This is a genomic window from Actinoplanes sp. NPDC049598, from assembly GCF_040675435.1.
Classification (GTDB): domain Bacteria; phylum Actinomycetota; class Actinomycetes; order Mycobacteriales; family Micromonosporaceae; genus Actinoplanes.
In genome coordinates, this window is record NZ_JBFAOX010000001.1 from 68,689 (window position 1) to 180,942 (window position 112,254).

A 112,254-nucleotide genomic window follows, 5' to 3' on the forward strand; every position below is an offset into this window, starting at 1 on the left:
CCTGCCTGCGGTGATGGAACCGGTAGGGCCTGTGTCCGCGCCTCGGTTGCCGGCGGTGGTCGAGCTGGCAGGAGCCGATGTCGTGCCTCACCTGCCCGCGGTGATGGAACCGGTAGGGCCTGTGTCCGCGCCTCGGTTGCCGGCGGTGGTCGAGCCGGCAGGAGCCGATGTCGTGCCTCACCTGCCCGCGGCGATGGGATCGGTAGTGTCCGTGCCCGCGCCCAGGTTGCCGGCAGCGATCGAACTGGCACCAGCCGTGCGTGGGCCGCACCCAATGGCGGTAATCGAGCCGGTGACAGTCGAACTCAGGGCGCACCCGCTGGCGGCGATCGGACCGGCGTCGGCGGTGACTGCGTCGGCGTCCGGCGGGTCCGTCACGCGGGGGTCGGCCGGCGGCTGGGGCGTCGCGGTGATCACATCCCACTCGGCCCCACCGCTTGATCAAGTAAGCCGGGCCTGTTCGCCAGGCGCGGCCCGCCGTCGTGGACGCACGCCACGCTATCGCCTATTCAGTCGAGCCGGCCCGGCCATGCTGGCTCCAGCTCGCAACCTGAAAAGGATAAATAAAAGAACGCTTTCGCTCTACGCGGCCATGCCATCGGAGAAACGTATTACCACGGGACCGGATTTTCTTTTCCGGGTCGGCGGGCATGCATCCTGGAACGGATCGGCAGAGAGAAACGTCAGCTGCGGGGCTCGGCGTATCAATTCGGCGGGTCCGGCTACCGGCGGTCAGGTCCTCCATGGTCGTCCGCATGGGAGTGAGCGGGCTTAGGAGCTATCGCGGACACCACCGGCGATGGAGGTCCACACCGCGTGCCGGCTTGCTTGGGATGCCGGGCTGCGAGCGATTGTGTTTCGGGGCTGGTGCTGCGGGTGCCGCATCGCCGAGTGGGGGTGAGACTCGGGTGGTGGCCAATGAAGGGCAGATCGAGCGGTGGAACGGGGAGTCCGGGCGGCGGTGGCTGGCTGAGCGGGAACGGCATGCGGGGGTGCGGGAGCCGCTGTTGCCGCATCTGTATCGGGCGGCGGGGGTTCGGGCGGGGGAGCGGGTGCTCGACGTGGGGTGCGGGTGTGGGGACACGACTGTCGCGTTCGGGCGGGTGGCCGGTGACGTGGTGGGGGTTGATGTTTCCGAGCCGCTGCTTGACGTGGCGCGGCGGGTGGAGACGGGGAACGTTCGGTTTGTTCGGGCGGATGCGCAGACCTGTGCCCTGGGAAGCTTTGACGTGGTGGTCAGCAGTTTCGGGGTGATGTTCTTCGACGATCCGGTGGCGGCGTTTCGGAATCTGCGGGGGACGGGTGGGCGGCTGGCGTTTCTGTGCTGGCAGGACGCGCTGGTCAATGAGGTGTTCGCGATTCCGTTGCGGGTGCTGGGTGGGCGGGGTGGTGTGGATCCGTTCGCGGATCCGGGGTGGATCGAGGCGATGCTGCTCGAGGCGGGGTATGTGGACGTGCGGGTCGCGGGGCTGCGGGAGACAGTGCGGCTCGGAGCGGACGCGCGCGACGTGACGGCGTACAGCCTGGGGAGTGCGCAGGTGCGTGAGTTGGCCGGTGACCTCGGCCAGGCAGCCAGGAAGATCCTCGGGGCGTTCCGCGAGCGGGAACGCCCCGACGGGGTGTGGGTGGAGGCGGCGGCCTGGTCAGTGACCGCGGCGCCAGGAGGCTAGGCACTGGTCGATCAGGGCCAGCTGGCGCACGGGGTCGGTCAGCGGGGTGCGCATGACGGCGTGGACCTGCTGGCCGACGGCGAGGGAGAGCAGCAGGTCGACTATGCCGTCGACCGGGGTCTCGGGCGCCAGGTCACCGTCCTCGATGGCCTCCTGGAGGTGCGTGCGCAGGCGGCCGCCCCACAGATCGCTCACGTCGGCCCAGCCGGTGGCTAGTTTCTGGTTGGCGGCCAGGCGGCCCCAGAAACCGACGACGACCTGGGCCTCGTCCAGCGTCTCCTTCCCCAGAGGCAGTATTTCGCGCATCACCGCCTCCGTGGCGGCGAGACCGCGCAGACCCGTGGCGGCGCCGGCTATCCGGATGTTCGTACGCTCGAAGACCCGCTGATAGGCCGCGGCGGTGACGGCGTCGAAGCCGTCGAAGTAGTGCCAGAGGGCGCCGGTGCCGACGCCGAGCTCGGCGGCGATGGCGCGGCTGGTCGCGGCGGGCAGACCCTTGCGGGCGACCACCGACAGGAACGCCTCGACGATCTCGCTGCGGCGCTGGTCGTGGTCGACGATCTTCGGCAACGAACTACTCTCCTCGGTTCTCGGTCTCGCGGTGGGGGCCCGCATTCCCGAATCGGGCCAGGTTACACAGGCGGACCCTTCTTCGACGAGTGCTCAACAACCGCGGCGCAGGGCGGGGGCCATCAGGGCGGTGGCGGCCCCGGCGGCGGCAATGGCCACAGTGGGCGAGGTGGCCTCGGCCAGGACGCCCAGCAGGAGCGGGCCGGCGCCCTGCAGGGCCATCAGGCCGGTGGAGTGCAGGGCGAAGAGCTGGCCCCGGCGGCCGGCGGGGGCGGCGTCCAGGAACGCCCGCTGGACACCCAGGCCGTACGCGTAGCCGGTGCCGGCCAGAACGAGCAGCGCGACCACGACGGGAAACGGCGGGGCGATCAGCAGCGCGATAAGTGGCGCGCCGAGCACGACGACGAGAGCGCCGGCGAAGCGCTCGCGCAGGGTGGGGCGCAGGAAGCGGCCGACCGCGAAATTGCCCAGCAGCATGCCGACGGCGGGGGCGCCCATGAGGATCGCGCCCGCCCCGGCCGGGAAACCGCGCCGGCCGCCGTAGGACACCAACAGCGCCTCGGCCCCGGCGATCAGGGCCGAGGGGAGCCACTGCACGAGCAGCAGCCGCCGGATCGTGCGGTCGGCCAGCAACGCCTTGGTTCCGGCCCAGCTGTCCTGCACCGTGCCGCGGCGGGGTTCAGCGGCCGGGCTCTGTGCGGCCGAGTCGGTGGACAGGCCCAGCCGGCCGGGTCCGGCGGCCGGGTTCTCCGCGGCCGAGTCGGTGGGCAGGCCCAGCCCGGCGGGTTCAGCGGCCGAGTCGGTGGGCAGGCCCAGCCGAGCGGGTTCAGCGGCCGAGGCGATGGGCAGGCCCAGCCGAGCGGGTTCAGCGGCCGAGGCGATGGGCAGGCCCAGCCCGGCGGGTTCAGCGGCCGAGTCGGTGGGCAGGCCCAGCCGGGCGGCGAGGGCGGCGACGGTGAAGCAGACCGCGGCGATCAGCAGGGCGGAGCGGGCGCCGACGGCGGCCACGGCGACGCCGCCGGCGGCCAGGCCCAGGAGCTGGGCCGCGGAGGAGGACATGTTGGAGACGGAACGGCCCAGGACGTACGCGTCGCCGGTCAGCCGCTCGGCGATGACGCGGGCGGCGGCGCCGGCGAAGACGGGTGTGCCGCAGGCGACCAGGGCCACGAGGGAGAGGGCGACGGCCACCGGCAGATGGGCCAGGCCCAGCAGCAGGGCCAGGGCCGCCTCGACCGCGTAGCCGATGGTGATCAGGCGGCGGGGCGGGAGGCGGTCGGTCAGCGAGCCCAGGAGCAGCCCGCCCACGAACTGGGGGAGGAAACCGGCGGCGAAGGCCAGCGCGCTCAGCAACGGGGAGCCCGTGCCCGCGTACACCAGCACGGAGAGCGCGAAGATCTGCAGCGAGGTGGCGCCGATGGCCAGCGTGCGCGCGACGAACAGGGCGCGGAAGGAGGGCTCGGCGAAGACCTCGCGGTAGGTGGCCGGGCGGTCGGCGACTGTCATGTGGTGATGGTGCGAGACCGCATACGGCTGGGCGATTGTTTCGTTCCAGGGCGTAAGGTCGAGGCGTGATGCGGTTCGTGGTCGGAGCGGAGGACCTGCTGCGGACCCGGTTAGCGCTGTCGCCGGTCTTCGAGCTCCACCACCTGATCCACGCGCTGGCCGGGCCGCATCGGCAGGGCGTGCCGGCGGCCTGGTTGGACCGGCTGCGGCCGCGGTTCGAGCCCCTGCGGTCGGCGCCGGAGACGCAGGCCATCCTGGCGCTCCGGTTGCCGCGGTCGGGGGCGACCTTTCTGACTCCGCCGCCGCAGCGGCACGGGCAGACGATCGACGACGACTTGCGCGAGGTGCGGGGTGCGCCTCAGGACGCCGTACGGCTGGAAATCGACTTCTATCTTCAGCGGCGGCCCGACACGACGGCGGCCGCGCGCCGGGTCCTGACCGGCGACGACGTGCTGGAGCGGGTGGCCGATCAGCTCGCGCGGGCCTGGGCGGCGCTGCTAGCGGACGACTGGCCGCGGCTGAGGCTGCTGTGCGAGCGCGACATCGTGCACCGCGGCGGCGAGCTGAGCCGGTCGGGCTGGGAGGCCGCGCTGACCGGCCTGCACCCGAAGGTCCGCTGGCGCGACGGCGGCATCGACCTGCTCGGCCGGACCGGCCGGGTGATCGACCTGAGCGGCGACGGCCTGCTGCTGGTGCCCTCGGTGTTCGTCTGGCCCGAGTTCGCGGTGTACGCGGACACGCCGTGGCCCAAGGCCATCGTCTACCCGGCCCGCGGCGTGGCCACGCTCCTCGAACACGGTCCACCGCAGGCCCCGGACCACCTTTCCGCCCTCATCGGACGGTCCCGCGCGCTCCTGCTGGTCACCCTGGCCGAGCCGGCGAGCACGAGCCAGCTCGCCCGGGCGTACGGCATGGGTGCGGGCGCCGTGGGCGACCACCTGGCCGTCCTGCACCGCGCCGGCCTGGTCGAGCGAGCCCGGGACGGGCGCTCGGTCCTCTACCACCGCACGCCGCTGGGCGACGCGCTGACCGTCAGCCCAGCACGAGGCTGAGCCACTCCTCGAGACGCCGGCGGGCGGTGTCGTCGCTGATGTCGCGGCCGCAGTCCCGCCAGGGCCGCGCCACCTTCGCCGGGTCGGGCAGATAGCCGACGATGTCCATGACGGTCCAGTAGGTGGTGGTCTCCTCGCCGGGCCCGTACGCGTCGGCGAACCTCGACGCCGCCGCCACGCCGTGCAGCATCGCGAGGTACGTCGAGGCGTGCGCCACGTCGAGCTGGGCCGGCCCCCACGAGGCCTCGACCCAGTCCACGACGCCGCTGATCCGGCCTCGTGACCAGAGCACGTTCCCCAGGTGGAAATCGCGGTGCAGGAACGTGCCCCGGAACGACGGCTGCCGCTCCAGCAGCCGAAAAGCTTGGTGCCACAACTCCGGCCGACGGGCCCACGAAGGGACTTCGCGCTTGCTCGGGGGCGCCCACGACTGGAAGTCGCGCGGTCGCTCGTCGACCCGGTGGATCTCCTTCAGCAGCCCTGCCAGAGCCCCGAGCACGTCGTCGCTCGCGGAGTCCAGGCACAGCCGCCCCGGCAGCCAGGACATCAGATGGGCCGGCGCCCCCGCGCGCTCGCCGCCGAGATCCACCCCGAGGCTCCGCGCGACCGGGATCGGCGAGCCGGCCAGGCTGCGCTGGATCGTCGCTTCGCGACTCAGGAGACCTCGGGCGTACGCCCGCCACGGCTCTTTCGTCATCAGCCGCAGAACCGCGCGTTCGCCGTCAACCCCGTCGAGGCGCACCACCGTCGAGGTCCAGCCGCCGGTCAGGGGCTGCACAGCGGTGACCCGGCGGCCCCACACCGACTCCGCCCATCGGACCGCCGTGTCCATATCCATGCTTGGATCATTGCGTGTCCGAGAATCTGGAGGCGTTCCGCCTCGAGGCTGAGGCGCTCACGCGGGCGGCGGCGGGTTTCTCCGAGCGGGAGTGGAGCGCGCCGACCAGGTGTGCCCCGTGGACGGCGCTCGAACTGCTCGGGCACGTCCGGGTCGCTGTCGGCCGGCTGCCGAGCATGCTGGCCGCGCCCGCGCCCGCGCCGGTGTCGAGCGACAGCCTCGTGTCGGCGGCCGGCTACTACCGGCCGGATGAGCGCTTCGCGCCGGCGACCAACGCCGACCGCGTCGACCTCGGCCGAGCCCAGGCGGCGGAGTTCGCCACGGCCGCCGGGCTGGTCGAGGACTTCGGCGCGACCTGCCGACGGGTCGAGCAGCTGTGCCGGGCCGAGCCCGCCGGGCGCGTCGTCGTCACCCGGCACGGCGACCCGATGCTGCTCGAGGACTTCCTGGTGACCCGGGTCATCGAGCTCGCGGTCCACGGGCTCGACCTGGCCGACGCCGTCGGGCGTCAGTCGTGGCTGACGACGCCGGCGGCCGAGGTCGTGACCCGGCTGCTCACCGGCGCGCCGGAGCCGCCCGGGCTCGGCTGGGATCACGCGACGTTCCTGCGCAAGGCCACGGGGCGCGCGCCGCTGACGGCGGACGAGACGGCCCGGGCCGAGCACATCCACTGGCTGACGCTGGGATGAACGATGTCGGCGCTTGGCTGCGGGGCGTGCTGGGGCGGCGGCTCGATGGCGTGGTCGAGGCGCGGCACTGGTTCCGGGGGCGGCGCGACGAGGATGCGGCAAGCCTGATCCATGCCTGGCTGTACTTCGAGGGGGCCGGTCCGGTTCTGCTGCACGGGTGCGGCGAGCAGCTGGAAGTGGCCGACGGGGAGCCCTACGCGCCGTACGACATGCAGGAGGCTGGGGAGACGAGGGTCGGACCGGCGCAGCCGCCCGATCTGCTCGCCGGCTTCGTGGGGGCCATGCTCGTCGACGGGTCCGTGATCATCGGCTACGACGGGGTCTGTGGCGGGCTCCGGCTGCGGTTCGATCGCGGAGACCTTGTCCTCGGCTCGCTCGGCGACGACTGGTACCTGAGCGAAGGCGAAATGCCCGCGGGATGGCGGACAGCGTGATGGAGGCGGTGGCGCGGCGGTTCGGGTTGGGGCGGCTGGAAGCCGAGCCGGTGCGGGTGGCCGGTGGGCTGTCGAACGAGTTGTGGCGGGTGAGGACTGATCGTGGGGTGTTCGCGGTCAAGCGGATGGTCGTCAACGCGGACCGGCCCGATTTCGTGGGCAACGTCGAGGGGGCGTACGGGGTCGAGCGGCGGGCCTGGGAGCGCGGGGTGCCGATGCCGGAGCCGGTGCCGGTGGGTGGGCGCGCTCTGGCCGAGGTGGACGGTGGGCTGTTCCGGGCTCACCGGTGGGTTGACGGTGAGCCGGCTGCGGGGACGGCAGTCGAGGCCGCACGGCTGCTGGCGGCTGTCCACGCGGCCGGGGAGCCACGGCTGGGGGCGGTGGCCGGCGAGGGCTGGGTGGCCGATCGGTGGGGGAGCGAGCTGGTCGAGCTGACCGGGCGCGTGGCTCAGCGGGAAACGTCGGGGGTGATCGTGGACAGTCACCGTGATCTCGACGGGAAGAACACCCTGCGGCGGCGGGACGGCGTATTGCTGGCTCTCGACTGGGATGCTGCGGGGCCGATCAGCGCTGTCCAGGAGGCGGCCGGCGTCGCCCTCGACTGGAGTGGGGGCGATCCGGCGGTGTTTGTGAGTGCTGTCCGTGCGTACAGCCAAGGAAGTGGTCTTGACGTGCCGGCGCAGCCGTGGATCTTCGGGGGATGGGTGGCGGCGCTGGGGGGCTGGCTCGACTACAACGCGGCGCACGGCGGGCGCGGTGAGGTGGAGCGGACGCTGGCGAGCCTGCGCGGGCTGGCCGCAAACCTGGACGAGATGGTGGCGAGCCTTCAATAAGGTGTGCGAATGGACTTGGAGTTCGCGGGGGAGATCTGGTTCTGGCGGGGGCCGGCGCCGTGGCATTTCGTGACCGTGCCGGAGGACGAGTGCCGGGAGATCGAGGCGGCGTCGTCGCTGGTCAGCTATGGCTGGGGGATGATCCCGGTGGCGGCCCGGATCGGGGCGACGGGGTGGACGACCTCGCTGTGGCCCAAGGACGGCCGCTACATCGTGCCGATCAAGACGGATGTGCGGCGCAAGGAGGGGCTCGACGTGGGGGAGACCGTCACGGTGCGGTTGCGGATCGGGGCTTGACGGCCGGCACACAACCGTGGAGCACGGCGATCACCTCGTCGCGGGTGAGCGGCGGGCCGAGCGGGGCGTTACGCGGGCCGGCCCGCAGGCCGTCGATGACCAGGCGCAGGTAGCGCTCGGAGGACGCTTGGGGCAGGCCGGCGACGTCGCTGACCATCGTGAAGATGATCGGGACGTCGGTGGCGTCGAAGTCGTCGCGCAGCGTGCCCTCGGCCTTGGCCCGGGCGACCAGCTCGGTGATCACGACCTCGAGGCGGTCGCCGGACTCCGGGAAGCGCTTCTTCATGCCGAGGCTGAGCATGACGTCGCGCAGGCCCCTGTCCTCGGCATGGGTGCGGCACGCGAAGGTCATGAAACGGATCAGCCCGTCCCAGGCGACGGGCTCGGCCCGGCACTGTTCGGCGACGGCCACGACACCGGCGATGCGGTCGGTGAAGATGGCCTCGACCAGCGACTCCTTGGTCGGGAAGCGGCGGTAGACGGTGCCGACGCCGACGCCGGCCTGATGGGCCACGTCGTCGAGCGTGGCGGCGAAGCCGCGGGTGGCGAAGACCTCGCGGGCCGCTTCGAGGATGCGCTCCCGGTTGCGCTGGGCGTCCCGGCGCAGCGGCCGGGAGGCGGGGGCTGGCATGTGGCCAAGCGTACATCTAAACGGAGGAGAATCCTCAACTTTCGTTGCTACGCTGCGTTATGTGGAGGGGCAACCTCAACTTACGTTTCCGGAAGGCGCCAGATGACCACCGCTGTACACGAACGCGAAACAAATGAGCAGGGGACCACGGGGCGCTGGTGGGCGCTCGTGGTCCTCGCCCTCGCGCAGCTGATGGTGGTGCTCGACGCCACCATCGTGAACATCGCGCTGCCGACCGCGCAGGCCGACCTCGCGTTCTCCGACGCCGACCGGCAGTGGGTCGTCACCGCGTACGCCCTCGCCTTCGGCAGCCTGCTGCTGCTCGGCGGGCGGCTGGCCGACTTCATCGGCCGCAAGCGGATGTTCATGATCGGCCTGATCGGCTTCGCCCTCGCGTCCGCTCTCGGCGGCATCGCGCAGAACCTCGAAGTGCTGATCGTGGCCCGCGCTCTGCAGGGCGCCTTCGGCGCGGCCCTCGCCCCGGCCGCGTTGTCGCTGCTCTCCACGACGTTCACCGAGCCCACCGAGCGGGGCAAGGCCTTCGGCATCTTCGGCGCCATCTCCGGCGCCGGCGGCGGCATCGGCCTGCTGCTGGGTGGGGTCCTGACGGAGTACGCGTCGTGGCGCTGGTGCCTCTACGTCAACCTGGTGATCGCCGCCATCGCCGTGGTCGGCGCCATCCTCAAGCTCAAGGACGAGCCGGTCGCCCGGCACGGCCGCATCGACATCGTCGGCACCGTCACCGCCGTGGTCGGGCTCGTCGCCCTGGTCTACGGCCTGGCCAACGCCGAGACGGACGGCTGGACCGGCGGCTGGACGCTCGGCCCGATCATCGTCGGCGTCATCGTGCTGATCGGCTTCGTGCTCGTCGAGCGCCGGGTGGCCAACCCGCTGCTGCCGCTGCGCGTCGTCCTCGACCGCAACCGGGGCGGCTCGTACGCGTCGATCGCCATCGCCGGTGCGGGCATGTTCGGCATCTTCCTGTTCCTGACGTACTACCTGACCTCGGTGCTCAGCTTCACCCCGGTCAAGACCGGCCTGGCCTTCCTGCCGATGCTCGGCGCCATCATGCTGACGGCCACCACGGCCGGCTCCATCCTCACCCCGAAGATCGGCCCGCGCCCGCTGGTCCCGCTCGGCGCCTTCGTCGCCGCGGGCGGCATGGTCCTGCTGACCCGCCTGGACCTCGACTCGACGTACGCGTCGGGCGTGCTCCCCGGCCTGATCATCATCGGCCTCGGCCTGGGCCTGGTCTTCGCCCCGACCCAGAACGCCGCCACCTCGGGCGTGGAGCACCGCGACGCCGGCGTCGCCTCAGCGATGATCAACACCGTGCAGCAGATCGGCGGCTCGATCGGCACCGCGCTGCTCAGCTCCTTCGCCGCCACGGCCGCGACCAACTACGCGTCGTCGCACACCCCGTCGCCGACGCTGGCCGCGGAAGCCGCCATCCAGAGCTACACCACGGTCTTCTGGTGGTCGGCCGGCTTCTTCGTCCTGGCCGGGGTGGTCGCCCTGGTGCTGTTCCGCACGGGCCCGCTCGACGTCGACCCGGACGCGCCGCCGGCGATGGCCCACTGACGCACCACGTTCCAGGATCCCGGCCGCGGTTCGCGGCCGGGATCCTTCCTTTCACGGGCACGGCAGGCGTGGCGGGCGCGGGCGGCGCGGCGGGCTCAGACCTGGGCGAAACCGCCGTCGACGAACAGCTCGATGCCGCGGATGAAACTTGAATCGGCGGAAGCCAGGAACAGCGCGGCCGAGGCGATCTCGGACGGGCGGCCCATCCGGCCGGCCGGAACTCTGCTCACGATGGCCTCGACGACGGCGGCCGGGATCTGGTCGACGACGCCGGTGGCGGTCGGGCCCGGGTTGAGCAGGTTCACCCGGAGATCCCGGTTGCCCCACTCGGCGGTCCAGGTGCGCGCGAACGACCGCAGCGCAGCCTTGCTCGCCTGATAGACCGTAGCGCCCGGAACGCCGGACACCGAGCCGGCCGAGCCGTTGAGGATGATCGAGCCGCCACCGGCCATCAGGGGCAGCGCCTTCTGCACGGTGAGCAGGGTGCCGCGCACGTTGACCCCGAAGACGGTGTCGAAGGACTCCTCGGTGACCGCCTCGAGGGGCTCGGACAGGCTCCCGATGCCGGCGCAGGCGTAGAGGACGTCGACGCGGCCATGGTGGTCGGCGACGGTCTCGAAAAGGCGGCCGAGGTCGGCCGGGGACCCCGAGTCGGCCTGTACGCCCGTGACGGATCCCGGCCCGATCGCCGCGACCGCCTCGTCGAGCCGCGTCTTGTCGCGCCCGGTGATGTAGACGTGCGCGCCGTTGCTGACAAAAAGCTTCGCTGTCTCCAGCGCCATTCCGGAGGTCGCGCCGGTGATGACGGCGACCTTCCCTTCGAGCTTGCGTTCCATGAACTCACCGTAGGAAGACCGGTGAATTGCCGGAAGTACGCACTTTATCGTTGGGGGCTTACCGCCCGGTTAGCCTCGTCGTAGGCCTCCTGCGCCTCCAGCAGCTGGTCGCTGTGCTGCCCGATCCAATGGATCAGCTGGGTCAGCGGCAGGGCGAGGTCGGCCCCGAGATCGGTCAGCGTATAGGTCACCTGCGGCGGAACCGTGGCCTCGACGCTGCGCTCGACGAGCCCGGCCCGGACGAGGTGCTTGAGCGTCTGCGCCAGCATCTTCTCGCTGATCCCGCCGACCTTGTCCCGCAACGCGGCGAACCGGTGCGGCCCGGTCACCAGCGCCGCCAGCACCAGCGTCCCCCACCGGCTCGTGACTTGATCGAGAACCTTGCGCGTCGAGCAGGTCTGATCGAAAGTGTCGGCGGACAGAAGGTTCAGAGCGGTACGCAAACGCGGGTCTTCCACCTGCCTGAATCTACTCGCAGGACAGCGGTCAGCCGCCCACCCGGCGGTAGTGCCAGATCCACACACCGAGCGCGGCGGCGGCGACGATGACGCTCGGCCAGCGCACCGACCACGTGCGGCGACCATCGCCGGGCACGGGCCCGACCACGGCACGACCGCGACCCAGAGCACGAACAGGCCCAGCCCCTGCCTGTCCCGCCTGCGGAACACGCGCCGATGCGGTGACATGACCGGCAGCGTAGAGCCAAGGTCATCCCCGGGCGACCGGCTGCCAGCCCGCCGGGGGATCCTCGCCGGTGCGGCCGTCGACGGCTTCGCGTAGCAGGTCGGCGTGGCCGACGTGGCGGGCGTACTCCTCGAGGAGGTCGTAGAGGAAGCGGCGCAGGGACGGGGTTCGGCCGTCCGGGAAGGGCTGGGCGCGGAGCTGGTCGAGGCCGCCCTCGGACAGCGCCCGGGCCAGGCGGGCCCTGCCCCGTTCGACGGCGGCGTCGTAGAGGGCGTACAGCTCGGCCGGCTTGTCGTCGGCGGCCGAGGTGAACTCCCAGTCGGGGTCGTCGTCCCAGTTGGTGGGTTTCCACGGGTCGGGCAGGGGCTCGTCGAAGAACTTGCCAACGATCTGGTAGTCCTCGACCAGGGCCAGGTGTTTGAGCAGGCCGCCCAGGGTGAGGGTGGAGTTCGGCAGGCGCTGGTTGAGGCCCTCGGCGGTCAGGTCGTCGGCCTTCCAGCGGAACGTGGCGCGCTGGCGGTCGAGGGCGCCGATCAGGTGTTCCGTCTCGGTGCCGGCCACGGGGGGCTCCCAGGGAATATCGCTCATGGAGGGCACCGTAGACGGGATGCCGGACGATCGGCGTCCGGAATCATGAAGTAGGTTCGGCCGATGCGACGCCAGATTGCCGGTCTCACCTGCGCGCAGTGGGGTCCCGGGAAGGGTCCCGCGGTGCTTGCGCTGCACGGGCTGACGAACACGTCGGAGGTGTGGCGGGGGTTCGCCGAGGCGGCGCCGGAGCTGCGCGTGATCGCGCCGGATCTGCCCGGGCGGGGCGGGTCGCTGGAGGTGAGGGCCGGCGCGGGCTTGAAGGGTCACGCCCAGGCGGTGGCCGCGCTGGCGGAGCACCTCGCCCTCGAGGACTTCGTCCTGCTCGGTCACTCGATGGGCGGCTATCTCGCGCCCCTCATCGCGGCCGCGCTTCCCGGGCGCGTACGCCACATGGTGCTGCTCGACGGCGGCGTCCCACCCGAGTCCACGTGGCGGAGCAAGCGAACGGTCGTTCGAGCCCTGTGGACCGTCTACACACGATCACTCCGCCGTACATATCCGGATAAGGAGGCGTTCGTCGACGCCGTGGAGGCCCGGGCGATCGCGAACCGGCCCGACCTTCGCCCGCGCCTCGAGCAGTGGGCCGACTATCTTCTCGACCGCGCCGAAGACGGCGGGGACGGCGGCGGCAAGGCGCGGCTCGACATGGCGAGGGTGATCGACGACGCGGTGGACACGCTCGGCGGGGAGCCGACCCTGCCGCTGCTGGCCGGGCTGGACACACCGGTGCACGTCATCCTGGCCGCGCACGACGGCGACGACCAGGCGCCGCCGTTCATCAGCGACCACGGGCTCGCGCTCGGCCGGCAGAAGATCCCGCGCCTGACCGCCGAGCGGACCGAGGCCAACCACGTGACGATGCTTTTCGACGAAAGAGTGGTCACAGCGGTGAGTGGGTCCGCGGCGGCTCCGCGGTCAGGGCCAGCAGCGGCCTGACCAGGCGGGCGAAGTCGTCCGGGCGCTCCAGCTGGGGCATGTGGCCGGTGTCGGCGAACAGGTGCGACTGGGCGTGCGGCAGCAGCGCCCGGGCCGCGGGCAGGTGGGTGGCGGGCAGGATCAGGTCGCGCTCGCCCCAGACGATCAGGGTCGGCCGGGGGTTGCGGGTCACCCGGTTGAGCAGCTCGTGGCGCCAGTGCGGGGCGATGCCGCGGAAACCGCCCAGGGCCCGGGCGATCTCCAGGTAGACGGCGGCGAAGTCGGGTTGCCGGCCGATCCGTACGGCCATGGCCACCCGCTCGGGGGTGACCAGGGCCCGATCGGCGAACAGGCTGCGCTCCACCCGCCGGGCCACCCGCGGGTCGATCCGGCCCAGCAGCGGGCGGCCCAGCAGCGGGATGGCCAGCATGCGCAGCGCGAAGGTGACCTCCTGGCCGAACCCGGCGCTGTTGACCAGGGTCAGCGTGGTGACCCGGGCCGGGTCGTCGACCAGCATCTGCATGGCCACGGCGCCGCCGAGCGAGTTGCCCATCAGGTGCGCCGGCTCGGTGGCGCCGAGCGCGTCCAGGGCGGCCCACACGCCCTCGGCCAGCGCGGCCAGGGTGGTCCGGGCCGGCATCCGCTGGGAGAGCCCGAAGCCGGGCATGTCCAGGCTGATCACCCGGTGGTCGCCGAGCCGGTCGTGCTGCGGCAGCCAGTCCTCCAGGCTGCGGCCGATGCCGTGCAGCAGCACCACCGGCGGGCCGTCGGCCGGGCCGGTCGCGTGGTAGCGGATGCGGCTGCCCTGGACGTCGACGTAGTTCACCGGCGGGCCCCGATCTTGACCGAGGAGGCGGTCAGGAACTGCATGATCCGGGCGTGCCCGACCGGGAAGAGCCGGGCCAGCACGTCCGGCACCTTGGCGTTGAGCGCGATGAGCAGGCGCGGCTTGCGCTTGGCGACGGCCTGGATGATGTCGCGGGCGGCCTTCTCCGGGGGATAGGTCAGCAGGGCGGCGAACAGCTTCTGGTGCGGCTCGATCTCCGATTCGGGGACGTTGCTGCCGACGATGGCGCTTTCGGCGATGCGCGTACGGATGCCGCCCGGGTGCACGGTCGTGACACCGACGCCGTTCTCGGCCAGCTCGGCGTGCAGGGCCTGGCTGAGGCCGCGGAGGGCGAACTTGCTGGCGGCGTACGCGCTCTGCCCGGCCGGCGCGATCAGGCCGAACAGGCTGGACAGGTTGACCAGGTGGCTGCCGGGGTTCGCGGTCAGCGCGGGCAGCAGGGCGTGGGTGAGCAGCATCGGGGCCCGGAAGTTCACGTTCATCACGTGCTCGAACTCTTCGACCGTGACCTGGTCGAAACGCCCGCCGAGGGCGACGCCGGCGTTGTTGATCAGCAGCCCGATCGCGGCGTGGTCGGTCAGCACCTTGGTGGCCACCCCTTCGACCTGGGCGCGGTCGGCCAGGTCGGCGAGGATCGTCTCGACCGTGATGCCCGGATGCGCGGCGCGGATCTTGTCGGCGACCGGCTTCAGGCGCGCCTCGTCACGGTCGACCAGCACGAGGTGGCTGCCGAGCTCGCCCAGCTGATAGGCGAGCTGTTCGCCGATGCCGCTCGCGGCGCCGGTCAGCACGGCAACATGACCGGCAAATCGGAATTGTCCAAGTCGCGTCATGGGTTGACATCCTCCGTGAGGTCGGCGCGAGGTGGGGCGGCGCGCGAGGTGGGGGCCGCGGGCGAGGTGGGCGCGGCGGGCGAGGTGAGGTCGGCGGGCGAAGTGGGGGCGGGGCGCGAGGTGAGGTCGGCGGGCGAGGTGGGAGCGGGCGAGGGGAGAGCGCGGCGGAAACGCATGTCGCGGGTGACGTCGGCCCGCGGGGTGGTGATGATGTCGCGCAGGTAGTTCTGCCGGACGATCCACGGCGCGCGGTCGCCCTGGCGTGGGAAGTCGTCGAGCGCCCGCTGCACGTACCCCGACGAGAGATCGAGCAGCGGACGGCCCGAACCGCCGGGGGTGGCCGGGGTGGCCACGGCCAGCCCGTTGCGGTCCATGTGCCGCAGCAGCTTCATCACGTAGCGGTGCGAGAGGTCGGCCCGCAGCGTCCACGAGGCGTTCACATAGCCGATGCAGTAGGCCAGGTTCGGTACGCCGCTGAGCATCAGCCCGCGATAGGCGGCCTGCTTTCCGAGCTCGACATGCGTGCCGTCCACGCTGACCCGCACCCCGCCGATCGGCAGCAGCGACAATCCGGTCGCCGACACCACGATGTCGGCCTCGAGGACCTGTCCCGACTTGAGCCGGATGCCCTGGGGCACGAACGCGTCGATGTGGTCGGTGACCACCGACGCCCGCCCGGCCCTGATCTCGCGGTAGAGGTCGCCCTCCGGGATCACACAGAGCCGCTGGTCCCACGGGTCGTAGGAGGGTTTGAAGTGCTCGTCGACGTACGCCTCGTCGCCGAGCCCCTTGACGGCGAGGGACCGCAGCACCTTGCGCACGCGGTCGGGCCGACGCCGGGCCAGTTGGTAGAAGCCCTGCGTCATCAGGATGTTCTTGGCCCGGGCGACCCGGCTCGCCTGCCGCGGCGGCAGCACCGACAGCAACGCCCGGGCGACCACGTCCCGTGACGGCAGCGAGGTCAGGTACGACGGGGAGCGCTGCAGCATCGTCACGTGCGCGGCGTCGGGCGCCATGGCCGGTACGAGGGTCACCGCGGTCGCCCCGCTGCCGATCACCACGACCCGCTTCCCGCGGTAGTCGAGGTCGCGCGGCCAGAACTGCGGGTGGACCAGCCGGCCCTCGTACTCGTCGAGCCCGGGGAAGTCCGGTTGGTAGCCGCGGTCGTAGTTGTAGTACCCCGCGCAGGCATACAGGAAGGAGCAGGTCAGCGTCGAGCCGTCGGCGATGGTCAGGGTCCAGCGGGCCTCGTCGGAGGACCAGTCGGCCGCGACCACTTTGGTGTTGTAGCGGATGTGCCGGCTGATCCCGCCCTCGTCCGCCGTGGCCTGGATGTACTCGCGGATCTTGTCGCCCGCGGCGAGCGACTGGGTGTCGCGCCACGGCCGGAACGGGTAGCTCAACGTGAACATGTCCGAGTCGGACCGCACGCCGGGGTAGCGGAAGAGATCCCACGTCCCGCCGATCGCCTCCCGGGCCTCCAGGACGGCGTACGTCTTCCCGAGCCCTGCCTCCTGCAACCGCCAGGCCGCCCCGATGCCCGACAGCCCGGCGCCGATGATGACGACGTCGAAGTGGCTCATGCCGGAAACCCCCGGAACCAGGGCGGCGTCCCGGTGCCGGAGAGGCGTACCCCACCCCACGGGTCGGGCTCGCTCAGCCGTACCTCCACCGCAGTCGACCCTGGAAGCGCGAGTGACGCCTGCCGCAAGCCGGCCGCCACGCGCTCGCGCAAGGCGGAGTCGGGGGTGGTGCGCCCGGCCCAGCGGAAGCGGCCCTCGACCGGCTCGAAGTGGGCCGAGAGCCGGATCTCGACCGGGTGGCCGGCGTCGCCGGCCAGCAGCGTGGCCGGCCCCCGGTACTCCTCGTCAGGAATGTCCACCGAAGCTCGTCTCCTCCCGGTACGCGGCGAGCCCGCCGGGCACGTCCGCCGCCTGCTGAAGCCCCGCTATGCCGCCCCACAGGAATGTCGTCAGGTAGTCCCCGAGCGCCTCGCGGCTGATCGGCTGCTGCTGGCGCAGCCACCAGTCGCCGACCGCCTGGACATACCCCACCACGCCGTACGCCCACGGCAGGGCCGCGCCGGAGTCGAGGCCGCGGGCCCGCAGCCGGTCACCCAGGATGCGGGCCAGGCCGCTGGCCACCGTGTCGACCACGTCGGCCACCACGTCGCGGCCGCGGGCGATCTCGGGCTGGTGCACGACGAACTGGTACAGGTTGGTGTCGGCGGCGATGTGCCCGAGGTACGCGTCGATGGCCGCCCCGACCGCGGCGCGTTCCTCCCGGACCGCGGCCACGGCGGGGACGATCGCGTCGAGCACCATGCCGGCCGCCCGCTGGCCGACGGCGAGCCACAGCTCGGACTTGTCGGCGAAGTAGCGGTAGAGCACCGGCTTGCTGACGCCGGCGTGAGCGGCGATGGCGTCCATGCCGACCTCGGGGCCGTGGGCGCGGATGGCCTCGATGGCCGCCTCGGTCAACTCGGATCGGCGCTGCTCACGGTGGCCGGCCCAGCGGCCCTTACGGCCATCCGTATTGACCGGCGTCTCATCCGTGTTCATAGTACTAGAAGTAACTGTTACCCGAGGTAACGTCAAGTACCTGGGAGGGCCTATGGATCGCGATCGCACCGCCACCCGGCTCCTGAGGTCGTCCGCGGAGCATTCGTACGACCCCGAGGTGGAGATCGACTGGGAAGCGCCGATGGTCGAGGGCAAGTACTTCGTACCGCCGCACCGCTCCAGTCTTTACGGCACTTCGGTGTGGGAGCGGCTCACCGAACAGCAGCGGATCACGCTGACCCGGCACGAGGTGGCCAGCATCGCCGGGCTCGGCGTCTGGTTCGAGACGATCCTCATGCAGCTGCTGATCCGCGGCTACTACAAGCAGGACCCGACGCAGCCGCACGCGCAGTACGCGCTGACCGAGGTGGCCGACGAGTGCCGGCACTCGGTGATGTTCGGCAAGATGATCGCCACTCTGGGAACGCCGGTCTACCGGCCCGACGGGGTGAACGCCGCCCTCGGCAAGTGGATCGCGGCCACCGGCACCGGGCCGCGGATGTTCGCCGCGATCCTGATCTGCGAGGAGATCCTGGACACCCTGCAGCGCGAGGCGATGGCCGACGAGCAGGTGCAGCCGCTGGTCCGGATGGTGTCGCGGATCCACGTGGTCGAGGAGGCCCGGCACGTCCGCTACGCCCGGGAGGAGCTCGCACGGCAGGTGCGCGAGGCCGGGAAGGGGCGGCTCGTCTTCGACAAGGTCGTGATCGCGCGGGCCGCGTACCTCTGTGGCACCCGCCTGATCCACCCGGCGGTGTACCGCTCGATCGGGCTGTCGCCGGCCGAGGGCAAGCGGCTGGCCGACGCCAACCCGCACTTCCGGGAGACGCTCCGCTGGGCCGGGGAGCGCGTGGTGGCGTACCTGAAGGACCTCGACCTGATCGATGGCCCGGGACGGGCCCTGTGGCGGCGCTCGGGCCTGCTCCCTGCCGCTGCGTGATTGTTTCCCAACGCGCAGTAATTCAGCCGAACCGGCCCTTGACCTGGGACTTTAGGATTTCGCCACGGCCGATTCAGCCCGTGGGCGAGGCCGTCGGCGCGTGGGAGATTGGAGCGCGGTGTCTGCGCTCGAGCGCGGCGACAAGCGTTCGGGAGGAAGCCATGGACAGCGCGGACGATGCCCTGCGGGCCTACGAGGACGGCCGGGCCGACGGGCTCGCCGGCAAGCACAAGGACGAGACGCGGGCCGGCGACCCGGACTACCTGGTCGGGCTGGTCGACGGCCAGGTCTCGGCCTTCGAGGAGAACCTGCTGGCCGCCATCCGCCGCGCCCTGGACGGCAAGAAGAGCTGATGGACGACGCACTTCAGGCGTACGAGACGGGGCGCGCCGACGGCATGGCGGCCTGCCGTGACCTGGCCCGGGCGCAGCATCCCGAGACCGGGGCGGACTACCGGATGGGCTTTCTCGACGGCCGCATCGAGGTGTTCCGGCTGCTCGCGACCGTCCGCAAGATCGTCGAGGACGCCGACTGAGCTCGCTGTGATTACGCGTTAGCGTCCCTGAAACACATCTTCGATGTTCCGGTAACGGATCCTGGACACGCTGTCCGGAACGACTTCAGGGGAGCGTGGATGATCGAGGGCGTGCTGACGGGCTTCACCGTCGCGGTCACCGCCGAGCGGCGCCGGGACGAGATGACCGCGCTGCTCGAGCGGCGCGGGGCCCGGGTCGTCACCGCCTCGGCGATCAGCATCGTGCCGCTGATCGACGACGAGGCCCTGCATGCGGCGACCGCGGCCTGCATCGGGCTCGCGCCGGATCTCGTCGTGGCCACCACCGGGTTCGGCTTCCGGGGCTGGCTCGAGGCGGCCGAGGGCTGGGGGCTGGCCGATCAACTGCGGGACGTGCTGCGCGGCGCCCGGATCGTGGCCCGCGGGCCCAAGCCGTGCGGCGCCGTGCGGGCGGCCGGACTGACCGAGGAGTGGGCGGCCAAGACCGAGGCCACCGAGGAGGTCCTGGCGCGGCTGCTCGACGAGGGCATCGCCGGGCTGCGGATCGCGGTGCAGGAACACGGCGAGCCGCAGACCGAGTTCGTGGCGGCCCTGCGGGCGGCCGGGGCGGCGGTGGTGGAGGTGCCGGTCTACCGCTGGGTGCCACCTACGGACACCACGCCGGTACGCCGCCTGGTCGAGCAGATCGGAGCGGGGCAGATCGACGCGGTGACGTTCACCAGCGCGCCGGCTGTGAAGTCGTTCCTGGCTCTGGCCGGGTCGTCGCGGGACGCGGTCCTCGATCGATTCGGGACGGGGACGCTGGCGGCGTGCGTGGGGCCGGTGACGGCGGCGCCGCTGGTCGAGCTCGGCGTGCCGGTGGTGATGCCGGAGCGGTTCCGGCTCGGGGCGCTGATCAAGACGGTGACCGACGAGCTGCCCCGGCGGACGGTGAAGCTGAAGGTGGCCGGGTCGGTGCTGGAGATGCGCGGGCACGCGGTGCTGATCGACGACGTGCCGCACTCATTGGCGCCGGCGGCGATGGCGATCCTGACGGCGCTGGCCGCGCGGCCGGGGGTGGTGGTGTCGAAGGAGCAGCTGATCGCGGCGCTGCCCCGCGGCAATGACGGGCACGCGGTGGATGTGGCGGTGGCGCGGTTGCGGACGGCGCTCGGCTCGGGCCGGCACATCGAGACGGTGATCAAGCGCGGTTATCGGCTGCGGTTGGACGAGCCCGCCGCATAATCCACTCGTCAGGCCGCAACGACGCGGTCCTTTTCTCGCGAAAGGCCTGATATGCCGACTCTTGTCGCGGTGGCCCATGGCACCCGCAGCCCGCACGGCCAAGCTCAGATCCGTGACCTGGTCGCCCGGGTCGCCGGCCGCCGTCCCGGCCTGGACGTCCGCCTCACCTACGTGGACGTACAGGAGCCCCGCGTCGCCGACGTCATCCCGCTGCTGGATGACGCCGTCGTCGTCCCTCTGCTGCTGTCGGCCGGCTATCACGTGCGGGTCGACATCGCCGAGGCGGTCGCCGGCCGGAACATTCCGGTCACCAGGCCTCTCGGTCCCGACGACGCCCTGCTCGACAGCATGGTCCGCCGCCTGCCCCGAGGCGCCGACGCCGTGGTCCTGGCCGCCGCCGGCTCCTCCGACCCGTCGTGGCGGGCCGACATCGACGCCCTGGCCGCGCGCCTCCCCGGCGGCGCACATGTCGGATATGTCGCCGGTCATGAACCCAAGGTCGCCGACGTCGTGGCCGGCCTGAGAAAGCGGGGCGCGCGAAAGATCGCCATCGCCTCGTACCTGCTGGCCGATGGCCTCTTCTACCGCAAGCTGCACCAGGCCGGCGCCGACTGGGTCACCCCGCCGCTCTGCCTCGACCCGGTCACCACCGACCTCGTGCTCCGCCGTTACGAGTCCGCGCTTCTCACAACGGCGCCCGGCCGTATGTAGGGTTTTCCGTACGTCACGGCAATCGCGCGGGACCCGGCGGAAAACAAACGCCCAGAAGTATTCGGGGTGTGACGGCCACCGATACGCATTGCCCCTACTGCGCTCTGCAGTGCGGCATGACTTTGACCCCCGGGATACCGGTGGTCAAGCTCGAGCCACGCGAGTTCCCGGTCAACCGAGGCGGCCTCTGCGCCAAGGGTTTCACCGCGGCTGACCTGCTGGATCACCGTGATCGGCTGCTGAGCCCGCTGGTCCGCAAGGAGCCCGGCGACCGCACCAGCCCGCTGCGCGAGGCCACCTGGGACGAGGCGCTCGGCCTGATCGTCGAGGCCATTCAGAACAGCCAGAAGAGGTACGGCCGGGACAGCGCCGGCGCTTTCGGGGGCGGCGGGCTGACCAACGAGAAGGCGTACGCGCTGGGCAAATTCGTCCGGGTGGCGCTGCGATCGGCGTCGATCGACTACAACGGCCGGTTCTGCATGTCGTCGGCGGCCACCGCGGCCAACCGGGCCCTCGGCGTCGACCGGGGGTTGCCGTTCCCGCTGGAGGACGTGGCCGGCGCGCAGACCGTGCTGCTGGTCGGGGCCAACCCGGCCGACGCCATGCCGCCGTCCATGCAGTATCTCGACGCGGGCCGGGCCGACGGCGCCAAGCACATCGTGATCGACCCGCGCCGTACGGCCACCGCCACCGGCGCCCACCTGCACCTGCAGCCGCTGCCGGGCACGGATCTGGCGCTGGCCAACGGGATGCTGCACATCGCCATCCGCGAGGGCTACGTCGACTCGTCGTTCGTCGAAACGCGTACCACCGGCTTCGAAGCCGTGAAGAAAGCGACCAATTCCTACTGGCCGGAGCGGGTCGAGCGGATGACCGGCGTCCCGGAGACCAAGATCCGGGAGACGGTACGGCTGCTGGCCACCAACGGCCCGGCGATGATCCTGACGGCGCGCGGAGCCGAGCAGCACAGCAACGGCACCGACACCGCGCAGGCCTGGCTCAACCTGGCGCTCGCGCTCGGGCTGGTCGGGAAACCGAACTCGGGCTACGGCACGATCACCGGGCAGGGCAACGGCCAGGGCGGCCGCGAGCACGGCCAGAAGGCCGACCAGTTGCCCGGCTACCGCAAGCTCGACGACCCCGCGGCCCGCGCGCACGTCGCCGCCGTGTGGGGCATCGACCCGGACGAGCTCCCGCGGCCCGGCCTGTCCGCCTACGAGATGCTCGACCGGCTCGGCACCGACGGCGGCGTCCGGGTGCTGATGGTGCTGGCCAGCAACATCGCCGTGTCGGCCCCGCACAGCAACCGCATCCTCGATCGGCTTCGGGCGCTCGATTTCCTGGTTGTTTCCGACATCTTCCGCTCGGAGACGGCCGAGCTGGCCGACGTCGTGCTCCCGACCGCGCAGTGGGCGGAGGAGGAGGGCACGATGACCAATCTCGAGGGGCGGGTCATCCGGCGCAAGCGCGCTCTGCCCCCGCCGCCGGACGTGCGCACCGACCTGGAGATGCTCGCATCGCTCGCCTCCCTGCTGGGCCGCGGCCGCTTCTTCTCCAGCGACCCGCGCACGGTCTTCGACGAGCTGCGCCGGGCCAGCGCCGGGGGCATCGCCGACTACAGCGGCATCACCTACGAGCGCATCGAATCCGACGACGGCGTCTTCTGGCCCTGCCCGTCGGAGGACCACCCGGGCACGCCACGGCTGTTCGCCGACGGCTTCCCGACCGCTGACGGGCGCGCGAAGTTCATCCGGGTCGAGCACCGCGACCCGGCCGAGATGCCCGACAAGCACTACCCGTACGTCCTGACGACCGGCCGCAACATGCAGCACTACCAGAGCGGCAACCAGACCCGCCGGGTGAAGGCGCTCGCCGTCGCGCTGCCCGAACCCCGCGCGGAGATCCATCCCGACCTGGCCCGCCGGCACGGCATCGCCGACGGCGAGCTGGTCGAGCTGCGCAGCCGGCGCGGTGTGACGGTGCTGCGGGCCCGGCTCAGCGACGGGATCCGGCCGGACACGGTCTTCGCCCCGTTCCACTGGCCCGGCGCGAACGCGCTGACCAACCCGGCCCTCGACCCGCACTCGCGGATGCCCGCCTTCAAGGCGTGCGCGGTCGCGATCAGCCCACTCACGGAAGGAACCGAATAGCGGTGCACTCGACCCCACGATTCCTGCAAGGCGTCTTCACCTTCGAGGGCAAGGGCCTGGACCAGCCGGCGCCCCTGAGCCCCGAGCTGTCCTACGTGGTCCCCGACGGCGCGACCGCGCAGGCCGTCTACTTCCGGGGCGGCAACGCGGCCGCCGAGCTCGTCAACGTCGTCCTCGTGCGGGACGGCAAGCCGATGCGGCACTTCCCGATCGGCGCCAAGGGCGACGTGCACGTGCCCCTGCGGGTGGTCGAGGACCTTCTGGCCGGCACCTCGATCGAGCTGTGGCTCGCCGCCCCGGCCGGCGTCGCCGGCACCGTCATCGTCGATCTGGGCCTGGTGGAGATCTGATATGCGGCAGCGACTGGTCGTCATCGGCAACGGCATGGCCGGCGCCCGGACGGTGGAGGAGATCCTCGCCCGCGGCGGGGACTTCGAGATCACCATGTTCGGCGACGAGCCGTACGGCAACTACAACCGGATCATGCTCTCCAACGTCCTCGCGGGCGTGGAGGACGAGTCCGGCATCTTCCTCAACGATCTGTCCTGGTACGCCGACAACGGCATCACGCTGCACGCCGGCTCCCGGATCGCCCGCATCGACAAGTACGCGCGGACCGTCGTGGCCGAGGACGGCTCCGTCACCCCGTACGACAAGCTCATCATCGCGACCGGCAGCCGGGCCTTCGTCCCGCCCATCAAGGGCGCGCACCGCCCGGGCCGCGGCTACCACCAGGGCGTCTTCGCCTTCCGCACGCTCGACGACACCCGGGCCATGATCCGCTACGCCAAGGAGCACGAGCGCGCGGTCGTCATCGGCGGCGGGCTGCTCGGCCTGGAGGCGGCCCGCGGCCTGCAGAACCACCTGCCGCACGTGACCCTCATCCACGCCGCCGGGCATCTGATGAACGCCCAGCTGAACGCCGACGCCGGGCGGATGCTGAAGGAGACCGTCGAGGCCAAGCTCGGCATCGAGGTCGTCACCGACGGCATGACCACCGAGATCCTCGGCAAGCACGCGGTCACCGGGGTCAAGCTGGCCGACGGGCGGGTCATCGACTGCGACGTCATCGTGGTCGCGGCCGGCATCCGGGCCAACTCCGAGATGGCGGCGGCCAGCGACCTGCCGGTCGAGCGCGGCATCGTCGTCGACGACCAGATGCGCGTGCAGGACGAGGACGACATCTACGCGGTGGGGGAGTGCGCCCAGCACCGCGGCGAGGTCTACGGCCTGGTCGCCCCGCTGTGGGACCAGGCCAAGGTGCTGGCCGACCACCTCACCGGGGTCAACCCGTTCGCCGAGTACCACGGCTCGCAGGTCGCCACGAAGCTCAAGGTGGCCGGCGTCGACGTGGCCGCGATGGGCCTCAAGGAGCCGGCGCACCCCGACGACGAGGTGCTCACCTACGCCGAGCCGAAGAAGGGCGTCTACAAGAACGTCATCATCCGCGACGGCCGCCTGGTCGGCGCGACCCTGATCGGCGACGTGCGCAAGGTCGCCTTCCTGATGCAGGCCTTCGACCGCGGGCTGGCCCTTCCCGAGGAGCGGGCCGAGCTGATGTTCGACCTGGGCGGCCCGGCCGGCGAGGTCAGCGTGGCCGACATGGCCGACGACGAGCAGGTCTGCAACTGCAACGGGGTCAGCAAGGGCACCATCTGCTCGACCGTGCAGAGCGGGTGCAAGACGGTCTCCGGCGTGATGGACAAGACCCGGGCCGGCAAGGGCTGCGGCACCTGCAAGAGCGTGGTCCAGCGGATCGTCGAGTGGGCGGCCGGCGGCGAGGTCGAGGAGGACCCGGCCGCCTCCTACTACGTGCCCGGCATCCCGATGCCCAAGCCCGAGCTGATGAACGCGATCCGGCTGCACTCGCTCAAGAGCGTGTCGTCGGTCTTCGCCAAGCTCGGCGGCGAGGAGGACGCCAAGAGCAAGATGGGGCTGGCCTCGCTGCTGAAGATGATGTGGGGCGGGGAGTACGTCGACGAGCGGGACGCCCGGTTCATCAACGACCGGGTGCACGCCAACATCCAGCGCGACGGCACGTTCTCGGTCGTCCCGCAGATGAAGGGCGGCGTCACCACCCCGGCCCAGCTGCGCCGGATCGCCGAGGTGGCCGAGAAGCACCGGGTGCCGATGGTCAAGCTGACCGGCGGCCAGCGCATCGACCTGCTCGGCATCCCCAAGGAGAAGCTGCCCGAGGTCTGGGCCGATCTGGACATGCCGTCGGGCTACGCCTACGGCAAGAGCTTCCGGACGGTGAAGACGTGCGTCGGCTCGGACTTCTGCCGCTTCGGCGTGGGCGATTCGACGGCGCTGGGAATCGCGCTCGAGGAGCGTTATCAGGGCATCGAGGGGCCGGGCAAGATGAAGCTCGCGGTCACCGGCTGCCCGCGGAACTGCGCCGAGGCGTACGTCAAGGACCTCGGGGTCGTCGCCATTGACGGCGGCAAATGGGAGATCTACGTCGGCGGGGCGGCCGGGGCCCACATCCGCAAGGGCGACCTGCTGGCCACGGTCGACAGCCCTTCCGAGGTGATCCTTTTGACCGGCCGGTTCCTGCAGTACTACCGGGAGAACGCCAACTGGCTCGAGCGGACGTACGCCTTCGTGCCGCGCGTCGGCATCTCCCGTATCCGGGAAATCGTGGTCGACGACAGCGACGGCATCGCGGCCGACCTCGACGCCGCGATGGAGGCATCGGTCGGCGCCTATCGCGACCCGTGGAAGGACCGCGACGAACCGGCGACGCCCGGGCAGTTCCGGACCTCCCTGCCGCTGATCGTCCTGCCCCAGGTCCCGGTGCGCGCATGAGGCCGATCGCATCGATCCACGACATTCCGCTCGGTGAGGGCCGCACCTTCGCCGTCGACGGCGACATGGTGGCCGTCTTCCGTCTGCGCGACGGCTCGGTCCGCGCGCTCTCCGCGGTCTGCCCGCACAAGGGCGGCCCGCTGGCCGACGGGCAGATCGACCTCAAGCAGGTCATCTGCCCCCTGCACCTGAACGCCTGGGACCTTCGCACCGGATGCTCGCTCAGCGGGCAGCAGGACGTCGCCGTCTATCCGGTCTCTGTTGCCGACGACAAGATCATGCTGGGGGATTGACGTGACTGCTGTCTTGGAACGCCCCGCCGCCTCATCGGTTCGGGGTCATTGGATCGACGACTGGCGGCCGGAGGATCGCGCTTTCTGGGATGCCACCGGGTCCCGCATCGCCCGGCGCAACCTCATCTTCTCGATCACCTCGGAGCACATCGGCTTCTCGATCTGGTCGCTGTGGTCGGTCATGGTGCTGTTCCTCGGCCCGTCCTACGGCATCGACCCGGCCGGGAAGTTTCTCCTGACCGCGGTGCCGACGCTTTTCGGGGCGGCGCTGCGCATTCCGTACAGCTTCGCCGTGGCCCGTTTCGGCGGCCGCAACTGGACCGTCTTCAGCGCGACGCTTCTCCTGGTGCCGGCGATCGCGGCGGCCTTTCTCATCCGGCCCGGCGTCTCCTATACGACGCTGCTGATCCTGGCCGCGCTGGCCGGCGTCGGCGGCGGCAACTTCGCCTCGTCGATGACGAACATCAACGCGTACTACCCGGACCGGCTCAAAGGCTGGGCCCTCGGCATCAACGCCGGCGGCGGCAATCTGGGCGTGGCGGCGGTGCAATTGGTCGGCCTGTTCGTGCTCGCGGTCTTCGGCGCCGGACACCCGGGAATCGTGGCCGGCATCTACATTCCGCTGATCGTGCTGGCCGCGCTCGGCTCCGCGCTCTACATGGACAACCTCTCCCAGGTCCGCAACGAGAAACGCGGCATGCGGGACGCCATGCGCGAGCCGCACACCTGGATCATGTCGCTGCTCTACATCGGCACCTTCGGCTCCTTCATCGGCTTCGGCTTCGCCTTCGGCCAGGTCCTTCAAGTGCAGTTCCACACCGAGTTCAGTACGCCCGTGAAGGCGGCCTATCTGACCTTCCTCGGCCCGCTGCTCGGCTCCCTGATCCGCCCGGTCGGCGGCGCGCTGGCCGACCGGCTGGGTGGCGCCCGGGTCACGTTCGTCAACTTCATCGCCATGGCCGTGGGCGCCGCCATCGTCCTGCTGGCCGCCCAGCAGAGGTCGCTGCCGCTCTACATCGCCGGCTTCGTCGTGCTGTTCGTCCTCACCGGCATCGGCAACGGCTCCACCTACAAGATGATCCCGGCCATCTTCCGCGCCAAGCACCCCGGCGACGAGCACGAGGCCCGCCGCCTCTCCAACGCCGTCATCGGCATCGCCGGCGCCATCGGGGCCTTCGGCGGCGTCCTGGTCAACCTGGCCTTCCGCCAATCGTTCCTGTCCACCAAGGAGGCCGACGCCGCGTACATCGCCTTCATCGCCTTCTACGCCGTCTGCGTCCTGGTCACCTGGGCCGTCTACCTGCGCCCGAAGACCCGCGTCTGACCCGCTCGGCGCCGTCCCCGCCCGTGACCCGGGCCGGGACGGCGCCGGCGTGAGTCACCTCACATCCATCGCGCCGATGACATCTCCCCGCCCGGCTGGTCTGACGAGATGCCAGAACACATTCCGAAGGGAAGGCGCGAACGATGAGCTTCCAGGCGTATCTCGACAACATCGAGGCGAAGACCGGACTGACCCCGCGCCAGTTCATGACCCTGGCCCACGAGCGCGGTCTCGACCAGCCCGCCACCAAGGCCGGCCAGATCGTCGAGTGGCTGAAGCAGGACTACGGCCTCGGCCGAGGACACGCCATGGCCCTGGTCCACGTCATCAAGAACGGCCCCAAGATCGGCGACAAGCACGTCGGCACGTCCGGCCCCCACCGCGACGACTCCGACACGCTGTGGCTCGACGGCGTGCAGAACCGCCCCTGAGCCCGCCGGCCACGGCTCGGTAGGTTGGCGGGCATGGTGGAGGTGCGGCTGCAGCCGATGACCGAGGACGAGTACAAGCCGTGGCGGGCGGAGGCTGAGGCGCACTACGCGCGCAGCGTCGGCGCGGCCGGGCGGTCGGCGGGGGATGCGGCCCGCGAAGCCGCCGAGACTTACGCGCGGCTCTTGCCTGACGAATTCGCCACCCCGGGTCACCACTTCTGGTACGCCTACGACGGGGAGCGGCGGGTCGGGTTCCTCTGGATCAAAGTCACCGATGACACGGCGTTCGTCTACAACGTCGCTGTCGAAGCTGAGCTTCGCCGGCAAGGCTACGGCCGGGCGATCATGCTGGCGGCCGAGCGCTGGTGCCACGAGCAGGCGCTGCGGCGGATCGGGCTGCACGTCTTCGCCCACAACACCGGGGCCCGGGCCCTCTACGAGCAGTTGGGCTTTGCCGAGACGGGGCGCAACATGGCGAAGGACCTCTCACCGCGCCGCGTCTAGGACGGGCTTCAGGTCGACGATCGGGGTGCCGTCGACCGCCTCCAGGTCGGCGACCTGCACCCGCCGGCCGTCGAGGGCAAGAATGCGGACCCGGTGCAGGCCGATGGGGTTCGGGCGGTCGGCCGAACGGGTGCTGAAGACGCCGGTCAGCGGGGCGCGCGGGTCGTCGCGCGGGTGGACGGCCAGGACCGAGCGGTCGGCCCGGTGCAGCCAGGTCAGCACGAACACCTCGTCGCCGACGGCGAGATCCCGCAGGCCGTCCACGACCGCGGGATCGAAGGCCAGCCACGCGGAAGGGCCGCCCTCGGCGCCCTGCTTCGGCGCGAGGGCGGGATCGGTCAGGGGCGACTCGACGACACCGATCGGGGCGAGGGCGTACGTCATGTCAGACCGCCGTTCGTTTTGAGGCGATCTTGGCGCGGATACGGGCCAGCTTGATCGCTTTTTCGAGGGTCTCCACATCGTACGAGCCGTAGTGTCTCTGGCCGTTGACGAAGAACGTGGGGGTGCCGGCGACGCCGCTGAGGTCGGCCGACTCGACGTTGGCGGTGATCCGGTCGGTGCAGTCGTCGCGCATCATGTCGGAGTGGAAGCGGTCCTGGTCGAGGCCGAGCTCGCCCGCGTAGCCGATCAGGTCGGCGATGCGCAGGTGGTCCTGCCGCTCCAGCAGCAGATCGTGCATCTCCCAGAACTTGCCCTGCAGCCCGGCCGCCTCGGCCGCCTGGGCGGCGATCTGCGCCTGCGGGTGCACGTCGGTCAGCGGCAGGTGACGCCACACGTAACGCAGATCGTCGTCGGTCATCAGCTCGCGGACGATCGGCTCGGCCTGCCCGCAGTACGGGCACTGGAAGTCGCCGTACTCCACCAGCGTGACCGACGCGCCGGCCGGGCCCCGCACGTGGTCGCGGTCCGGGTCGACCTCGGGGATGAGGTCGATGATGTCGTCCGAGTCGCCCAGCAGCAGCACCGCGCGGCGGGGCCGGGACTGCATGTTCGTGATGCGGAAGACCAGCCACGTCACGATGGTCGCGCCGACCCCGGCCAGCAGCACGCCCAGCTTGGCCTCGGCCAGCTCCGGCCCCTCGAAGGCCAGGTTGGCGATCAGGAACGACACGGTGAAGCCGATCCCGGCGATGGTGCCGGTGCCGAGCACCGACGACCATCCCACGGACGGCCGTACGGCGCCTTTGGTCACCCACGTGATCAGCGCGGACACGCCCGTGATGGCGGCCGGCTTGCCCACCACGTACGCCACGATGACGCCCAGCGTGACCGGCGACGTGAGCGCGCGCCCCAGGAAGCCCGCGTCGATCGCGATCCCGGCGTTGGCCAGGCCGAACAGCGGCACGATCAGGTAGTTCGTCCAGCCGGACCAGGTGCGCTGCAGGCGGTCGTTCCACGACAGCGTGCTGACCAGGCCGAACCGGGCATAGCGGGCCAGCTCGGGCGTCGGCTGCTCGCGGAACGAGCGGAAGAGGTCACTGGCCTCCTGCAAGGCCTCACGGGCGGGGGTGTACGCGGCCGCGGTGAGCCCGAGGATCAGACCGGACACGACCGGGTCGATGCCGCTCTCCAGCATCGCCACCCAGAAGGCGACCCCGAACGGCACGTAAGCGAAGCCGCTGCGGATCTTCAACCGGACCAGCAGGAAGGTCAGCGAGTAGAAGAACGCCGCGAAGAACAGCGGCATCCAGCTGATCTTCTCGCTGTAGGCGACCGCGATGACGATCAGCGCCACCACGTCGTCGACCACCGCCACGGTGACCAGGAAGAGCCGGGCCTGCACGGGCACGTTCCGCCCGACCAGCGCCAGCAGCCCCAGCGCGAGCGCGGTGTCGGTCGACATCGCCACGCCCCAGCCACCGGCCGTGTGCTCGCCCGCGTTGAAGGCCAGGAAGATGCCGACCGGCAGGGCCATGCCGACCACGCCGGCCGCCGCGGGCAGGATGAACCGCCGCCGGTCCCGCAGGTCGCCCAGGTCGAACTCGCGGCGCGCCTCCAGCCCGACGACCAGGAAGAAGATCGTCATGAGGCCGCTGTTGACCCACTCGCGCAAACTCAGGTGGATGCCGTCACCGCCGAGATCGATGCTGAGATCGGTCTCCCAGAAATGCTCGTAGCTGCCGTCGGCCACGTTGGCCCAGACCAGGGCGGCGGCGATCGCCACCAGCAGCACACTGGCGCTGCCGGCCTCGGTGCTCAGGAACTGGCGCAGCGGGTTGGCCACCCGCCCCCTCCAGGGCGTGCTGGCGGATTCGTCGCTCACGCGTTAGACCCAACCACGGACCGGCCTCGGTCGCCACGATCTGTGATCAGCGCCGTACCGCCCCACACCGGCCCCGTCGAACAGGCCGCCACCCTCGCATCCCACCGCGCCGCCTTTCTCGCCGGCGCCGTCGAACAGACCGCGACCCTCGGCGCCGCCTTTCTCGCCGGCGTCGTCGAACAGGCCGCCATCCTCCGCGCCGCCTTTCTCGCCGGCGCCGTCGAACAGACCGCGACCCTCCGCGCCGCCTTTATCGGTGGCGCCTGGGTCAGGGGGCTGCCGCTCTCGGATGCCTCAGCGTCGCCTTGCCCGGTGGCGTCCGGGTCAGCGCGCTGCCGCCCATGGATGCCTCCACGCTGCTTTTCTCGGCGAGCGCGGGTCAGCTGGTCTCGGTGAGTTTGGCGAGCAGGGCGGACAGTTGCTCGCGTTCCGTGGGGGTGAGGGGGTCGAAGACCTCGTCTTGAACGCGTTCGAGAAGCAGGTCGAGGCGGGTCAGCTTTCGGCGGCCGGTCGCGGTGAGCGTGACGACGTTGCGGCGGCGGTCGGTGGGGTCGGGGGAGCGCTCGACGAACTGGTGGCCGGTCAGCTCGTTGAGGACGGCGACGAGGTCGCTGCCGAAGATGCCCGTCCGCCGGCTCAGCTCGGCCTGGCTGGCCGGCCCCTCTTCGTCGAGCGCGGCCAGGACCGCATAGTGCCACTTCCGGGTCCCGGCGTCGGCCAGGCGCTCGTTCACCAACCGATCCGACCGCATGGCCGCCATCGACAGTCGCCGTGTCGTCAGTCTTTCCAGCCGCTTGCTCACACCCGGCAGTTTACAACTTCCGTTAGTGGCCCTAACGTTAGGGCCACTAACGAATTGGAGGCACTCATGGCGATCGCTTTCGGCCCGCAGCTCATCGGCTGCACCGAGAAGGCCCTCAACGCCATCCTGGCCCGTGAACTGGCCGGCACGGGGGTCACCGAGCCCCAGTGGGTGGCGCTGACCATGACGATCCTTCGCCCCGGGGCGGTCGGGCCGATCGGCGACGCGCTCAAGGTCGACGAGGCCACCGCGCGGCGGCACGTGGCCGACCTGGCCGCCCTGGGCCTGGCCGACGCCATCACAGTGGAGGCGACCGCGGAGGGCCGGGCCCTGTGGGAAGGCGTCCGAGCCGGCACCGCCGAGATGACCGCCCTCCTCTGGGGTGATCAACCGGAGGCCGATCTGGCCGTGACCGCCCGGGTCCTCAACACCATCCTGCAGCGAGCCGACGCCGTGCTGCCGCAGGCGTGACCGGGCGACGAGCCGGCGCGGTGCTTCCGCAGGCGTGACCGGGCGGCGAGCGGCGCCGTATTGCTGGAGGCGTGACCGGGCGGCGAGTGGCGCCGTATTGCTGGAGGCGTGACCGGGTGGCGAGTGGCGCCGTATTGCTGGAGGCGTGACCGGGCGGCGAGTCGGCGCCGTGCTGCTCGGGGCTTGACCCGGTGGCGAGGCGAGGGCGGGCTCGGCTGGGCGTGATCCCGGGCGGTCGGCGACGGGTGGCCCGGCCCGCGGGGGAGGTGAGGGCAGTGGATGCCACGGATCGTTATGCCGCCGCCTAAGTGGAGGGTCGCGGCGCGGTGTGGAAACGTGCTACCCCTGGAGCGTGGCCGAGGTGCGCAGGATCATGCGAAGGTCGCTGCGCGTTGCGGCGTGTGTGCTGCTGCTCGTGGTCGCGGCCGTGGCCGGCTGGCGCGGGGTCTTGGGGGTCAGCGATCAGATCGTTGCTCTCCACGGCCGGGAGCTGACGCTCGGGCTGGCGCTGTGCGCCGTCGCGGTCGGGGCCGTCACGGGCGCCGTCCGGGTGGGCCGGGGGCCGGTGCGTGACCTGTGGGCCCTCCTCGTGCCGATCGTCGGCGCCGTGGTGGTCGTCGGGCTCATCGTTCTCGCCACCGCCTGGCTCTACCACGACCACCTGCTGGCGGGTTACGTCACCGCCGGCCTGGCGATGCTGCTGCCCGCCGGCTTGCTGGGTTACTTCATCTCCGGCGGCGGAATCGAGCTGGACGCCGACTCTTTGCTCGTCATGGCGGTGACGTTGATACCGTTCGGCGGCGGGGCGGTGAGTTTCGCCGTCGTCTCGCAGGCCCGGGGGCACGGCGCCGTCGCCAGCCTGTTCGGCGTCCTCGGGGTACTCGTCGTGGGCAGCACTGTGACTGCCGCCGTGATCGGCTCGCGCCGCAGCTGGCCGCGCCGGGCGATCGGGGTGTCCCTGCCTTTGCAACTGGCCGGTCTGGCGCCGGCGGCCGGCTCCGTCCTGTTGGCGATCACGCCCGACTACGGCGGCGCGCTCGGCGATCTGCCCCTCAGCCTGTTCGGCGTGATCGCCCAGACTGCCGGCGTGGTGGTTCTCGCCGCCCTGGTCCAGGGTGCCCTGCTCGCCTGGCTGGCCCCTGGTCTGCCGCCCGTCGAGGTCGGGCCGACCTCGTCTTACGGCGAGGACGCCTCCGGCTGGGAGGAGGAGCGAAGGTACCTCCAAACGAGAATTCTCACGGTGGACCGGAGCAACCGCGACGAGGCCGAGCGCCTTCGTGACCGGCTCGATCGCGGCGACGTGCGACATCGCCGGGGCGGCGCCGCGCGATCCCGGCCGGTCCGGACGGCCGTCGCCGGCACGTCGCCCCGGGCCCGGCCGCTGATGACCGCCGCGGTGGTCACCGCGGCGGTCGACGTCGCCGAGCGCACCGGGCTGGTCATCGACCTCGTCTGGCCGCGGATCGAGATGGTCCTGCCGTCCGAGGTACGCCGGCGGATGCGCCGGGCCGACCGGTCGGTCGCCGGCCTGCGGGTGGCGGTGGCCGGCGTGCTCGCCACCGCGATCACCTGGGTGGTCCCCCTCGCCGGGCAGGCCGGGTCGCTGGTCGGCAACCTCGCCCCGGTGTTCGCCTTGCTGCTGGTCGCCGCTCTGCTGCTGACCAGCCTGCGGGCCCGGGTGTCGGAGCTCTACCGGCGGCGGGCCGACGCCGTCGAGATCTACCGGTTCGACCTGGCCCGGTCGCTGCACGTGCCGATCCCGGCCGAGCCGGGCGCCTTCGCCCGCTCGGCCGGGGTCCTCATGGGCACGGAGCCGGCCCCCGAGCTGACCGTGGAGCCGGCCGGGGCGATCCCCGCCGTCACCGGGCGGCTCTCCGAGGAGACCGCCGACGACCTGCGGCGGCGCATCGTCGACGACGTCACCAGCGGCGTCGCCTCGGAGTTCCGGCGGTTGCACACGCGTCAGGATCAGATCGAGCGCCTGGTGCGCAGTCCGTCCCTCGACCGCGACCAGCTGGACGCTCTCGCCGAGCGGGTGGCCGAGCAGGCCGCCGAGCCCGTCAGCGAGCGGCTCGGCGAGCGGATGCAGCAGATGCAGCAACACCTCTACGACCACATCGGCGTGGTGGTCGAGGGCAGTCTCGAGGCCGCGGTCAACGGGCCGCCGCTGGCCAACTTCACCGGGTTCATGGTGATCGACCTGACCCGGGAGGGGGAGGGGCGGCCCTCGCACCGGGCCGGGCAGATGCTCACCGCGCCCGCGGGTGGGCTGCTCGAGCTGTCGCTGTTCCTGATCCGGGACGAGAAGGCGCGCGGGGCGGCGCCCCGGCTCGAGTCGGGGGAGCAGTTCTTCGTGGCCGAGCCGATCCAGATCGAGGGTGGCCGCGTGGCCGGGGTCGTCGAGTTCGAGGCGGTGGCGGACAGCCCGACCCTGCACGCCAAGCCCAACCGGCGAAATCTCACCGTGGGCGCGGCGGCGGCCGAGACCATGTTCGCCTTCGCCATGCCGGCCACCCCGGGCCGGCACGAGATCTGGTTCCAGCTGTACCAGGGCGGCCGGCTCATCCAGGCGGTCGCCGTCACCGTCGAGGCCGAGGCGCACCAGGTTCCGGTGGACGAGTGAGCCGCCGGCGCGCCGCGGTGACGGTTCGCGCGACGCGCTCGGGAACGGTCACCCACGTGACGTTCTCGGCCGCGCTCCGGTCCGTACCGGACCTGAGGTTGACCTTGCCTGATGCCGGGACCCTGGCCGAGGCCCGCAAGTCGCTCGACCAGAGGCTGGCCGACCTCAAGGACGCGCTGCCGAAGCTGGAGGTGGCCGACGAGGACGCGGCCGAGGTGTACCACCGGCTGCGCGGCATCGGCATGCTCCAGATGTTTCTGATCTTCCGGACGCGGGACAACGTGCTGGCCGTCCAGAAGTTCTGGCGCAGCGCGGTCCCGGTCCGCCATCCCCGGTTCCCGCCGCTGGTGGAGTGCGTCGGCGAGCTCGAGGCGCTGCTGCCGATCGAGTATCTGCCGGTCTTCGTGCCCACCGGTGAGCGGCGCGTCGGCAACCGCGAGCAACTGGTCGAGGCCTGCCGCGACTTCGCCGGCTTCTCCTGCATCGTGCGGCGCTCGTTCGCCTCGGCCCCGGTGCCGCAGGATCTGGTGCTGCGCCTAGGGGCGCAAGGGCGGCTGGCCGTACGGTTCCTGTACCACGACGGTCTGCCGGGCGCCGAGCTCGAGTTGCGGTGGTTCACCGAGACCGCCGCCTCGCACGTCGAGGTCGAGGGACCGTTCCCGACCGGCCGGGACGGCGGGCCGAGCCTGAGCGACCAGATCTGGGATCCGCGGTCCTCCCTGTCCGGCGAGACCGGCCGGCGGCCCGACCAGATCCAGCATTTCGCCTGCCACTGCTACGCCGGCACGGGCGACCCGCTGGGCAACGAGATCGAGCTGCAGGGCGGCGGGCGTACGGTCGGGATCCGTCTCGACGAGCTCGGCGCCGACCTGACCGACCGGCACTTCAGCCGCGGTGACCGGGCCGCGGAGATGCCGCTCGTGGTGATGAACGCGTGCGGAGCGTCGCGGGTGGCGGCGAGCAGTTCGCTGTCGTTCCCGTGGCTGTTCCTCAACAACGACAACCGCGGCTTCATCGGCGCCGACATCGAGGTGCCGGACGATCTGGCCGCCGAGTTCTCGGCCGCCTTCTACACCCGGCTCATCCTGCGCCGCGAACCCCTCGGGGCCGCGTTCCACCAGGCCCGCCACCACCTGCTGACCGAGTTCGGCAATCCGCTCGGGCTCACCTATTCCGCGTACGCCGACCCTGATCTCCGCATCGCCGCCGAACCCCAGGAGGATTCATGACCGACAACTCCGAGACGATCCGCGTCTTCGGCCTCGACGACGGCCAGGCCGGCCGGGCCGAGCGGGGCCTGTTCCGCCGGGCCGACGAGTTCCGCCTCGGCTGGGGCGACGTCCCGGCCGAGGTGCTGCGGGAGCGCATCGAGACGTTCCTCGCCTCCATGCGCTCGGTGCTGGCCGGCGTGGACACCGCCTTCGGCGAGTACCGCCTGGACCAGGTGCAGATAAGTGCCGAGGTCAGCGCGAAGGGCCAGGTCTCGTTGCTGGGCACCGGCGGCGAGCTGGCCGGCAAGTCCGGCCTGACCTTCACCTTCAAGATTCCCGACGTTCAGCCCTGATCACCGGCGGTCGGCTTCGTGCTGATCCACGCCGACCGGTAGCGTTGAGCCTGTACCGACGACGGAGGTCCTGGGTGAACCACAAGCCGATCGACGACAAGTTTCCGATCATCGCGCTTGTCTGTTCCACCGGTGGTCTTGATGCTCTCACCCGGGTTCTGGCCCCGGCCTCGGAGGACTTTCCGGCGGCGATCATCGCCTTGCAGCACCTCGACCCGGCCTCTCCCGCCTTTCTGGCCGGCCTGCTGGACGAGCGGACTGCTCTGCCGGTCGCGACCGCGGCGGACGGCGACCGGCTGAGCCCGGGCCGGGTCTGGGTCACTCCGCCCCGGCATCACACCCTCATCACGCCCGATCAGTCCATCGCGTTGATCGAATCCGGGGCGATACCGCCCGCGCGCCCTTCGGCTGATCTGTTGCTGACCACCCTCGCCCTGACCGCCGGTCCACGTGCGCTGGCTGTGGTGCTGACCGGCCAGGGCATCGACGCCGCCACGGGGGCCACCGCGATCCATCGATTCGGCGGCACGGTTCTGGTCGCCAGCCCGGACACGTCCACCGCGCCGAGCATGCCGCAGGCCACCATCGACCGCGACAGCATCACCGATCAAGTCGTCGCCCTCGACGACGTCGCTGGTTTGCTGCGCGCGCTGCCCCTGGTCCACACGCCGTCGCCCCAAGGCTGAGCCGCGGGTGCGCAAGCTTGATGTCGCGGTCGCGACGGCGGGTCTGCTCGTGGTGGTCTCCAGCTTCCTGCCCTGGTACCGGAGTCTGACGGCCAGCTCGCACAACGGTGTGGACAGCACGATCACCAAGACGGCCTCGGCGTGGACCGCCTCGACGTGGTGGAGCGTTGCGATCGTCCTGGCGATCGCCGCCACCGGCCTGTGGTTCCTGCTCCGCCGCCGGGTGTGGCGCTGGGTCGCGCCGGTTCTGGCCGGTGCGGCCGCTCTCGTCGTCGTCTGGGCGTGGCAGGCCATCCCGCCGTTGATCTTCACGGGCGGCGCCTGGACGAGCGACGCCGGCGGGGGCGGCGAAGTCGGCGACATCGTCCGCGACAATCTCCTGGAATACCACGTCGACGGCCTCGATTTCGACGTCGCCTGGGGCCTGTACGCCGGCCTGGCCGCCCTGCTTCTGCTGACCTCACTCCTCGTCGCCGCCGCCCTCCGCCGACAGGCCGCGGCTCGACCGTAAACCCGTACCCCGGGGTGCGGGTCAACGTGTTGCTTCTCGCCGCCGCGAAGGCGGCGCCACGGCGCCGGATCGTGCCAGTCTGGCCCGGCTGGAGAGCAAGCAACCGAGAGCAGGGAGTGTGCGATGACGGCGATCAGCCGCGTGATCGGACGGCAGATCCTCGACAGCCGGGGCAACCCGAGCGTGGAGGTCGACGTGGTGCTCGCCGACGGGTCGCTCGGGCGGGCGGCCGTGCCGTCGGGGGCCTCCACCGGGGCCAACGAGGCCGTCGAGCTGCGGGACGGCGACCCGGCGCGGTTCCACGGCAAGGGTGTGACCAAGGCCGTGGCCGCGGTGAACGGGCCGATCGCCGAGGCGGTGACCGGGCTGCACGCCGAGGACCAGGCACGCGTCGACGAGACGATGATCGAGCTGGACGGGACGAAGGACAAGAGCGGGCTCGGCGCCAACGCGATCCTCGGGGTCTCGCTGGCCACCTTGAAGGCGGCCGCCGTGGCCCACCGGCAGCCGCTGTACCGGTACGTGGGCGGGGTCGGGGCCCGGCTGCTGCCGACGCCGATGATGAACATCGTCAACGGCGGGGCGCACGCCGACAACCCGCTCGACTTCCAGGAATTCATGATCGCCCCGGTCGGCGCGCCGAGCTTCTTCGAGGCGGTCCGGATGGGCTCGGAGGTCTTCCACACGCTGCGCCGTTCGCTCGCCGCCGCCGGCCACAGCGTCAACGTCGGCGACGAGGGCGGCTTCGCGCCGAACTTCCGGACCGCCGCCGAGGCGCTGGACTTCGTCGTCCGCGCCATCGAGGAGGCCGGTTACCGGCCGGGCGAGGACATCACCATCTGCCTCGACCCGGCCAGCTCGGAGTTCTTCCGGGACGACCATTACCGGTACGCCGGCGAGGGGCGTTCCCGCAGCGTCGACGAGCACATCGCGTACCTGCTGGACCTGGCCGGCCGCTATCCGATCTCCTCCATCGAGGACCCGATGGCCGAGGACGACCTCGCGGGCTGGAAGACCCTCACCACGGCCGCCGGTGACCGTCTGCAGCTGGTCGGCGACGACGTCTTCTGCACCGACGCCGACCGGCTGCTCGACGGCATCGAGGGCGGCTACGCCAACGCGGTCCTGGTCAAGGTGAACCAGATCGGCACCTTCACCGAGACGCTGCGGACGGTCGAGACCGCGCACAAGGCCGGCTACCGCGTCGTCGTCTCGCACCGCTCCGGCGAGACCGAGGACACCACCATCGCCGACCTGGCCGTCGGCTTCGGCTCGGGCCAGATCAAGACGGGTTCGCTGTCGCGCTCGGACCGCACGGCCAAGTACAACCAGCTCCTGCGCATCGAGCAGGAGCTGGGCGACCAGGCCGTCTACGCCGGCCGGGGCTGAGTCAGGCGCTCCTCGAGGACCGCCCGCTCGCGCAGCACGTACCCGGCGTCGCCCAGATATTGCCGGTGATGCCCCGCGGCCAGGTGACCGGCGAACGCCGCGTCGCCGGCCGCGGCCCGGGCGCGCATGAAGTCGACCAGGGTGTGCAGCCGGGCGACGACCATGTCGATCAGTTGCGTACGCCCGGCGCCGTCCAATCCGTACCGGTCGCAGAACAACCCGAGCCGCTCGGCCTGCTCTGCGGTGCTGCCGAAACCGTCGACGCTGCCCGGCGCGGTCAGCGGCGCCCAGCGGTAGCTTCTCATGATCCCCGATGAGGCATCCGCGGCCACCGAGGCGGTCATGTTCCATGGTCCCGTGGCGCTCGCTCGGCGCTACTCGGCATCGAGGGCGGCGACGCGGCGTTTGCCGGCGGTCAGGCGGTAGCTGGCGTCGAGCAACTCGGCGATCTCGGCCCAGTCGGTGCGCGGGGTCAGGTCAAGACCGATCCACCCCGAGGGGCCGAGGTACGCGGGGACGTAGCAGTCCGGGTTCTCGAGGAGGGCTTCCCGTTCGCCGGGGCCGGGGAGGACGATCAGCGAGTGCGGGTGACTGACGTACGCGCCGTCGACCTTGACCGAGCCGCCGTAGTAGGCGAAGACCTTCGTCGTGTAGAAGGCCGGGTGGCCGTGGGAGATCTTCTCGGCGGCGCCGGGGAAGGCGAGGGCCACCGCGCGGATGCGGGCCAGCAGGGGATCCGCGTCGTCGAACATGATGGGGTGCGCCATCTTGACAGTTGAGCACAGGCCGGGCCGTGGGGCGATCCAGCCGTTAAGATCTCAGACTCGGGCGGCGTAGGGGGCGGGTGTTGACGAGCATCGAGGACCTGTCGTCGCAGCTGTCCGACGCGCTGGCCCAGCTCGAGGGGCTGCGCACGTTGCACGAGGTCAGCAAGGCGGTGCACGCGAGCCTCGATCTGACCCGCACGATGGACGCGGTGGTGCACGGGGTCACGAAGGCGTCCGGCTTCAAGGTCGCGGTGGTCAACCTGCTGCAGCTCGACGGCGATTTCTCGGTCGTGTCGGTGGAGGGGCCGGACGAGATCCGCAGCGAGTTGCTGGGGACGACGTCGACGCTCGATCAGTGGCAGGAGCTGTTCGGCCGGGGCGAGCAGTGGGGGTCGCTCTACTTCGTCGACCACAAGCACGGGATGCCCGAGACGATGACGGTGTGGACGCCGGACATCCCGGTGCCGGCCGAGCCGGAGGGGTGGCATCCGGAGGACTGCCTGTTCGCCCCGCTGTACGCGCCGGACGGCGAGCTGGTCGGGGTGCTCAGCGTGGACCTGCCGCGGGACGGGCGCCGGCCGGGTCTCGTCCAGCGGGAGATGTTGGAGCTTTTCGCCCAGCACGCGGCGATCGCCGTGCAGCATGCGCGCCTGCATCACGAGCTGGAGGAGAAACGGGCCCAGCTGCATCACGCGGCCACGCACGACCCGCTGACCGGGCTGGCCAACCGGACGCTGCTGCGGGCCTTCACCGAACAGGTGCGCGGCGCCGAGATGGGCGTCCTGGTGATCGACCTGGACGACTTCAAGACGATCAACGATCTGGGCGGGCACGACAGCGGCGATGAGGTGCTGCGGGTGCTCGCCGAGCGGATGCGCAAGATCGTCCGGCCCGGTGATCTGCTGGCCCGGACCGGTGGCGACGAGTTCGTCGTGGTGGTGACCGGCACGGACGTGGCCTCCGCGCTGAACAATCTGGCCGATCGCATGCATGTGGCCCTGGCGGCGCCGGTCGAGACCCGGATCGGGCCTCGACAGGTCGGCGCCAGCATCGGTCACGCGTTCGGCGGCGGCGATTTCGCCCAGTTGTCAGCCGCCGCCGACGCGGACATGTACCGGACCAAAATGCGGCACCGGAGCAGGCGCCCCATGGCCGTGTGACCACCTGCTCGAGCGCGTGAAGGGGTACGCCGCGCCGACAGCGCCTGGTTGTAGTGACCGATTCGCGGTGCTGCGGCGATCCGTCCGGCCGGCGTCGCCCTCAGCGGGCCAGCGGGCCGGCGGGCCAGCCACTTGTAGCCGGTGGCCCGAGAGCAGCCGAGCTCTTCGACCACATGCGCGACGGGGCCGCCATCGCCGACGGTGCGGAGGGCCGCCGACCCTGCCGATGCCGAGGCTCGAGATGGCACCCGTAAAACACCCCGCCGCCGACGACGGGGTGTTTCACGGGAGTTTGTTCCGTCGCTACGACCGCCAGGTGTCGTTCACGGTCAGCGTGCACGCCGAGCCGGTGTTGACGACACGGTTCGCGCCGCTTTCCCAGGTGATCGCCGAGCCGTTCTTCTTGACGTATTTGTATTCGATGCTGGTGTTCGCGGGCAGGCTCACCGTGCCCCGCCAGACCGGGTAGGTGGCCGACGAGAGCGCGACGCCGCCGCTGGTGTTCCAGTTGCCCAATTCGGCCCGGTTGCCCAGGACGAAGACGTTCTCGCCCCAGACCGTTGCCGCATTCGCTGCGAACGTCACGGCCACGGTGGTGCAGGGGTTGGTTGTTCCACCGCCGGACGTACGGGCGTTGATGTGCAGGGCCAGCATTCCGTTGGCCGGCACGGTCGCGGTGAACTGGCCGCTCGCGTTCACCGTGTAGGCCGTCCCCGAGCAGGTGGCGCCGTTGACGTCGCCGTTGGCGACGTCGCAATAGGTGCCCGCCGGCAGCGAAGTCTGGAAGGTGCGGCTGAGGGCGCCGCCGCGGTTGAAGACGGCGTACGCGGCCGAGCCGCGCCCGAACGCGATCTGGTTGCCGCCGTTCGACCACCAGTTGGTGACCGGCGTGCCCGCCGCCGCGTTGTGGAAGCCGACCAGGTTGGCCGTCGTGCGGTTACGGTGCTCGCACGCCCAGCCGTTGCCGCAATTGACCGCGGTCGTCGTTCCGTTCGACGACGCCGGCGGCCCGGCCTCCGGGTTGCTGAACGTGAAGCTGCTCATCACCGACGGCGTGCCGTACGGGTAGGCGAGCATGAACGCCTCGGACAGCGCGTAGTTGGTGCCGTCCTTGTAGGTCAGCTTGGCCCGGCCGTTGCGCTGCGTGTCGTGGTTGTCGATGAAGGCGACCGCGTCGCCGCTGCTCAGCAGCATCTGGCCGGGCAGGTTCTGCAGGTTGGCCAGGTTGCCGTCCCGGAACGCGTTGCCGACCACGTCGCCGTAGCGGAACTCGGTCACGTCGCCGATGCCGGTGTACTCCGAGGGGCTGGGCTCGCCGGCGCCGCCCTCGATGGTCTCCTGGAAGATGTACGGGGTGCCGCTGAGCTGCCCGTAGATTGCCTGGAGGTCGGCCACCGGGACGTGTTTGGCCGCGTCGACCCGGAAGCCGTCGACCCCCAGCGAGATCAGGTCGTTGAGGTAGGAGACGAGCTTGCCGCGCACGTAGCCCGACTCGGTCTTGAGGTCGGAGAGGTCCACCAGCTCACAGTTCTGGATCTCCCAGCGGTCACCCCAGTTGGCGATGTCGTCGGTGCCGTTGCGCCCGCAGTGATGGAAGTCGTCGTTGCCGTACGCAACCGCCGGGTAGCCGTAGTGACTGTAGGTCGACCCGGCGCTGCCCGTGCCGGTCGAGGCGCCGCCGGCCATGTGGTTGAGGACGGCGTCCACGTAGATCTTCACGCCGGCCGCGTGGCAGGTGCTCACCATGGTCGCGAACGCCGCCCGGTCGCCGCGCCGCGACACCAGCTGATAACTGACCGGCTGGTAGTCCTGCCACCACGGGTAACCCGCGCCGGGCAGCACCACGTGCTCCTGCGGCGGCGAGACTTGGACGCCACCGAAGCCCTTCGGACCGAGCACATTGGTGCATTCGGCGGCGATCGACGCCCACGGCCATTCGAAGAGGTGCACGATGACGTCGCGCGGGCCGGGATTGGCGTCCGCCTTGGCGTCGGCCTGCTCCGGCCGGCCGACCACCAGCACGCTCACGAAAGCGGCGAGCAGCGCCAGGACGGACGGAAGAACCCAGATTTTCCTTTTCACCGGTTCCCCTTTCACTTCAGGTAGGTGCCGCCGGAACCCACCTTGCCGGGGGCATGGCGTTCCGATCTTTCGATTGAGGGTCGTGACTACTTTTCACCCTGTTACCTGCGAGGGGATCAGTAACAGGGGGGTAATCCAGCGTTCACATTGGAACGGACGCTAGCAAGGGCTTGCAAAGATTGGAAGAGTTTTCCGGCATGTTGCAAGTGGGTCCAGGCGGTTACGATGCGCCGATGACCACGCCGGCCGGCCACCGCGACCTGTGACCCGATGAAGCTCTCCCTGGACCAGGTCCGGTCGTGGCGCGTACGGCGGCAATTCCTCGACCGGCCGGCCGAGGCCACGGCCGAGCGGATCGTCGAGCGGCTCTGCGGCGTTCAGGCCCAGGTCGCCTCCGCCGCCGACCTGGCCGTCGCCGTGCGCCGTCCGTCACCGGGCCCGGGCGAGGCCGGGCCGGCCCTGGACCGCCGCCGGCTGATCAAGGTGTGGGCGATGCGGGGCACGCTGCACCTGCTCCCCGCCGGCGACGCGGCCGCCTACCTGAGTCTGATGGCGGCCGCGCGTACGTGGGAGAAGGGCGCCTGGCAGAAGACCTTCGCCACCACCGGCCAGATCGCGGCGATCGCCGAAGCGGCCCGCGAGGCCCTGCACGGGCGGGTGCTCACCCGGGCCGAGCTCACCGCCCGGATCCTCGAGCACACCCGCGACGAGTCGCTCGCCGAGCTGCTCGGCTCCGGGTGGGGCGCCGTGCTCAAGCCGCTGGCCTGGCAGGGCTACCTGTGCCACGGGCCGGGCGACGGCAACCGGGTCACCTTCACCAGCCCGGCCACGTGGCTCGACGGCTGGACCGGCCTGCCCGAGCCGGACGAGGCGGCCGGGCGCGTCATCCCCGCCTACCTGGGCGCCTACGGGCCGGCCACGATGGACACCTTCGACCAGTGGCTGATCCGCGGCGCGTCGAAGAAGGCGTCCCTGCGGAAGTGGTTCGCCGCGCTCACCCGGTCGGGCGAGCTGACCGAGGTGACCGTCGACGGCCGGGCGGCGTACGCCCGTACGGCCGACCTGGACGACATCGCCGCCGCCGAGCCGCTGCCCGGAGTCCGCCTCCTCCCGGCCTTCGACCAGTTCGTGCTGGGCCCCGGCACGAAGAACGAGGAGATCATCGCCGCCGGCCGCCGCGACATGATCAGCAAGGCCGCCGGCTGGATCTCACCCGTGGTCGTCCGCGAGGGCCGGGTCGCCGGCACGTGGGAGACCGGCGACGAGGGCTTCACCGTCACCCTGTTCCCCGAGGCCGGCGCCATCCCCGACGCCGACCTGTCCGCCGAGATCACCCGCCTGGCCGGGATCACCGGCGGCCGCCCCGATCTGACGGTGCGCCGATGACCACCCTGGGCCGCCCTCACCTGCGCGACCGCAATCTCGGCTGGACCGTCGCCGCGGCGCAGCTCGGCTACGCCGCCTGGTTCGCGCTCTGCATCTTCCTCACGCTGCGGCGCGCGGCCGAGGTCACCGGCCACTGGTACTTACCGTCAAGCGACGACCCGTACACCGCCGGCGCCGACATCTGGTCCGACTGGCCGTGGGCGACGTGGATTTCGCTGTCCGCGCCGATGGCCCCCATCGTGGCCGGTCTCAGCCTGATCGTCTCGGCCGCGATGTTCGTCACCGGCTACGCCCGCGGTCACCGCGCCCTGTTCATCACCATGATCGTCGGCGCCGTCAGGCGCCTATCGGAACGGTGACCAGGGGCTGGCCGGCGAAGGTCTCCAGAACGACGGAACGGACGTCGGCCGGGGCGACCAGGGCGGCCCCGTCGACGGTGGTGCCGGCCGTGGCGGCGGCCTCGGAGACGAGCCAGCTGCCGGCCTCGCGGCGCAGGCCGGAGCGGGCCACGACGACCAGGCGGCACTGCTGGCCGGGGGCGACGCCGGTGACCGCGGCGTTGACCCGGACCCAGCCGGCCGCGTCGCGCACGCGGATCGTCATGGCCGCGCCGGTGCTGTCGTCGGTGGCCGACGCGGTCCGGCCGGCGGCGGCCACCGGCGGCGGTGGTGGCGTCTCCGCCGGGGCCGAGGCCCGGCCGGCGACCGCGCCGCCGAGCAGCGCTACCGCGGCCGCGGCGGCCACCAACGCATACCGGCGGCGGTCGCCCTGAGCACGTACCGACCGCAGCGTGCGCTGCAGCAGCAGGTCGGCGCCGGCCGGTGGGCCCTCGATCAGCGCCTCCGGCGGGACCTCGCCGAGGGCGGACTCCATCTCCCGCAGGTCGCCCACCTCGCGGCGGCAGGCGGCGCAGTCGTGCAGGTGCTGCTGGACGGTGTCGTGCTCGGGCGGGTCGAGCACCCCGAGGACGTACGCGCCGAGCAGTTCGCTCTGGTGCTCGCTCATCCGGCGGCCCCCCTCACCGTGACCGGACGGTCGGCGATGACTTCCCGCAACCGTCTCAGGGCGTAGTAGCTGCGCGACTTCACGGTGCCCGGCGGCACGCCCAGCGACTCGGCCGTCTCGTCGACGCTGCGGCCCTGGAAGTACAGGAGGCGCAGCACGTCGCGGTGCTCCGGCGACAGCGTGTCCATCGCGCCCAGCACGACGATCGAGTCGACCACCGGCCCGGCGTGGTCGCGCTGGGTGGGGATGCTGCTGACCGTCTCGGCCACCTCGCTCGGGCGGGACCGCCGGGCCCGGTGCCGGTCGATCGCGAGGTTGCGGGTGACGGTGAACAGATATCCGCGTACGGATCCCTTGTCGTTGTTGAGGGCTTCCGGGTTGCGCCATGCGCGGATCAGGGTCTCCTGGACCACGTCCTCGCCCAGCGCCCGGTCACCCATCAACCGCGTGGCGTACGCGAGCAGCGCCCCGCCGTGCTCCTCGAAGAGCCGGCGGATGATCAGCTCGTCGGCGGTTTCCGAGCGTCGGCGCATGCCGCTGATCATTCCGGCGGCGACGGCGGCCGCTCAATCGCCCGGGAGGTGGATTGCCCGATTTGGAGGATACTTACGGTGTTGTCGTCGCCGTTGGTGACGTAGGCCGATCGCCCGTCCGGGGCGACCGCGACCGTGCGCGGGCTCCGGCCGACGCGCAGGGTGGCGGTCACCGTGCCGCTCCGGATCGCCATGACCGAGACCGTGTTGTCTTCTTCATTGACGACGTACGCGTGAGCGCTGTCGGCCGAGACGGCGACGCTCTGTGGTTTGCGGCCGACCGCGAACGGGCCGCGCCGACGCAGGGTGACGGCGTCGATGAGATCCACCGCGTTCGCGCCGTAGCAGGCGACGGCCACGGTCCGGCCGTCCGGGGCTACGTCGAGGCTGTGCGGCGCCGAGCTTACGGGGATCGAGCCGGTCCGGCGGTCGGTCCGCGTGTCGATCACCGACACGCGGTTCGACTCGTGGTCCGGGGTGAACGCGCGCGAGCCGGCGGCCGCGAAACCGACCGAGTGCGGGTTGGCGGCGACGCGGACCTGGCCTGCGGGTCTGTCGTCGGGGGAGAAGACGTCGAGGCGGGCGCTGCCGTGGATCGGGACCCACAGACGGCCGTCGGGGGCGACCGCGAGGTCGTACGGCTGGGTTCCGGTCCTGAGGTAGCTGATGACCCGGCGGGTGGCCGCGTCGAGGATGGCGACGCCGCTGCCGCTTCGGTCCTTTTCGAACATCGAGACGTAGACGCGGCGGCCGTCGCGGGAGACGGCGACGAAGCGCGCGGTGTTGCGTAGGGGCACCGGGGTGACGTAGCGCGATGCCACATCGATCACGGAGAGCGAACGCTCACCCTGGTTGGCTACGTAGACGGTGCGGCTGTCCGGTGACACTGCGACGCCCTCGGGCTCGGCGCCGACCGGTAACGTGGCCGTTACCGCCGGCCGGGCGACACTGACCGCGAGCAGTTGCAACGGCGGCCGCGGGGCCACCGGGGCGGGCGCGGGCTCCCGGCGCCGGGTGATCGCCAGGGCGAACAGGATCGTTAGTGCGACTAACGGTGCCGCGATCTTCGTCAGCAGCAAGCGAGCGGTCACGCTGTCCATGATGCCCGGATGAGGGTGATTCGCCGGATCAGTCAGCCGGTCGGGTCACCGGGAAGCGGATGACCTCGGCCAGGTGGTCCGGCTGCGGCGGCACCTCCCGAAGCTCCCCCCGCAGACGACGGACCAGGCGCCGCCACATCAGATCGGCGTCCTCCGGCACTCCCTCGATGAGCGCTTCCGGCGGCGAGCTGAGCGCTTCCGGCGGCGAGCTGAGCGCTTCCGGCGGCGAGCTGAGCGCTTCCGGCGGGCTGGGCGGCACGGGCGGCAAGCAGTTGTCGTTCCCCACGGCAGTCGGTACGGGCGTGGGGGCGCCGGCCGTTCAAGGGTCACCCGATCGGGTCTGAACCCGGGGCCGGGCCGGGCCGTGGTGGCGGTGAACCCGCCGAGGGGCGGGCCGGACAACAACCCCGGAGGACATCATGAACAAGCTCGCCCGCCGCCTCGCCGCCCTGACCACCCTGGCCGCCGGCCTCACGTTCGCCGCGCCGGCCGCCGCCCAGGCCGACGACGTCGAGCAGATGTGCAGCGGCTGGGACCAGTCGGCCCTCGTGGCCGACAGCCCGTCGTGGGGCCGGATCGCCCAGCGGATGTGCGTCCAGTGGGAGGGCGAGCAGGTCCGCCCGAAGGTCGAGATGCGCGTCGACTGGCCGTCCGGCTCGGCCGACCAGCTCGGCGCGTTCAAGCGGGTCGTGCTCGACCAGTACTGGATGGACTTCGACTACGAGACCCCGAGCGGCGCCACCGACTCGGTCCAGTGCGCCAACGACGCCCGCACCTTCGAGCCGTTCACCCAGGACGGCGGCGCCGTCGTCACCGGCTGCGTGGGTCCCTGGCTGGACAGCGAGGACGGCGACTTCTGGGTCAGCGGCTACGTCACCTTCCAGCGCGGCGGCACCCGGCAGGACCTCCCGGCCGCCGAGTGGTACGGCGTTACCTTCTCCTGACGTACGAGGTGACGCTGCATGGTGACCGGCGGCGGGAGCCGGCGGCGACGGCACCCCGATCAAGGGCTGGGCCCACGCTCAGCGGGTGGCGGTAGCGCTTGGCGCCGCGACGGTAGCGCAGCACATTGTGGGCGGCCCACAGCGTACGGAAATGCTCGCTGTAGGTGGAGAGCTCGCCGACGAGCCGGGCGATCTCCGGGTCGTCGGGGGTGCGGCCGGCCGAGGCCCGCGGGACGGCGGCGCCGTTGTGGGTGGCCTGCTCCCAGTCGCGGTAGAACTCGCGGGCCCGCGGGTCGAGCAGCTGGAACCGGAGCGTGTTGAACGGCTCGGTGAGGTCCGGCAGGGAGAAGACCGCGCGGCCGAGATGGTTGGCGTAGACGAAGTCCAGGCGGTCGTTCTGCAGGAAGGCCGGGGCGCTCGGGGCGTCCAGGACGCGGCGTAGCTCTGGACGAACCTGGGACGGCCGGGTTTGAGGAATCGGCGGGGCCTGCTGGATCGCGGAGACCAGGCGGAAGAAATGGTCGCGCTCGTCGGCGTCGAGCTGCAGCGCACGGGCGACCGCCTCGAGCACCTCGCGGGAGCCCCGGCCACCCGGCCCCGTTCGAGGCGGGTGTAGTAGTCGGCGCTGACGCCGGGCCTCCGAGGCGCGGCGCCGGCTGGCCAACCGGTTCGACATGACGATCCCGGCCAACCAGCGCAAGCTCGAGGCGGTCGAGCAGCTCGCCCCGCTGGCCGCCGAGGCCGGGCTGACCCCTGATCGAGCTGGCCCTCGCGTTCGTGCTGCGGCATCCGGCGATCACCGCCCCGATCATCGGTCCGCGCACCGTCGAGCACCTGGAGTCCCAGCCGGCCGCGGCCGACGTGGTGCTGACGGCCGACGTGCTCGACCGCATCGACGAGATCGTCCCGCCCGGCCTGACGATCAACCCGGCCGACAACAGCTGGCTCAACCCCCTGCTGGAGCCCTCCGCCCGGCGTCGCTGAGCACGGCCTCGGCGGTCGCGGTGCCGACTCTAGGGGCGCCCCGACCGCCGGACCGGCGCTCCGGCCCGGATCGTCCGCGGAATCTCCGCCACCTCGTCCACCCGCGCCAGCAGCCGCGCCACCTCGGCCTCGGACGCGCCCGAGTCGACCTCGATGCTGTAGTCGATCCCGGTCGAGGCCCAGCTCCCGGTGTCGAAGTCGCCCTCCGCGGTCACCCGGGCCCCCTCCAGGGGGATTTCCAGCGCCCGTGCCTCGCGATAAAGGTCGTTCAGTACGCAGCCGGCCGCCGCCAGATGCAGCAGATGCGCCCCCGTGAACTCCGCCTCGACCGTCACCCCCTCCTCGGTCCACCGATGCGGGAACCGCACCGCCCCTCCCTCCGGCGACCGCATCGACCCGGCCCCGACCACCACCGTGAACTGCCCCATCCCCTCATTGTTCTCCCTGAGCCCGTGTTCCGGCCCGGGTGACATACGGGCGCGACCCGGGGCCGCGATTCGCGAGGCTTCCCGCATGCTGAGTCTGGTCGATCCGCTGATCGCGCTGCTCCCGTGCGTGGGGGATTACCTGACGCTGGATCCGCTGGTGGATCTGGCGGCGACGCCGGCCGCGGTGGCGCAGATCGGGCTCAATGTGGTGCTCTTCGTTCCGCTCGGCTTTCTGCTTCGCTATCGCTTCGGGCGGGGAGTCCGGTCGGCCACCGCGGCCGGGTTGATCCGGTGCCCGCCTGGTCGCCCGACCTGGACCGGCCCGGCCTCGCCCGGCGTGGCCTGGCCGTGTCTGGCTGCCGGTCGCGCTTCTGCCGGCGGCGGACCGTACTGCCTGGGTGTTGACCGCGGCGGCGGTGATCGGTCTGTTGGCGCGCCTGCGCCGTGACCGCCGGACGGTGCTGGAGCTGGCCGCCGTCGCGGACGTCGTCACCCGTGCACGTGTCGGCAGCCTCACATAGTTTGGACTTGGCGGTTCAGTCTTTTCGCGCAAAAGTATGGACCAGGCGGTCCACGGCGGGTCGCAGAGACGGAAGAGGCAGGCATGAACCACTACTACTTGCTCGGGCGGTCGGGGCTGCGGGTCAGCCGGCTGGCGCTGGGCACCATGAACTTCGGGCTCGACGGCTTTCACAAGGCGTACGGGAAGACGGAGGAGGAGTCGGAGGCGATCTTCCGGGCGTACGTGGAAGAGGGTGGCAACTTCATCGACACCGCCGACTTCTACACCGCCGGGGAGAGCGAGCGGATCCTCGGCAGCCTCATCAAGCGGGCCGGCAATCGGGAGCGGCTGGTGCTGACCGGCAAGTTCACCAACACCATCGATCCCAGCGACCCCAACGCCAGCGGCAACGGGCGCAAGCACATCATCCGGGCCGTCGAGGCGTCGCTGAGGCGGCTCGGCACCGACTACCTCGACCTGTACCTGCTGCACACCTGGGACCGGATCACCCCGGTCGAGGAGGTCGTGCGGACGCTGGACGACCTCGTGCGGGCCGGGAAGATCCGGTACGCGGGGCTGTCCGACGTGCCCGCCTGGTACGCCGCGCGGGCCCAGAGCTACGCCGAGGCGAACGCGATGGCCCCGCTGGTCACCGTGCAGCTGCCGTACTCGCTGATCAACCGGGCCGTGGAGGCCGAGTTCGTGCCGATGGCGCAGAACCTGGGCATCGGCATCTCGGTGTGGAGCCCGATCGCCGGCGGCCTGCTCACCGGCAAGTACCGGCGGTCGGCCGACGGGGTGGAGGGCGCCGGGCGGCTGGCCGGCGGGGCGCCGATCGCCGAGCGCGACTGGCAGGTGATCGAGGCCCTGGCGGGCGTGGCCGCCGACCTGGGCCGCCCGATGGCCCAGGTGGCGATCAACTGGGTCGCCACCCAGCCCGGCGTCGCGTCGGTCGTGATGGGCGCGAGCAGCGCCGAGCAGGTGCGCGGCAACCTCACCGCGCTCGACTTCGACCTCCCGGCGGATGCGCGCCGCAAGCTCGACGAGGCGAGCGCGACCCCGGTGCCGGCCCCGTACTCGATGTTCACCCCGGAGTACCAGAGCTGGATCGTCAGCCCGGGTCTGGGCATCGGCGACAAGCCGGCCGGCTACCACCAGCCGATCCTCAACGCCGCCACGGCGTAGCTTTCTTGACCATGACCGGACTGACCGCCAAGGGCGCCGCGACCCGGGATCGGATCGTGCGCGCCGCGACCGATCTGATCCTGGAGCGTGGCGTCAACGGCATGACGCTCGACGAGATCCGCGTGGGCACGCGGACGAGCAAGAGCCAGCTCTTCCACTACTTCCCGGGCGGCAAGAGCGACCTGGTGGCCGCGATCGCCGGCTTCCAGAACTCCCGGGTGATGGCGGCCCAGGAACCGTGGATCGACGGGCTCGACTCGTGGGAGTCGTGGCAGGGCTGGAGGGACGCGGTCGTCGCCTACTACAGCAACCTGACCCACAAGTACTGCTCGGTCACCGCCCTGGTCAACGACGTCGCCCCGACCGACCCGGCCCTGGCCGCCCAGGTCGCCGCGCTGGCCGACCGCTGGCTCGATCAGCTGGCGGCCGGCCTGCGCCGCATGTGCGACAACGGCCTGCTGCGCGACGGCGCCGATCCCGATCGCCTGGCCTTGGCCGTCTTCGCCTCCCTGCAGGGCGGCCTGCTGGTGATGCAGGCCCGGGACGACATCGAGCCCCTCGCGGCCGCCCTCGACGGTGCCCTGACCATGCTCAGGGCGTGGGCGGCCGAGGACGACGGCGGCGGCGCCGGACGTACGCGATGAGGGCCAGCACCGCCACCGCGACGGCGATCAGCGCGTACCGGCTGGCGGTTTTGGCGATCTCCTCGATGTGGTCGCCGGCCAGGTATCCGGCGGTGGACCACAAGCCCACCCAGAGCAGGGCGCCCAGGGCGTTCCAGGCGATGAACTTGCGGTAGTGCATGCCGCTGAGGCCGGCCACGATGCCGTTGAACTGGCGCAGGCCCTCGACGAAGCGGGCCACCACGATGACCTTCGGGCCCTGCCGGGTCATGAACGCCTCGACCTTGTCCAGGCGCTGCGGGGTCAGCCGGACGTAGCGGCCGAAGCGGTGCACCAGCGGGCGCCCGCCGCGGCGGCCGATCTCGTAGCCGAGGGTGTCGCCGATGACGGCGGCCAGGAGGGCGACCGTGGCCACGCCGAGGAGGTCGAGGTGGCCGCTGCCGGCCGCGACGGCCCCGGCGATGATCGCGGTCTCGCCGGGGGCGGGGACGCCGAAACTCTCGACGAACACGACGCCGGCCACCCCGAGGTAGCCGAAGCGGTCGATGAGGTCGAGCACGCTGCCCACGCTAGGCCGCCCCGGCCGCCGCGACACGCGATGGCGACCGTCGTCACGAGGGTGAACCGGCCGCGTAGGCTATCCCGCTGCGGACGTGGGCGAGGAAATCCGGGTCGGCCCACGCCTGGTCGGTGTGCCCCAGCGCGGTGTACCACGACCGACCCCGACCGACCCGCCGCTGCCAGGCCTGCGGGTGCGGCGCCGGCATCGCGTAATCGCCCGGCGCGTAGGTCGACTCGTCGACGGTCAGCAGGATCTCCAGATCGTCGCGGACCTGGTCGAACCCGTACCACTCGTCGGTGAACTTCCACTCCTGGCCCGCCGGGCCGAGAAGCGTCGCCTGCTGTACGCCGTCCGGGTGGCCCCGGAAGCGCGCGCCGAGCAACTCGCCGTACCAGGGGTTGCTCAGCTCCGTGCCCGCGGCCGAGTGCACGCCGGCGAAACCGCCGCCGCCGAGCACGAACGACCGCAACTCGGCGCGCCCCCGCTCGTCGAGGACGTCGTCGGTGGTCGACAGGAACATGACCACGTCGAAGCTCGTGAGGTCGTGCAGCGCGGACGGATCCTCGCTGTGCTCGGCGCGTACCTCCGGGAAGTGGGAGACGGCCGCGACCGCGGCCGGAATCGACGCGTGGCGGTACCCGGCCGTCCGGGTGAAGACGAGCAGGCGGGTCATCCGAGCAGCTCCCGGGCGGCGCCGCGGCGCAGCTTGCCCGACGGGGTCTTGGGCAGCGAGCCCGGCGGCACGACCTTGACCGCGGCCGGCCGGGCGTCGATCTCGCTGACGATGCGCCGGGTCACCTCGCGGGCGATCCGATCGGCGCCGTCGGCCGCGTCACGCGACTCCACGATGACCGCGAACGACTCCCGGGGCCGGCCGTCGCCGGCGAGCAGGCGTACGGCCGCCACGTTGCCCTCGCGCACACCGGGGACGCGGCCGGCGGCGCGCTCGATGTCGGTCGGGTAGATGTTGCGGCCACCCATGATGATCACGTCCTTGCGCCGGCCGCAGACGACGATCTGCCCGTCGACCAGGTAGCCCTCGTCGCCGATGTCGAGCCAGCCGGCGGCGTCGCGGGCGGGCTCGTAGCCGTCGGGCGTCACGTACCCGTCGGTGACCGACTCGCCGCGCAGCTGGATCCGGCCGACCTGGCGCTCGGCCAGCGGCTTGTCGTCCTCGTCGACCACCCGCACCTCGACCGTGGGGAAGGGCCGGCCGAGTTTGGGCAGCCGGCGGGTGCCTGCTTTGTCCGGCACCGCCTTTTTGTCCTCTTCCAGCGCCGACGCGTCCACGACGTCGAGCAGCATCGGGTCCGCCATGGCCGACATCGAGATGACCAGGGTGCTCTCGGCGGCGCCGTAGCAGCAGTTCACGGCGGTCGGGCGCAGGCCGAATCGGCTCGCCGTCTCGACGAACGCGGTCATGGTGGCCGGGTCGATCGGCTCGGCGCCGTTGCCGGCCACCCGCAGTTTCGACAGGTCGAGCTCGCCGTCGGGCAGACGCGCCAGCTGCCGGGCCAGCACGGCCCAGGCGAAGTTGGGGGCGGTGGTGATGGTCCCGCCGTACCGGCTCATCAGCTCGGCCCACAGCAGTGGGCGGCTCAGGAAGTCGGTGGGCGTGACGCTGACCAGCTCCAGCCCGCTGAGCATGGGCAGCAGCAGACACCCGACCATGCCCATGTCGTGGAACATCGGCAGCCATGAAACCATCACGCCGCTCTCGTCGCAGCCCAGGTGGCGCGCGGAGTCGGTGACGTTGGCGTACAGGTTGCGGTGGGTGATCCGCACGGCCTTCGGCTCGGCGGTGGATCCGCTGGTCAGCTGGAGCAGCGCGACGTCGTCCTCGTCGCTTTGGGCGACCTCGCCGAGCGGCGGGCTCTGGATCAGCTCGTCGGCCAGGTGGTGCTTGATGCCGTACGCGGCCAGGACCGGGATCACCGCCTCGAAGGGCGCCCCGACCACGACCGCCCGCGCGCCGATCATCCGCAGCACGCGCACGGTGTCGTCGCGCCAGGCCTCCAGGTCGGTCCGGGGCGTGGGCTGGTGCAACATCGTCATGCTCCCGCCGGCCAGCCACACGGCCTGCGCGACGGGAGCGATCTGGACCGGCTGACCAGCCAGCACAGCAACGGCCTGACCCGGCTCGAGGCCGCCGGCGACGAGCCCGCCGGCGGCCCGGCGGGCCTCGTCGTGCACCTCGGCCCAGGTGCGCCGAAGGGGGTGGCCCGGTTCACCGGTGACCATGCCGGTGCGGGCCCGGGCGGCGTTCGCGATGACTGCGTCGACGAATCGGCTCACCCGTTCACAGTGCCCGACCTCAGATGCCGTTGGGAAGAGCGCCGAGCGCCTTGCCGGCCTCGCGGGCGGCGTCGAGCGCGGCCGCGTGCATGGCGGCGGCGGTGTCGGTGAAGGCGTCCAGCGCCGGGTTCTCGCCGACCAGGGTGAACTCGCGCTCGACGATGGTCAGGTCGGCGCCCCACATGTCGGCGATGACGCGCTTGAGGTACGGGGTGGAGTGGTCCCAGCCCTCGCGCGGGGTGCCCACGCCGTACGCGCCGCCGCGCACCGTGGCCAGCACGACCGGCTTGCCCTGCAGGAACGGCTGGCCGAAGGCGTTGGGGGCGGTCAGCAGCAGGTCGACGTACGTCTTGAAGTGCTGCGAGACGCCGTAGTTGTAGAGCGGGACGGCGAACAGGATGGCGTCGGCGCTGCTCAGCTCGTCGGCCAGGGTCTGGGCCAGGGCCACGGCCTTGCGCTGCTCGGGGGTGCGGGCGGCCTCGTCGGTGGCGCCGCCGGCCACGGCGTTGGCCCAGGCGGTGGCGGGCACCGGGTCGACGCCGATGTGGCGGTTGACGACCTTGTCGCCGGGGTGGGAGGCGAGCCACTCCTGCTCGACGATGTCGGCGATCTCGCGGCTCTTGGAGCCCTCGATGCGGATGCTGGCGTCCAGGCGGAACAGGGTCACGGGACTTCTCCTCGGTTCGTTCTCATCTTGAACTTCAAGCTTGAAGCCAACGTAGCATGTTCACTTCAAGCTTGAATTGGGAGAAGGATCACGTCCGTTTCCGGGAGGGTCGCGCCCGCGCCGTACTCTTCTGGGCATGGCGGAGGAAACGCGGTGGCTCGACGATCAGGAGCGCGAGGCTTGGATCTCGCTGTCCCGGCTGATGTTCCAGTTGCCGTCCGCGCTCGACGCCCAGCTGCTGCGCGACAACAACATCACGCTCTTCGACTACATGGTGCTGAGCGGCCTTTCCATGTCCGAGGGCCGCACGCTGCGGATGAGCGAGCTGGCGCGCATGATCGCGAGCTCGCTGTCCCGCCTGTCCAATGTGGTGAAGCGCCTGGAGACGCGGGGCCTGCTGCGCCGTGAGCCCGACCCGTGCAACGGCCGCTACACGGTCGCCATCCTCACCGACGCCGGCTGGGACCTGGTCGTGCGGGCGGCGCCGGGCCACGTCGATGCGGTCCGGCGCTACGTCATCGACGGGCTGACCGACGACCAGGTCAAGGCGCTGCGCGAGGTCGCCTGCCACGTCACCGCGCGCGTGCAGGCCGGGGAGGCGGAGTGCACCGCCCACCCGGCCGAGGACCGGGTGGCCGGTTAGCTCAAGGTTGCGCGCAGCTTGGCCGCGAAGCCGTCGGGGTCGCCGGTCATGCCGAACTCGCCGCCCAGGAAGCCGCCGTGGTGGCTCGGGAAGGTGACCGGCTCCGTGCCGAGGCGGGCGGCGACGCCCTCGCCGCCGCGGTGGGCCAGCTCGCCCACCGACTCGGCTCCGACCGCCACCACGATCCGGGTCGGCGCCGCCTTGAGCGCGTCGAAGTCGTGCTCGTAGAGCGTGCACGACATCAGGTTCTGCCCCAGCAGCGGGTCGCTGCGGTCGCCGTTGTCCTCGGCCGGGAGCCCGAACTGGGTGGGGTCGGGCGTGGGCTGGTCGGCGAAGCCGGCCGGGATGGTCCCCTTGGCCCCGGTGAGCAGGAAGAACTTCACCATCGCGGGGCCCACGCCCGACTTCTGGTACGTCTCGTGGATGTCGGCCGTGGCCGCGGTGGCCGTCTCCCGGTCGGCCAGCACCTGCAGCGTCGGCGGCTCGTGGGCGACCAGCGTGCGCACCAGCGACGGGTGCCGCGCGACCAGGGCGAGGGCGTTCACGGCGCCGCCGCTGCTGGCGAACACGTCGACCGGGCCGCCGACCTCGGCGATGACGGCCGCCAGGTCGTCGGCGTGCTCGTCCGGGGTCGACTCGACGGCGCCGTCGGTGCGCTCGCTGCGGGCGATCCCGCGCGGGTCGTAGGTGACGACCGTACGGTCCGGGAAGTGCCCGGCGAGCGTCGTGAACCCCTCGGCCTGCATCGGCGAGCCGACGAGCAGCAGGACCGGCCCGGCACCCGGGCGTACGTCATAGGTCAGCACCGCGCCGGGGGTGGCGAGGGTATGGGTCTCTGGCTGGTTCACCTTCGTGGTCCCTTCTCGAAGTCCTGCCCGGTAGACCCGCGCCCCCGCGCGAACTCATCGGTCGCCGAGAACGATTCCGGTGAAGCGGCCGGCGATCAGGCGATGGGTGGCCGGATCGGGGTGCAGGCGGTCGGGCAGCGGGAAGGCGGCGGCGTCGCTCTCGCCGTACAGCTCGAGGCCGTTGACGTAGGTCAGGTTTTTGTCGTTGCGCTCCCCGGCGATGCGCGCCAGCTCGTCGCGGATGACGCGCAGGGTCAGCTTGCTCGGGTCGGGCGTGCCGGTGGCGATGAACTTGACCTCGCCGGCCCGGAGGGCTTCGAGGTCGAAGGCGCCGGGGCCGGGAGTGTCCTCGTGGATCTCGCAGTAGATCGGGGAGACGAGCACGAGCGGCGTCTCCGGGTGGCCGTCGCGGATGGTGTCGAGGAAGCCGTGCACGGCCGGGGCGAAGGCGCGGCGGCGCATCAGGTCGGCGTTGACCAGGTTGATGCCCAGCTTCAGGGAGATGAGATCGGCCGGGGTGTCGCGGATGACGCGGGCCACGAACGGGTCGAGCAGGGCGCTGCCGCCGAAGCCCAGGTTGACCAGGTCGACGCCGGCCTGCCGGGCGGCCAGGGCGGGCCAGGTGGCGGACGGGGTGGCGGCGTTGGAGCCCTGGCTGATGGAGCTGCCGTGGTGCACCCAGACCGGGCGGCCGGTGGGCGCGGCCGCCTCGACCGGGGCGTCGGTGCGCAGGGCCACCACCTCGGTGGTCTCGTTGTGCGGCAGCCAGATCTCGATGGTCTTGTCGCCCGCGGGCAGCCCGGTGAAGGCAACGGGTACGGGAGCCCCGGGCCGGTAGTCGGAGGTGCCGGCGGCCATGTCGACGGTGAGGACGTTGCCGCCGTCCGCGGTGGCCGAGGCGGTCGGGACGCCGTCGACGAGGAGGTCGTAGACGCCCTCGGGGCGCGGGGGTATCCCGGTGTAGACCCGTTTCGTCGGCAGGGTGAGCAGTTCGATCGTCGTGGCGGCGGTGCGGAAGACGACGCGGACGCCGGACGGTTGCGCCTCGACCATGGCCAGCTGCGGATCGGCGGTCTGGGCGCGGGCCCACGCGGGAAGCCGGTGGGGGAGCAGGCCGGCGGCGGTGGGCTCGAGCTCGGCCCCGCCGCGGACGAAATCGGCGCTGAGCCTGGTGGTGATCATGGTGTGCTCCCCTCATCGCTTCCTAAGCCCAGTATGCAGCTGCCTAAAGCATTTAGGCAAATGGCCGGGAGAGGCGGTCGAGCAGGACGGCGGCGGAGCGGCCCCAGGCGGGCAAGCCCTTGCGGTGGGCCAGGTGCAGAGCGGTGCGGGCGGGTTCCGGGTCGTCGAGGAGCTCGGCCAGGGCGATGTGGGCCGGGATCAGGGGCCAGGCCGCGCCGACCCGGCCCGCCTCGGCGATCAGGGCCCGGAGGTCCGCCTCGGCCTCGGTGCGGCGGCCGGTCCGGGCCCGGAGCCGGCCCAGGTGCAGCCGGGCGTCCAGCATGGTCGACGGGAGCCGATCGGGGCGGGCCACGAAGCGCAGGATCCGCTCCTCCAGGCCGTCCCAGTGGCCGGTGGCCAGGTCGAGGGCGTGCTCGGTGAGCTCCACGACCGGGCGGATCCGCTCGTACTCGGCCGCGGCCGGCATGCCCCGGGCCACCGTGAGCAGCTGGGCCGCCCGGTCGTGGCGGCCAGTGTGCAGGGCGCCCTGGGCCCAGTTCAGGCAGGCGCGCAGGTGGTCGCGGGGGTGGCCGGCGAAGCGGGCGTCGGTCAGGGCCACCCGCACGGCCGGCCAGGCGCCGGGGTCGTCCAGCTCCAGCCGCAGCGACAGCTCGGCGATCTCGACCGACAGCAGCGCCGACGGGTCGCCGGACTGCTCGGCCGCCTCCCGGGCCGCCGCGCAGTACCGCCGGTGGTCGTCGGCGTGCCGGGCCAGCACGGTGTCCGGGGCCGACAGGATGGCCAGCGCCCGCGCCCGCCGGCCGTGGTGGGCCAGATAGGGGACCGCCCGCTCGATCTCCTCGTACCCCGCCGCGGCCTCACCCTGCTGCCGCAGCATGCGGCCCAGGGCCAGACCGAGCTCGCCGCGGGACCCGGGCGGCAGCTTGCGATCGCCCAGCAGGTGCCGCAGCACCGGAATCGCCTCGGCCTGGGTGACCCCCTCGACCGCCGAGCGGCCCAGCTTGCCCGCCAGACGCGCCCGCTGCCGGCGCGGCAACTCCGAATGCTCCATGGTGGCCAGCAGGAACCGGGCCGCCGTGGCGTCGTCGCCGCGCGCGGTGGCCAGATCGGCCGCGGCCTCGGCGTTGCGCACGTGGTCGGCCGGGCTGCCCGCGAGCCGGTAGTGGTGGGCCAGCTGGGCGACCGGCCGCGGGACCTGCCGTTCCAGCACCCGGGCGCAGCGCAGGTGCAGCATCCGCCGGGTGACCGCGGGCAGCAACTCGTAGACGACCTGACGGGCCAGCGTGTGCCGGAACCGGTTCTCCCCGTGCAGCAGCCCGGCCTCGGCCGCCCGTTCCAGGGCCGCCTCCACCCTGGCCCGCGGCAGGTCGAGCACGACGGACAGGGCCGGCGCCTCCGCGACCATGCCCAGCACGGCCGCCGCGCCGAGGATGTCGCGGGTCGGCTCGTCCAGCGGCCGCATGCGCCACAACAGGACGTCACGCAGCAGGGCCGGCACGGCCACGTCGCCCAGCACGTCGCCCAGCAGGTCGGGGCGCTGGTCGATGCGGTCGATCTCGTGCCGTTCGACCAGGGAGCGCACCACCTCCTCGACCAGGAACGGCACCCCGGCCGTACGCTCGAAGAGCTGATCGACGAAGACCGGTGGCAGCACGTCGCGGCGTAGCAGGGTCTCGGCCAGCGAACCGACCTCCGGAGTGGACAGTGGGGCCAGCGGCACGACGGTCGCGGGCAGCCCGACCGGCTCCCGCGTCGTCATGACGACCGAAAGACCCGGGACCGGGTACGCGGCCAGGTAGCGCACGAACTCCAGGGTGACCGGATCCGCCATGTGCAGGTCCTCGAGCGCGACCACGACCGGGGCCAGCGCCCCGAGCAGCGTGGCCATGGCCCGCAGCAGCCGGGCCCGCTCGGCCTGCGGATCGGCCAGGGCGGGCGGCGCCGGATAGGCCGCCAGCGCCGGCAGATAGGGGGCGAACACGCCGACCGAAGGATCGAGGCCGGCCGGCAGCGACGGCGCCCACAACCGCAATCCATCCAGGATCGGCCCGAGCGGCAGGGGTTCCCGCAGGTCGTCGCAGTGGGCCACGACGACCCGGCCCGGCGCGGCGGTCAGCGCCTCGGCCACCAGCCGGGTCTTGCCGACCCCGCCCTCGCCGGTGACCAGGACGGCCGACGGGGGAACGGCGAGCGCGGCCCGCAGCACGGCGAGCTCACGCTCGCGGCCGACGAAGGCGCGGACCCCGTGCAGGTTGAAGGCGGCGGAAAGCGGAAACACCGACGCCGAATGTAGCGCCGGGACCCCGCGGACGGCACCTCCGCGGGGTCCCGGCCGCCGGCTCATCTCGTGACGCTGACCATGCTGGTGCCATCTTTGGACATGAGGCGACCGTACGAACCGTGCCCGCTCGATGGCCAGAGCCCAGGGGCGCCCGGAAACACACCTGTAACTCGATAGGTAGTTCCGGGAAACACGTGATGAGGTGGCATCATGACGTCCTCACCGGGCCGGCTCTTCGACGAGGTGCCCGAGCTGTACGACCGGGCCCGCCCCGCCTACCCCGGCCAGGTCTTCACCGACCTCGCCGCCCTCGTGCCCGGCCGCTCCGCCCTGGAGATCGGCTGCGGCACCGGCCAGGCCACCCGCGCCCTGGCCGCCCGTGGCTGGTCGGTGGTCGCCCTCGAGCCCGGCCCCGCCCTCGCCGCCCTGGCCCGCCGCAACCTGGCCGCCTTCCCGAACGTCACCGTCGAGAACGCCACCTTCGAGGAGTGGGACCCCCGCGGCCGCCACTTCGACGTGGTGGTCGCCGCCTCCTCCTGGCACTGGGTCGACCCTGTCATCGGCCCGCCCCGAGCCGCGGCCCTGGCCGACCACCTGGCCCTCATCGACAACACCGTCGTCCGCCGCCCCGGCGAGCCCGAGATGTACGCCCTGACGGCCGACCTGCACGAGCGCTACAGCCCCGGCAACCCCGCCTGGGGCCACCCACCCCTGGAAGCCGACGTGCTGGCCCAGCCCGGCCGCTGGTACCCGCACGTCCAATGGCTCGCCGGCCCCGCCATGGCCGACCTGCTCCGCACCCAGTCGATCTGCCGCAGCCTCACCCCCGACGTCCGCGAACCCCTCCTCGACGCGATAGCCGCCCGCATCACCGAGCCGATCCCGCGCCGCTACCTGTGCTCCCTCCGTCTCTAGGGTTGGTCCTCGTGGCAGAGCGCAGAGACGACCCGGACAGTGAGCTGGCGGGAATCGTCGCCGGCAGCGAGTGGATGATGCGCGTGCTCACGGCGGTGCGCGACGAGGCGGTGCCGGACGCCTGGGTGGGCGCCGGGGTCCTGCGGGACCTGGTCTGGGGGGAGCGGTACGGGACCGGCTTCGCCGCCGAGCGGGTACGCGACGTGGACGTGGCCTTCTTCGACCCGCACGACCTGAGCCGGGCCAACGACGACCGCGTCACCGAACGGCTGGCGCGGCGCCGACCCGGCGTCCCCTGGGAGGCGAAGAACCAGGCCGCCGTCCACACCTGGTACCCGGCGAAGTTCGGCGGCGACCCGGTCGCCCCGCTGACCTCGATCGCCGACGCCGTCGCCACCTGGCCGGAAACGGCAACCGCGGTAGCCGTACGCCTACACGCGACCGGCGACCTCGAGGTGTGCGCCCCGCTCGGCGTGACCGACCTCCTCGACGGCATCTGGCGCCGCAACCCCCGCCGGGTCAGCGTGGAGCGGTCCCGTGCCCGCCTCGAACGCCACCAGCCCCACATCCGCTGGCCCCGCGTGACAGTCATCCCACCCGAGCCCGATGTCCCCGAGTGACAGGGCCCGAGCGGCCGTGGCCGGGTAGGGTCAGCAGCCTGCCGGCGTTGTCGCTCGGTCGGGGCTTCGCCGGCTCCTGACGTAGTCCATGTATTCCGCGCCGGCCACCGCATGGGTGACCCAGCGATCCGGACGGGCGCCGGTGAGGCGTTCGGCGAGCGACATCGCTTCTGCCTCGTCCCCGTGACGCCCAACTCCCGGCCTTCGCCGACACACGCCTCGTCGACCGGGTCGAGCGAGATGAGGTTGGGCAGGTCGCCGACCCGACCTCTACGAGCGAACGGCGGGCAACACCTCCCAGTACGGTCCCCGCTCCTTGAGAGCCACCGGCCAGTCGCCCGCCGCGACCCCTGGCCGGACGTGCCAGAAGAGTAGGTCGCCGTTGCCCGTGTGTGCCCACGAGATCAGCCGGTCACCCGGCGAGAACCAGTCCGGCACGTCCTCCCGGTCCGGCGTCCATCGTGTCGCGTCACCGACAGCCCAGTCCCCGGCCCAGTTGTCCGGCCCGCCGAAGTCGAGCCGGAGGCATTCCTGGGCGTACGCGTTGTGCCGCACCAGATCCGCCCACTCCAGCGCGGCATCAGTGCACAGACGGTGAGATGCTCGTCGACCAGCCGGCCCCGTGCGCCGCGGCGAAGGCCTTGTAGTCACCCGGCAGCGTCATGCCCAGAGAATTCTCGGCTTGAGACCAGTCGGCCGCGCCGGACCGCGGCCGCAGCCCGAGCAACTCCTCCAGCGATCCGCTCACAGCACCTGTATATCAGCCGCGGCCGGCCACAGTGGATGACGCCCGAGTGACCATCTTCATAAACAGGACTCCTGGAGTCTTCTTTATGGCACGCTTCCCTCGTGCGCCTCAACAGGTCGACGGACATCAGTCTCCGGATTCTCATGCTCGGTGCGGTCGGTGACGATCTGCTCACCATCGACCGGCTCGCCGAGTCGCTGAACGTGCCCCGGCACCACCTGGCCAAGGTGGTGCAGAAGCTGCAGCGCATGGGCCTGCTCGAGACCGTCCGGGGCCGCCACGGCGGCGTACGCCTGGCCGCCGCCGCCCGCGACGCCTCGATCGGCGTCGTGGTGCGGGAGTTGGAGGGCGCCAACGAGGTCGTCGACTGCGAGGGCGAGACCGCCTGCCCGCTGAGCGGGGGGTGCCGTCTGCGCGGCGCGCTCCGTAAGGCGCAGGAGGCCTTCTACGCGGCGCTCGACCCCATCACCGTCGGCGACCTCACCTCGCCGCCGACGTATCAGATCCTGCTCAGCCTCTGACGGAGGAACCCCGTGCTCTCACAGAAAAGCGCCCCGATCGTCGCAGCGACCCTGCCGGTCGTCGGCGCGCACATCGACCAGATCTCCGGTGTCTTCTACGACACGATGCTGGGCGAGAACCCCGACCTGCTGAACCTGTTCAGCCGTAGCGCCCAGGCCACCGGCGAGCAGAAGTCGGCCCTGGCCGGCGCGGTGGCCCTGTTCGCGACCCACCTCAGCGGCGAGGCCCCGCTGCCGGAGCACGTGGTCACCCGGATCGCCCAGCGCCACTGCGCCCTCGGCATCCGCCCCGAGCAGTACGCGATGGTCGGCAAGTACCTGCTGGGCGCGGTCGGCACGGTCCTGGGCGACGCCGTCACTCCCGAGATCGCGGCCGCGTGGGACGAGGTCTACTGGCTGTTCGCCGTCCGTCTGATCGGCCTCGAGTCGCGCATCTACGCGGAGGCCGGCGTCGACGGCGAGAACCCTTGGCGCACCTACGTCGTGGCGAACAAGGTGGCCGAGGCCGACGACACCGTCTCGCTCATCCTGACCCCGTCCGACGGCGAACCCGTCCCGCACTACCGTCCCGGCCAGTACGTCACCATCGCCGCCACCCGGCCCGACGGCACCCGCCAGCTGCGCCAGTACTCCCTGTCCCAGGCCCCCAACGGCGGCACGCTGCGCATCACGGTCCGCCGCGTCCGCGGTGTCAACGGCACACCCGACGGCGTGGTCTCCGGCTGGATCCACGACACGGTGCGCCCCGGCGACGCGTTGACGGTCTCCCAGGCGTACGGCGATCTGACCCTGCCCGCCCAGGGTGACCACCCGCTCCTGCTGATCAGCGCCGGTGTCGGCATCACCCCGATGGCCGCCATCCTCGACGAGGTCTCCCGCACCCAGCCCGGCCGTCCCGTGACGGTGGTCCACGCCGACCGCAGCCCGTCCCGCCACCCGCTGCGGGCCGAGGTCGCCGCCGCCGGCGCCCGCCTCCGCGAGTTCGACCACCTCGCCTGGTACGACACCCCGGTCGCGGGCGCCTTCACCGGCCGCATCGACCCCGACCGGATCCCCTTGCGCCCCGGCGCCGAGGTCTACCTCTGCGGCCCCGTCCCCTTCATGCAGGCGGTCCGCGCGGCCCTGCACCGCCGCGGCCTCTCCGAGGACCGCATCCGCTACGAGGTCTTCGGCTCGGAGCAATGGCGCACGGTCCCCGTTCCGGCTTGAAACCTTGGAAGTACGCATCCGGGATCAGCCCGTCAAATCAGGGAACGGCCCACGTCGTGGCCGAGGCCGTTCCCGGCTGCCGGGTCGTCCTGCAACGACCGCCCGCCTCCGGCGGGCTCAGGTCCAGGGCCGAAGCGTCCTGCCCGATCGTCCGATGAGACGACCGGCAGGCCCTTCATAAGATCAACTTCATGTATGCCGCCGCGCCCGTCCGCCGTCCACCGGTCACCTGGTGGTGGATCCTCGTCCCGATCCTGACGCTGGGGCTCGCCACGTTCGTGATGGTGCTGGTCGGCGCGGCGAAGCTTCGCTCCCGCGGCCACCTCGCCGCCGGATTCGGTTACCTCCTCCTGACCGTGATCTACATGATCACCAGTTCGGTGACGGGACCGGAGAGCGCCGCCTCCGACGTGCTGATCTACATCTGGATCGTCGTCACGTGGTTGATCGGCACGGTGCACGTCATCTATCTCCAGGTGCGGGTGCGCCAGGCGCCCGCGCCGGTCCCGGCCGCGGGCGCGGATCCCGCGGTCGCGCTGGCGCAGTGGCGTACGCAGCGCCGGCAGGAAGCGCGCCACCTGTTGGCGACCAATTCCGCGGCCGCCAACGAGCTGCGCATCGGCCGCCCCGACGCCCCGAACCGGCAGTACGACGACGGCGGTCTCATCGACGTCAACCACGTGTCGGCCGCCTGGCTCTGCCACGAGCTAGAGGTGTCGCCCGCCCTGGCCGACGAGATCGTCCGGGTCCGCCACGAGCGCGGCGGTTTCACCAGCGCCGACGACTTGGTGCTGGACACCAGCATGACCTTCGAGCGCGCCACCGTCCTCCGCGACCGCCTGGTGTTCGTGCCCCTGTGAACCCTGCGCTAGGCAATGAGCCCTCGTAAGTAGGCGCCGATGGCTTCCCGGGCGTCGGGCCGCGCCGCCGGGTCCACACCCGGCCCGGCGACGCGGTCGAGCAGTAGACCGTCCACAATGGCCACCAGGGCCGGGGCGTGCCGCTCCGGCGGGTGGTCCACCGTGCCGAGCTGCATGCCGCCCTGCTGGCCCTGCTGCCGTCCGGCACGGTTCGCTACGGCCAGGCCGTGGAGGCGTCCATGCTCGACGACCCGGTCGTCATCGCCGCCGACGGCCTGCGCTCACCGACCCGCGCCACCTGGCCCGGCGACCCCGGCCTGCGCTATTCCGGTTACACGAGCTGGCGCGGCGTCACCACCCACCCCGTCGATCTGCTCGGCGGCGCCGGCGAGAGCCTCGGCCGCGGCGAGCGCTTCGGCCTGGCCCCGCTGCCCGACGGCCGCGTCTACTGGTTCGGCGCGGTCTCGCTGCCCGCGCGCACCCGGTTCCCCGACGAGTTCGCCGAGGTGCGCCGCCGCTTCGCCGGCTGGCACGCCCCGATCGCCGACATCCTCGCCGCCACCGACCCGGCCGCCGTGATCCGCACCGACATCCACGACCTGGCCCGGCCGCTGCGAACGTTCCGCCGCGGTCACACGGTCCTGCTGGGCGACGCCGCCCACGCCATGACCCCCGACCTCGGTCAGGGCGCCGCCCAGGCCATGGAGGACGCGGCCACCCTGACCCACCTGCTGGCCGAGCTCCCGGTCGACGCCGCCCTCAGCGCCTACGACGAGGCACGCCGCCGCCGCACCCGCGCGATCGCCGCCAAGGCCCGCGCCATGGGCCGGCTCCTGCAGAGCCGCAGCCGGCTGCGAGACCCACTGCTGCGCCTCGTCCCACCCGCCGTCACCGCCCGCCAGCTGACCGCCCTGCAAGCCTGGAAGCTACCGCGACCACGAGTTAATTCGGGCGCGCTCGGCGATCTTGGCGGCTAGCGTGACCGGCAACGGAAACGACATCCCGGTAAGGGGGAGAGCAGTCATGCAGCGGGTCAACGACCGTCTGATCAATTGGGCGAGCCTCATCGAGGGCGGCACCTTGGCCCAGGCGGAAGCCGCTTCGAAACTGCCCTTCATCTTTCCGCACATCGCCCTCATGCCCGACGCCCACCTCGGCAAGGGGGCGACGGTCGGCTCGGTCATCCCGACGCTCGGCGCGATCATCCCGGCCGCGGTCGGGGTGGACATCGGGTGCGGCATGGCCGCCGTCCGTACGCAGTACCGGCGCGAGGACCTCAAGCCGGGTCTGGCCGATCTGCGCACGGCGATCGAGCGGGCGGTCCCGCTGTCGGCCGGCGTCTACAACACGGCGCTGACCGAGACGGCCGCGCGCCGGGTGGAGACGCTGACCGCCAAGGCGGAGAAGGCCGGCTTCGACCCGGGCCGCTACGCCGGCAACTGGGCGCTGCAGCTCGGCTCGCTGGGCAGCGGCAACCACTTCATCGAGGTGACCGCCGACGAGACCGGCGCGGTGTGGCTGTTCCTGCACTCGGGTTCGCGCGGCGTCGGCAACAAGATCGCCACGCACCACATCAAGGTGGCGCAGGAGCTGATGAAGCGCTGGTGGATCACCGTGCCCGACCCCGACCTGGCGTACCTGGCCGAGGGCACCGACGAGTTCTGGCACTACATCCGCGAGCTGCGCTGGGCGCAGGACTTCGCGCTGTCCAACCGGGACGAGATGATGGACCGGGTGATCGACTGCTTCGCCGAGTTCACCGGCGGCCCGGTCGAGGAGCTCGAGCGCGTGCAGTGCCACCACAACTACACCGAGCAGGAGACGCACTTCGGCAAGAAGGTCTGGCTCTCCCGCAAGGGCGCCATCAACGCCGAACAGGGCCGCCCCGGCCTGATCCCCGGCTCGATGGGCGACGCGTCGTACGTGGTGGTCGGCAAGGGCAACCGCCTCGCGCTCAACTCGTCCCCGCACGGCGCCGGCCGCAACTACTCGCGTTCGAAGGCTCGCAAGACCTTCACCCGCGAGCAGCTGCGCGAGGCCATGAAAGGCATCGAGTACCGCGACACCGACGCGTTCCTCGACGAGATCCCGCAGGCGTACAAGCCCATCGACGTCGTCATGAACGACGCCGGCGACCTGGTGGAGATCCGCCACACCCTGCGCCAGATCGTCAACGTCAAGGGCGACTGACGAAATTCGCTGTACGGCCCGCGCCGCCGGGCCGTACAGTGCCGTTGCCGTGACCTGAGGCGAGGAGGTGAGACCCGTGACCGTTGCATCGAGCCGGGTGCTCCCTCCCCGCGTCACGGACGGGAGCGCCTGAGCCCAGGCCACTCCCGAAAGGCCCCACCATGCGCTTCACCTCGGACACGTCGGCCGACGGCATCCGCGAACGCGACTTCACCGTCGGCGACGTCCCCGGCGTCCTCTGGTCCCCGGCCGGCGCCGACAGCCCCACCCCGCTGATTTTGATGGGCCACGGCGGCGGCAATCACAAGAAGTCGCCCGCCATGACCGGCCGCGCCGAACTCCTCATCAAAGCCGGCTGCTCGGTGGCTGTCCTAGACGCCCCCGGCCACGGCGACCGCCCCCGCACCGCCCACGACGACCACGAGATCGCCGCCCTCTTCGCCGCCCGCGCCGCCGGCGCCCCGGAGGGCCCCATCGTCGTCCGCTACAACCTGCACCTGGCCGAGCAGGCCGTCCCCGAGTGGCAGCGAACGCTCGACGCGCTCGACAAAACCATCGAGTTCACCCAGGTCGGCTACTTCGGCCTCAACATGGCCACCGCCACCGGCATCCCGTTGATCGCCCGCGACCCCCGCATCACCGCCGCCGTCCTCGGCCAGTTCTGGCCCGCCCCCACCCTCCTCGAGGCCGCCCGCCGCATCACCATCCCCATCGAGTTCGCCCTGCAGTGGCACGACGAGCACATCCCCCGCCAGGACGGCCTGGCCCTCTTCGACGCGTTCGCCTCCCCCGAGAAGACCCTCCACGCCAACGCCGGCACCCACAAACAGCTACCCCGCTTCGAGTCCCGGAGCGCGGTCCACTTCTTCACCCGCCACCTCAAGACTCTCTAGATCTGGAGGGGCTCATGAACAGCAGAGTCAAGCGCCCGTTGCGCGGACCCTAACAGCCGAACTGCCCCAGGTAGCTGTTCCCCTGCTCGATGCCGGCTTGTACTGCGAGCTGTGCGTCTCTCAACAGTCGGACCCCTGTCGCGATCGCCTCGGCGGATTGCAGCAGGTGATCGTTGTCGGTGCCGACTGCGGCTGTGTTCAGGCACGTCGCGGCCGGCACGATATCGCCGATGGTGGCGTCGATGGGCACCAGGACGCTTTCGGCGCGTTCGAGGCACGCCCTGATCTGAGCGGCGAAGTCTCCGAAGGAGCCGTCGTCAGGTCCACCGGGAGGCGGTAGGCATGGATCGGGGGTATAGCCGCCAGTGGTCATAAAGTCACGCTAGGTGATCCATGTCGGGCGGGTCCATGACGCCATCGCGGCGGCATGGTCCTGCCACGAGGCGACGTGGTGGCGCGAGCAGGTGGCTGTCGGCGAGGATCGGCAAGCAGTCCGTCGGCGGTGATCAGGGGGTAGCAGGTTCCTATGCACGTGCGGATCGCCGTCGCCGACCCCCTTCCGGTATTCCGCCGGGGTGTCATGGCGATCCTGCGCGACGCCGGCTACGAGATAGACGCGCCCGATGATCTGCTCGCCTGGATCCGCGACGAGCAGACGAAGGCGGTCGTGATCACCGTCCGGTCCGACGCCGACTGGCAACTGCTGGAGGCGCTGCACCGAGCCACCGCCGACCTTGTCCTCCTTGTGCTGCTCGACCAGGTCTCGGTGGCCGATTCGGTGCGCGCACTGCGGGCCGGCGCCGTGTGTGTGATGACACGCGACATCACCCCGTCGGATCTCAGCGAGGCATTCGACGCGGCAGTACGGGGGCAGAGCCGGGTTCCGGTCGAGGTGCTACGAGCGTTGATGGATCCGGTGCCCCCACCGCCGGTCGATCAGCCGTCGCCACGGGAGCGTGACTGGCTGCGCGCTCTCGCCCAGGGCACGACGGTGGCCAGGCTGGCCGTAGCCGCTGGTTACTCCGAACGGATGATGTTCCGGATACTCCGCGATCTGTACACCCGCCTCGGCGCCGACAACCGGACCGAAGCGCTGATCAAAGCGCAGGAACGTGGTTGGCTCTAACTGATGATCGTTTGCACCCGGCTGAGGCTGTCAGGGGCGCGGCCGGCCGTGAGGATGTCGAACAGCTCCCATCGTCGACGCTTACCGCCGGCGCAGTCGCCACTGTTCGCAATGGCTTGTTTATAGGCGGTCTCTGCTTGCCACGTAGTGGTGCGGCCATCTATGAGGATGAGGCCGACCTCAGCGATCGCGGCGGTCTCCCATGCGCGGTAGTTGCGCCACTCCTGTGTCCTGAGGTTGGTGGCGAAGTCGATCGCCTGAGCGAACGCCGCCCGGGCCCGGTCGCTCGATTCGTCGACCCGGAACGCAGCGACACCCTCTACGGCGAGCGCCTCGGCGACGAAGAGGCTGCGCTTGAACCGGGTGGCCGAAGCAGCCACTTTCAAGGCCTTCTGGAACTGGCTTCTTCGCAGAAGGGCGGTGGCATAGGTGGTGCCGGCGATCCGGGCGAGTTCAGGGCTGCCTATGCGAAATGCCGCCTTGCATGCCCTTGCGGCCAACGGCAAAGCGTCGTCCGGGCGTCCCCGATGGAGGTGTACGCGTGCCTCCAGGTCGTCGCAGCGGGCGAGCAGCAACGTTGCCTCGAGGTCGAAGGCAGCGTCGCGGACGCGCGAGACGGACTCGACGCAGCGTACGTCGTCGCCGAGTTCGAGCTCAATCAGCGCGCGACTGTAATCCAACCCGGCCTCGAGCAACCGTGTCTCCTCGTTTCGGCCGCGGGCGGCCAGGCTGCGGTGAGCCGCGTCAACCTGGCGCAGCGCCTCGTCGAATCGACCGGTCTGGGCCTCGCACAGCGCCATCCCGGCGGCTGCCTCGGCGGTGCCAGGGCGGTCGTCGACGTGGGCCTGTGCGGCCGCGAGTTTGTAATACTCGGCCGCGACGCCGATCCGGCCGCTTTGGAAGAGCTGGCCCGCCAGCTGCACGGACAGCGAGACGTTGCGCTGACGGTCCTGAAGGGGGAGGTTGAGCTTGATTGCCCGGGCCAGCTCCTTGACGCTCTCGTCGAGTTTGCCGTACTGGCCGAGTGCGCGTGCGAGAAGAGATAGATGACGGACCCGGTCCGTGGTCTCGGTCAGCCTGTTCGACAGATCGCGCAGCCAGGGCAGGAGGGCGTCGCTGTGTCCCCATTCGCGGAGGTGGCGCCGGTCGACCTCAGCCATGGCGTCGAGCGCACGAACGGGATCGTTCGCGGACGCGTACAGGTCGATGGCGTTGAACCAGTCGGCGCACTGGTCCAGACGACTCGGATGCTGACGCCGGGCCGCCGCCTCGAAATACGACGCGGCACGCCTTCTTTCCGTCTCGACCACCTCGGGTCCGAGCCATCGTGTGATGCCCTCCGCCTGACCTCCCGACAGGTGGTACTGGTCGCCGGTGCGCCGCACGATCCGCCGATCGGCCAACTCCCGCAGGGTCTCCTGCGCATCGTCGCGCGGCAGGCTGGTCAGATGGGCCACCGCCGCCGCGCCGACCGGGCGCCCGCAGACGGCCAGCGCCTCCACCGCGCGCGCATGCTCGGGACGCAGACCGGTCATGACCGCTTCGGTGAGGCGCCTCGGACCGGCCGCGTCCGGAAGGTCGGATGAGTGCTGCAGGCCGAGGAGAATCTCCGTCCATCGAAGATGGCGGCCGGTGATGCGGTCCAGTTCCGGGGCGGACAGCTTCGGGCCTGAGGCGGGCCAGGCCTTCGCTATGTCATCGACGAAGAGGCTGTAGTCCGAGGCCGGCAAGTCCCCCTCAACGAAAACCGGACCAGCGGCCGGCAGCTGAAGGGATGGCGTCGATCTCCTGCCCACCTCCGAGGCGGTGACGAACAGGACCTGAATTCGGTGACCCCGAGTGTTCGCGATCGCTGTGAATATCGCGGTCAGGCCTTCGTCGCGAAGTCTCCCGTCGGGAGCCAGCAGCACCTCGGCGTTGTCGACGACGAGCAGTGCCGGGTCATCGGCCAGGGCGACGAACACGTCGCCCAACCGGGTCAGCGGGTCCGACTCCGGGCGGCGGAGCTGGGCCAGAAGTTCCTCTTGTGCTTCGACACCAGAGACGGCTCCGGCCAGCGCGTCCAGAACCGCGGTCACATTGACGCCGGTGTAGCCGGTCGCGGTCAGGAACGCGGCTCGCCCGTCGTAGTTGCGGGCCAGCTCGGCGGCGAGCGCGGTCTTGCCGACTCCGGCGGGTCCACGCAGCTCGCACAGAACCGTGGCCTTATCGGCGACCAGTGCCCTCAAGGCGTCGCGTTCCCCGGCGCGGCCGCGGACGTGGGTGGGCACGTAGTCGGGCAGACCGAGGACTTCATGACGAACGGCCGGTACGGCCGTCAGATACACGAGACCGCGGACGCCCAGCCGGGACCACCACAAGCCGGGGTCCTCGACACCGTCTCCCCATCTCGGATGAGCGGGGTCGTGTTCAATGGCGCTGATCGGCGTGGCGGTGATCGTCGATTGCCCTTGACGTGGCGCGTGCACGGTCACGACGCCGAGCAACATCCCGTCCACGATGACTGGCCCGCCGGACACTCCGGACCACGGCGAGGCCGGCAGCTCCCAGTCTTCCAGGGGCAGAGGTGCGGGGGAGTGTTGGACCGTCACCGATATCAGTCCGGTCGCGATGCCGGACAGCACACCGATGGTGCCCTTCGTGTCGACGAGCTCCCGCCCTGACAAGTCCGTGTCGGCGAAAGACGGGTAGCCATATACGTGGCATTCGATGTCAGCTTCCTTCTCGCCACCCCGGTTGATCCGCGCGAGCCGTATCGCCGGAAGGCTTTCCGGAGGGTCGGAAATCTCGACCAGGGCGAGGTCGGGCGCCGGTCCGTCCTCGTTCCCGACGAAACGAGGATCGATCGTCGCCGCAAGTCGTGCTTTGTTCGGGGTTCGCACGATCACCTCGGCCGCGTTCGCGATCACGTGTGCCGCGGTGATCACCACCGGACCGGCGACGATGCACCCCGATCCGTGCCGGATGCCGAGGGGGCTCGCGCCGATGACCTCGACGATGCGGCGTCTCAAATCGACAGTCACCGCTAGTCCTTGAGCCTGCTGTCCAGACTCGCGACCTTGACCGGACGCCCGGTAGTGCGGTCGACCGGTCCGCCGAACACCACCGTCACGCGCTGCTCATTGGCCCGTTGACGGCTGCCACCGGCGCCGAGCTCCACCGGCACCAGAGGGACCTTGAAGCCCGCCTTTCCATCGGCGCTGCGCGTCGCGGTCACCGCCAGCTCGACGGTCATCGACTCGACGGGAAGCTGAATGTCCGAGCCGGCGCCGGCCGCGCGGGCGATCAGAAGGTCGTCCCGCAAAGCCGCGATCGCCTCCGCCAAGCCGATACTGTCCGATTGATCCGCCATGCGGCTGCCCTCCATTGCCGTAAGTGACGTCCCCCTTGCTATAAGTCATCAATACCTATCGAAGTGTCAAGCCTCCACCTCGCGATTCTTGGTCTGCGGAACCTTCATGGTGAGGTCAGAGTTGTCACCATGCGTGGAATGACCGTCGCGTGGGCAAGTGTCGGCATTGGTGGGGCCGGGCGCGTCGCGCGGCCACCGTGCTGCGGTCACCGCGGCGTACCGGCTGGCCAGGCCGTGGACCGCGGCCAGCAGTTCGGGGGCGTCGACCACCTCGAAGCCGGCGCCGAGGAAGCCCAGCCACAGGGCCGGCATCGCCGGGTCGTCGGAGCCGGGGATGAAGGCGCAGCGATCCTCGCCGAGGGGCTCGATCTCGATGGTGGTCGGGAGCCGGGCGCGCACGTGGAGGCGGGGGCGTGCCCGATCACGCGGGCCTGGTAGCGCCATGTGGCCTGATGGAGGTCGCGGGCCACGGTGGGGGAGGGTGGCACCGGGCGGGGGGTGAAGCGCGGGCCGTTGGGGGTGCGCAAGGTAATCCGGTCGGCGCGGGCCACCGAGAAACGGCTCAACGAGCTTCCGCAGTTCGTCACCGAGATCGATTCTCAGCGGGTGCACTTCGCGCACGTGCGCTCGGCCGACCCGGGTGCGACGGCGCTGGTGCTCACGCACGGCTTCCCGAGCTCGTTCGCCGAGTTCGAGGAGGTGATCGCGCTGCTGCCCGACTTCCACCTCGTCGTGCCCTCGCTGTCACCGCCGCCGCCACCACCTTCATTCCGGGTGGCCGACCGGCTTGACCCGGACGATCCGGTCGACAAGCTGATCCGCGAGCGGATGGACGCCTTCACCCGCGAGGACTCGGACTATCCGGCCATCCGGAACACCCGGCCGCAGACCATCGGGTACGGGCTGACGGACTCACCGGCCCTGCAACTCGCCTGGATCGCCGAGAAGTTCGCCGAATGGACCGAGCGCCCCGTGGACCGCGAGCGGCTGTTGACCACCGTCGCGCTCTACGGGTTCACCGCCACCGCCGCCCACACCCTCTACGACCAGGCCCACTCGGCGGATTGGGGCGCCCCGCCCACGGTCCCGCAGGCGTTCGCCGTCTTCGGCGCCGACGAGACGGTCCGCAAATTGATCGCCGTCCCGGCCGGCACGCGCTGGACCGAGTTCCCCCACGCCCGTCACTTCCCAGCCCTGGAGGCCCCCACTGACCTGGCCGGCGACCTGCGCGCGTTCCTCAGCGGCCGCGATTGAAACGGCGAGGGTGAGGCGGCCCGGCGGGGGTGAGGCGGCCCGGCGGGGGTGAGGTGACCCGGCGGGGTGAGGCGGCCCGGTGGGGGTGAGGTGGCCCGGCGGGGTGAGGCGGCCCGGCGGGGCGGTGCACTTCAGGTGCGGACCGCGGCGAGGAGGGCGGCCGCGAGGTCGTAGTCGGTGCTCTCGCGGCCGCCCGCGCCGGCCGGGGAGGAGGTGCCGAGGCCGACGGTGACCTCCTCGGGGACGAGGCGTTTGGCCGAGGCGTGGATGGCGGGGACGCCGGTACGCAGCAGGGCCGGGACCAGGGCCGCGTCGACGCCGCCGCCGGCCATGATCTCGATGTGCGGGCCGGCGGTGGTGACCAGCGCGGTCAGGGCGGGCAGGGCGTCGGCGACCGAGGTGGCACCGGCCGACGTGAGAATTCTCCGTACGCCCAGGGCGGCGAGAGTCTCGACGGCCGTGACCGGATCCCCCAGGGTGTCGAAGGCCCGGTGGAAGGTGACCGGGGCCGGGCCGGCCGCGTCCAGCACGCGCTTGACCAGGTCGGTGTCGACCGCGCCGGAGCGGACGCCGCCGACCACCACACCCGTCGCACCGGCCCGCAAGGCGTGGCGTACGTCCTGGATGATCAGGGCGGTCTCGTCCGCGGAGTAGGTGAAACCGCCGTGGCGGGGGCGGATCAGCACATGGACCGGCGGGATACCGGGGGTGGCGACTGCGGTCTCGACGAAGGCGAGCGACGGGGTCACGCCGCCGAGGGCGAGCGCGGAGCAGAGCTCGATGCGGTCCACGCCGAGGCGGGCCGCCACCTCGAGGCCGTGGGTGTCCTGGACCGCGAGTTCGAAGGCGACGGGGCTCAGCGCGGGCTCCTCATGGATAGAAATGGGAAACAAAGCTGATTATTTCATGGAGGGGCCCGGTAGGTACACGTACTCAAGACTTCCGGGGCGCGTCGCGGAAGGCTGCTGCCCATGACAACCGCACCCGCATCGCCCGGCAAGCCCACCGCCGCCTTCGTCGGCGCGTCGTGGGCCGCACTGTTCCTCGGCGTCATCTCGTTCGCCGTCGGCCTGTGGAACGCGTCGATGGAACGCAGCGAGAAGGGCTTCTACGCCGCCGTCCTCGTCCTGGGCCTGTTCGCCGCCATCTCGCTGCAGAAATCGGTCCGCGACAAGGCCGAGGGCCTGCCGGTGACCGCGCTCTACCTCGGGCTGGCCTGGGCGGTGGTCGGCGCGGCGGTCATCATGCTGGCCGTCGGCCTGATCAACAGCGGGATGGCGCTGAGCGAGAAGGGCTTCTACGGCCTGTCGTTCGCGATGGCCCTGTTCGCCTCGGTCGCCGTGCAGAAGAACGTCCGCGACGCCATGCAGTACCGCCCGTCCTACGTCCCGCCCGATCATTTCACCCACAGCGCATGAAGACGGGGCCGGCCTCGCGGGGTGAGGCTGGCCCGATGGACGCGATCATGGGCACCCTGACCGAGGCGGAGCTGGCGCTGGTCCGCGAGACCGAGCCGAAACGCCTGAAGAAGCTCGACGAGGACGGCCTGATCGAGCTGCACGGCCGGGTCCGCCGCGCCCGCGACAAGCAGGTCAAGAACTACCGGCGGCGCGCCGCCGAACGGGTCGCCGAGACCGGTGGGCGCGGCAAGGCGTACGCCCGCAACGCCCGCCGCCGCGCCAAGGCCGAGGTCTTCGAGGAACTCCTGTCCCAGGTCAGCGCCCGCCTGGCCACCCTGGCCCACGAGTCCGCCGAGGCCCTGCGCCGCGAACGCGAACGCGAAGCCGCCGCCGCGGCGAAGGCCGCGGCGAAGGCGAAAGCCAAGTCTGCGCGCCCGGCTCGCGGCCGCAAGCCCCGCCCGCAACGGACGGACAACCGCCCCGACACCCCCGACCTGCGCAAGCGCGCCGCCTCGACCCGAGCCGCCGGCGCCCGCCGCCAGGCTCGCAAGGACAAAGGCCAGGCTGGCAAGGACAAAGGCCAGGCTCGCAAGGACAAAGGCCAGGCCCGTCAGGGCAGCCGCTGACCGCGGCCCGGGTCACCGCTCCTGCTGTTGCCGCCGCACGAAGGACTCCCAGCGGGGATCGGCCTGGCGCGGGTCGGGCTGGTGGAACTCCTCGGACGCGGTCCGCGACATGGCGACGGCGACCGCCACCGCCGTGGCGACCAGGATCGCGGTCAGCACCGAGCTGAGTGCGGGATACCAACCCGGGAGCAGGCTGAGGCCGAATGAGGTCGACTCCCCAGCCGTCAGCCCGAGCAACAGGCCGATGACCAGCGCCCCCATCGTGCACCAGACGGTCCGCTGCACCCACGATCGCCGGCGGCGGACCACCACCGCCAGCCCCAGGGCGGCGAGCCCGGCGACGACGGCCAGCCCGGTCTGGTACGCCAGCCCGGTCCGCACCGAGGAGATCTGCTTGTCCACGCTGTCCCCGGGCAGCCGGGGGATGCCGTCCGCCGCGGGCCCGAAATGCTGCCAGGCCAGCACGGCGCCGACCACCATCACCGCGCACACGACCGCGAACCCGGCCAGCAGCAACGAGCAGGCCCGAACGGCCCGCGGCGCCCGGTCCTCAGCCAACACCATCCGTCGATCCCCCGATCATCGACGCGCATCGTAGCGGATTTGCGGAGGGATCCCGCGCTCGGTCGAGCGGAGCGGGGACCGGTTACTTACTGGAACCTGTGAGAATTCTTTGAAGGCGGTCTAGACAAACAATCGACCATCCTCCATTGTGTTGATCATCTATCTGGCTGTGCGTGGGGCGTCGCAGCCAGTCACTGGGATCTTCATTACGGGGATGTGAGATGTCGGCTGGTGAAGGGCGCCCTCGTGGCTCCTCTGTGTCCAAATTAGACGTTCGTGTCGGCTTATTGGCCGTGATGCTCGTCGGTGCCTACGTGGCGGTGCCGTCCGGGCACCCGGGTGGGGAACCGGCGCCGGCCGAGGCGAAAGCCCAAGCCCAGGCCGAGGTCAAGGCCGAGGCTTGTCCCGGCGGGACCGTGCCGGAGCGGGACGCCCGTTCGGCGGCGCGGAAGTGCCGGGCCGAGGTCGGCATCGCCGACCTGACGACCGAGCAGGACCAGGCCTGGGCGCTGCCCGACGGCTCGGTCCGCTACGAGCACCGCTACCGCCCGGTCCGGGTCAAGCGGGACGGCAAGTGGACGCCGGTCGACACCACCCTGGCCTTCGCCGCCGACGGCTCGGTGCGCCCGGCCGCCACCTCCACCGGCCTGGTCTTCTCCGGCGGCGGGGCGGCCCCGATGGTCGCGGTCACCGAGGGCGGCGGCACGCTGCGGCTGGGTTCGCCGGCCGGCGTACTGCCCAAGCCGCAACTCAAGGGCGACACGGCGACGTACGCCGAGGTGCTGCCGGGCGTCGACCTGACGCTCACGGCCGACGTGCAGGGTTACTCGCAGGTGCTGGTCGTCAAGAGCCGCGAGGCCGCGGCCAACCCGAAGCTCGACCGGCTCGCCTTCGCGGTCGACGCCGACAACCTGAAGCTCTCGGCCGACGCCTCGGGCAACCTGCGGGCGGCCGACGCCCGGGGCAAGGTGCTGCTCTCGGGCAACGCGCCGATCATGTGGGACGCCGCCGCCGAGCGGGTCAAGGCCATGCGGACCACCCTGGCCCAGGCCTCGCTGGTGGTGACGCCGGACCGGGCCATGCTCGACGCCGCGGCCACGAAGTACCCGGTCTACATCGACCCCGGCGTCACCGCCATGAAGAGCAACTGGGTCAAGGTCGACTCGGGCAACCCCACGGTCAACTACATGAACGTGACCGGCAACGCGCCGGTCGGCAGCAACAACGGCGGCGCCAACAAGTACCGCTCGTTCTTCGATCTCGACGTCGGCTCGACACCGATCGCCGGCAAGTACATCGCGTCGGCCGACTTCGTGGTCACCGAGACCTTCACCGCCTCGTGCGAGCCACGCCAGATCGACGTCTGGGCCACCGGCTATGCGGGCGCGGCGAACACGTGGAACAACCAGCCCGCGTTCCAGTCGATCCTGTCGTCGCAGAACGTCGCCGGCGGCGCCTCCGGCTGCCCGGCCAAGGTGCTGCGGTTCCCGGTCACACCGATCGTGCGGTCGGCCGCGGCCGGCGCCTGGTCGAACGTGTCCCTGGCCCTGCGCTCGCCCACCGAGACGGACAACCTGGCCTACCGGACGTTCAACAACAACCCGAACATCGTCATCATCTACCGCGACTACGCGCCGGTGGCGGGCTGCCCGGGCGGCGTCGCGGCCGACAGCGACTTCAACGGCGACGGGACGACCGACGTGGCCGTCGGGGCCCCGCTGGCCACGGTGAACGGCCTGGCCGAGGCCGGGCAGGTGACGGTCAGGTACTCCGGATCGACCCCGGTCCAGACGCTGTACCAGGGCGCTTCCGGCGTGCCGGGCACGGCCGAGGTGAACGACCAGTTCGGCTTCTCGCTGGCCGGCTTCGACTCGAACGTGGACGGCTGCGCCGACCTGGTGGTCGGCGCGCCCTACGAGGACGGCTCGGCGGCGGACGAGGTGAACTCGGGCTGGTTCGCCATCCTGTTCGGCGGCCCGAACGGGCTGGGCCAGGGTGTCTGGTTCGACCAGCAGAACGCCGACGTGGGCGAGGACCCGGAGAGCAGCGACTGGTTCGGCTTCTCCGTGACCGCGGGCAACACCGCCGCCGGCGAGCCGTTCATGGCCGTGGGCGCGCCCGGCGAGGACAACGCCGGCGACGCCGACGCCGGCATGGTCCACTACCGGATCGGCTCGACCAGCGGGACCGTGGCCGGCGCCAGCGTCGACGAGCGCCTGGGCTACTCGCTCGCCTCGACCCCGAACCACTTCGCCATCGGCCAGCCGGGCCGGACCGACGCCGGCCATCCGTGGGCGGGCGGGGTGCGCGTCTTCGCGTTCTCCGGAACCACGATCAAACAGGTCGGCAATACGATCGGCGGCGCGCCGGCCAACACCACCCTCGGCAAGTCGATCGCCATGGTGCCGGTCAGCGGCACCTCGGACTCGCTGCTGGCGGTGGGGTCGCCGGGGGCCGACTGGTCGAACGTCCCCGACTCCGGTGTGGTGTCCACCTACCGGGTCGCGGCGACGGCCTACTCCGCAGTGGCCGTCGGCGTGCACCATCCGCAGCCGAGGGCGGGCGACCGTTTCGGCGAGCAGGTGATCTTCTCGCCCGGGACGGACCAGACCCTCGTGGTCGGCGCGCCCGGCTACGACCTGGCCAACGCCCGCGACGGCGGCTGGGTGGTCGGCGTCAAGGCGGCCGGCGCGGGCTCGACCGTCGCCATCAAGGGCGGCGGCAGCGAGATGTCCCTCGAGGGCGCCTTCCTGGGCTCCTCGGCGACCAGCCTCTACGTCAACCGGCCGGTCAAGGGCGAGGTCAGCGCGTACTCCTGGTCCTCCATCGCGGCCGGCGCCCCGGCCGCCACGGCCACCTGGACCGGGCCGGCGTCCTTCGGAACGGCGGTCCGGTGATGAACTCCAAGACGCAGAAAGGCCAGTCCATGGCAACGGGGGAGAAGCGCCGGGGCAGCCGCGGGATCGGCCTGGTGGCCGGTCTGGCGGCGCTGCTGGCGGGATACGCGGTGACCCCGGGGGTCACCGCCACGCCGGCGCCGGCGATGACGCCGGTGGCCGAGGAGTCGCCCTACCGGCCGACCGAGGGTGAGGCCGCGGCCTACGCGAAGCAGCTCGGCCAGCGGGTCGAGATCGGCTCGCTGCGGGGCGAGCGGCGTACCGCGTACGCCAACCCGGACGGCACGTTCACCTCGATCGACCACGTCCAGCCGGTCCGGGTCCGGTCCGGCAGCGGCTGGCTGCCGGTCGACGCGACGCTCGAGGCCGCGGCCGACGGCACGCTGATCCCGAAGGCCGTCACGTACGGGCTCCGGCTGTCCGGCGGCGGGGACGGCCCGCTGCTGACGGCCGAGCGGGCCGGGCGGTCGTTGTCGCTGAGCTGGCCGGGTGATCTGCCCGAGCCCACGGTCGAGGGCGACCACGCCACGTACGGCGAAGTGCTCCCCGATGTCGACCTGGTCGTCACGGTGACGCCGGAGAGCTTTTCGCACGTGCTGGTGGTCAAGACGGCCGAGGCGGCGGCGGACCCGCGCCTGGCCGAGATCGAGTTCGGGCTGAAGACCACCGGCCTGACCGTGCGGGAGAACGCCGGCGGGGACCTCACCGTGGCCGACTCCGGTAGCGGGGACGCCGTCTTCGAGGCGCCGCAGCCGACGATGTGGGACTCACCGGCCCCGGCCGCCGCGGCCCGCTCGGCCGTTCCGCAGAACGAGGCCGTTCCTCAGGACACCACGGTGCCCGAGGTGCCTATCGGCGTCGAGGTGGACAAGGACAGCCTCACGCTGGTGCCCGACGCCGAGATGCTGGCCGACCCGGCCACCACCTTCCCGGTCTACATCGACCCGGTCCTGTCGACCTCCAAGCGCAGCGCGTTCACGATGGTGGCCAGCGGCTTCCCGAGCGAGGAGTACTGGTCGTTCGACGGCGAGGCCGACGAGGGCGTCGGCGAGTGCCCGGTCGTGACCGGCACCTGCAAGGGGGCCGGCGTCAAGCGGCTGTTCTACACGGTGCCGACCTCGGCCTACCTGGGCTCGACGGTCCTGGAGGCCAAGTTCGCGGTCACCATGGTGCACACGTTCGACGGCAACGCCGCGCCGGTCCGGCTCTACCGGGCCAGTGGCGGCATCTCGACCGCCACCAACTGGGGCAACCAGCCGGACCTGCCGGAGATCATGCAGACGGTCTCGCCGACCGACAAGGCCGGCTCCTGCAGCACCGGCAACCAGAACGTGCGGTTCAACGCCATCGAGATCGTCGACGACATGCACGCCGGCAAGCTCAAGAGCGTCACCTTCGGGCTCCGGGCGGTCGACGAGACCGACCACACCGCGTGGAAGCGCTTCTGCGGCAACGGCCAGCTCGAGGTGAAGTACAACCACCTGCCCAACGTTCCCTCGACCGGCACGATGACCTCGGCTCCGGGCGGGAAGTGCATCACCGGCACCCCGGTCCCGGTCATCTCGGCCTTCCCCGTGCTCAGCGCCTACGTCAAGGACGCGGACCACTCGACCGCGCACGTCGAGCAGGTCAAGGCCCGGATCCAGCTGTCCTGGACCACGAGCACGGGCACGACCCAGACCAAGACGTACACCACCGGGGTCAAGGCCGGTGACGGCAAGACGCCGTTCAAGGTCACGGTCAAGGCGGGCGAGGCGCCGCTGAACACCGTCATCACCTGGAAGGCGGCGGGCGGCGACGACGTCGGCTGGAGCGATTACAGCGCGGGCTGCAAGTTCAAGATCGACCGTACGGCGCCGCCGGAACCGGACATCGACTCGCCGGACTTTCTGCCGCTGGACGCGGAGGACGACCGCACCGCCGACGCGGGGGCCTGCGTGGCCGACGACGAGGACCGCGGCTACGCCGGCCTCTACTCGACCTTCACCTTCGACGTGCCCGGCACTGATGCCGTGCGCTACCTGTACGGCTTCGACGAGGACCCCAAGAACACGGTCGTGCCGGCCGGCCCGGGCGGCCCGGTCACCGTCAGCGGCTGGACCCCGGACGACGCCGGCCTGCACTTCGTGAAGGTGCGCGCCTACGACGCGGCCAACAACCCGAGCACGATCGCCGAGTGCTACTTCGGCGTGCCCAAGCGGCTGGCCGCCGGCGAGTGGAACTTCAGCGACAACCCCGGTTCGCCGACCGCCGCCGACTCGCGCGGCGAGCACCCGATGGCCGCCGGCGCCGGCGTGACGCTGGGCGTTCCCGGCCCCGGCTGCCTCAACGTCAGCCCCTGCGAGCGGGACCGGGGCGCCAGCTTCACCGGCGAGGCCGACAGCTACCTGGCCACCGACAGCTCGGCGCTGATCGACACCCAGAAGGGCTTCACCGCCGCGGCCTGGGTGAAGCTGACCGACGACACGAAGAACCGGGTCGCGGTCAGCCAGGACGGCACCGGCGTGCCCGGCTTCACCCTCGGCTACGACGCCGGCACCAAGAAGTGGGCGTTCAAGATTCCGGTCACCGACGTCCGCAACATGGGCGCCTGGGGCACGGTCAGCGGCAACGCGGCCGTCAAGAACGAGTGGACCCACCTCGCCGGCGTCTACGACGCCTACCGGGAGACGATCGAGCTGTACGTCAACGGCGTCCGGCAGACGACCGGGGCCAACGTGCGCCGCTCGGCGTTCACCTCGTACGGCCCGGTCCAGGCCGGCCGCAGCCTCGACTGGGGCGCCTACGGCAACTACTGGAAGGGCAGTCTGGCCGAGGTCGAGGTCTACGACCGCATCCTCAGCGGGGTCGAGGTCAACGGGATGGTCAGCCGCCGCCCCAACCGGCAGGCCTACTGGCAGTTGAACGCGGTCAGCGGCGGCAAGAGCGCCGAGCTCGACGGACTGGCCGGCCGGGAGCTGCTGGTCGAGGGCGCGACCGTCCGGGTCCCCGACCCCGACGACTGGGAGGCCGAGTCGCCGATGGTCGGCGCGGGCGAGCTGAAGCTCGACGGCATCGACGACCGGGCCCGCACCACCGGGCCGGTCGTGCCGACCGCGGGCAGCTTCTCGGTCAGCGCCTTCGTGCGCACGGCGGCGCCGGTGTGCAGCACCGGTCAGTCCGTCCTGTCGCAGGCGGGCACGGCCAACAGCTCCTTCCGCATCCAGTGCACCCCGGAGGACACGTGGAAGGTGATCATCCCGAACACCGACGCGTCCCCGAGCAGCACGGTGATCGCCACCGACCCGGACCGCGGGCCGACCGCCGATCAGGGCGGCCAGCACATCGCGATCGTCTACGACGCGTACACCCGCGAGCTGAGGTTCTACGTCTCCGGTGAGCTGGTGGACACCCAGGACGTGCCGGTCGGCGCCGCGTTCTCCGGCACCGGCGGCTTCCAGATCGGCCGGGCCCTGGTCAACGGGCAGTTCGGCGAGTACTTCGCCGGGCTCGTGGACGACGTGCGCGTCTACGGCGGAACGATCGACGACACCACCGTCCAGCTCCTCGCCCAGCACGCCGAACAGCCGAAGATCTGAGCGGAGAGAGACCCATGCGATTCGGAAAACGCACCCTCTCGGCCGCGCTCATCGCGGCTGTGGTAGCCACCCTTCTCCACGCCGACCCGTTGCCGGCTGTCGCGGCGCCGGCCGACGACCGTCCGGCCGTACCCGCCGAAGGCAAGCCCGCGCCGGTCAAGCCGGCTCCCCAGGGCCTGACCAACCTGCCGGACAAGGCGCTCGAGCTGGCGAAGAAGCCGAAGCCCGAGCCGGCCTGGCCGGCGGCCGCCACCGTCGAGGTGGCGGCCGGCGGAACCGGATCCAAGGTCGGCGGCCTGAAGGTCAAGGCCGCCGCGGGCCGGCTCAAGGTGCAGACCTACGCCAAGGACGTCGCCGACCGGGCGAAGTCCAGCGGACCGGTCATGCGGGTCAGCCCCGCCGCCGGGGCCAAGGCCGGCACGACCCGGATGAGCTTCGACTACGCCGCGTTCGCGGGTGGAGCCGGCGATCTGGGCGACCGGCTCACCCTGGTCGCGCTGCCCGAGTGCGCCCTGACCACGCCGGACGCCGCCGCTTGTGCCCCGAAGCCGCTGGCCGCGGTCAACGACGGCAACGCCCGGACGCTGAGCGCGGACGTCAACGTCGCCGCCACCGGCACGCTCGTGGCCATGCGGGCCAGTGAGGGCGGGGCCAAGGGCACGTACGGCGCCACCCCGCTCGCCCCGTCGTCGAGCTGGAGCGTCGCCCCCTCCTCGGGCTCGTTCGCCTGGTCCTACCCGCTGCGGCTGCCGCCGGTGCCGGGCGGCTTCGGCCCCGGTGTCTCGTTCGCCTACAACTCGCAGGCCGTCGACGGGCAGACCGCCGACACCAACAACCAGGGCTCCTGGATCGGCCAGGGCTTCACCTACGAGCCGGGCTACGTCGAGCGCCGTTACAAGCCGTGTCAGGACGACGGGCACAAGGACGTCGGTGACCTCTGCTGGGCGTACGACAATCTCACGTTGTCGTTGAACGGCTCCTCGAGCGAGCTGGTCCGCTCCGGCAGCAGCTGGAAGCTGGCCAACGACGACGGCTCGAAGATCCAGCGGCTGGCCGGCGCGGTCAACGGCGACGCCAACGACGGCAACCTGACCGGCGAGCACTGGAAGCTCACGACCAGCGACGGCACGCAGTACTTCTTCGGCCTCAACCAGCTGCCCGGCTGGAGCACGGGCAAGGAGGAGACCAACTCCACGTGGACCGTGCCGGTCTTCGGTGACGACGCCTCCAACAAGGACGACGGCGACGTGGCCGAGCCCTGCTACAAGTCCACCTTCGCCAACGCGTGGTGCCAGCAGGCGTGGCGGTGGAACCTCGACTACGCGCTCGACCGCAACAACAACGTCATCGCGTACTACTACGGCAAGGAGACCAACTCCTACGCGCTCGGCCGCAAGACCGACGTCAACGGGACCACGTACGACCGGGGCGGTTACCTCAAGCGCATCGACTACGGCCAGCGGGCCGGCGCCGTCTTCACCACCGCCCCGGCCGCACGCGTGGTCTTCAAGGAGGAGGAGCGCTGCGACCCCACGGTCAACGCGACCGCCTGCGCCAACAACAACCTGACCGACGCCACCAAGGCCGCCTGGCCCGACGTTCCGTACGACCGGATCTGCGCCGCCGGCACGAAGTGCAAGACCGACCAGGTCTCCCCGTCGTTCTTCACCCGCAAGCGGCTCTCCACGGTGACCACCCAGATCCGCAACGGCACGAGCACGTTCGCCGACGTCGACCGGTACACCCTGGGCCAGCTCTACCCGGACAACGGTGACGGCAGCAACGGCCTGTGGCTGCACACCATCAAGCAGGAGGGCCTGTACGGGGGCGGCACCGCGCTCGCCTCGCCGGTCGTGCGCCTGGACGTCAAGCAGCTGGAGAACCGGATCGTCCAGCCCGGTGACCTGATGGGCAAGTTCGGCCGGCCGCGGCTGGGCACCGTCTACAACGACACCGGCGGCCAGCTCGACATCGAGTACTCCAAGCCCGAGTGCACCGGCACGACCCTGCCGGCCGAGGGCAAGAGCACCAAACGCTGCTACTCGGTGCGCTGGCATGGTGGGGGCAGCGAGGAGCCGTACCTCGACTGGTTCAACAAGTACGTGGTGGTCGCCGTCCGCGAGACCGACACGACCAGGATCGACCCCGAGGCGCAGCCGACCCCGGACATGGTCACGTTCTACGACTACCAGGGCGCGGCCGGCTGGCGGTACCCGGACCCCGACGGCATGACCGAGGACAAGTACAAGACCTGGTCGGAGTGGCGCGGCTACAAGACGGTCGTGGTCAGCAAGGGCGACGACCAGACGGTCCGCACGCGCAGCCGCCACACGTACATGCAGGGCCTCGACGGCAACAAGAACGTCGAGGGCGGCACGCACGACGTGTCGATCTCCGACTCGACCGGCGCCACCTACACCGACCAGAAGGACTTCGTCGGCTTCGAGATCGAGACCGAGGTCCTCGACGGCACCAACGACAAGGTGATCAGCAAGTCGGCCACCACCCCGGCCCGGTACGAGACGGCCAGCCAGACCCGCTCGTTCGGCACGGCCAAGGCCACCATCGTGCGGCCCAGCATCGTGCGCAGCTTCACCGGCCTGCAGTCGGGCGGCTGGCGCGAGACCAAGACGGTGACCGCCTACGACCAGGCCAACGGGCGGGTGACCGCGGTCGACGAGCTCGGTGACGTGTCGACGGCGGACGACGACCGGTGCACCCGCAGCTACTACGCGGACAACACCGGCGCCAACATCCTGACCATGGTGTACCGCACCGAGACGGTCCTGGTGAACTGCTCGGCGTCGCCGAACCGGGCCACCCAGGTGCTCTCCGACTCGCGGACCTACTACGACGGCAGCACCACCCTGGGCAGCGCCCCGACCCGCGGCCTGATCACCAAAACGGAACGGCTGACCAGCCACAACGGCACGACCGGGACATATCAGAAGGTCAGCGAGAGCACCTTCGACGCGTACGCCCGGCCGTTGACCGTGACCGACGCCAAGGGCGTCGTCTCCAAGCTCGGTTACACCGAGACCAACGGTCTCACCACCAAGCGTACGGAGACCTCACCCAAGATCTCGATCAACAAGGCCACGCCGGTCGAGTTCACGGCGAGCACCGAGCTCAACCCGGCGTGGGGCCTGCCCACGGTCGAGACCGACTGGAACGACAAGCGCACCCAGATCAAGTACGACAAGCTGGGCCGGGTCACCGAGATGTGGACCCCCGACCGGGACGGCACCTCGCTGCCGGCCACCCGCTACTCGTACGTCCAGGCCGCCGGCAAGCCGACTGTCGTGGTCACCGAGAAACCCGACAGCGACGCCACGAAGACCCAGTACGAGTACCAGATCTTCGACGGCTTCCTGCGCCCCCGCCAGGTGCAGGCGCCCGCCCCCGGCGGCCGCCGCCTGGTCACCGACACCTGGTACACCTCGACCGGCAAGGTCGACCGGGTCAGCGAGCCCTACGCAGCCGACGGCGCCCCGGCTCCGGTCCTGCTCCCGACCGAGGACGTCGACACCGATCTGCAGACCGGCTACGTCTACGACGGCGCCGACCGCGTCACCGACGTCATCGCCTTCTCGGCCGGGCACGAGCAGTACCGCACCACCACGTCGTACGGCGGCGACCGCACCATGGTCACCCCGCCCACCGGCGGCACGGCCACCACGTCCATCACCGACGCCCGCGGCCAGACCACCGCGATCTGGTACCACAAGGGCGCGACACCGACGGGCGCGCACGACACGACCACGTACAAGTACACGCCGGCCGGGCTGCTCTCCGAGGTCACCAACCAGGCCGGCACGAAGTGGGGCTACACGTACGACCAGCTCGGCCGCAAGAAGACCGCGGTCGACCCGGACGCCGGCACCACGACGTTCACCTACGACGAGGTCGACCGGGTCACCCGCACCGTCAACCAGCGCGGCAAGACCTTCGACACCGAGTACGACGATCTCGGCCGCGTCACCGGCACGTTCGAAGTGACCACGGCCGGGCGCACCCAGCTGACCGAGACCCAGTGGGACCGCAAGTTCAAGGGCCAGCAGTACGCCCAGATCAAGTTCGTCAACGGCCAGCAGTACGTGGTCGCGACCACCAACCAGGACGCGCTCTACCGCCCGACCGAGGTCAAGTACTCGATCCCGGCCGACGCGGGCGACGCCCTCAAGGGCGTCTACACGTTCACGACGAGCTACAACACCGACGGCACGGTGCAGGGCCAGACGTTCCCCGAGGGCAAGGGCGGCCTGCCGGCCGAGGCGGTCGTCTACCGCTACGACGACCTGAAGCGGCTCAAGGGCGTCACCGGCACGACGGGCAGTTATGTCACCGACGTCCTCTACACCGACGACGGCCGGGTGACGCAGGCCGAACTCGGCACCGGCGGCCGCCGCTCGTGGGTCACCTTCGGCTACGAGGACACCACCCAGCGCCTGCAGAAGCTGATCCTCAAGCGGGAGAGCTACACGACCCCGCAGAACCCGACGCCGGACCGCCCGTCCAGCGACATCAACCAGGAGTACACCTACGACGACGCCGGCAACATCCTGTCCATCAAGGACGACCCGGCCTCCTCGACCGTCAACGACACGCAGTGCTTCACGTACGACTACATGCGCCGCCTCACGTCGGCCATCGCGACGGGCGGGACGGACTGTCAGAACCCGGTGATGGGCGGCATCGCGCCGTACCACACCACCTACACGTACGACGCCGCCGGCAACCGCAAGACCGAGGTGAACGAGGGTGGCACCGACCGCACCTACACCTATCCGGCGGGGACCGCGGCCAACCCGCACGCGGTCCAGAACATCGTCGAGAAGGACCAGACCGGCAACACCAAGCTGTACGAGTACAAGTACGACGAGACCGGCAACACGACGAAGCGCATCAAGGCCGGCGAGAACCAGACCCTGGAGTGGGACTCCGAGGGCCACCTGGCCTCGGTGACCAACGCCGACGGCAAGAAGACCAGCTTCGTCTACGGCGCCGACGGCTCCCGCGTCCTCCGCCGCGAGCCGACAGCGACCACGCTGTACCTGCCGGGGATGGAGATCCGCCTCACCACGGCGACCAACAAGGTCGACGACACCCGCTTCATCGGCCTGGCCGCGGGCGCGACGGCGGTGAAGACGATCCAGGGCATCCAGTTCCAGATCGCCGACCCGAACGGCACGGGTCAGGCGGCTGTGGACGCCGCCAGCGGCAACATCACGATGCGCCGCTCGACTCCGTTCGGCACCGACCGCGGAACTCCACCGGCGGCGGGCTCGTGGACGGGGGAGAAGGGCTTCGTCGGCGGCACCAAGGACTCGACAACGGGGCTGACCCACCTGGGCGCCCGCGAGTACGACCCGGTGGCGGGCCGCTTCATCTCGGTCGACCCGGTCATCGACGTCAGTAACCCGGCCCAGCTGAACGCCTACGCCTACGGCTGGCAGAACCCCATCTCCAACCCGGACCCCAGCGGTTTGATGCCTTGCCGCAACTGCGAGGACGGAGCCAGGGGCGGCAGTGGCCAGCCTGTCTCCCAGCCGCCGCCCACGGTCGAGGAGGACGAGGAGGTCGTCCAGGCCAAGGAGGAGCAGAAGAGGGTCAAAGAGGAACTCGTCCATGTCGCCAAGGCCCTTGGCAAGATCCTCATGGACGAGCTCGGCATCACGGACGCCCTCGACTGCTTCACCAAGGGGGACATCGGGGGCTGTATCAACACGGCCATCAACGTCGCGTTCAGCATCATCGGCGGCGCAGCGGGCAAACTCTTCGCCCGATACGCCTTCCGTTGGAAAAGAGCGGCGAATGTCATCGAGTCGCTGTGGGATCTTGGCGGCCGGCTCAAGGGTCTGGTGGGCGATTTCTTCGCCTCAGCGGAGAAGCTGAAGAACGCCAGAAGCAGGGCCAGGAGCTTGGCGGACAAGGTCGACGATCTGGGGAGCTCCTGCACTCACAGCTTCGCCCCAGCGACATTGGTTCTTTTGGCGGACGGGTCGACGAGACGTATCGATCAGGTCCGGGTAGGGGACGAAGTCGTCGCTACCGACCCGGAGGAGGGTGAGAACTCAACCCACAAGGTCGTCGCCACCTTCACCAACAACGACACCGATCTCACCTCGCTGACGATCGCGGACGGCAGCGGTGCGATCTCAACCCTTGACACGACACAGCATCACCCGTTCTGGAGCGTCACGCGCCAGGACTGGGTCGACGCCGCGTCGCTGGCGCCGGGCGAGTCGCTCGCGACTGACGACGGGCGCACAGTGCACGTGCTGGAAGTCCGGAACTTCACAGGCCGTCGCACCATGCACGACCTGACGGTCGATGACATCCACACGTACTACGTCTTCGCCGGCGACAGTCCGGTCCTCGTCCACAACAACGACCCTGGAATCATCAATCTCGGAGTCAGTGGGTCTTCGTGCGCGGTGGGAACCAAGGGCGACTACTACAACATGTCGACCGCAGGGCGAACTCCGGATGAGGCGGCCGCGATGGAGGAATACGCGAGCCGGTCGAATGCGTGGCTCGAGGCCAACGGTCCCCAGGTCGTGCAGCCGACTGCCGGGAAGCTGCGGACGAAGGCGAATGCGGCGGCACGGGCTGAGCGGCGCCGGGCCCGGCGGGCGGGTGTGGCTTACACTGGTCAGGCCGGTCACGTGCCCGACACGGCGGTGACCGGGATGGCGAATCCGCCGGCGGGATGGCTGGACATGCCGGGTAAGTCAAACAGTGTCGCCGGCGGTGGACTGTCCTCCCGAATCGGGACGACGATCCGTGGAATGTTGATCGACGGAATCTACGTCCCCTAGGAAGACGGAGAATCATGCTGGACAAGGTGCTTGATCGGCTGCTCGAAGCGGGCGTCGCCTACGTCGGACAGCCGGTCGAGTCCAACGCGTTATCTGACCCGGCACTCGCTGTGCTGCCGTCGGATTATCGCGAAACGCTTCAGCGTCTGAATGGATTCAGCGTGCACGGCGGAGCCAACCGGCTTTTCGGTATCCGCCCGGATGCTTACATGGACATCCGGGCTTGGAATCAGGAAAGCCGGTGGCGCTTCGCCTGGGATCGACGGGTCGGGCCTTATCTCGTCATCGGCGAGACGTTCTTCGGGGATCTGTACGCGCTCAAGCATGCGGATCCGTCGGACGGATACCTGCCGGAGATCTACCTGCTCGAGGCGAACTTCCTGGAGCCGGAAGTCATCGCGGATACGTTCACCGAGTTTCTGGAAGAAGAACTTCTTCGTATCGCGGTGGAGCCGTATGACGACATCGACATCGCCGCGGTTGAGAAGTTCGGCTCTGTGGATCCCTCAAGAAATCTCGTTTACTCGCCGTCGATCGCGCTCGGCGGCCCCGAGGACGTTCAGAACCTCATGGCCATGGACGCGTTCACGGCGATGGTGATCGCGGGTGATATCGCTCAGGCGATCGAGTCGGCACCGGAGGATGCGGTGCTCACGGGTGTCGTGCCGTGGGTCGACGAGAGCGGGCGGTCTCGGATCAGGGTCGAGTTCCGCGAAGAGGGCTGACCGAGTTCAGCCGGCTGCGCGGACGGAGTTACTTTCGGCGAGGTAGGGGCGGCCGGCCGGTCAGCACAGGATGGTGACGACGGTGATGGTGCCGGCGCCGGCGCTCACGGCGCCGCCCGCGGCGGCGCCGGTGTGAACGAAGAGGGCTGAGACGCCCAGGGAGCCCGCGAACAGGGTTACGGCGGAGATCAGACGGGCCCAGGCCATCCGGCGCATGTGGCGGGCGTCTTCGGTGATCTGCTGGAGCAGGACGGCTGGGGCGTTCGGGTCGACGCGCTTCCACTCGGCGATGGTGCCGGGCGGAAGCAGGTGGGGCCAGGCGGTTGATGTCGTGACCGGACTGCTCTGCTCAGGCATCGGAACCGCCCGTCGGGGTCAGGTAGGTGGCGAACGTCCCGGTCAGCCGGTCGATGCGGTCGGCGGCCGTGGTGGCCGCGAAGTTCGTCGCGGCCTGCCTGGTCAGCGGGAGGTTCACGGCGTACATGAGGCGAGCCGCCCGGAGGCGGCGGCGCAAGCGAAGGTGGAGGGCTTGGGCGGTGTAGATCTGCGCCTGTGCGTCCACGGCCCAGGCCAAGCTCTTCCGACGTTCGCGAAGGACTCTCAGCCGTCGGGCAACCAGGGCGAACTCCATGGCCAGCAGGGGATGGGCTGCGGCATTCGACTGATCCTGACCTTTGGTGAATTCGTCGGTGAGCCGGGCGGCCTCCGCACGCAGCTGTTGGATCACAGTGAGCTGACCTCGGCGATCCAACTCGCCGATGCGAGCGACGCGCAGGCGCGAGACGTCGCGCTCGCGGCGTTGTGAGCGGGCTGCCGCCACGGCGACGAGCAGCGGCGCGACCAGCACGCCGACGACCGTGACGACGACAATGGCGGCTGCTGTAGGCCAGCTCATCCCGTCGGCGCCGACTTGGAACGCGTATCCGAAAAGGCCGGACAGGGTCAAGGTCGCCGTGGCGATCGCGAGAACGCCACGCCGGGACGGATAAGACGAGAGGGGTTCGAGAATCCGATTGTTGTCGCCACGCATGGAGGGTTCGGCGGCGACGTTCACCCCACTCGCCGGTGATCCCTCGCGTGCAGCGCCGGGCGATTCGGGCGTGCCCGTCGGCGTGCGACTTCTGTCATCGCCCATGAACTCATGGTGACCATTGCGTGGACCTGAGACAAGAGCCCATCGATGGCTCGGCTACCCGCCTACCCCGGAAGCCTGGTGACTGCTGACGACGCCTGCTACAGCTTTTGCAGTTGGGTGACCACCATCGCGACCGCGAAGAAGCCGTAGAAGCCGATCGCGATCACCATGCCGGCCAGGCGCCAGCCGCGCATGCGGACCGCCGCAGGCAGGTCGCGGATGTTGAGGCGGATCAGCAGGATCGAGTAGAGCAAGGTGACCACCGAAGCGGCGCAGGTGGACACGATCAGCAGGCCCAACGGCTGGGTGAAGCCGGCCAGCAAAATCACCGAGCCCAGCACGATCTCCGCCCACACGACGGTCAGGTAGAGGCGCGGCTCGGTCCAGCGCGTCGAGTCCATCAGGTACGTGCGGTGCAGGAAGTCCGACGCGACGCGGCCGATGATGTCGAGCAGGCCCATCGCGGCGGCCCACAGGGAGACCGCGGCGACCGCGAGGAACAGCAGCTTCAGCCAGCCGCCGACGAGCGAGGCGAGCAGGCCGGCCTCGATGCGCAGGAACGAGGTGTCGTTCTTGAGGTCGTCGCGGCCGAAGAGGGTCTCGTAGGCGAGCAGGCTCATGACGCTGATGGTCACGAAGCAGACGGCGACGAACGTGACGAGGTGTTCGGCGTTGGCGCGTTTCCACCAGACGCGCCAGCGGGCCAGGTTGCCGGCGTCGGTCGACATGACGTAGCGGTCGGCGCCGGCGGCCTCCTCGCGGCCGGTGATGGGGGAGACCAGGCGGGGGGCGTGCGCGCCCATGCCGTACCGCTTGTCGCGGATCCAGTTGGAGAGGACCAGGTTGTGGACGCCGCCGGCGCCGGCGGCCCCGATGGCGCTCAGGATCAGGGTGAAGGTGATGCCCGGCGGGATGCGCCCGAACTCGGTCACCGTCGCGGAGGCGGCGTCGCCCCAGGTGGACAGTGAGATGACGAAGACGACCACGACGATCAGGAAGAAGAGCGTCAGGGCGACCTTGAGCATCTCGACGCGCTCGACCGTCGTGTAGACGACCTTGGAGAGGGTGAGCAGCACGCCGACGGCGAAGAGACTGACGACGGTGATCCAGACCGGATCGCCCCAGCCGGCGAGATACGTGAAGACGGTGGAGCCGCTGGTCGCCCAGCCCGGCCACGCGTACTGGAAGGCGCCGGCCAGGCAGATGATGATGCCCCAGCCCCGCCACCAGCGGGAGAAGCCCGCCACGACGGTCTGGCCGGTGGCCAGGGTGTACCGCTCGATCTCCATGTTGATCACGAACTGGATGGCCAGCGTGCAGAAGGCCAGCCAGAGCAGACCGAGGCCGCCGATCGCGGTCAGGTAGGGCCACAGGATGATCTCGCCGGCGGCCAGGCCGATGCCGGCGGCCACGACGCCGGGGCCGATCATGCGGCGCAGCGGGAGAGGCTCGGGCAGGGCAGCCGACATGGTGAGCTCCATCTATGTACGAACCGGTACGTTAGTTATCCGGTGTGACCGCCACCACTGTCAAGCGCTCCCTAACGGCTGAAGTTCGGTTCCGCCTCTCGACGCGGGCCCCCCAAGGTCGCGAACCTGGTCGGACCAACAGTCAGGAGACACCCTTGAACCGCTGGATCGGCGTCCTCGCGGCCGCGGCCCTCGCCGGCTGCAGTGCCCCCGCCGCCTCGGCCCCCACGCCGACCACGCCGGCGGCCCGCAGCGGGTTCGGGTCGAGCGATCAAGCGGACATCCCCGACCCGTGCGCGCTGCTCAGCCGGCACGACGTGCGGGAGCTGACCCATCGCGAGGTCACGCAGATCGACGAGGACGGCGCGGACGACAGCGCCCCCACCCGCTACTGTCAGTGGCAGCAGGAGGACGGCCAGCTGGCGATCTTCCTGGGCCGGACCACGCCCCAGGACTTCCGCCCCACGGTCGACGGCAACGAGACGGTCGACGGGCTCGGTGACGACGCGTACTTCAGCGCCGGGCACCTATACGTGCTCGACGGGACCATGCAGATCGACGTCTACTCGCGGGGCGGGGACGATCTGCCCGACGCCCAGCGGGTCGCCGAGGCCGTGATCGCCCGGCTGTGACACCGGGTTGAGCGCGTACGGCTGCCCGGCCCGGTGATGCCGCCGGCACAGCACCACATAGCCCACCTCGGCGTCCGCGTCGGTGTTGCCGACCACGACCGTGTCCCCGTCGCGGACCATCACCCCGCCGGTGACACGCGCGTTCATCCGGGCCGGCTGCCCGCACCAGCACATCGGATAGACCTGCAGCGCCTCCACGATGTCGGCCACCACGACCAGGCGGGCCGCCCCCGGGAACTGCTCGCCGCGGAAGTCCGACAGCAGCCCGAACGTGAACACGTCGATGTCGTGCTCGTCGACCAGCTCGGCCAGCTGATCGACCTGCTCCGGCGACAGGAACTGCGCCTCGTCCACGATCACGTGATCGACCCGGGGCCCGCTGAACGACAGCACCCGGTGCTTGAGGTCCATGTCCGCCTCGAACTCGATCGCGTTCGCCTCTATCCCGATCCGCGACGACACGATCCCCGCCCCGGCGCGATCCAGCCGGGTCATCAGCAGCCCCGTCCGCCCGCACGCGGCGTAGGTGTGCCGGTACTGCAGCACCATCGTGCTCTTGCCACTGTTCATCGCCGCGTACCGATAGTGCAGCTGGGCCATCCGGCGCCCCTCTCCCCGCTCAGCGGAGAAGAATAACGGCCGCCCTCGCGGTGATCACCGACACTGCAGATCAACACCATTTTGTACGGATTCTCGGCGGCGCCCGTGGGGGCCGGGCTCCTCGTCGAAATGCCCACATTCCGTGACGAGTTGCTTACTTTGGTGCTCCGAGCGCGTTTCTGGTCAACCTTCGGACGACAAACGGGGTTCAAAGGCCCCCACGGTGAGCCGCCACGGCGGCCGTGCCCGCTACCGTTGGGGGTTATGACGACCTACTCCGGTCCGGCGAGGCTCACTCTCGTCGACGGCACCCATGTGTCCGGCATGGCATCACTGAGCACCAACCAGCGCGGCGGCATCAACGGATGGGGCGGCACGTTCCGCCCGGACCAGAAGGACGCGGACATCCGTGACGCCAAGGACGAGCTGTCGCTCGAGCTGCCGTACGACCAGATCGGCTCCGTGGCCGTGACGGGCGTCCGCAAGCTCCTCGCCACGCAGATCCTCGTCTCCCTGTCGGGAAGCGGCCCCGCGCCGTTCTGACGACCAGCGGGCGGACGGCCCGCCGGGCCCCGTCCGGGATGGCCGCCGCGATGTCGTAGAGGTCGCCGTGGAAGCGCACGACCTCCACGTCCGCCACGAGTCGCAGATTGCTGACGGCGGACTCACCGCCGAGGATGAAGGGGACCACCGGTGTCAGCCGCTCGCCCGGAGCGAGCGGCTGAACGCCGTCCAGCACGTCGCCGTAGACGGCGCCCGGCCGATCGCGTGGTCGCCGGGGAAGCGAGGCCCGGCGAGCCCGCGGTGATCAGTCGTTTGAGAGCTTGCTGCGCGATAGGCGTGCGACGGTGCATGAACGCCGAAATCGGCGCGGGCTATCGTCCCGGGGTGCGGAATTCGGCTATTCTTTCGGCCTTCGACGAGGTGCTTCATTCGCCGTTGTGCGGGTGGCGGGCCGTGGGGATCGCGGGGCGAGGAATCGTCCTTCAGGCGCGCTGCTCGCAGATGATGCTGGCCGACAAGGGCCGGCGTTACGACGACCCACCGGAGCAGGCGCGGCGACGAGCGCTGGACGCCGCCGACCGGCTCATCGCGCTCGGCGAGCTCGAGGACGACCTGGTCGAGACGGTCCGGCGGCGGCTGGGGGGCGAAACCAGGGAGCCGGAGTTCGAGGAGGCGCTCGACGACGTGGTCCGGCGGCTGGAAGCCTGGATCGTGTCATGGCCTGACTGAGGGACGGAGGCACATGGTCGGTCCCACTCACGCGCGGGCCTTCGCCGAGGCGATCCTCCACAGTGGGCGCGACCGGGTCTTCGGGCTGATGGGGGACGACAACGCGGCCCTGCTGCTCGCCCTCGGCGAGGCCGGCGTCGAGGTGGTCCGGGCCCGGCACGAGGGCGCGGCCATGGCGATGGCCGAGGGGTACGCGGGGGCGACCGGCCGGCCCGCGATCTGCTCCGTGCCGCACGGGCTGGGTCTCAGCGACGTGGTCGATTCATTGCGGCTGGCCGCGCGCCACCGGTCGGCGGTCGTCCTGATCGCCGCGGCCGAGGAGCACGACGTGACCACGTACCGCAGGATGTGGCCCGGGGAGAACCCGGCCGCCGCCCTGGCCGACGCGCTGAGCCTGGCCGCCGACCGGTGGCGGCCGGTCGTGCTGGGGGTGGACGCGGAGCTGATGACCGCGCCGGTGCGGGTGGGCGCGGTGAAGCTGCCGGCGCCCCGCCCGCGGATCGGCATCGCGCGGGGTGACGACCGGGTGGCCGCCCAGCGCCTGGCCGGTCTGCTGGCCGCGGCGAAGTGCCCGGTGCTGGTGGCCGGGCGGGGCGTGCTGGCCGCGGGCTGCGCCGATCTGGTGCGCGGGCTGGCCGAGCGGACGGGCGCGGCGCTGGCCACGACCCTGCCGGCCAAGGGCCTGTTCGACGGGCACGCGCAGGATCTGGGCCTGGCCGGGAAGTTCGCCCACCCGGCGGCCGAGCGGGTGCTGGCCGCGGCCGATCTGCTGGTGGGCCTGGGGGCGACGGTGACCGGTGCCCGGGTCGTGCGGGTGGTGGACGAGGCGGTGGCCGGGCCGGGCGAGACGGTGCTCGGCAATCCGGCCGAGGTGCTGGCCCGGCTGCGCGGGCCGGCGGCCAGGAAGACGCCGTGGTTCGAGCCGGTGGGCCCGGCGGCCGACTGCTGGCTGGAGGATCTCGCCGGGTACGCTCCGCCGATCCCGGCCGGGACGGTCGACCCGCGGGTGGCGCTGGCCGCGATCGACCGGCTGATCCCGGCCGGGGCGGTGGTCGTGGTGGGCGGCGGCCGCTGGTCGGCGTTCGCCTGCGCCCTGATCACGCGGCCCCGTGCGGGCCGGTTCGTGGCCACCGGCGGGCCGGCGGGGCGGGCGTTCGCCACGGCGGCCGGCGTGGCCCTGGCGTCGCCGGGGCGCAAGGTGGTCGTCTTCGACGGTGAGCACGAGGGGGCCGCGGAGCTCGCGGCCGATGTGGACCTGACGCTGTTCCTGATGAAGGAGGGCGGGACGTCGGCCGCCGTGACGGCGGAGGCGGCGCTGCGGCCCGGGTTCGCGGTGGCCGAGGTCTGCGTGGCGCCGTCGGTGCTGCCCCGGCATCTGCGGCCGGCCCCATAATGCAGGGGTGACGCTGACCGGGGCCGATTACGTCGGCTGGCTGCTGCGGGCCAACCGGCGGTTCGGCCCGGCCGGTGAGCTGCGCAGCGGGCGGGTGTTCGCCGAGGCGTACCGCACGGATGGCCGGCCGAGGCTGGCCCCCTCGCATGTCACCCGCTGGGAGAGCGGCGGCTTGCCGGCCGGCCGCGACGTCGTACGGCGCTATGAGCGTCTGCTCGGGCTGGAGCCCGAGTCGCTGGTGGCGGTGCGGGACGCGCTCTACCGGGCGTTGCCCGACGGCAGCCGGCCGCCGCCGGCGGGACCACCGCGGCCGGACGAGCGGCTGCACGAACTTCTCGACCTCGCCACGTCGCGCCACCCGCTCACCGGTCCCCAGTGGGGGGAGCTGACCGATCTGGTCGAGGAGCGGCCCGGCCTGGTGCTGCATCCGGCCGCGCTGTGGCGGGCGATCGGGGAGAAGCTGCTGGCCGATCTGATCACCAGCGAGGGCACCGCCTGGCTGCAGCGGCAGGAGGCGGCGAGCCGGCTGCTGGAGCATCCGGCCGCGGGCCGGCCGATGATCGAAGCCTGTATCGACCTGGTCGAGGACCGGCGGTCACCGGCCGTGATCGAGCCGTTGTCGCTGCTCGACGTGACCGCGGACCCGGCCGCGAACGCGTACGTCCTGCGGCACCTCGAGACCCCGGACAGCGACCGGCACCATCAGGGGGCCCTGCTGGCGGCCGTACGCAAGATCGAGCGCGGCCATTTCGCCGGGGATCAATGGGAGCGGCTGACCCGCGCGGTGTCCGTCGCCGGCGCGGACGGGGAGACCGGCCGGCTGCTGGCGGCGGTGCATCGCGCCCGTGCCGACGAAACGGACACGGTGCGCCGCGCCCCGGCCGACGAGACCGGCGCGGTGACGCCGGCCGGCCGGCGGGCCGCGGAGGAGGCGACCGCCCGGCTCGGGCCGGCCGGCGGGGCCGACCCGGTGCTGGCGGCGCTGGTGAGCACGGCGCTGGACGGCGTCGCGGTGGACCGGCGGGTGTTCGCGGCGATGACGATCGCGCAGTCGCCGTTCCAGGAGCCGGTCTCGGAGGTGCTGCTGGCCGGCGCGCGCCGCGATCTCGCCCGCCGCTCGGGCGGCGACCCGGCGCGGGCGCTGCAGACGATGACGATGCTCGGCACCGGTGTGCACCGGCCGTTGCTGCTCGACCTGCTGACCGGGCCGGGGCACGACCTCGCGGCGCGGCGGGCCGCGGCGTGGGCGATGCCGCACTGCGGGGGCAGGTTCACCGAGCGTCAGTGGCGCCGGATCCTCGCCGGGCAACGCGACACGAGCGTGGTGCACGGCGTCACGTACGGCATCGGCACCGACGGTCACCAGCGGCTGCTGGCCGAGATCGCGGCCGACCCGTCGATGCCGGAGATCGCCCGTACGACCGCCAGGTGGCTCCACAGCTGAGACCGCTAAAGTCATCGCGCCCACCCCCTCGGTCGATCAGGAGGAACGACGGATGTCCAGCGGTGACCCCTCGCACCCGAACACGCGCGGCAAGGTGCTCGTCAATGTGGCCGCCGGTGTTCTGGTCGCGGCCGGCCTCGCATTGCTGATCGGCGGCATCGTCGTCAAGCGGGCGGATGCGCAGCAGGCCGACCGTCTCCAGAGCAGCGGCACGCAGACCAACGCGGTGCTGCTCGACTACCAGGAGGCCTCGCTGATCGGGCAGGCCTCGGCGCTGCTGCGCTACTGGATCGGCGACAAGCAGCACGAGTCGCGCATCGCCTGCTCCACCGCGAGTGACTGCGACCCGGCCACGCATCCGGCGCTGCAGATCAAGTACGACCCGGCCCACCCGCAGCAGTTCGTCACCGACGACGGCATCACCGACCGGTCGACCAACTTCTTCAACTCGCTGCGGGTCATCGTGGCCGGCGCGGTGCTCTTCCTGATCGGCCTTCTCGCGGCTTACTTCCCGTGGCGTACGCGCCGTCGCGTGGCCCGGGCCCAGGCCGGCCGCGTCTGGCCGCCCCGCGCCTGACCTCCCCGGCCGCCGGCTTCTCGGGGCCGCCGGCTTCTCGGCCCGCCTGCTTTTTGGGCCGCCTGCCTTTGAGCCGCCGGCTTTGGGGCCGCCTGCTTTTGGGGCCGCCGGGCGAGAACCCGGCGGCCCCGCCGTCAGCGCTTGAGGCCGTGCTCGATGGCCTCGATGATGCGCGGCCGCAGCTCGGCCGTGCTGATGATCGCGTCGACCGAGCCGACCTCGACCGCCCGCTGGATGCTGTGCACCCGGTCGAACTCGGCGGCCACCTCGCCCACCTTCTCGGCCCGGACCGACGACTGCAGCTCGGCCAGTTGCGAGTTCAGCGCGGCCCGCTCGGCCCCGGTGGCGCCGGCCACCCGGGCCTGCAGGTCGACCACCCGCGGGTCGGTCGCCGTCCGGTTGTTGACGTCGCCCGAGAAGACCACCGCGGCCGCCGGGGCGCCGCCCAGCACCGAGGCGAACGAGCCCTCCAGCGCCAGCACGGTCATGTTCGGGTTCAGCGCCTTCGAGAACACCACGAACGCGCCGCCGTGGTAGCGGGAGATCACGCAGAAGACGATCGGGCCCTCGAAGTTGACGATCGCCCGGCCGATCTCCGCGCCGTACTCCAGCTGCAGCTTGCGCATCGACTCGGGTGAGCCGTCGAAGCCGGACAGGTTGGCCAGCACCACGAGCGGGCGGTTGCCCGAGGCGGCGTTGATCGCGCGGGCCGTCTTCTTCGACGAGCGCGGGAACAGCGTACCGGCGGTGTAGGTGTCCGGGCCGTCGGTGGGCGGGAAGCCGCGCCGCGGGACCGAGCGCGACTCGATGCCGACCAGGCAGACCGGCCAGCCACCGATGTGGACGTCCTGCACGACCGACGTGTCGGCGTCGGCCATCCCGGCCCAGCGCTCCAGGACCGTGTGGTCCTGGTCGGCGAGCGCGCGCATCACCGTGCGGATGTCGAACGGCTTCTTGCGGTCGGGGTTGTGCTGGGCCGAGAAGATCTCGCCGACAGTGGTGAAGTCGCTGCCCGCGAACGTGTGCGGGAACGAGGACACGTCCCGGTCCGACGGGTCCGCGGTGGTCGCGCGCCGCGGTCCGGTCTCGCCCGGCAGGACGTACGTGTGATCGTAGTGGGCCATCAGCACGTCACGCGCGCCCGCCAGGTCGGGCGCCCAGTACTGCGCCTGGCCGTTGGGGCCCATCACCCGGTCGTAGCCGCCGATGCCGAAGTTGTCCTCGGCCGACACGCCGCCGGAGAAGTCGAGCGACTGCTTGCCGGTCAGCACCATGGCCGAGTCGGGCGTCATGACCAGCACGCCCTTGGTGTGCATGAGCATCGTGGCCTCGGCGTTCCAGTACGGCTGGGCGCCGACCGTGATGCCCGCGATGACGATGTTGATCTCGCCGCCGGCCTGGGTGAACGTGACGATCCGCTTGAGGGCGGCCGCCACCCAGTCCATGTTCTCGGTACCCGACGACATCGAGATCTTGGCGCCGGCCGAGAGGGCGTACCACTCCAGCGGCACCCGCATCCGCTCGGCCAGGTCGAGCGCGGCGATCACGCGGGCCGACTCGGGCTCCGCGAGGGAGCCCAGCGACTTGGTCGGGTCGCCGAGCAGCAGGACGCGGGTGACGCCCTCGGGGTAGCGCTCGGTCTTCGTGGTGACCACGCCGGCGACGATGGCCGCGGTGTTGCGGCCCTTGGACCTTTGTACCTCGACAAGATCTTTGTTCTGGTCAAGATCGTATTCGACGAAATCGCCGAGCATGCCGGTCAGCTCGTACGGGTACGTGTTGCCGCGCCGGGCCGCCCGCAGCACCTTCTGCCGGTAGTCGTCCAGCGGCTGCACGACCTCGTTCGTCCGCTCGCCCACGTGCAGCCTGGCCCCACCGGCCTCCAGCGTGATGCGCACCGAGACCTCGGTCAGCTCGCCGCTCGACGTGCGCTGCCGGGCCAGGAACTCGACCTCCTCCAGGCCCGCGCCCACCGTGGTCGGCAGGATGCGCTGGACCAGGGCGTTGAGCTCGTCGGCGGAGAGTTCGGTGGTCGGCCAGATGTAGAAGAAGATCCGGTTGGTGTCGAACCGCTTGTTCTGCGGGCGCTGGGCCTGGATGTTGCGGATCGCGTCGAGGCCCGCGGTGATCGCCTCCTCGACCGCGGGCAGCGCCACCAGCCGGCCGTCGGTCTCGCGCAGCGGGGTCAGGTCGCGGACCTGGCCCATCGCGATCAGCCGCTCGTCGGCCGGGTTGCTGCGCGCGACCGCCTTGAACAGGTAGATCTCCTCGTCGGCCGAGGGCAGCCGGGTCAGGTGGAACTCGCGCAGCCGCTGCAGCTGCAGGCGCTGGGCGATCTGCGGGTGCAGGCCGCGGATCAGGCGGTCCTCGATCAGCGCGCTGTTCTCACCGTTCTCGCCCGTCTCTCCGTTCTCGCCCGTCTCTCCAGGGCGGCCCGTCTCTCCAGGGCGGAACGTGAAGTGGTGGTGCATGACGCCGCTGCTGCCGGCCACGGTGATCGTGACCCGCCTCAGCCCGGTGATCTTCAGACTGGCCTGCAGCCGCTCCGCGATGGCGTCCGCGTCGGGCTGATCCTCCCACTTCACGTAGATGTCGGCGACCTCGGCGTCCTTGATCGCGGCGATCACGCTCGGCAGAGCGGCGATGTCGACCGCGGCGGCGACCACGCGGGTCAGCCCGCGCGGGCCGGTGTGCTCGGTCGTGACGAACCGGACGCCGTCGACCTCGCGGGTGGCGAACTCGGACAGGCTGCGGTTGCCGTAGTAGCGGCGGGTCAGCACCTCCAGCAGCGGCGCGTGGTCGCGGCCGGGCCGACCGATGCGCTGGCCGATGAGCCGGACCAGGGGCTCGGAGCTGGCCACCATGGACTGGATCCGCTCGGCCCGGTCCGGCGCGGCCGGGTTGGCGTCGAGGTGACGCAGATCGTCGCGGACCTGGGCGTAGACCCGGGCCCGGTTGCGGCGCAGCAGCGGCTGGGCGTACCAGCGGAACACCACGCCCCGGGCCAGGTCGGAGACGGCCGGGAAACGCACCTGGGTCGCCGAGACGAGATGCTCGAGCACGAGACCGGCCTGCTCGGCCAGCGGCTCGGCCGGCGGGGAGCCGGCCAGCCACTGCCGCAGCAGCTCGCTGACCACGGCCGCCTCGGCCGACACCCGCTGCTGGGCCAGGAAGATCCGGAAGACGGCGGCTTCGAGCTCGGGCGTACGGTCGAGGCCGCTCACCCCGTAGTGGGCGAGCACCGCCTCGAGACGCGTCTTGAAGCTCTCGGTGAGACCGGCCCGCTCGGCGTCCAGGCTCTGCAGGTAGCTGTGGAAGTGCTCGCGGGGGCTGTGCACCGGGTTGCCCGGCTCGACATCGGTCCCGCCCTTGTTGCGGCTGAGCTCGAGCAGGTCGGCGAAGACGGTGAGCAGGTCGAGCTCGCCCGGCAGCGGGCGGCCGCCCAGCTCGGCCCGGGCCGCCAGGTAGCCGCCGAGCACACGCTGGCGGCTCTGCGGGTCGACGTCGAAGCCGAGCAGCATGCTGCGCAGATCCTGCAGGTGCTCCAGGGCGCGGTCGGCCGCCGGCCCGTCCGTCCTCTCGAGGGGCAGGTCGATCTTGACGTCCTGGCCGGTGGCGGCCTCCGCCTCGGCGCCGTCGCCGAGCGGCTCCAGGCGCATCAGCGGCGCCCCGGTCTCGACCTGGCTGCCGACCGACACCGGGCACTCGCGGACCCGGGCGTGGAACGGCGCCCGCAGCACCGTCTCCATCTTCATGCTCTCCAGCACGAGGATGGGCGCGCCCGCCTCGACCTCGTCGCCCACGGCGAGCGGGGTCGCCACGACCAGGGCCGGCGCGGGGGAGCGGACCACGCCGCCCTCGTCGCGGCTGACCCGGTGGGTGACGCCGTCGACCTCGACCAGATGGACCGGGCCGTGGGTGGCGGTGACCAGGCGGAACCGCCGGCCGTTGACCAGCGCCTGGCCGCTGTGCTCGTCGAAGCGCTCGAGCACCACGTCGGCCGAGTGCACGTCCCCGCCGGCCGACACGCCGACCCGGAACCGCCGCTGGCCGACCCGGGCCACGTGCACGCGGTACGAGGTGCCGCGCAGCTTCAGATCGAGCGGGCGGCTCGTGTCGTGCTGCACCTGCGGGCGGCCGCCGTGCGCGGTGGACAGCAGCCGCTGCCGGCTGACCTCCTCCTCGTCCTCGTAGGCCTCGATGGCCGCCGCGGCCAGCGCGATCGCCGAGTGCCGGTGGCTGACCAGGCGGCCCTCGGCCCGGACCCGGTCGATCCAGCCGGTGTCGGCCGTCGCCTCGATCACCTCGGGCTGGTCGAGCAGGTCGAGCACGAAGCTCTTGTTGGTGGCCCCGCCCTCGATGATGACGGTGGTCTCGGCCAGGGCCCGGCGCAGACGGCCCAGCGCCTGCTCCCGGTCGCTGCCGTACGCGATGATCTTCGCGATCATCGAGTCGAAGTCGGCCGGGATCGTGTCGCCCTCGCTGACCCCGGTGTCGACCCGGATGCCCGGGCCCGCCGGCAGCACGAGCCGCGCGATACGGCCCGGCGCCGGGGCGAAGTCACGGTCCGGGTCCTCGGCGTTGAGCCGGGCCTCGACCGCGTGGCCGAGCTCGCCGGGCTGCTCACCCTCGAGACGGCCGCCGTCGGCGACATGCAACTGCAGCCGTACGAGGTCGGTGCCGGTGGTGATCTCGGTGATCGGGTGCTCGACCTGCAGACGCGTGTTGACCTCGAGGAACGCGAACAGCTTCTCGCCCGGGTGGTAGAGGAACTCGACCGTGCAGGCGCCCCGGTAGCCGACGGCGACGGCCAGCCGCTCGGCGCTCGACTTGAGCTCAGCGGTCTGCTCGGGGCCGAGGACCGGCGACGCCGACTCCTCGATGATCTTCTGGTTGCGCCGCTGGACCGAGCAGTCGCGCACGCCCAGCGCCCACGCGGTGCCCTGCCCGTCCGCGATGACCTGCACCTCGACATGGCGGGCGCCGGTGACCAGGCGCTCCAGGAACACCACGCCGGAGCCGAAGGCCCGCAGGGCCTCCTGGCTCGTCCGCTCGTACGCCTCGGCCAGATCGGCCCCGGACGCCACCATGCGGATGCCGCGGCCGCCACCACCGGCGGTCGCCTTGAGCATGAGCGGGTAGCCGATGCGCTCACCGGCGGCCAGCGCGTCCTGGAGGGTGGCCACCTCGCCGCGGCTCCACGGAGCGACCGGGACGCCGACCTCCTCGGCGATCAACTTCGCGCCGATCTTGTCACCCAGCTTGCGCATGGCGTCGGCGCTCGGCCCCACGAAGGTCACGCCGATCTTGTCGCAGAGCTCGGCGAAGGCCGGGTCCTCGGCCACGAAACCCCAGCCCACCCAGGCCGCGTCGGCCTTGGTGGCGAGCAGCGCGCGCTCCAGCACGGCCAGGTCGAGATAGGGGCGGGCCGAGGCCGGCCCCAGGTTGTACGCGACGTCGGCCTCCCGCACGAACGTCGAGTTACGGTCGGCGTCGGTGTAGAGCGCGACCGTCTCGATGCGCGCGCCGGTCTCGGCGGACAGATCCCGGACTGCATGGATGAGCCGCATCGCGGCCTCTCCGCGGTTGACGATTGCGACACGACTGAACACCGGTTGAGCCTCCCAGCACCACTTACGCGCAGAAGGCGACGTCCGGGTCCCGGAGCGCCGCCTGCACCTGCCTCTACCCTGTCCGACTACCGGCCGGTAACCTATGCCCGCATCGTGCATGGCAGACGAGATGCTTTGTGAGGATCCCACAAAAGAAGCCGTAGGTCCCCTCCGGTTGGTCCTAGATCACCTTGCCGCCACCCACCGCGCGCCCGAGATCGCCTCCCGCCGCGCCGCGAGGCCGCCCCTACCGCGCGCTCCAAGATCGCCTCCCGCCGCGCCCCCGAGGTCGCCCCCACCGCGCGCCGAGGTCTCTCCCACCGCGCGCTCTTAGATTGCCTGCCGCCGCGCCCCCGAGGTCGCCTCACCCGCGCGCCGAGGTCTCTCCCACCGCGCGCCGAGGTCTTTCCGACCGCGCGCTCTTAGATCGCCTCCCGCCGCGCGCCGAGGTCGCCTCACCCGCGCGTCGAGGTCGCCCTTACCCGCGCGCCGAGGTTGCCTTCATACCGTCCGCCGAGGTCGCCCTCACCCCGTCCGCCGCGCGCGCCGAGATCGCCCCCGCACAGCCCGCCGAGAGCAACTCCCCGGTCGATCGCCGCCGCGCCGGCCCGGGGTCAGATCACCTCCGTCACGTCGCGGCGCGGGGCCGGGTGGCCCGGCGAGCCGTAGCCGAACCGCACGACGATCTGCGGCCAGCCGTAGCGCCCCAGCGACCGGCGCAGCTGCTCGCGAGCGGCCGGTACCTCGATCGGCTGACTTATCATGGACGTGTCCAACCCGGCCGCCGTCGCGGTCAGCAGCACCCGCTGCAGACCCGCCCCGGCCAGGATCTGATCGGCCGGCCGATCGCCGGCCACCCCGAGGATCCCCACCAGCGGCTCCGGCTCGTAGTCACGCCCCGACACCCGCTGCCGGTCGGTGAAGAACCGCTGCGGCAGCAGATCCTGCGGCTCGGCCCGCGGCGCACCGGCCGTGACCGGGATGCCGTCCCGGGCCGCCCCGGCGCACGCCGCGTCGACATGCGTCCAGGTGGCCTGCTCAGCCTGGTAGGCAGTATCCCGCCGGAGCACCTTGTCGGCCGACCGGGCAATCTCTGCGAACGCCCCGATCGCCGTCATCCCGACCAGCAGATCCAGCCAGGCCGACTCCTCCCGCGCGGCCGCGATGAGCCGGGCCCGCACATCAGCCGGCACCGGGTCGGGCCAGAACGGCCCCCGGTTGCTGTACCTCCGTCCGATAGCCGCGTGCAACTCCACCTCGGCGTACGTCGCCGGCCGCGCGCCCGCCGATCCTGGACCTGCCGCTCGCGCGCCTGCCATCCCCGCGCTTGCCGCTCGCGCGCCTGCCATCTCCGCGCTAGCCGCTCGCGCGCCTGCCATCCCCGCGCCTGCCATCCCCGCGCCTGCCGCCCGCGCGGCTGCCATCCCTGCGCTCGCCGCTCCCGTGCCTGCCGCCCCCGCGTCCGATGGCCTTTCGGTCGCCGGGGTGAGGCGGGCGATCAGGCCGGGGTCGCGCGGGTCGGGGGCGAGGCGGACCTCCGCCCGGCGGCCGGCCACGGCCAGGGCGAGGCGGGCGTTGAACGTCGCCGCGCCGCAGGCCAGGCGGGCCGCCCAGCCGTCCCGGTCGAGGTGGGCGAGGCGGCGGGCCGGGTCGGTGCGCACCTCGATGGCGCCCCCGTCGAGCCGGAACAGCCACGGCTGGCTGTTGCCGATCGACGGTGCCCGGATCCCGGCCTCCGCGGCCCGGCGCAGGTCGGTCTCGTCGTAGGCGTTCACCGGTGATCCCTCCTACTCGATGATCGTGATGACGTCGCGCGTGTCGCGGCGCGGGCGCGGCGGCAGCGGCTCGGTCTCGGCCGGATAGCCCAGCCGGACCACCAGGTACGGCTCGCCGAGCCCGGCCAGCAGACCCTCGACGAGCTTGCGGGGCCACTCGACCTCGACGGCGTCGCTGATCGGCGCGGTGGCCAGGCCGTCCGCCGTGGCGGTGAGCAGCAGCGCGGAGAGCGCCTCGCCGCCACGCAGCAGATCGACCGGCCGGGTGTCCTGCCCGAAGAGCACCACGTAGGCGGCGCCCTGGTCGTGCTCGGACCCGGCTTGCAGGCCGGCGCCACCGTCCGGGGCGAAGTCGCGCACCGGCACCCGCCGCAGGCCGGGCTCGACCGCCGTCGTGCGCGGGACGCCGTCGCCGGCGAACTCGGGGCGGCTGGTCCAGTGGTCGAGCTCCTTGCGGTACTCCGGGTCGGCCAGCTCGGCGTCGCCGGCCAGCTCGGCCGAGATGGCGAGTTGAGTGATGTCGTCGGCGGGCACGAGGTGCAGATAGGCGCCCTCGGCCTCGACGAGCAGGCGCAGCCGGGTCAGCTCGGCCGCGGTGACCTCCCGCTCGCCGAACGAGCGCCGGTCGGTGCGCCGGCGCGGGATGGACTCGGCCATGCGCTGCGCCTCCGGGTCGGCCGGCACCGCGTCGCCGATGCGGATGCGGGCCAGAACCTTGTCGTCCGGGAAGCGCTCCACGGTGCACGACCAGCCGGCGGCGGCCAGGGTCACCCGCGCGTGGTGCAGTGCGGCGCCACAGCTGAGCAGCAGGAGCCGCCCGTCCCGGTCGACCGTGCTCAGCCGGCGGTCCTCGTCGGCGTACAGCTCCAGCGTGTCGCCGGTGAGCCGCCAGGACCAGGGCTGGGTGTTGAAGACGGACGGTGCGTGCTGTGCGGCCTGAGCGGCCTTCTCGAGTGGCGTGGTCATGGCCCCCACTCTGGCCCGCGCTTCCGGCCGCCGGGAGAGCCGAAAGTCCTGGCATTTAAATGCCGGTACTTAAGTCTGTGGCGGCATAGGACTTTAGACCCTCCTCAGCGGCGGCCTCCTCCCGAAAGGATCTGGGCATCCGTGGAAAGGACCCGCCCGTGGACACGCTCGACATCGCCCGATGGCAGTTCGGCATCACCACCGTGTACCACTTCTTGTTCGTGCCGATCACCATCGGCATGTCGGTGCTCGTCGCCGGCCTGCAGACCGCCTGGGTCCGGACAGGCAAGGAGCACTACCTCAGGGCCACCAAGTTCTGGGGCAAGCTCTTCCTGATCAACTTCGCGATCGGTGTGGTCACCGGCATCGTGCAGGAGTTCCAGTTCGGGATGAACTGGAGCGCGTACTCCCGCTTCGTCGGCGACGTCTTCGGCGCCCCGCTGGCCATCGAGGGCCTGCTGGCCTTCTTCCTGGAGTCGACGTTCCTCGGCCTGTGGATCTTCGGCTGGGACCGGTTGCCCAAGAAAGTGCACCTCGCGACGATCTGGGCCGCCGCGATCGGCACGCTGCTCTCGGCGTACTTCATCCTCGCCGCCAACTCGTGGATGCAGCACCCGGTCGGCTACACGATGAACGACGCGACCGGCCGCGCCGAGCTGACCAGCATCTGGCAGCTGCTGACCAACTCGACCACGCTCGTCACCTTCCCGCACACGGTCACCGCCTGCTTCCTGACCGGCGGGGCCGTGCTCATGGCGGTCAGCGCGTGGCATCTCAAGCGCAGGAACCAGGTGGACGTCTTCCGCCCCAGCCTCAAGCTCGGCGCCTGGGTCGTCCTGATCGCCGGCGTCGGCGTGCTCGTCACCGGCGACCAGCAGGCCCGCATCATGACCGAGCAGCAGCCGATGAAGATGGCCGCCGCCGAGGCCCTGTATGAGAATTCCCAGCCCGCCAGCTTCTCGATCTTCACGATCGGCTCGCTCGACGGCGACGAGGAGCTCTACAGCGTCCGCATCCCGTCGCTGCTCTCGTTCCTGGCCACCGGCACCTTCGACGGCGAGGTCGAGGGGATCGACAACCTCCAGGCCGAGTACGAGAAGACGTACGGCCCGGGGGAGTACGCGCCCTCGATCCCCGTCACCTACTGGTCGTTCCGCCTGATGATGGGCTTCGGGATCGCGACGATGGCGGTGGCGCTGGTCGCGCTCTGGGCCCTGCGCCGGGGCCGTACGCCGACGAGCCGATGGCTGTGGCTCGCGGTCATCCTGTCGTTCGGCGGGCCGCTGGCGGCCAACTCGTTCGGCTGGATCTTCACCGAGATGGGCCGTCAGCCGTGGACGGTGTTCGGCCTGTTCAAGACGTCCGAGAGCGTCTCGCCGTCGGTCAGCACCGGTGAGGCGGCGACCTCGCTGATCACCCTGACCGTGCTGTACGGCGTACTTGCCGTGGTCGAAGCCGGGCTGTTCCTCAAGTACGCCCGGGCCGGCGCCCCGGAGCTTCCCCCCGAGTCCGATTCGGATCCGTCCGAGGACGACCGTCCGCTCGCCTTCGCCTACTAGTTAAGGGCCCCCATGGAACTCACGACTGTCTGGTTCGCGCTCATCGCGCTGCTGTGGGCCGGCTACTTCCTGCTCGAGGGCTTCGACTTCGGCGTCGGGATCCTGCTCCCCGTGCTGGGCCGCGACAACCGCGAGCGCCGCCTGCTGATCAACACGATCGGACCGGTCTGGGACGGCAACGAGGTCTGGCTGATCGTCGCCGGCGGCGCCACCTTCGCCGCCTTCCCCGAGTGGTACGCCACCCTGTTCTCCGGCTTCTACCTGCCGCTGCTGCTCATCCTGGCCGCGCTGATCATCCGTGGCGTCGCCTTCGAGTACCGCGGCAAGCGCGACGACGACCGCTGGCGCCGCCGCTGGGACCTCTGCATCATCGCGGGCAGCTGGATCCCGGCGGTTCTCTGGGGCGTTGCCTTCGGCAACATCGTCCGCGGGGTACGCCTGGACGCGAACCACGAGTACGTCGGTGGCTTCTTCGAGCTGCTGAACCCGTACGCCCTGGTCGGCGGTCTGACCACGCTGGCCCTGTTCACCCTGCACGGCGCGGTCTTCCTGGCCCTCAAGACCGACGGCGAGATCCGCGAGCGGGCCGGCCGGCTCGCGCAGCGCCTGATCGGCCCGGCGGTGGTGATCGCGGCCGGCTTCCTGCTCTGGACCGCCGTCGCCCACCACGACGTCGCCGGGTGGATCCTGATGATCGCCGCCGCGGTGTCTCTGCTGGCCGCGATCCCGGCGATCCGGGCCCGGCGCGAGGGCTGGGCGTTCCTGGCCACCGCGGCCACCCTGGTGCTGGCCGTGTTCGCGCTGTTCGTGACGCTGTTCCCGAACGTCATGCCGTCGACCATCGCCGACGCCGACAGCCTGACGGTCACCAACGCGTCGGCCACGCCGTACACGCTGAAGGTCATGACCTGGGTGGCCGTGGGCTGCACCCCGTTCGTCCTGCTCTACCAGTCCTGGACGTACTGGGTGTTCCGCAAGCGGCTCAGCGTGGAGAAGATCCCAGCATGAAGCCCTTGGATCCACGGCTTCTCCGGTACGCCCGGACCACCCGTGTCTACCTGGTGGTCACGGTCGTGCTCGGGGCGGCCCTGGCCGGGCTGATCGTGGCCCAGGCGACGCTGCTGGCCGACGGCATCACGGCCGTCTTCCTGCACGGCGCCGGCCTGGCCGACCTGCGGACCACGCTGATCTGGCTCGCCGTGGTCGTCTTGGGCCGGGCCGCGGTCGCCTGGACCCAGGAGGCGGTGGCCGCCCGCTCGTCGGCCGCGGTCAAAAGCGAGCTGCGCCTGGCCTTGCTGCGGCGCCTCGCCGACCGCCCAGGCGCGGGCGACACCGGGGCGGTCGTGGCGCTCGTCGTGCGGGGACTGGACGCGCTCGACGCGTACTTCGCCCGCTACCTGCCGCAGCTCGTGCTGGCCGGGCTGGTCCCGGCGATCGTGCTGGCCCGGATTCTGCCGGCCGACCTCGTGGCCACGGTGACGATCGTGCTGACGCTGCCGCTCATCCCGGTCTTCATGGCGCTGGTCGGCCTGCAGACCGAGAGCGCCAACAAGAAGCAGTTCAAGCTGCTGTCCCGGTTGTCGCACCACTTCCTCGACGTGATCGCCGGGCTGCCGACCCTCAAACTGTTCGGCCGGGTCCCGGCCCAGGCCGCGACGATCCGCCGGATCAGCGACGACCAGCGCCGGCTGACCATGCGTACGCTGCGCATCGCCTTCCTGTCCTCGCTGGTCCTCGAGCTGCTGGCCACCCTGTCGGTGGCGCTGGTGGCCGTCGGCATCGGCCTGCGCCTGGTCGACGGCCACCTCGACCTGGCCACCGCGCTGCTCGTGCTGATCCTGGCCCCCGAGGCCTACCTCCCGCTGCGCCAGGTCGGCGCCAACTACCACGCCAGCGCCGAGGGCCTGGCCGCCGCCTCGGAGGCCTTCGAGATCCTCGACAGCCCACCGCCCACCTCGGGAACGGCCCCTGCACCCTCAGGCGCGATCTCCTTCGACAATGTCGTTGTGCGCTACCGCGACAGCCCCGCCCTACGGCTCACCGCGACCATCGCGCCCGGCGAGATCGTGGCGCTGACCGGCCCGAGCGGCTGCGGCAAGTCCACCGCCCTCAACGTCCTGCTCGGCTTCGTCACCCCGTCCTCGGGCCGCGTCACGGTCAACGGAACCGACCTGGCCGACGTCGACCCGGACGCCTGGCGCGCCCAGATCGCCTGGGTCCCGCAGCGCCCCCACCTGTTCGCCGGCACCGTCCGCGACAACATCGCTCTCGGTGCCGCCCCGCCCGCCGACGTCATCACGGCGGCCCAGCACGCCGGCGCCCACGACTTCATCCGCGATCTGCCCGCCGGCTACGACACCGTCCTGGGCGACGACGGCACCGGCCTCTCAGCCGGCCAGCGCCAGCGAATCGCCCTGGCCCGCGCCTTCCTGCGCAACGCCCCGATAGTCCTGCTCGACGAGCCCACCGCCAACCTCGACCAGACCACCGCCACCGAAGTCATGTCCGCCATCCGCCACCTGGCCCACGGCCGCACAGTCCTGCTCGCCGCCCACCGCCCCGAGCTGATAGCCCTGGCCGACCGCACCGTCGACCTGACGCCTGCCCTCGTCCCCGCCGGCCCATCCGCGGCGGAGCCCGGCTACACCTCCAACAGCGCCCAGCTCATCGCCGATGCGGCTCGGCTCACCTCGGATGGTGTTCTATGACCTGGTTCCAGCTGCTGCGCACGGCCTCACGGCCCGCCGCGCCCGGGCTGTTGCTCGCCGTGCTGGCCGGCATGGGCGCAGCCGGGGCTGCGGTCGGCCTCATGGCCACCTCGGCCTGGCTGATCTCCCGGGCCGCCTTGCATCCGCCGGTGCTGCACCTCATGGTGGCGATCGTCGCCGTCCGGGCCTTCGGGCTCGGCCGGGGCGTGTTCCGCTACGCCGAGCGCCTCGCCGGTCACGACGCCGCCCTACGCGTGCTGGGCCGGTTGAGGATCCGCCTCTTCGACCGCCTGGCCGCGCTGGCCCCCGCCGGCTCGGCCGACTTCCGCGGCGCCGACCTGGCCCAGCGCCTCGCCTCCGACGTCGACGCGGTGCTCGACATGCTCGTCCGCGCGGTTCTGCCCTACGTGGTGGCCGCGGTCGTCGGCCTCGGCTCCGTGCTGCTCGTCGGCTCGTTGTCCCCGCTCGCCGGAGCGGCGCTCGCCTTCGGCCTGCTAGCCGTGGCCGTCGCCGTACCCCTGCTCCAGTCCGCGGCCGCCCGCCGCGCCGACGGCCGCCTGGCCCCGCTCCGCGGAGACCTGGCCACCGCCACAGTCGACCTGCTGCACGGCCTGCCCGACCTCACCGCCTACGGCGCCATGCAGACCCAACTGGCCCGTTTGGCCGCCGCCGACACCCGCCTGCGCCAAGCGGAGCAGCGCTCCACGACCACCGCCGGCGCCTCGGCCGCCGTCACCGCCCTCGCCACCGGCCTGAGCCTCCTGATCGGCCTGGCCGCCGGCGCGGTCGCCGTCCGCAACGGAACCCTGCCCGGCGAGCTGCTGGCCGTCATCGTCCTGACCCCGCTGGCCGTCTACGAATCCATCGCCGGCCTCCCCGTAACCGCCCAGCGCTTCGCCGCCGCCCGCGCCTCCCTCCAACGCCTCGCCGAGATCATCAACACCCCGGACCCCATCACCGTCCCGAAGACCCCCGCCCAGCTTCCGTCCGGAGTAACCCGGCCAACCAACCCCCCGACCTCCCGCGCCGGCTCCCCGGCCGGCCTGGCGACCGATCTGCCGAGTGCCCGCCTCGCGTCGGCGGCTGGCCCGGCAAATGA

The 112,254-nt window shown here is 71.3% G+C and carries 109 protein-coding genes and 1 pseudogene (1 of these 110 only partly in view); 62 read left to right on the top strand and 48 right to left on the bottom strand.

Annotated features, from left to right (window positions below):
• Positions 1-911: 911 nt before the first annotated feature.
• Positions 912-1,670 (top strand): class I SAM-dependent methyltransferase, encoded by a 759-nt coding sequence (locus AB0J66_RS00355; protein ID WP_364654361.1) that lies wholly within the window; start codon positions 912-914, stop codon positions 1,668-1,670.
• Here the strand turns inward: AB0J66_RS00355 and AB0J66_RS00360 are convergent.
• Both AB0J66_RS00360 and AB0J66_RS00365 read right to left on the bottom strand, forming a co-directional pair.
• Positions 1,644-2,240, bottom strand: coding sequence for a TetR/AcrR family transcriptional regulator (locus AB0J66_RS00360; RefSeq protein ID WP_364654362.1), 597 nt, complete (start codon positions 2,238-2,240; stop codon positions 1,644-1,646). The genes AB0J66_RS00355 and AB0J66_RS00360 overlap by 27 nt on opposite strands.
• A gap of 93 nt (positions 2,241-2,333) precedes the next feature.
• Positions 2,334-3,743, bottom strand: coding sequence for an MFS transporter (locus AB0J66_RS00365; protein ID WP_364654364.1), 1,410 nt, complete (start codon positions 3,741-3,743; stop codon positions 2,334-2,336).
• A gap of 68 nt (positions 3,744-3,811) precedes the next feature.
• Here AB0J66_RS00365 and AB0J66_RS00370 point away from each other — a divergent pair, with 68 nt between their 5' ends.
• Positions 3,812-4,795: a DUF5937 family protein gene (locus AB0J66_RS00370; RefSeq protein WP_364656015.1), complete on the top strand. Its 984-nt coding sequence runs from the start codon at positions 3,812-3,814 to the stop codon at positions 4,793-4,795.
• Here the strand turns inward: AB0J66_RS00370 and AB0J66_RS00375 are convergent.
• Positions 4,776-5,633: an aminoglycoside phosphotransferase family protein gene (locus tag AB0J66_RS00375; protein ID WP_364654366.1), complete on the bottom strand. Its 858-nt coding sequence runs from the start codon at positions 5,631-5,633 to the stop codon at positions 4,776-4,778. The genes AB0J66_RS00370 and AB0J66_RS00375 overlap by 20 nt on opposite strands.
• A gap of 14 nt (positions 5,634-5,647) precedes the next feature.
• On the opposite strand from AB0J66_RS00375, the gene AB0J66_RS00380 reads away from it, so the two are divergent.
• Genes AB0J66_RS00380 through AB0J66_RS00395 form a run of 4 tightly spaced genes read left to right on the top strand, consistent with a single transcriptional unit; the run spans position 5,648 to position 7,886 of the window.
• Positions 5,648-6,322, top strand: a complete 675-nt coding sequence (locus AB0J66_RS00380) for a maleylpyruvate isomerase N-terminal domain-containing protein (RefSeq protein WP_364654367.1) — start codon at positions 5,648-5,650, stop codon at positions 6,320-6,322.
• The gene (locus AB0J66_RS00385) at positions 6,319-6,756 is read left to right on the top strand and encodes a hypothetical protein (RefSeq protein WP_364654368.1); all 438 of its coding nucleotides are present in this window, start codon (positions 6,319-6,321) and stop codon (positions 6,754-6,756) included. Before AB0J66_RS00380 ends, AB0J66_RS00385 begins: the two co-directional genes overlap by 4 nt.
• Positions 6,741-7,589: a phosphotransferase gene (locus tag AB0J66_RS00390; RefSeq protein ID WP_364654369.1), complete on the top strand. Its 849-nt coding sequence runs from the start codon at positions 6,741-6,743 to the stop codon at positions 7,587-7,589. The genes AB0J66_RS00385 and AB0J66_RS00390 overlap by 16 nt, the downstream gene beginning before the upstream one ends.
• A gap of 9 nt (positions 7,590-7,598) precedes the next feature.
• On the top strand, positions 7,599-7,886 hold the full coding sequence (locus AB0J66_RS00395; RefSeq protein ID WP_364654370.1) for a DUF1905 domain-containing protein: 288 nt from the start codon (positions 7,599-7,601) through the stop codon (positions 7,884-7,886).
• Here AB0J66_RS00395 and AB0J66_RS00400 read toward each other — a convergent pair.
• Positions 7,858-8,517 carry a TetR/AcrR family transcriptional regulator gene (locus AB0J66_RS00400; protein WP_364654371.1) on the bottom strand — a complete coding sequence of 220 codons (660 nt, stop codon included), beginning with the start codon at positions 8,515-8,517 and terminating at the stop codon, positions 7,858-7,860. The two genes, AB0J66_RS00395 and AB0J66_RS00400, sit on opposite strands and share 29 nt — an antisense overlap.
• 102 nt (positions 8,518-8,619) lie before the next feature.
• Between AB0J66_RS00400 and AB0J66_RS00405 the strand changes: the two genes are divergently transcribed.
• On the top strand, positions 8,620-10,098 hold the full coding sequence (locus AB0J66_RS00405; protein WP_364654373.1) for a DHA2 family efflux MFS transporter permease subunit: 1,479 nt from the start codon (positions 8,620-8,622) through the stop codon (positions 10,096-10,098).
• Between the two features lie 95 nt (positions 10,099-10,193).
• Here the strand turns inward: AB0J66_RS00405 and AB0J66_RS00410 are convergent, their stop codons facing one another.
• The 3 genes from AB0J66_RS00410 to AB0J66_RS00420 form a co-directional block, all read right to left on the bottom strand.
• Entirely contained in the window at positions 10,194-10,934 is a 741-nt protein-coding gene (locus tag AB0J66_RS00410; protein WP_364654375.1) for an SDR family oxidoreductase, read from the bottom strand.
• Between the two features lie 44 nt (positions 10,935-10,978).
• Entirely contained in the window at positions 10,979-11,392 is a 414-nt protein-coding gene (locus tag AB0J66_RS00415; protein ID WP_364654376.1) for a helix-turn-helix domain-containing protein, read from the bottom strand.
• A gap of 250 nt (positions 11,393-11,642) precedes the next feature.
• Positions 11,643-12,206, bottom strand: coding sequence for a DinB family protein (locus tag AB0J66_RS00420; RefSeq protein ID WP_364654377.1), 564 nt, complete (start codon positions 12,204-12,206; stop codon positions 11,643-11,645).
• Between the two features lie 63 nt (positions 12,207-12,269).
• Here AB0J66_RS00420 and AB0J66_RS00425 point away from each other — a divergent pair, with 63 nt between their 5' ends.
• Positions 12,270-13,145: an alpha/beta fold hydrolase gene (locus AB0J66_RS00425; RefSeq protein WP_364654379.1), complete on the top strand. Its 876-nt coding sequence runs from the start codon at positions 12,270-12,272 to the stop codon at positions 13,143-13,145.
• Here AB0J66_RS00425 and AB0J66_RS00430 read toward each other — a convergent pair.
• From AB0J66_RS00430 to AB0J66_RS00450, 5 genes are read right to left on the bottom strand one after another with little or no spacing between them, the layout of a single operon-like run.
• Complete coding sequence (locus AB0J66_RS00430; protein ID WP_364654380.1) at positions 13,090-13,950, bottom strand: alpha/beta fold hydrolase; 861 nt, start codon at positions 13,948-13,950, stop codon at positions 13,090-13,092. The two genes, AB0J66_RS00425 and AB0J66_RS00430, sit on opposite strands and share 56 nt — an antisense overlap.
• Positions 13,947-14,804, bottom strand: coding sequence for an SDR family NAD(P)-dependent oxidoreductase (locus tag AB0J66_RS00435; protein WP_364654382.1), 858 nt, complete (start codon positions 14,802-14,804; stop codon positions 13,947-13,949). The genes AB0J66_RS00430 and AB0J66_RS00435 overlap by 4 nt, the downstream gene beginning before the upstream one ends.
• Entirely contained in the window at positions 14,801-16,387 is a 1,587-nt protein-coding gene (locus AB0J66_RS00440; protein ID WP_364654383.1) for an NAD(P)/FAD-dependent oxidoreductase, read from the bottom strand. Before AB0J66_RS00440 ends, AB0J66_RS00435 begins: the two co-directional genes overlap by 4 nt.
• Positions 16,384-16,686 carry a DUF4873 domain-containing protein gene (locus AB0J66_RS00445; protein WP_364654385.1) on the bottom strand — a complete coding sequence of 101 codons (303 nt, stop codon included), beginning with the start codon at positions 16,684-16,686 and terminating at the stop codon, positions 16,384-16,386. The genes AB0J66_RS00440 and AB0J66_RS00445 overlap by 4 nt, the downstream gene beginning before the upstream one ends.
• Positions 16,673-17,365 carry a TetR/AcrR family transcriptional regulator gene (locus AB0J66_RS00450; RefSeq protein WP_364654386.1) on the bottom strand — a complete coding sequence of 231 codons (693 nt, stop codon included), beginning with the start codon at positions 17,363-17,365 and terminating at the stop codon, positions 16,673-16,675. The genes AB0J66_RS00445 and AB0J66_RS00450 overlap by 14 nt, the downstream gene beginning before the upstream one ends.
• A 52-nt stretch (positions 17,366-17,417) precedes the next feature.
• Here AB0J66_RS00450 and AB0J66_RS00455 point away from each other — a divergent pair, with 52 nt between their 5' ends.
• From AB0J66_RS00455 to AB0J66_RS00510, 12 genes are all read left to right on the top strand, one after another.
• Positions 17,418-18,305 (top strand): diiron oxygenase, encoded by an 888-nt coding sequence (locus tag AB0J66_RS00455; RefSeq protein ID WP_364654388.1) that lies wholly within the window; start codon positions 17,418-17,420, stop codon positions 18,303-18,305.
• Positions 18,306-18,466: 161 nt separating this feature from the next.
• Positions 18,467-18,658 carry a hypothetical protein gene (locus tag AB0J66_RS00460; RefSeq protein WP_364654389.1) on the top strand — a complete coding sequence of 64 codons (192 nt, stop codon included), beginning with the start codon at positions 18,467-18,469 and terminating at the stop codon, positions 18,656-18,658.
• Positions 18,658-18,840, top strand: coding sequence for a hypothetical protein (locus AB0J66_RS00465; protein ID WP_364654391.1), 183 nt, complete (start codon positions 18,658-18,660; stop codon positions 18,838-18,840). The genes AB0J66_RS00460 and AB0J66_RS00465 overlap by 1 nt, the downstream gene beginning before the upstream one ends.
• A gap of 102 nt (positions 18,841-18,942) precedes the next feature.
• The gene (locus tag AB0J66_RS00470) at positions 18,943-20,043 is read left to right on the top strand and encodes a uroporphyrinogen-III synthase (RefSeq protein WP_364656017.1); all 1,101 of its coding nucleotides are present in this window, start codon (positions 18,943-18,945) and stop codon (positions 20,041-20,043) included.
• A gap of 51 nt (positions 20,044-20,094) precedes the next feature.
• Entirely contained in the window at positions 20,095-20,754 is a 660-nt protein-coding gene (locus AB0J66_RS00475; protein WP_364654393.1) for a sirohydrochlorin chelatase, read from the top strand.
• A 68-nt stretch (positions 20,755-20,822) separates the two neighbouring features.
• Positions 20,823-22,904, top strand: coding sequence for a molybdopterin oxidoreductase family protein (locus tag AB0J66_RS00480; RefSeq protein WP_364654394.1), 2,082 nt, complete (start codon positions 20,823-20,825; stop codon positions 22,902-22,904).
• Between the two features lie 2 nt (positions 22,905-22,906).
• Entirely contained in the window at positions 22,907-23,254 is a 348-nt protein-coding gene (locus AB0J66_RS00485; protein ID WP_364654395.1) for a molybdopterin oxidoreductase, read from the top strand.
• 1 nt (position 23,255) lies between these two features.
• Positions 23,256-25,712 (top strand): nitrite reductase large subunit NirB, encoded by a 2,457-nt coding sequence (gene nirB / locus AB0J66_RS00490; protein WP_364654397.1) that lies wholly within the window; start codon positions 23,256-23,258, stop codon positions 25,710-25,712.
• Positions 25,709-26,005: a Rieske 2Fe-2S domain-containing protein gene (locus AB0J66_RS00495; protein WP_364654399.1), complete on the top strand. Its 297-nt coding sequence runs from the start codon at positions 25,709-25,711 to the stop codon at positions 26,003-26,005. Before nirB ends, AB0J66_RS00495 begins: the two co-directional genes overlap by 4 nt.
• A 1-nt stretch (position 26,006) precedes the next feature.
• Positions 26,007-27,329, top strand: a complete 1,323-nt coding sequence (locus AB0J66_RS00500; protein ID WP_364654401.1) for a nitrate/nitrite transporter — start codon at positions 26,007-26,009, stop codon at positions 27,327-27,329.
• A gap of 143 nt (positions 27,330-27,472) precedes the next feature.
• On the top strand, positions 27,473-27,760 hold the full coding sequence (locus AB0J66_RS00505; protein WP_364654403.1) for a DUF4287 domain-containing protein: 288 nt from the start codon (positions 27,473-27,475) through the stop codon (positions 27,758-27,760).
• Between the two features lie 33 nt (positions 27,761-27,793).
• On the top strand, positions 27,794-28,264 hold the full coding sequence (locus AB0J66_RS00510) for a GNAT family N-acetyltransferase (protein ID WP_364654405.1): 471 nt from the start codon (positions 27,794-27,796) through the stop codon (positions 28,262-28,264).
• Here the strand turns inward: AB0J66_RS00510 and tsaA are convergent.
• The 3 genes from tsaA to AB0J66_RS00525 all read right to left on the bottom strand — a co-directional run bounded on the left by tsaA (position 28,247) and on the right by AB0J66_RS00525 (position 31,332).
• Complete coding sequence (tsaA, locus tag AB0J66_RS00515) at positions 28,247-28,648, bottom strand: tRNA (N6-threonylcarbamoyladenosine(37)-N6)-methyltransferase TrmO (protein WP_364654408.1); 402 nt, start codon at positions 28,646-28,648, stop codon at positions 28,247-28,249. The genes AB0J66_RS00510 and tsaA overlap by 18 nt on opposite strands.
• A gap of 1 nt (position 28,649) precedes the next feature.
• Complete coding sequence (locus AB0J66_RS00520; RefSeq protein WP_364654410.1) at positions 28,650-30,530, bottom strand: Na+/H+ antiporter NhaA; 1,881 nt, start codon at positions 30,528-30,530, stop codon at positions 28,650-28,652.
• A gap of 379 nt (positions 30,531-30,909) precedes the next feature.
• Positions 30,910-31,332 (bottom strand): MarR family transcriptional regulator, encoded by a 423-nt coding sequence (locus tag AB0J66_RS00525; protein ID WP_364654411.1) that lies wholly within the window; start codon positions 31,330-31,332, stop codon positions 30,910-30,912.
• A gap of 66 nt (positions 31,333-31,398) precedes the next feature.
• On the opposite strand from AB0J66_RS00525, the gene AB0J66_RS00530 reads away from it, so the two are divergent.
• The 7 genes from AB0J66_RS00530 to eno all read left to right on the top strand — a co-directional run bounded on the left by AB0J66_RS00530 (position 31,399) and on the right by eno (position 38,576).
• A complete protein-coding gene (locus AB0J66_RS00530; RefSeq protein ID WP_364654413.1) occupies positions 31,399-31,803 on the top strand; it encodes a hypothetical protein in 405 nt (134 codons plus the stop codon).
• Between the two features lie 373 nt (positions 31,804-32,176).
• Entirely contained in the window at positions 32,177-34,426 is a 2,250-nt protein-coding gene (locus tag AB0J66_RS00535; protein WP_364654414.1) for a hypothetical protein, read from the top strand.
• Between the two features lie 104 nt (positions 34,427-34,530).
• Complete coding sequence (locus tag AB0J66_RS00540; RefSeq protein WP_364654415.1) at positions 34,531-35,655, top strand: CHAT domain-containing protein; 1,125 nt, start codon at positions 34,531-34,533, stop codon at positions 35,653-35,655.
• On the top strand, positions 35,652-35,990 hold the full coding sequence (locus tag AB0J66_RS00545) for a hypothetical protein (protein WP_364654417.1): 339 nt from the start codon (positions 35,652-35,654) through the stop codon (positions 35,988-35,990). The genes AB0J66_RS00540 and AB0J66_RS00545 overlap by 4 nt, the downstream gene beginning before the upstream one ends.
• 74 nt (positions 35,991-36,064) lie before the next feature.
• Positions 36,065-36,676, top strand: coding sequence for a chemotaxis protein CheB (locus AB0J66_RS00550; RefSeq protein ID WP_364654418.1), 612 nt, complete (start codon positions 36,065-36,067; stop codon positions 36,674-36,676).
• A gap of 7 nt (positions 36,677-36,683) precedes the next feature.
• Complete coding sequence (locus AB0J66_RS00555) at positions 36,684-37,187, top strand: hypothetical protein (RefSeq protein WP_364654420.1); 504 nt, start codon at positions 36,684-36,686, stop codon at positions 37,185-37,187.
• 123 nt (positions 37,188-37,310) lie between these two features.
• The gene (eno, locus tag AB0J66_RS00560; protein WP_364654422.1) at positions 37,311-38,576 is read left to right on the top strand and encodes a phosphopyruvate hydratase; all 1,266 of its coding nucleotides are present in this window, start codon (positions 37,311-37,313) and stop codon (positions 38,574-38,576) included.
• Here the strand turns inward: eno and AB0J66_RS00565 are convergent.
• Entirely contained in the window at positions 38,558-38,881 is a 324-nt protein-coding gene (locus AB0J66_RS00565; RefSeq protein WP_364654424.1) for a hypothetical protein, read from the bottom strand. The two genes, eno and AB0J66_RS00565, sit on opposite strands and share 19 nt — an antisense overlap.
• 69 nt (positions 38,882-38,950) lie before the next feature.
• A complete protein-coding gene (locus AB0J66_RS00570) occupies positions 38,951-39,343 on the bottom strand; it encodes an MmcQ/YjbR family DNA-binding protein (protein WP_364654425.1) in 393 nt (130 codons plus the stop codon).
• A gap of 80 nt (positions 39,344-39,423) precedes the next feature.
• Here AB0J66_RS00570 and AB0J66_RS00575 point away from each other — a divergent pair, with 80 nt between their 5' ends.
• Complete coding sequence (locus AB0J66_RS00575) at positions 39,424-40,503, top strand: diguanylate cyclase (RefSeq protein ID WP_364654427.1); 1,080 nt, start codon at positions 39,424-39,426, stop codon at positions 40,501-40,503.
• Here AB0J66_RS00575 and AB0J66_RS00580 read toward each other — a convergent pair.
• The gene (locus AB0J66_RS00580) at positions 40,398-40,751 is read right to left on the bottom strand and encodes a leucine zipper domain-containing protein (protein ID WP_364654428.1); all 354 of its coding nucleotides are present in this window, start codon (positions 40,749-40,751) and stop codon (positions 40,398-40,400) included. The two genes, AB0J66_RS00575 and AB0J66_RS00580, sit on opposite strands and share 106 nt — an antisense overlap.
• A gap of 55 nt (positions 40,752-40,806) precedes the next feature.
• The gene (locus tag AB0J66_RS00585; RefSeq protein ID WP_364654430.1) at positions 40,807-42,585 is read right to left on the bottom strand and encodes a carbohydrate-binding module family 20 domain-containing protein; all 1,779 of its coding nucleotides are present in this window, start codon (positions 42,583-42,585) and stop codon (positions 40,807-40,809) included.
• A 270-nt stretch (positions 42,586-42,855) separates the two neighbouring features.
• On the opposite strand from AB0J66_RS00585, the gene AB0J66_RS00590 reads away from it, so the two are divergent.
• Together AB0J66_RS00590 and AB0J66_RS00595 are read left to right on the top strand one after the other, a co-directional pair.
• A complete protein-coding gene (locus AB0J66_RS00590) occupies positions 42,856-43,971 on the top strand; it encodes a winged helix DNA-binding domain-containing protein (RefSeq protein WP_364654432.1) in 1,116 nt (371 codons plus the stop codon).
• Positions 43,968-44,330 carry a hypothetical protein gene (locus AB0J66_RS00595; RefSeq protein ID WP_364654434.1) on the top strand — a complete coding sequence of 121 codons (363 nt, stop codon included), beginning with the start codon at positions 43,968-43,970 and terminating at the stop codon, positions 44,328-44,330. The genes AB0J66_RS00590 and AB0J66_RS00595 overlap by 4 nt, the downstream gene beginning before the upstream one ends.
• Here the strand turns inward: AB0J66_RS00595 and AB0J66_RS00600 are convergent.
• Genes AB0J66_RS00600 through AB0J66_RS00615 form a run of 4 tightly spaced genes read right to left on the bottom strand, consistent with a single transcriptional unit; the run spans position 44,308 to position 46,932 of the window.
• The gene (locus AB0J66_RS00600; protein WP_364654435.1) at positions 44,308-44,976 is read right to left on the bottom strand and encodes a zf-HC2 domain-containing protein; all 669 of its coding nucleotides are present in this window, start codon (positions 44,974-44,976) and stop codon (positions 44,308-44,310) included. The genes AB0J66_RS00595 and AB0J66_RS00600 overlap by 23 nt on opposite strands.
• Positions 44,973-45,509: a sigma-70 family RNA polymerase sigma factor gene (locus AB0J66_RS00605; RefSeq protein WP_364654437.1), complete on the bottom strand. Its 537-nt coding sequence runs from the start codon at positions 45,507-45,509 to the stop codon at positions 44,973-44,975. The genes AB0J66_RS00600 and AB0J66_RS00605 overlap by 4 nt, the downstream gene beginning before the upstream one ends.
• A gap of 8 nt (positions 45,510-45,517) precedes the next feature.
• Positions 45,518-46,600 (bottom strand): YncE family protein, encoded by a 1,083-nt coding sequence (locus AB0J66_RS00610; RefSeq protein ID WP_364654438.1) that lies wholly within the window; start codon positions 46,598-46,600, stop codon positions 45,518-45,520.
• Positions 46,601-46,641: 41 nt separating this feature from the next.
• Positions 46,642-46,932 carry a hypothetical protein gene (locus tag AB0J66_RS00615; protein WP_364654439.1) on the bottom strand — a complete coding sequence of 97 codons (291 nt, stop codon included), beginning with the start codon at positions 46,930-46,932 and terminating at the stop codon, positions 46,642-46,644.
• A 96-nt stretch (positions 46,933-47,028) separates the two neighbouring features.
• Between AB0J66_RS00615 and AB0J66_RS00620 the strand changes: the two genes are divergently transcribed.
• Entirely contained in the window at positions 47,029-47,553 is a 525-nt protein-coding gene (locus tag AB0J66_RS00620) for a hypothetical protein (protein ID WP_364654440.1), read from the top strand.
• On the opposite strand, the gene AB0J66_RS00625 is transcribed toward AB0J66_RS00620, so the two are convergent.
• Complete coding sequence (locus AB0J66_RS00625) at positions 47,540-48,229, bottom strand: hypothetical protein (protein WP_364654441.1); 690 nt, start codon at positions 48,227-48,229, stop codon at positions 47,540-47,542. The two genes, AB0J66_RS00620 and AB0J66_RS00625, sit on opposite strands and share 14 nt — an antisense overlap.
• Here AB0J66_RS00625 and AB0J66_RS00630 point away from each other — a divergent pair.
• Positions 48,219-48,537, top strand: a pseudogene (locus tag AB0J66_RS00630) (aldo/keto reductase); the annotation flags it as partial. The gene AB0J66_RS00625 and the pseudogene AB0J66_RS00630 overlap by 11 nt on opposite strands.
• A 29-nt stretch (positions 48,538-48,566) precedes the next feature.
• Here the strand turns inward: AB0J66_RS00630 and AB0J66_RS00635 are convergent.
• On the bottom strand, positions 48,567-48,965 hold the full coding sequence (locus tag AB0J66_RS00635; protein ID WP_364654443.1) for an OsmC family protein: 399 nt from the start codon (positions 48,963-48,965) through the stop codon (positions 48,567-48,569).
• A gap of 85 nt (positions 48,966-49,050) precedes the next feature.
• On the opposite strand from AB0J66_RS00635, the gene AB0J66_RS00640 reads away from it, so the two are divergent.
• From AB0J66_RS00640 to AB0J66_RS00650, 3 genes are all read left to right on the top strand, one after another.
• Positions 49,051-49,413: a hypothetical protein gene (locus AB0J66_RS00640; protein ID WP_364654444.1), complete on the top strand. Its 363-nt coding sequence runs from the start codon at positions 49,051-49,053 to the stop codon at positions 49,411-49,413.
• A gap of 156 nt (positions 49,414-49,569) precedes the next feature.
• Positions 49,570-50,652: an aldo/keto reductase gene (locus AB0J66_RS00645; RefSeq protein ID WP_364654445.1), complete on the top strand. Its 1,083-nt coding sequence runs from the start codon at positions 49,570-49,572 to the stop codon at positions 50,650-50,652.
• Positions 50,653-50,663: 11 nt separating this feature from the next.
• On the top strand, positions 50,664-51,296 hold the full coding sequence (locus AB0J66_RS00650; RefSeq protein WP_364654446.1) for a helix-turn-helix domain-containing protein: 633 nt from the start codon (positions 50,664-50,666) through the stop codon (positions 51,294-51,296).
• On the opposite strand, the gene AB0J66_RS00655 is transcribed toward AB0J66_RS00650, so the two are convergent.
• Genes AB0J66_RS00655 through AB0J66_RS00670 form a run of 4 tightly spaced genes read right to left on the bottom strand, consistent with a single transcriptional unit; the run spans position 51,244 to position 54,799 of the window.
• The gene (locus AB0J66_RS00655; RefSeq protein ID WP_364654448.1) at positions 51,244-51,834 is read right to left on the bottom strand and encodes a DedA family protein; all 591 of its coding nucleotides are present in this window, start codon (positions 51,832-51,834) and stop codon (positions 51,244-51,246) included. The genes AB0J66_RS00650 and AB0J66_RS00655 overlap by 53 nt on opposite strands.
• A 52-nt stretch (positions 51,835-51,886) precedes the next feature.
• Entirely contained in the window at positions 51,887-52,510 is a 624-nt protein-coding gene (locus AB0J66_RS00660) for a ThuA domain-containing protein (protein WP_364654449.1), read from the bottom strand.
• A complete protein-coding gene (locus AB0J66_RS00665) occupies positions 52,507-54,132 on the bottom strand; it encodes a fatty acyl-AMP ligase (protein WP_364654450.1) in 1,626 nt (541 codons plus the stop codon). The genes AB0J66_RS00660 and AB0J66_RS00665 overlap by 4 nt, the downstream gene beginning before the upstream one ends.
• 19 nt (positions 54,133-54,151) lie before the next feature.
• Positions 54,152-54,799, bottom strand: coding sequence for an NAD(P)H-dependent oxidoreductase (locus AB0J66_RS00670; protein ID WP_364654452.1), 648 nt, complete (start codon positions 54,797-54,799; stop codon positions 54,152-54,154).
• Between the two features lie 136 nt (positions 54,800-54,935).
• On the opposite strand from AB0J66_RS00670, the gene AB0J66_RS00675 reads away from it, so the two are divergent.
• Positions 54,936-55,442 (top strand): MarR family transcriptional regulator, encoded by a 507-nt coding sequence (locus AB0J66_RS00675; protein ID WP_364654454.1) that lies wholly within the window; start codon positions 54,936-54,938, stop codon positions 55,440-55,442.
• Here the strand turns inward: AB0J66_RS00675 and AB0J66_RS00680 are convergent.
• Genes AB0J66_RS00680 through AB0J66_RS00690 form a run of 3 tightly spaced genes read right to left on the bottom strand, consistent with a single transcriptional unit; the run spans position 55,439 to position 59,750 of the window.
• Positions 55,439-56,290 carry an alpha/beta hydrolase gene (locus tag AB0J66_RS00680; protein WP_364654456.1) on the bottom strand — a complete coding sequence of 284 codons (852 nt, stop codon included), beginning with the start codon at positions 56,288-56,290 and terminating at the stop codon, positions 55,439-55,441. The two genes, AB0J66_RS00675 and AB0J66_RS00680, sit on opposite strands and share 4 nt — an antisense overlap.
• Before the next feature lie 54 nt (positions 56,291-56,344).
• The gene (locus AB0J66_RS00685) at positions 56,345-57,472 is read right to left on the bottom strand and encodes an SGNH/GDSL hydrolase family protein (protein ID WP_364654457.1); all 1,128 of its coding nucleotides are present in this window, start codon (positions 57,470-57,472) and stop codon (positions 56,345-56,347) included.
• 52 nt (positions 57,473-57,524) lie between these two features.
• Positions 57,525-59,750, bottom strand: coding sequence for an AAA family ATPase (locus tag AB0J66_RS00690; RefSeq protein ID WP_364654458.1), 2,226 nt, complete (start codon positions 59,748-59,750; stop codon positions 57,525-57,527).
• A gap of 213 nt (positions 59,751-59,963) precedes the next feature.
• Between AB0J66_RS00690 and AB0J66_RS00695 the strand changes: the two genes are divergently transcribed.
• Positions 59,964-60,668: a methyltransferase domain-containing protein gene (locus AB0J66_RS00695; RefSeq protein ID WP_364654460.1), complete on the top strand. Its 705-nt coding sequence runs from the start codon at positions 59,964-59,966 to the stop codon at positions 60,666-60,668.
• An 11-nt stretch (positions 60,669-60,679) separates the two neighbouring features.
• Positions 60,680-61,288 carry a nucleotidyltransferase family protein gene (locus AB0J66_RS00700; RefSeq protein ID WP_364654462.1) on the top strand — a complete coding sequence of 203 codons (609 nt, stop codon included), beginning with the start codon at positions 60,680-60,682 and terminating at the stop codon, positions 61,286-61,288.
• 270 nt (positions 61,289-61,558) lie between these two features.
• Here AB0J66_RS00700 and AB0J66_RS00705 read toward each other — a convergent pair whose 3' ends face one another.
• Together AB0J66_RS00705 and AB0J66_RS00710 are read right to left on the bottom strand one after the other, a co-directional pair.
• Positions 61,559-61,843 (bottom strand): hypothetical protein, encoded by a 285-nt coding sequence (locus tag AB0J66_RS00705; RefSeq protein ID WP_364654464.1) that lies wholly within the window; start codon positions 61,841-61,843, stop codon positions 61,559-61,561.
• A 25-nt stretch (positions 61,844-61,868) separates the two neighbouring features.
• Complete coding sequence (locus AB0J66_RS00710) at positions 61,869-62,036, bottom strand: SMI1/KNR4 family protein (protein WP_364654466.1); 168 nt, start codon at positions 62,034-62,036, stop codon at positions 61,869-61,871.
• 101 nt (positions 62,037-62,137) lie between these two features.
• On the opposite strand from AB0J66_RS00710, the gene AB0J66_RS00715 reads away from it, so the two are divergent.
• The 3 genes from AB0J66_RS00715 (at position 62,138) to AB0J66_RS00725 (ending at position 64,626) form a co-directional block, all read left to right on the top strand.
• The gene (locus tag AB0J66_RS00715; RefSeq protein ID WP_364654468.1) at positions 62,138-62,557 is read left to right on the top strand and encodes an Rrf2 family transcriptional regulator; all 420 of its coding nucleotides are present in this window, start codon (positions 62,138-62,140) and stop codon (positions 62,555-62,557) included.
• A 12-nt stretch (positions 62,558-62,569) separates the two neighbouring features.
• The gene (locus tag AB0J66_RS00720; RefSeq protein WP_364654470.1) at positions 62,570-63,766 is read left to right on the top strand and encodes a globin domain-containing protein; all 1,197 of its coding nucleotides are present in this window, start codon (positions 62,570-62,572) and stop codon (positions 63,764-63,766) included.
• A 191-nt stretch (positions 63,767-63,957) separates the two neighbouring features.
• Positions 63,958-64,626: a helix-hairpin-helix domain-containing protein gene (locus AB0J66_RS00725; protein WP_364654472.1), complete on the top strand. Its 669-nt coding sequence runs from the start codon at positions 63,958-63,960 to the stop codon at positions 64,624-64,626.
• A gap of 8 nt (positions 64,627-64,634) precedes the next feature.
• Here AB0J66_RS00725 and AB0J66_RS00730 read toward each other — a convergent pair whose 3' ends face one another.
• Positions 64,635-64,802, bottom strand: coding sequence for a hypothetical protein (locus AB0J66_RS00730; RefSeq protein WP_364654473.1), 168 nt, complete (start codon positions 64,800-64,802; stop codon positions 64,635-64,637).
• On the opposite strand from AB0J66_RS00730, the gene AB0J66_RS00735 reads away from it, so the two are divergent.
• The 3 genes from AB0J66_RS00735 (at position 64,779) to AB0J66_RS00745 (ending at position 67,709) form a co-directional block, all read left to right on the top strand.
• A complete protein-coding gene (locus AB0J66_RS00735) occupies positions 64,779-65,603 on the top strand; it encodes an FAD-dependent monooxygenase (RefSeq protein ID WP_364654475.1) in 825 nt (274 codons plus the stop codon). The two genes, AB0J66_RS00730 and AB0J66_RS00735, sit on opposite strands and share 24 nt — an antisense overlap.
• A 46-nt stretch (positions 65,604-65,649) precedes the next feature.
• Complete coding sequence (locus AB0J66_RS00740; RefSeq protein ID WP_364654477.1) at positions 65,650-66,816, top strand: RtcB family protein; 1,167 nt, start codon at positions 65,650-65,652, stop codon at positions 66,814-66,816.
• A 161-nt stretch (positions 66,817-66,977) separates the two neighbouring features.
• Positions 66,978-67,709: an alpha/beta hydrolase gene (locus tag AB0J66_RS00745; protein WP_364654480.1), complete on the top strand. Its 732-nt coding sequence runs from the start codon at positions 66,978-66,980 to the stop codon at positions 67,707-67,709.
• Positions 67,710-67,758: 49 nt separating this feature from the next.
• Here the strand turns inward: AB0J66_RS00745 and AB0J66_RS00750 are convergent, their stop codons facing one another.
• A complete protein-coding gene (locus AB0J66_RS00750; protein ID WP_364654482.1) occupies positions 67,759-68,082 on the bottom strand; it encodes a hypothetical protein in 324 nt (107 codons plus the stop codon).
• A 153-nt stretch (positions 68,083-68,235) separates the two neighbouring features.
• Here AB0J66_RS00750 and AB0J66_RS00755 point away from each other — a divergent pair, with 153 nt between their 5' ends.
• A complete protein-coding gene (locus AB0J66_RS00755) occupies positions 68,236-68,835 on the top strand; it encodes a hypothetical protein (RefSeq protein WP_364654484.1) in 600 nt (199 codons plus the stop codon).
• Here the strand turns inward: AB0J66_RS00755 and AB0J66_RS00760 are convergent.
• The 3 genes from AB0J66_RS00760 to AB0J66_RS00770 form a co-directional block, all read right to left on the bottom strand.
• Positions 68,832-71,858: a trypsin-like peptidase domain-containing protein gene (locus tag AB0J66_RS00760; RefSeq protein WP_364654486.1), complete on the bottom strand. Its 3,027-nt coding sequence runs from the start codon at positions 71,856-71,858 to the stop codon at positions 68,832-68,834. The two genes, AB0J66_RS00755 and AB0J66_RS00760, sit on opposite strands and share 4 nt — an antisense overlap.
• A gap of 2 nt (positions 71,859-71,860) precedes the next feature.
• Complete coding sequence (locus AB0J66_RS00765) at positions 71,861-72,187, bottom strand: trypco2 family protein (RefSeq protein WP_364654488.1); 327 nt, start codon at positions 72,185-72,187, stop codon at positions 71,861-71,863.
• Between the two features lie 66 nt (positions 72,188-72,253).
• Entirely contained in the window at positions 72,254-72,586 is a 333-nt protein-coding gene (locus tag AB0J66_RS00770; RefSeq protein ID WP_364654490.1) for a hypothetical protein, read from the bottom strand.
• 120 nt (positions 72,587-72,706) lie between these two features.
• On the opposite strand from AB0J66_RS00770, the gene AB0J66_RS00775 reads away from it, so the two are divergent.
• Entirely contained in the window at positions 72,707-73,441 is a 735-nt protein-coding gene (locus AB0J66_RS00775) for an epoxide hydrolase N-terminal domain-containing protein (protein WP_364654492.1), read from the top strand.
• 131 nt (positions 73,442-73,572) lie between these two features.
• Here the strand turns inward: AB0J66_RS00775 and AB0J66_RS00780 are convergent, their stop codons facing one another.
• Complete coding sequence (locus tag AB0J66_RS00780; RefSeq protein ID WP_364654493.1) at positions 73,573-74,334, bottom strand: copper homeostasis protein CutC; 762 nt, start codon at positions 74,332-74,334, stop codon at positions 73,573-73,575.
• Between the two features lie 78 nt (positions 74,335-74,412).
• On the opposite strand from AB0J66_RS00780, the gene yiaA reads away from it, so the two are divergent.
• Together yiaA and AB0J66_RS00790 are read left to right on the top strand one after the other, a co-directional pair.
• Positions 74,413-74,859: an inner membrane protein YiaA gene (yiaA, locus tag AB0J66_RS00785; RefSeq protein WP_364654495.1), complete on the top strand. Its 447-nt coding sequence runs from the start codon at positions 74,413-74,415 to the stop codon at positions 74,857-74,859.
• Positions 74,860-74,894: 35 nt separating this feature from the next.
• A complete protein-coding gene (locus AB0J66_RS00790; protein ID WP_364654497.1) occupies positions 74,895-75,467 on the top strand; it encodes a hypothetical protein in 573 nt (190 codons plus the stop codon).
• A 12-nt stretch (positions 75,468-75,479) separates the two neighbouring features.
• Here the strand turns inward: AB0J66_RS00790 and AB0J66_RS00795 are convergent, their stop codons facing one another.
• Positions 75,480-76,031 carry a hypothetical protein gene (locus AB0J66_RS00795; RefSeq protein ID WP_364654499.1) on the bottom strand — a complete coding sequence of 184 codons (552 nt, stop codon included), beginning with the start codon at positions 76,029-76,031 and terminating at the stop codon, positions 75,480-75,482.
• 296 nt (positions 76,032-76,327) lie between these two features.
• Here AB0J66_RS00795 and AB0J66_RS00800 point away from each other — a divergent pair, with 296 nt between their 5' ends.
• Genes AB0J66_RS00800 through AB0J66_RS00815 form a run of 4 tightly spaced genes read left to right on the top strand, consistent with a single transcriptional unit; the run spans position 76,328 to position 90,052 of the window.
• Positions 76,328-78,928 (top strand): DNRLRE domain-containing protein, encoded by a 2,601-nt coding sequence (locus AB0J66_RS00800; RefSeq protein WP_364654501.1) that lies wholly within the window; start codon positions 76,328-76,330, stop codon positions 78,926-78,928.
• A gap of 29 nt (positions 78,929-78,957) precedes the next feature.
• Positions 78,958-82,506: a LamG domain-containing protein gene (locus tag AB0J66_RS00805; protein WP_364654502.1), complete on the top strand. Its 3,549-nt coding sequence runs from the start codon at positions 78,958-78,960 to the stop codon at positions 82,504-82,506.
• Between the two features lie 14 nt (positions 82,507-82,520).
• On the top strand, positions 82,521-89,327 hold the full coding sequence (locus tag AB0J66_RS00810) for a polymorphic toxin-type HINT domain-containing protein (RefSeq protein ID WP_364654503.1): 6,807 nt from the start codon (positions 82,521-82,523) through the stop codon (positions 89,325-89,327).
• A gap of 14 nt (positions 89,328-89,341) precedes the next feature.
• On the top strand, positions 89,342-90,052 hold the full coding sequence (locus AB0J66_RS00815) for an SMI1/KNR4 family protein (protein WP_364654505.1): 711 nt from the start codon (positions 89,342-89,344) through the stop codon (positions 90,050-90,052).
• 60 nt (positions 90,053-90,112) lie between these two features.
• On the opposite strand, the gene AB0J66_RS00820 is transcribed toward AB0J66_RS00815, so the two are convergent.
• From AB0J66_RS00820 to AB0J66_RS00830, 3 genes are all read right to left on the bottom strand, one after another.
• A complete protein-coding gene (locus tag AB0J66_RS00820; RefSeq protein ID WP_364654507.1) occupies positions 90,113-90,409 on the bottom strand; it encodes a hypothetical protein in 297 nt (98 codons plus the stop codon).
• Entirely contained in the window at positions 90,402-91,187 is a 786-nt protein-coding gene (locus AB0J66_RS00825; protein WP_364654508.1) for a hypothetical protein, read from the bottom strand. The genes AB0J66_RS00820 and AB0J66_RS00825 overlap by 8 nt, the downstream gene beginning before the upstream one ends.
• A gap of 98 nt (positions 91,188-91,285) precedes the next feature.
• On the bottom strand, positions 91,286-92,656 hold the full coding sequence (locus tag AB0J66_RS00830; protein WP_364654509.1) for an Nramp family divalent metal transporter: 1,371 nt from the start codon (positions 92,654-92,656) through the stop codon (positions 91,286-91,288).
• A 155-nt stretch (positions 92,657-92,811) separates the two neighbouring features.
• Here AB0J66_RS00830 and AB0J66_RS00835 point away from each other — a divergent pair, with 155 nt between their 5' ends.
• The gene (locus AB0J66_RS00835) at positions 92,812-93,288 is read left to right on the top strand and encodes a DUF3558 family protein (protein WP_364654510.1); all 477 of its coding nucleotides are present in this window, start codon (positions 92,812-92,814) and stop codon (positions 93,286-93,288) included.
• Here AB0J66_RS00835 and AB0J66_RS00840 read toward each other — a convergent pair.
• Positions 93,184-93,888, bottom strand: coding sequence for a thymidine kinase (locus tag AB0J66_RS00840; protein WP_364654512.1), 705 nt, complete (start codon positions 93,886-93,888; stop codon positions 93,184-93,186). The two genes, AB0J66_RS00835 and AB0J66_RS00840, sit on opposite strands and share 105 nt — an antisense overlap.
• A gap of 264 nt (positions 93,889-94,152) precedes the next feature.
• Between AB0J66_RS00840 and AB0J66_RS00845 the strand changes: the two genes are divergently transcribed.
• The 5 genes from AB0J66_RS00845 to AB0J66_RS00865 all read left to right on the top strand — a co-directional run bounded on the left by AB0J66_RS00845 (position 94,153) and on the right by AB0J66_RS00865 (position 98,535).
• The gene (locus tag AB0J66_RS00845) at positions 94,153-94,431 is read left to right on the top strand and encodes a hypothetical protein (RefSeq protein WP_364654514.1); all 279 of its coding nucleotides are present in this window, start codon (positions 94,153-94,155) and stop codon (positions 94,429-94,431) included.
• A 309-nt stretch (positions 94,432-94,740) separates the two neighbouring features.
• Positions 94,741-95,121, top strand: a complete 381-nt coding sequence (locus AB0J66_RS00850; protein WP_364654515.1) for a hypothetical protein — start codon at positions 94,741-94,743, stop codon at positions 95,119-95,121.
• 13 nt (positions 95,122-95,134) lie between these two features.
• Positions 95,135-96,514 (top strand): thiamine pyrophosphate-binding protein, encoded by a 1,380-nt coding sequence (locus AB0J66_RS00855; protein WP_364654517.1) that lies wholly within the window; start codon positions 95,135-95,137, stop codon positions 96,512-96,514.
• 7 nt (positions 96,515-96,521) lie between these two features.
• Positions 96,522-97,958, top strand: a complete 1,437-nt coding sequence (locus tag AB0J66_RS00860) for a hypothetical protein (RefSeq protein WP_364654519.1) — start codon at positions 96,522-96,524, stop codon at positions 97,956-97,958.
• A gap of 52 nt (positions 97,959-98,010) precedes the next feature.
• The gene (locus AB0J66_RS00865; protein WP_364654521.1) at positions 98,011-98,535 is read left to right on the top strand and encodes a hypothetical protein; all 525 of its coding nucleotides are present in this window, start codon (positions 98,011-98,013) and stop codon (positions 98,533-98,535) included.
• 134 nt (positions 98,536-98,669) lie between these two features.
• Here the strand turns inward: AB0J66_RS00865 and AB0J66_RS00870 are convergent, their stop codons facing one another.
• The 3 genes from AB0J66_RS00870 to AB0J66_RS00880 form a co-directional block, all read right to left on the bottom strand.
• Positions 98,670-104,147: a biotin carboxylase N-terminal domain-containing protein gene (locus tag AB0J66_RS00870; protein WP_364654523.1), complete on the bottom strand. Its 5,478-nt coding sequence runs from the start codon at positions 104,145-104,147 to the stop codon at positions 98,670-98,672.
• A gap of 614 nt (positions 104,148-104,761) precedes the next feature.
• Positions 104,762-105,922, bottom strand: a complete 1,161-nt coding sequence (locus AB0J66_RS00875) for a nitroreductase (protein WP_364654525.1) — start codon at positions 105,920-105,922, stop codon at positions 104,762-104,764.
• Between the two features lie 12 nt (positions 105,923-105,934).
• Entirely contained in the window at positions 105,935-106,888 is a 954-nt protein-coding gene (locus AB0J66_RS00880) for a nitroreductase (protein ID WP_364654527.1), read from the bottom strand.
• Between the two features lie 158 nt (positions 106,889-107,046).
• Between AB0J66_RS00880 and AB0J66_RS00885 the strand changes: the two genes are divergently transcribed.
• The 4 genes in view from AB0J66_RS00885 to AB0J66_RS00900 are tightly spaced (at most 12 nt apart) and all read left to right on the top strand, a layout consistent with a single transcriptional unit that may run on beyond the window.
• Complete coding sequence (locus tag AB0J66_RS00885) at positions 107,047-108,447, top strand: cytochrome ubiquinol oxidase subunit I (protein WP_364654529.1); 1,401 nt, start codon at positions 107,047-107,049, stop codon at positions 108,445-108,447.
• Between the two features lie 12 nt (positions 108,448-108,459).
• A complete protein-coding gene (gene cydB / locus AB0J66_RS00890) occupies positions 108,460-109,455 on the top strand; it encodes a cytochrome d ubiquinol oxidase subunit II (protein ID WP_364654531.1) in 996 nt (331 codons plus the stop codon).
• Positions 109,452-111,155: a thiol reductant ABC exporter subunit CydD gene (gene cydD, locus AB0J66_RS00895; protein ID WP_364654533.1), complete on the top strand. Its 1,704-nt coding sequence runs from the start codon at positions 109,452-109,454 to the stop codon at positions 111,153-111,155. The genes cydB and cydD overlap by 4 nt, the downstream gene beginning before the upstream one ends.
• Positions 111,152-112,254, top strand: the 5' portion of a protein-coding gene (locus tag AB0J66_RS00900) for a thiol reductant ABC exporter subunit CydC (RefSeq protein WP_364654536.1). 760 nt of this gene lie beyond the right edge of the window; only the first 1,103 of its 1,863 coding nucleotides appear in the window; it begins with the start codon at positions 111,152-111,154; its stop codon lies off the right edge, out of view. Before cydD ends, AB0J66_RS00900 begins: the two co-directional genes overlap by 4 nt.

Bases quoted from the DNA above. Each gene is read 5' to 3' on its own strand.
- AB0J66_RS00365 (WP_364654364.1), bottom strand. From the start codon at position 3,743: ATGACAGTCGCCGACCGCCCGGCCACCTACCGCGAGGTCTTCGCCGAG.
- AB0J66_RS00370 (WP_364656015.1), top strand. From the start codon at position 3,812: ATGCGGTTCGTGGTCGGAGCGGAGGACCTGCTGCGGACCCGGTTAGCG.
- AB0J66_RS00375 (WP_364654366.1), bottom strand. From the start codon at position 5,633: ATGGATATGGACACGGCGGTCCGATGGGCGGAGTCGGTGTGGGGCCGC.
- AB0J66_RS00385 (WP_364654368.1), top strand. From the start codon at position 6,319: ATGAACGATGTCGGCGCTTGGCTGCGGGGCGTGCTGGGGCGGCGGCTC.
- AB0J66_RS00390 (WP_364654369.1), top strand. From the start codon at position 6,741: ATGGCGGACAGCGTGATGGAGGCGGTGGCGCGGCGGTTCGGGTTGGGG.
- AB0J66_RS00395 (WP_364654370.1), top strand. From the start codon at position 7,599: ATGGACTTGGAGTTCGCGGGGGAGATCTGGTTCTGGCGGGGGCCGGCG.
- AB0J66_RS00400 (WP_364654371.1), bottom strand. From the start codon at position 8,517: ATGCCAGCCCCCGCCTCCCGGCCGCTGCGCCGGGACGCCCAGCGCAAC.
- AB0J66_RS00405 (WP_364654373.1), top strand. From the start codon at position 8,620: ATGACCACCGCTGTACACGAACGCGAAACAAATGAGCAGGGGACCACG.
- AB0J66_RS00410 (WP_364654375.1), bottom strand. From the start codon at position 10,934: ATGGAACGCAAGCTCGAAGGGAAGGTCGCCGTCATCACCGGCGCGACC.
- AB0J66_RS00420 (WP_364654377.1), bottom strand. From the start codon at position 12,206: ATGAGCGATATTCCCTGGGAGCCCCCCGTGGCCGGCACCGAGACGGAA.
- AB0J66_RS00425 (WP_364654379.1), top strand. From the start codon at position 12,270: ATGCGACGCCAGATTGCCGGTCTCACCTGCGCGCAGTGGGGTCCCGGG.
- AB0J66_RS00435 (WP_364654382.1), bottom strand. From the start codon at position 14,804: ATGACGCGACTTGGACAATTCCGATTTGCCGGTCATGTTGCCGTGCTG.
- AB0J66_RS00440 (WP_364654383.1), bottom strand. From the start codon at position 16,387: ATGAGCCACTTCGACGTCGTCATCATCGGCGCCGGGCTGTCGGGCATC.
- AB0J66_RS00450 (WP_364654386.1), bottom strand. From the start codon at position 17,365: ATGAACACGGATGAGACGCCGGTCAATACGGATGGCCGTAAGGGCCGC.
- AB0J66_RS00455 (WP_364654388.1), top strand. From the start codon at position 17,418: ATGGATCGCGATCGCACCGCCACCCGGCTCCTGAGGTCGTCCGCGGAG.
- AB0J66_RS00460 (WP_364654389.1), top strand. From the start codon at position 18,467: ATGGACAGCGCGGACGATGCCCTGCGGGCCTACGAGGACGGCCGGGCC.
- AB0J66_RS00465 (WP_364654391.1), top strand. From the start codon at position 18,658: ATGGACGACGCACTTCAGGCGTACGAGACGGGGCGCGCCGACGGCATG.
- AB0J66_RS00475 (WP_364654393.1), top strand. From the start codon at position 20,095: ATGCCGACTCTTGTCGCGGTGGCCCATGGCACCCGCAGCCCGCACGGC.
- nirB (WP_364654397.1), top strand. From the start codon at position 23,256: ATGCGGCAGCGACTGGTCGTCATCGGCAACGGCATGGCCGGCGCCCGG.
- AB0J66_RS00495 (WP_364654399.1), top strand. From the start codon at position 25,709: ATGAGGCCGATCGCATCGATCCACGACATTCCGCTCGGTGAGGGCCGC.
- AB0J66_RS00505 (WP_364654403.1), top strand. From the start codon at position 27,473: ATGAGCTTCCAGGCGTATCTCGACAACATCGAGGCGAAGACCGGACTG.
- AB0J66_RS00510 (WP_364654405.1), top strand. From the start codon at position 27,794: ATGGTGGAGGTGCGGCTGCAGCCGATGACCGAGGACGAGTACAAGCCG.
- tsaA (WP_364654408.1), bottom strand. From the start codon at position 28,648: ATGACGTACGCCCTCGCCCCGATCGGTGTCGTCGAGTCGCCCCTGACC.
- AB0J66_RS00530 (WP_364654413.1), top strand. From the start codon at position 31,399: ATGGCGATCGCTTTCGGCCCGCAGCTCATCGGCTGCACCGAGAAGGCC.
- AB0J66_RS00535 (WP_364654414.1), top strand. From the start codon at position 32,177: ATGCGAAGGTCGCTGCGCGTTGCGGCGTGTGTGCTGCTGCTCGTGGTC.
- AB0J66_RS00545 (WP_364654417.1), top strand. From the start codon at position 35,652: ATGACCGACAACTCCGAGACGATCCGCGTCTTCGGCCTCGACGACGGC.
- eno (WP_364654422.1), top strand. From the start codon at position 37,311: ATGACGGCGATCAGCCGCGTGATCGGACGGCAGATCCTCGACAGCCGG.
- AB0J66_RS00565 (WP_364654424.1), bottom strand. From the start codon at position 38,881: ATGAGAAGCTACCGCTGGGCGCCGCTGACCGCGCCGGGCAGCGTCGAC.
- AB0J66_RS00570 (WP_364654425.1), bottom strand. From the start codon at position 39,343: ATGGCGCACCCCATCATGTTCGACGACGCGGATCCCCTGCTGGCCCGC.
- AB0J66_RS00590 (WP_364654432.1), top strand. From the start codon at position 42,856: ATGAAGCTCTCCCTGGACCAGGTCCGGTCGTGGCGCGTACGGCGGCAA.
- AB0J66_RS00595 (WP_364654434.1), top strand. From the start codon at position 43,968: ATGACCACCCTGGGCCGCCCTCACCTGCGCGACCGCAATCTCGGCTGG.
- AB0J66_RS00600 (WP_364654435.1), bottom strand. From the start codon at position 44,976: ATGAGCGAGCACCAGAGCGAACTGCTCGGCGCGTACGTCCTCGGGGTG.
- AB0J66_RS00605 (WP_364654437.1), bottom strand. From the start codon at position 45,509: ATGCGCCGACGCTCGGAAACCGCCGACGAGCTGATCATCCGCCGGCTC.
- AB0J66_RS00620 (WP_364654440.1), top strand. From the start codon at position 47,029: ATGAACAAGCTCGCCCGCCGCCTCGCCGCCCTGACCACCCTGGCCGCC.
- AB0J66_RS00625 (WP_364654441.1), bottom strand. From the start codon at position 48,229: ATGTCGAACCGGTTGGCCAGCCGGCGCCGCGCCTCGGAGGCCCGGCGT.
- AB0J66_RS00635 (WP_364654443.1), bottom strand. From the start codon at position 48,965: ATGGGGCAGTTCACGGTGGTGGTCGGGGCCGGGTCGATGCGGTCGCCG.
- AB0J66_RS00640 (WP_364654444.1), top strand. From the start codon at position 49,051: ATGCTGAGTCTGGTCGATCCGCTGATCGCGCTGCTCCCGTGCGTGGGG.
- AB0J66_RS00645 (WP_364654445.1), top strand. From the start codon at position 49,570: ATGAACCACTACTACTTGCTCGGGCGGTCGGGGCTGCGGGTCAGCCGG.
- AB0J66_RS00650 (WP_364654446.1), top strand. From the start codon at position 50,664: ATGACCGGACTGACCGCCAAGGGCGCCGCGACCCGGGATCGGATCGTG.
- AB0J66_RS00660 (WP_364654449.1), bottom strand. From the start codon at position 52,510: ATGACCCGCCTGCTCGTCTTCACCCGGACGGCCGGGTACCGCCACGCG.
- AB0J66_RS00675 (WP_364654454.1), top strand. From the start codon at position 54,936: ATGGCGGAGGAAACGCGGTGGCTCGACGATCAGGAGCGCGAGGCTTGG.
- AB0J66_RS00685 (WP_364654457.1), bottom strand. From the start codon at position 57,472: ATGATCACCACCAGGCTCAGCGCCGATTTCGTCCGCGGCGGGGCCGAG.
- AB0J66_RS00695 (WP_364654460.1), top strand. From the start codon at position 59,964: ATGACGTCCTCACCGGGCCGGCTCTTCGACGAGGTGCCCGAGCTGTAC.
- AB0J66_RS00725 (WP_364654472.1), top strand. From the start codon at position 63,958: ATGTATGCCGCCGCGCCCGTCCGCCGTCCACCGGTCACCTGGTGGTGG.
- AB0J66_RS00730 (WP_364654473.1), bottom strand. From the start codon at position 64,802: ATGCAGCTCGGCACGGTGGACCACCCGCCGGAGCGGCACGCCCCGGCC.
- AB0J66_RS00740 (WP_364654477.1), top strand. From the start codon at position 65,650: ATGCAGCGGGTCAACGACCGTCTGATCAATTGGGCGAGCCTCATCGAG.
- AB0J66_RS00745 (WP_364654480.1), top strand. From the start codon at position 66,978: ATGCGCTTCACCTCGGACACGTCGGCCGACGGCATCCGCGAACGCGAC.
- AB0J66_RS00750 (WP_364654482.1), bottom strand. From the start codon at position 68,082: ATGACCACTGGCGGCTATACCCCCGATCCATGCCTACCGCCTCCCGGT.
- AB0J66_RS00755 (WP_364654484.1), top strand. From the start codon at position 68,236: ATGCACGTGCGGATCGCCGTCGCCGACCCCCTTCCGGTATTCCGCCGG.
- AB0J66_RS00765 (WP_364654488.1), bottom strand. From the start codon at position 72,187: ATGGCGGATCAATCGGACAGTATCGGCTTGGCGGAGGCGATCGCGGCT.
- yiaA (WP_364654495.1), top strand. From the start codon at position 74,413: ATGACAACCGCACCCGCATCGCCCGGCAAGCCCACCGCCGCCTTCGTC.
- AB0J66_RS00790 (WP_364654497.1), top strand. From the start codon at position 74,895: ATGGACGCGATCATGGGCACCCTGACCGAGGCGGAGCTGGCGCTGGTC.
- AB0J66_RS00795 (WP_364654499.1), bottom strand. From the start codon at position 76,031: ATGGTGTTGGCTGAGGACCGGGCGCCGCGGGCCGTTCGGGCCTGCTCG.
- AB0J66_RS00800 (WP_364654501.1), top strand. From the start codon at position 76,328: ATGCTCGTCGGTGCCTACGTGGCGGTGCCGTCCGGGCACCCGGGTGGG.
- AB0J66_RS00805 (WP_364654502.1), top strand. From the start codon at position 78,958: ATGGCAACGGGGGAGAAGCGCCGGGGCAGCCGCGGGATCGGCCTGGTG.
- AB0J66_RS00810 (WP_364654503.1), top strand. From the start codon at position 82,521: ATGCGATTCGGAAAACGCACCCTCTCGGCCGCGCTCATCGCGGCTGTG.
- AB0J66_RS00815 (WP_364654505.1), top strand. From the start codon at position 89,342: ATGCTGGACAAGGTGCTTGATCGGCTGCTCGAAGCGGGCGTCGCCTAC.
- AB0J66_RS00820 (WP_364654507.1), bottom strand. From the start codon at position 90,409: ATGCCTGAGCAGAGCAGTCCGGTCACGACATCAACCGCCTGGCCCCAC.
- AB0J66_RS00825 (WP_364654508.1), bottom strand. From the start codon at position 91,187: ATGGGCGATGACAGAAGTCGCACGCCGACGGGCACGCCCGAATCGCCC.
- AB0J66_RS00830 (WP_364654509.1), bottom strand. From the start codon at position 92,656: ATGTCGGCTGCCCTGCCCGAGCCTCTCCCGCTGCGCCGCATGATCGGC.
- AB0J66_RS00840 (WP_364654512.1), bottom strand. From the start codon at position 93,888: ATGGCCCAGCTGCACTATCGGTACGCGGCGATGAACAGTGGCAAGAGC.
- AB0J66_RS00845 (WP_364654514.1), top strand. From the start codon at position 94,153: ATGACGACCTACTCCGGTCCGGCGAGGCTCACTCTCGTCGACGGCACC.
- AB0J66_RS00850 (WP_364654515.1), top strand. From the start codon at position 94,741: ATGAACGCCGAAATCGGCGCGGGCTATCGTCCCGGGGTGCGGAATTCG.
- AB0J66_RS00855 (WP_364654517.1), top strand. From the start codon at position 95,135: ATGGTCGGTCCCACTCACGCGCGGGCCTTCGCCGAGGCGATCCTCCAC.
- AB0J66_RS00865 (WP_364654521.1), top strand. From the start codon at position 98,011: ATGTCCAGCGGTGACCCCTCGCACCCGAACACGCGCGGCAAGGTGCTC.
- AB0J66_RS00880 (WP_364654527.1), bottom strand. From the start codon at position 106,888: ATGACCACGCCACTCGAGAAGGCCGCTCAGGCCGCACAGCACGCACCG.
- cydB (WP_364654531.1), top strand. From the start codon at position 108,460: ATGGAACTCACGACTGTCTGGTTCGCGCTCATCGCGCTGCTGTGGGCC.
- cydD (WP_364654533.1), top strand. From the start codon at position 109,452: ATGAAGCCCTTGGATCCACGGCTTCTCCGGTACGCCCGGACCACCCGT.